The 111,017-nt window shown below is 67.1% G+C and carries 112 protein-coding genes and 7 tRNA genes (1 of these 119 running past the window's edge); 61 read left to right on the top strand and 58 right to left on the bottom strand.

The genetic code is table 11. The features are described from left to right. Positions 1-78, bottom strand: the start of a protein-coding gene (locus tag D5301_RS13515; protein WP_110712889.1) for a helix-turn-helix transcriptional regulator. The gene continues 711 nt to the left of window position 1, outside the view; the window shows 78 of its 789 coding nt (coding positions 1-78); the start codon lies at positions 76-78; its stop codon lies beyond the left edge, outside the window. 90 nt (positions 79-168) lie between these two features. Here D5301_RS13515 and D5301_RS13510 point away from each other — a divergent pair, with 90 nt between their 5' ends. Next, entirely contained in the window at positions 169-1,317 is a 1,149-nt protein-coding gene (locus tag D5301_RS13510) for an MFS transporter (RefSeq protein ID WP_153855951.1), read from the top strand. A gap of 83 nt (positions 1,318-1,400) precedes the next feature. Here D5301_RS13510 and D5301_RS13505 read toward each other — a convergent pair whose 3' ends face one another. Continuing rightward, positions 1,401-1,808, bottom strand: coding sequence for a hypothetical protein (locus tag D5301_RS13505; RefSeq protein WP_153855950.1), 408 nt, complete (start codon positions 1,806-1,808; stop codon positions 1,401-1,403). Between the two features lie 352 nt (positions 1,809-2,160). On the opposite strand from D5301_RS13505, the gene D5301_RS13500 reads away from it, so the two are divergent. Beyond that, on the top strand, positions 2,161-2,454 hold the full coding sequence (locus D5301_RS13500) for a hypothetical protein (protein ID WP_110712892.1): 294 nt from the start codon (positions 2,161-2,163) through the stop codon (positions 2,452-2,454). Here D5301_RS13500 and D5301_RS13495 read toward each other — a convergent pair. The 3 genes from D5301_RS13495 to D5301_RS13485 all read right to left on the bottom strand — a co-directional run bounded on the left by D5301_RS13495 (position 2,441) and on the right by D5301_RS13485 (position 4,948). Beyond that, complete coding sequence (locus D5301_RS13495; RefSeq protein WP_110712893.1) at positions 2,441-2,875, bottom strand: hypothetical protein; 435 nt, start codon at positions 2,873-2,875, stop codon at positions 2,441-2,443. The genes D5301_RS13500 and D5301_RS13495 overlap by 14 nt on opposite strands. 103 nt (positions 2,876-2,978) lie before the next feature. Continuing rightward, positions 2,979-3,785 carry an amidohydrolase gene (locus tag D5301_RS13490; RefSeq protein WP_153855949.1) on the bottom strand — a complete coding sequence of 269 codons (807 nt, stop codon included), beginning with the start codon at positions 3,783-3,785 and terminating at the stop codon, positions 2,979-2,981. Between the two features lie 14 nt (positions 3,786-3,799). Next, a complete protein-coding gene (locus D5301_RS13485; RefSeq protein ID WP_049423978.1) occupies positions 3,800-4,948 on the bottom strand; it encodes a pyridoxal phosphate-dependent aminotransferase in 1,149 nt (382 codons plus the stop codon). Between the two features lie 188 nt (positions 4,949-5,136). Between D5301_RS13485 and ccmA the strand changes: the two genes are divergently transcribed. From ccmA to D5301_RS13430, 11 genes are all read left to right on the top strand, one after another. Beyond that, positions 5,137-5,766 (top strand): heme ABC exporter ATP-binding protein CcmA, encoded by a 630-nt coding sequence (gene ccmA, locus D5301_RS13480; RefSeq protein WP_005413987.1) that lies wholly within the window; start codon positions 5,137-5,139, stop codon positions 5,764-5,766. Further along, entirely contained in the window at positions 5,763-6,458 is a 696-nt protein-coding gene (ccmB, locus tag D5301_RS13475; protein WP_032129785.1) for a heme exporter protein CcmB, read from the top strand. Before ccmA ends, ccmB begins: the two co-directional genes overlap by 4 nt. Before the next feature lie 43 nt (positions 6,459-6,501). Next, on the top strand, positions 6,502-7,272 hold the full coding sequence (ccmC, locus tag D5301_RS13470; protein ID WP_087923100.1) for a heme ABC transporter permease CcmC: 771 nt from the start codon (positions 6,502-6,504) through the stop codon (positions 7,270-7,272). Continuing rightward, positions 7,269-7,457, top strand: coding sequence for a heme exporter protein CcmD (ccmD, locus tag D5301_RS13465; protein ID WP_005410342.1), 189 nt, complete (start codon positions 7,269-7,271; stop codon positions 7,455-7,457). Before ccmC ends, ccmD begins: the two co-directional genes overlap by 4 nt. After that, a complete protein-coding gene (gene ccmE / locus D5301_RS13460) occupies positions 7,454-7,915 on the top strand; it encodes a cytochrome c maturation protein CcmE (protein WP_014647764.1) in 462 nt (153 codons plus the stop codon). The genes ccmD and ccmE overlap by 4 nt, the downstream gene beginning before the upstream one ends. Continuing rightward, positions 7,916-9,835, top strand: coding sequence for a heme lyase CcmF/NrfE family subunit (locus D5301_RS13455; RefSeq protein WP_110712896.1), 1,920 nt, complete (start codon positions 7,916-7,918; stop codon positions 9,833-9,835). Between the two features lie 8 nt (positions 9,836-9,843). Then, positions 9,844-10,461: a DsbE family thiol:disulfide interchange protein gene (locus D5301_RS13450; RefSeq protein WP_110712897.1), complete on the top strand. Its 618-nt coding sequence runs from the start codon at positions 9,844-9,846 to the stop codon at positions 10,459-10,461. Between the two features lie 4 nt (positions 10,462-10,465). Beyond that, positions 10,466-10,915: a cytochrome c-type biogenesis protein gene (locus D5301_RS13445; RefSeq protein WP_110712898.1), complete on the top strand. Its 450-nt coding sequence runs from the start codon at positions 10,466-10,468 to the stop codon at positions 10,913-10,915. Next, on the top strand, positions 10,909-11,898 hold the full coding sequence (locus D5301_RS13440) for a cytochrome C biogenesis protein (protein WP_153855948.1): 990 nt from the start codon (positions 10,909-10,911) through the stop codon (positions 11,896-11,898). The genes D5301_RS13445 and D5301_RS13440 overlap by 7 nt, the downstream gene beginning before the upstream one ends. 153 nt (positions 11,899-12,051) lie before the next feature. Beyond that, the gene (locus D5301_RS13435; protein ID WP_153855947.1) at positions 12,052-13,164 is read left to right on the top strand and encodes a homoserine O-acetyltransferase; all 1,113 of its coding nucleotides are present in this window, start codon (positions 12,052-12,054) and stop codon (positions 13,162-13,164) included. Then, complete coding sequence (locus D5301_RS13430; RefSeq protein WP_164161169.1) at positions 13,165-13,509, top strand: DUF1294 domain-containing protein; 345 nt, start codon at positions 13,165-13,167, stop codon at positions 13,507-13,509. It abuts the gene before it with no gap. A gap of 71 nt (positions 13,510-13,580) precedes the next feature. Here the strand turns inward: D5301_RS13430 and cydC are convergent, their stop codons facing one another. Together cydC and cydD are read right to left on the bottom strand one after the other, a co-directional pair. Further along, positions 13,581-15,254, bottom strand: a complete 1,674-nt coding sequence (gene cydC, locus D5301_RS13425) for a thiol reductant ABC exporter subunit CydC (protein ID WP_153855946.1) — start codon at positions 15,252-15,254, stop codon at positions 13,581-13,583. Then, positions 15,251-16,996, bottom strand: coding sequence for a thiol reductant ABC exporter subunit CydD (gene cydD / locus D5301_RS13420; RefSeq protein WP_153855945.1), 1,746 nt, complete (start codon positions 16,994-16,996; stop codon positions 15,251-15,253). Before cydD ends, cydC begins: the two co-directional genes overlap by 4 nt. 228 nt (positions 16,997-17,224) lie before the next feature. Here cydD and D5301_RS13415 point away from each other — a divergent pair, with 228 nt between their 5' ends. The 7 genes from D5301_RS13415 to D5301_RS13385 all read left to right on the top strand — a co-directional run bounded on the left by D5301_RS13415 (position 17,225) and on the right by D5301_RS13385 (position 20,935). Then, positions 17,225-18,814 (top strand): cytochrome ubiquinol oxidase subunit I, encoded by a 1,590-nt coding sequence (locus D5301_RS13415; protein WP_071229725.1) that lies wholly within the window; start codon positions 17,225-17,227, stop codon positions 18,812-18,814. A 15-nt stretch (positions 18,815-18,829) separates the two neighbouring features. Beyond that, a complete protein-coding gene (gene cydB, locus D5301_RS13410; protein ID WP_153855944.1) occupies positions 18,830-19,981 on the top strand; it encodes a cytochrome d ubiquinol oxidase subunit II in 1,152 nt (383 codons plus the stop codon). A 54-nt stretch (positions 19,982-20,035) separates the two neighbouring features. Next, positions 20,036-20,152: a cytochrome bd-I oxidase subunit CydX gene (cydX, locus tag D5301_RS13405; protein ID WP_005410354.1), complete on the top strand. Its 117-nt coding sequence runs from the start codon at positions 20,036-20,038 to the stop codon at positions 20,150-20,152. A gap of 55 nt (positions 20,153-20,207) precedes the next feature. Then, positions 20,208-20,284: transfer RNA gene (locus D5301_RS13400), tRNA-Pro, on the top strand. A 140-nt stretch (positions 20,285-20,424) separates the two neighbouring features. After that, a tRNA-Pro gene (locus D5301_RS13395) sits at positions 20,425-20,501 on the top strand. 140 nt (positions 20,502-20,641) lie between these two features. Next, a tRNA-Pro gene (locus tag D5301_RS13390) sits at positions 20,642-20,718 on the top strand. Positions 20,719-20,858: 140 nt separating this feature from the next. Then, positions 20,859-20,935 (top strand) — tRNA-Pro (locus D5301_RS13385). Between the two features lie 554 nt (positions 20,936-21,489). Here D5301_RS13385 and D5301_RS13380 read toward each other — a convergent pair. From D5301_RS13380 to D5301_RS13360, 5 genes are read right to left on the bottom strand one after another with little or no spacing between them, the layout of a single operon-like run. Next, positions 21,490-22,239 (bottom strand): Imm52 family immunity protein, encoded by a 750-nt coding sequence (locus tag D5301_RS13380; protein WP_153855943.1) that lies wholly within the window; start codon positions 22,237-22,239, stop codon positions 21,490-21,492. Beyond that, the gene (locus tag D5301_RS13375) at positions 22,239-23,036 is read right to left on the bottom strand and encodes a Tox-REase-5 domain-containing protein (protein ID WP_153855942.1); all 798 of its coding nucleotides are present in this window, start codon (positions 23,034-23,036) and stop codon (positions 22,239-22,241) included. Before D5301_RS13375 ends, D5301_RS13380 begins: the two co-directional genes overlap by 1 nt. An 8-nt stretch (positions 23,037-23,044) precedes the next feature. Further along, entirely contained in the window at positions 23,045-23,380 is a 336-nt protein-coding gene (locus D5301_RS13370) for a hypothetical protein (RefSeq protein ID WP_153855941.1), read from the bottom strand. Continuing rightward, on the bottom strand, positions 23,380-23,850 hold the full coding sequence (locus D5301_RS13365) for a DUF4123 domain-containing protein (protein WP_153855940.1): 471 nt from the start codon (positions 23,848-23,850) through the stop codon (positions 23,380-23,382). The genes D5301_RS13370 and D5301_RS13365 overlap by 1 nt, the downstream gene beginning before the upstream one ends. Then, on the bottom strand, positions 23,851-24,273 hold the full coding sequence (locus D5301_RS13360; protein ID WP_324187321.1) for a PAAR domain-containing protein: 423 nt from the start codon (positions 24,271-24,273) through the stop codon (positions 23,851-23,853). A gap of 324 nt (positions 24,274-24,597) precedes the next feature. Between D5301_RS13360 and D5301_RS13355 the strand changes: the two genes are divergently transcribed. The 5 genes from D5301_RS13355 (at position 24,598) to pgaD (ending at position 31,784) form a co-directional block, all read left to right on the top strand. After that, positions 24,598-25,803 (top strand): MFS transporter, encoded by a 1,206-nt coding sequence (locus D5301_RS13355; protein ID WP_153855939.1) that lies wholly within the window; start codon positions 24,598-24,600, stop codon positions 25,801-25,803. A 340-nt stretch (positions 25,804-26,143) separates the two neighbouring features. Beyond that, on the top strand, positions 26,144-28,171 hold the full coding sequence (gene pgaA / locus D5301_RS13350; RefSeq protein ID WP_153855938.1) for a poly-beta-1,6 N-acetyl-D-glucosamine export porin PgaA: 2,028 nt from the start codon (positions 26,144-26,146) through the stop codon (positions 28,169-28,171). A gap of 1 nt (position 28,172) precedes the next feature. Then, positions 28,173-30,059 carry a poly-beta-1,6-N-acetyl-D-glucosamine N-deacetylase PgaB gene (pgaB, locus tag D5301_RS13345; RefSeq protein ID WP_153855937.1) on the top strand — a complete coding sequence of 629 codons (1,887 nt, stop codon included), beginning with the start codon at positions 28,173-28,175 and terminating at the stop codon, positions 30,057-30,059. Position 30,060: 1 nt separating this feature from the next. Then, entirely contained in the window at positions 30,061-31,317 is a 1,257-nt protein-coding gene (pgaC, locus tag D5301_RS13340; protein WP_153855936.1) for a poly-beta-1,6-N-acetyl-D-glucosamine synthase, read from the top strand. Beyond that, the gene (gene pgaD / locus D5301_RS13335) at positions 31,314-31,784 is read left to right on the top strand and encodes a poly-beta-1,6-N-acetyl-D-glucosamine biosynthesis protein PgaD (protein ID WP_153855935.1); all 471 of its coding nucleotides are present in this window, start codon (positions 31,314-31,316) and stop codon (positions 31,782-31,784) included. The genes pgaC and pgaD overlap by 4 nt, the downstream gene beginning before the upstream one ends. 138 nt (positions 31,785-31,922) lie before the next feature. Here the strand turns inward: pgaD and D5301_RS13330 are convergent, their stop codons facing one another. From D5301_RS13330 to D5301_RS13280, 11 genes are all read right to left on the bottom strand, one after another. Beyond that, positions 31,923-33,194, bottom strand: coding sequence for a glutamate-5-semialdehyde dehydrogenase (locus tag D5301_RS13330; protein ID WP_153855934.1), 1,272 nt, complete (start codon positions 33,192-33,194; stop codon positions 31,923-31,925). Next, the gene (proB, locus tag D5301_RS13325) at positions 33,191-34,348 is read right to left on the bottom strand and encodes a glutamate 5-kinase (RefSeq protein WP_153855933.1); all 1,158 of its coding nucleotides are present in this window, start codon (positions 34,346-34,348) and stop codon (positions 33,191-33,193) included. The genes D5301_RS13330 and proB overlap by 4 nt, the downstream gene beginning before the upstream one ends. Positions 34,349-34,359: 11 nt before the next feature. Then, a complete protein-coding gene (locus tag D5301_RS13320; RefSeq protein WP_153855932.1) occupies positions 34,360-34,623 on the bottom strand; it encodes a YciI family protein in 264 nt (87 codons plus the stop codon). Next, the gene (argH, locus tag D5301_RS13315; RefSeq protein WP_153855931.1) at positions 34,623-35,918 is read right to left on the bottom strand and encodes an argininosuccinate lyase; all 1,296 of its coding nucleotides are present in this window, start codon (positions 35,916-35,918) and stop codon (positions 34,623-34,625) included. The genes D5301_RS13320 and argH overlap by 1 nt, the downstream gene beginning before the upstream one ends. 20 nt (positions 35,919-35,938) lie before the next feature. Then, entirely contained in the window at positions 35,939-36,892 is a 954-nt protein-coding gene (gene argC, locus D5301_RS13310) for an N-acetyl-gamma-glutamyl-phosphate reductase (protein ID WP_153855930.1), read from the bottom strand. After that, complete coding sequence (locus D5301_RS13305) at positions 36,889-37,491, bottom strand: GNAT family protein (protein WP_110714349.1); 603 nt, start codon at positions 37,489-37,491, stop codon at positions 36,889-36,891. Before D5301_RS13305 ends, argC begins: the two co-directional genes overlap by 4 nt. Before the next feature lie 3 nt (positions 37,492-37,494). Next, complete coding sequence (locus D5301_RS13300; RefSeq protein WP_032129401.1) at positions 37,495-38,823, bottom strand: acetylglutamate kinase; 1,329 nt, start codon at positions 38,821-38,823, stop codon at positions 37,495-37,497. A 75-nt stretch (positions 38,824-38,898) separates the two neighbouring features. After that, positions 38,899-39,987: an acetylornithine deacetylase gene (locus D5301_RS13295; protein ID WP_153855929.1), complete on the bottom strand. Its 1,089-nt coding sequence runs from the start codon at positions 39,985-39,987 to the stop codon at positions 38,899-38,901. 152 nt (positions 39,988-40,139) lie between these two features. Beyond that, positions 40,140-41,336 (bottom strand): argininosuccinate synthase, encoded by a 1,197-nt coding sequence (locus D5301_RS13290; RefSeq protein WP_005414009.1) that lies wholly within the window; start codon positions 41,334-41,336, stop codon positions 40,140-40,142. A 119-nt stretch (positions 41,337-41,455) separates the two neighbouring features. Then, a complete protein-coding gene (locus D5301_RS13285; protein WP_014037861.1) occupies positions 41,456-42,466 on the bottom strand; it encodes an N-acetylornithine carbamoyltransferase in 1,011 nt (336 codons plus the stop codon). A gap of 333 nt (positions 42,467-42,799) precedes the next feature. Continuing rightward, entirely contained in the window at positions 42,800-43,363 is a 564-nt protein-coding gene (locus D5301_RS13280; RefSeq protein WP_153856130.1) for a hypothetical protein, read from the bottom strand. Between the two features lie 188 nt (positions 43,364-43,551). Between D5301_RS13280 and cysS the strand changes: the two genes are divergently transcribed. Genes cysS through D5301_RS13265 form a run of 3 tightly spaced genes read left to right on the top strand, consistent with a single transcriptional unit; the run spans position 43,552 to position 46,677 of the window. Next, entirely contained in the window at positions 43,552-44,928 is a 1,377-nt protein-coding gene (cysS, locus tag D5301_RS13275) for a cysteine--tRNA ligase (protein WP_110712921.1), read from the top strand. Positions 44,929-44,980: 52 nt separating this feature from the next. After that, positions 44,981-45,433: a SufE family protein gene (locus D5301_RS13270; protein ID WP_005410372.1), complete on the top strand. Its 453-nt coding sequence runs from the start codon at positions 44,981-44,983 to the stop codon at positions 45,431-45,433. Next, positions 45,430-46,677 (top strand): MFS transporter, encoded by a 1,248-nt coding sequence (locus tag D5301_RS13265; protein ID WP_324187320.1) that lies wholly within the window; start codon positions 45,430-45,432, stop codon positions 46,675-46,677. Before D5301_RS13270 ends, D5301_RS13265 begins: the two co-directional genes overlap by 4 nt. A gap of 498 nt (positions 46,678-47,175) precedes the next feature. Here D5301_RS13265 and dksA read toward each other — a convergent pair whose 3' ends face one another. Next, positions 47,176-48,405: an RNA polymerase-binding protein DksA gene (gene dksA / locus D5301_RS13260; RefSeq protein ID WP_110712923.1), complete on the bottom strand. Its 1,230-nt coding sequence runs from the start codon at positions 48,403-48,405 to the stop codon at positions 47,176-47,178. A 271-nt stretch (positions 48,406-48,676) separates the two neighbouring features. Between dksA and yidD the strand changes: the two genes are divergently transcribed. The 4 genes from yidD to D5301_RS13240 all read left to right on the top strand — a co-directional run bounded on the left by yidD (position 48,677) and on the right by D5301_RS13240 (position 52,760). Next, positions 48,677-48,931, top strand: coding sequence for a membrane protein insertion efficiency factor YidD (yidD, locus tag D5301_RS13255; RefSeq protein ID WP_014037867.1), 255 nt, complete (start codon positions 48,677-48,679; stop codon positions 48,929-48,931). A 1-nt stretch (position 48,932) separates the two neighbouring features. Further along, on the top strand, positions 48,933-50,279 hold the full coding sequence (locus D5301_RS13250) for a dihydroorotase (RefSeq protein WP_110712924.1): 1,347 nt from the start codon (positions 48,933-48,935) through the stop codon (positions 50,277-50,279). Then, on the top strand, positions 50,279-51,127 hold the full coding sequence (locus D5301_RS13245) for a M23 family metallopeptidase (protein ID WP_049401255.1): 849 nt from the start codon (positions 50,279-50,281) through the stop codon (positions 51,125-51,127). The genes D5301_RS13250 and D5301_RS13245 overlap by 1 nt, the downstream gene beginning before the upstream one ends. 112 nt (positions 51,128-51,239) lie before the next feature. After that, positions 51,240-52,760 (top strand): gliding motility protein, encoded by a 1,521-nt coding sequence (locus D5301_RS13240; RefSeq protein WP_153855928.1) that lies wholly within the window; start codon positions 51,240-51,242, stop codon positions 52,758-52,760. Between the two features lie 99 nt (positions 52,761-52,859). Here D5301_RS13240 and D5301_RS13235 read toward each other — a convergent pair whose 3' ends face one another. From D5301_RS13235 to efp, 5 genes are all read right to left on the bottom strand, one after another. After that, positions 52,860-53,564, bottom strand: a complete 705-nt coding sequence (locus tag D5301_RS13235) for a squalene/phytoene synthase family protein (protein ID WP_049423927.1) — start codon at positions 53,562-53,564, stop codon at positions 52,860-52,862. 11 nt (positions 53,565-53,575) lie between these two features. Beyond that, on the bottom strand, positions 53,576-54,271 hold the full coding sequence (locus D5301_RS13230) for a phosphoglycolate phosphatase (RefSeq protein WP_110712927.1): 696 nt from the start codon (positions 54,269-54,271) through the stop codon (positions 53,576-53,578). Further along, the gene (gene ubiG, locus D5301_RS13225) at positions 54,268-54,984 is read right to left on the bottom strand and encodes a bifunctional 2-polyprenyl-6-hydroxyphenol methylase/3-demethylubiquinol 3-O-methyltransferase UbiG (protein WP_014037872.1); all 717 of its coding nucleotides are present in this window, start codon (positions 54,982-54,984) and stop codon (positions 54,268-54,270) included. Before ubiG ends, D5301_RS13230 begins: the two co-directional genes overlap by 4 nt. A 25-nt stretch (positions 54,985-55,009) precedes the next feature. Further along, on the bottom strand, positions 55,010-56,353 hold the full coding sequence (locus D5301_RS13220) for a TRZ/ATZ family hydrolase (RefSeq protein ID WP_014037873.1): 1,344 nt from the start codon (positions 56,351-56,353) through the stop codon (positions 55,010-55,012). Between the two features lie 205 nt (positions 56,354-56,558). Beyond that, complete coding sequence (efp, locus tag D5301_RS13215; protein ID WP_005410381.1) at positions 56,559-57,125, bottom strand: elongation factor P; 567 nt, start codon at positions 57,123-57,125, stop codon at positions 56,559-56,561. A 96-nt stretch (positions 57,126-57,221) separates the two neighbouring features. On the opposite strand from efp, the gene epmB reads away from it, so the two are divergent. Beyond that, positions 57,222-58,262: an EF-P beta-lysylation protein EpmB gene (gene epmB / locus D5301_RS13210; RefSeq protein WP_153855927.1), complete on the top strand. Its 1,041-nt coding sequence runs from the start codon at positions 57,222-57,224 to the stop codon at positions 58,260-58,262. Positions 58,263-58,337: 75 nt separating this feature from the next. On the opposite strand, the gene D5301_RS13205 is transcribed toward epmB, so the two are convergent. From D5301_RS13205 to D5301_RS13195, 3 genes are read right to left on the bottom strand one after another with little or no spacing between them, the layout of a single operon-like run. Continuing rightward, entirely contained in the window at positions 58,338-60,464 is a 2,127-nt protein-coding gene (locus D5301_RS13205; protein ID WP_110712930.1) for an EAL domain-containing protein, read from the bottom strand. After that, complete coding sequence (locus D5301_RS13200; protein ID WP_110712931.1) at positions 60,461-61,393, bottom strand: phosphate/phosphite/phosphonate ABC transporter substrate-binding protein; 933 nt, start codon at positions 61,391-61,393, stop codon at positions 60,461-60,463. The genes D5301_RS13205 and D5301_RS13200 overlap by 4 nt, the downstream gene beginning before the upstream one ends. Before the next feature lie 46 nt (positions 61,394-61,439). Further along, complete coding sequence (locus tag D5301_RS13195) at positions 61,440-62,210, bottom strand: RNA methyltransferase (protein ID WP_010486603.1); 771 nt, start codon at positions 62,208-62,210, stop codon at positions 61,440-61,442. A 120-nt stretch (positions 62,211-62,330) separates the two neighbouring features. Between D5301_RS13195 and D5301_RS13190 the strand changes: the two genes are divergently transcribed. Beyond that, positions 62,331-63,158 carry an inositol monophosphatase family protein gene (locus tag D5301_RS13190; RefSeq protein WP_005410386.1) on the top strand — a complete coding sequence of 276 codons (828 nt, stop codon included), beginning with the start codon at positions 62,331-62,333 and terminating at the stop codon, positions 63,156-63,158. 671 nt (positions 63,159-63,829) lie between these two features. Here the strand turns inward: D5301_RS13190 and htpX are convergent. Continuing rightward, a complete protein-coding gene (htpX, locus tag D5301_RS13185; protein WP_121505056.1) occupies positions 63,830-64,696 on the bottom strand; it encodes a protease HtpX in 867 nt (288 codons plus the stop codon). Between the two features lie 93 nt (positions 64,697-64,789). Here htpX and gluQRS point away from each other — a divergent pair, with 93 nt between their 5' ends. From gluQRS to phaR, 3 genes are all read left to right on the top strand, one after another. Further along, the gene (gene gluQRS / locus D5301_RS13180) at positions 64,790-65,710 is read left to right on the top strand and encodes a tRNA glutamyl-Q(34) synthetase GluQRS (RefSeq protein ID WP_153855926.1); all 921 of its coding nucleotides are present in this window, start codon (positions 64,790-64,792) and stop codon (positions 65,708-65,710) included. Between the two features lie 17 nt (positions 65,711-65,727). Next, positions 65,728-66,468, top strand: a complete 741-nt coding sequence (gene phbB / locus D5301_RS13175) for an acetoacetyl-CoA reductase (RefSeq protein WP_049423910.1) — start codon at positions 65,728-65,730, stop codon at positions 66,466-66,468. 183 nt (positions 66,469-66,651) lie between these two features. After that, on the top strand, positions 66,652-67,191 hold the full coding sequence (gene phaR / locus D5301_RS13170) for a polyhydroxyalkanoate synthesis repressor PhaR (protein ID WP_032130258.1): 540 nt from the start codon (positions 66,652-66,654) through the stop codon (positions 67,189-67,191). Between the two features lie 74 nt (positions 67,192-67,265). Here phaR and D5301_RS13165 read toward each other — a convergent pair whose 3' ends face one another. The 6 genes from D5301_RS13165 to D5301_RS13140 all read right to left on the bottom strand — a co-directional run bounded on the left by D5301_RS13165 (position 67,266) and on the right by D5301_RS13140 (position 74,796). Beyond that, complete coding sequence (locus D5301_RS13165; protein ID WP_153855925.1) at positions 67,266-68,219, bottom strand: TraB/GumN family protein; 954 nt, start codon at positions 68,217-68,219, stop codon at positions 67,266-67,268. Between the two features lies 1 nt (position 68,220). Then, positions 68,221-69,150, bottom strand: coding sequence for a DUF1684 domain-containing protein (locus tag D5301_RS13160; RefSeq protein ID WP_153855924.1), 930 nt, complete (start codon positions 69,148-69,150; stop codon positions 68,221-68,223). Between the two features lie 11 nt (positions 69,151-69,161). Then, complete coding sequence (gene mutL, locus D5301_RS13155) at positions 69,162-71,066, bottom strand: DNA mismatch repair endonuclease MutL (RefSeq protein ID WP_153855923.1); 1,905 nt, start codon at positions 71,064-71,066, stop codon at positions 69,162-69,164. A 121-nt stretch (positions 71,067-71,187) separates the two neighbouring features. Then, positions 71,188-72,750 (bottom strand): N-acetylmuramoyl-L-alanine amidase, encoded by a 1,563-nt coding sequence (locus D5301_RS13150; protein WP_153855922.1) that lies wholly within the window; start codon positions 72,748-72,750, stop codon positions 71,188-71,190. Positions 72,751-72,832: 82 nt separating this feature from the next. Beyond that, entirely contained in the window at positions 72,833-73,315 is a 483-nt protein-coding gene (gene tsaE / locus D5301_RS13145) for a tRNA (adenosine(37)-N6)-threonylcarbamoyltransferase complex ATPase subunit type 1 TsaE (protein ID WP_110712939.1), read from the bottom strand. After that, on the bottom strand, positions 73,312-74,796 hold the full coding sequence (locus tag D5301_RS13140; protein ID WP_153855921.1) for an NAD(P)H-hydrate dehydratase: 1,485 nt from the start codon (positions 74,794-74,796) through the stop codon (positions 73,312-73,314). Before D5301_RS13140 ends, tsaE begins: the two co-directional genes overlap by 4 nt. A gap of 23 nt (positions 74,797-74,819) precedes the next feature. Between D5301_RS13140 and queG the strand changes: the two genes are divergently transcribed. Continuing rightward, on the top strand, positions 74,820-75,890 hold the full coding sequence (gene queG, locus D5301_RS13135; RefSeq protein WP_153855920.1) for a tRNA epoxyqueuosine(34) reductase QueG: 1,071 nt from the start codon (positions 74,820-74,822) through the stop codon (positions 75,888-75,890). A 44-nt stretch (positions 75,891-75,934) separates the two neighbouring features. Beyond that, positions 75,935-77,266, top strand: a complete 1,332-nt coding sequence (xseA, locus tag D5301_RS13130) for an exodeoxyribonuclease VII large subunit (RefSeq protein ID WP_153855919.1) — start codon at positions 75,935-75,937, stop codon at positions 77,264-77,266. A gap of 655 nt (positions 77,267-77,921) precedes the next feature. On the opposite strand, the gene D5301_RS13125 is transcribed toward xseA, so the two are convergent. Both D5301_RS13125 and D5301_RS13120 read right to left on the bottom strand, forming a co-directional pair. Further along, positions 77,922-78,818 carry a M48 family metallopeptidase gene (locus tag D5301_RS13125; RefSeq protein WP_088026614.1) on the bottom strand — a complete coding sequence of 299 codons (897 nt, stop codon included), beginning with the start codon at positions 78,816-78,818 and terminating at the stop codon, positions 77,922-77,924. Positions 78,819-78,907: 89 nt separating this feature from the next. Beyond that, the gene (locus tag D5301_RS13120) at positions 78,908-80,800 is read right to left on the bottom strand and encodes a formylglycine-generating enzyme family protein (RefSeq protein WP_110712943.1); all 1,893 of its coding nucleotides are present in this window, start codon (positions 80,798-80,800) and stop codon (positions 78,908-78,910) included. Between the two features lie 84 nt (positions 80,801-80,884). On the opposite strand from D5301_RS13120, the gene rnd reads away from it, so the two are divergent. Then, on the top strand, positions 80,885-81,964 hold the full coding sequence (gene rnd / locus D5301_RS13115) for a ribonuclease D (RefSeq protein WP_180846234.1): 1,080 nt from the start codon (positions 80,885-80,887) through the stop codon (positions 81,962-81,964). Positions 81,965-82,083: 119 nt separating this feature from the next. After that, positions 82,084-84,156, top strand: coding sequence for a DUF4034 domain-containing protein (locus D5301_RS13110; RefSeq protein ID WP_153855918.1), 2,073 nt, complete (start codon positions 82,084-82,086; stop codon positions 84,154-84,156). Between the two features lie 88 nt (positions 84,157-84,244). Here D5301_RS13110 and D5301_RS13105 read toward each other — a convergent pair whose 3' ends face one another. Together D5301_RS13105 and D5301_RS13100 are read right to left on the bottom strand one after the other, a co-directional pair. Further along, a complete protein-coding gene (locus D5301_RS13105; protein ID WP_014037894.1) occupies positions 84,245-86,575 on the bottom strand; it encodes a TonB-dependent receptor in 2,331 nt (776 codons plus the stop codon). A 208-nt stretch (positions 86,576-86,783) separates the two neighbouring features. Further along, a complete protein-coding gene (locus D5301_RS13100; protein ID WP_110712947.1) occupies positions 86,784-87,365 on the bottom strand; it encodes a TetR/AcrR family transcriptional regulator in 582 nt (193 codons plus the stop codon). A gap of 101 nt (positions 87,366-87,466) precedes the next feature. Between D5301_RS13100 and D5301_RS13095 the strand changes: the two genes are divergently transcribed. From D5301_RS13095 to D5301_RS13080, 4 genes are all read left to right on the top strand, one after another. Next, the gene (locus tag D5301_RS13095; protein WP_153855917.1) at positions 87,467-88,522 is read left to right on the top strand and encodes a sugar phosphate isomerase/epimerase family protein; all 1,056 of its coding nucleotides are present in this window, start codon (positions 87,467-87,469) and stop codon (positions 88,520-88,522) included. 21 nt (positions 88,523-88,543) lie between these two features. Beyond that, the gene (locus tag D5301_RS13090; protein ID WP_110712949.1) at positions 88,544-89,437 is read left to right on the top strand and encodes an alpha/beta hydrolase; all 894 of its coding nucleotides are present in this window, start codon (positions 88,544-88,546) and stop codon (positions 89,435-89,437) included. Then, positions 89,427-90,353 carry an alpha/beta hydrolase gene (locus D5301_RS13085; RefSeq protein ID WP_153855916.1) on the top strand — a complete coding sequence of 309 codons (927 nt, stop codon included), beginning with the start codon at positions 89,427-89,429 and terminating at the stop codon, positions 90,351-90,353. The genes D5301_RS13090 and D5301_RS13085 overlap by 11 nt, the downstream gene beginning before the upstream one ends. Positions 90,354-90,447: 94 nt before the next feature. Continuing rightward, a tRNA-Ala gene (locus D5301_RS13080) sits at positions 90,448-90,523 on the top strand. Positions 90,524-90,585: 62 nt separating this feature from the next. Here the strand turns inward: D5301_RS13080 and D5301_RS24040 are convergent. Beyond that, positions 90,586-90,759 carry a hypothetical protein gene (locus D5301_RS24040; RefSeq protein WP_194936639.1) on the bottom strand — a complete coding sequence of 58 codons (174 nt, stop codon included), beginning with the start codon at positions 90,757-90,759 and terminating at the stop codon, positions 90,586-90,588. A 104-nt stretch (positions 90,760-90,863) separates the two neighbouring features. After that, positions 90,864-91,529: a hypothetical protein gene (locus D5301_RS13075; RefSeq protein WP_164161553.1), complete on the bottom strand. Its 666-nt coding sequence runs from the start codon at positions 91,527-91,529 to the stop codon at positions 90,864-90,866. Between the two features lie 215 nt (positions 91,530-91,744). On the opposite strand from D5301_RS13075, the gene D5301_RS13070 reads away from it, so the two are divergent. Next, on the top strand, positions 91,745-92,230 hold the full coding sequence (locus D5301_RS13070) for a hypothetical protein (protein WP_153856125.1): 486 nt from the start codon (positions 91,745-91,747) through the stop codon (positions 92,228-92,230). A gap of 6 nt (positions 92,231-92,236) precedes the next feature. On the opposite strand, the gene D5301_RS13065 is transcribed toward D5301_RS13070, so the two are convergent. After that, positions 92,237-92,998, bottom strand: a complete 762-nt coding sequence (locus D5301_RS13065) for an SDR family oxidoreductase (RefSeq protein WP_153855914.1) — start codon at positions 92,996-92,998, stop codon at positions 92,237-92,239. 132 nt (positions 92,999-93,130) lie between these two features. On the opposite strand from D5301_RS13065, the gene D5301_RS13060 reads away from it, so the two are divergent. After that, positions 93,131-93,973 carry a methylated-DNA--[protein]-cysteine S-methyltransferase gene (locus D5301_RS13060; protein WP_153855913.1) on the top strand — a complete coding sequence of 281 codons (843 nt, stop codon included), beginning with the start codon at positions 93,131-93,133 and terminating at the stop codon, positions 93,971-93,973. Between the two features lie 73 nt (positions 93,974-94,046). Here D5301_RS13060 and D5301_RS13055 read toward each other — a convergent pair whose 3' ends face one another. Further along, on the bottom strand, positions 94,047-95,072 hold the full coding sequence (locus tag D5301_RS13055) for an NADP-dependent oxidoreductase (RefSeq protein ID WP_153855912.1): 1,026 nt from the start codon (positions 95,070-95,072) through the stop codon (positions 94,047-94,049). Between the two features lie 333 nt (positions 95,073-95,405). On the opposite strand from D5301_RS13055, the gene D5301_RS13050 reads away from it, so the two are divergent. The 7 genes from D5301_RS13050 to dxs all read left to right on the top strand — a co-directional run bounded on the left by D5301_RS13050 (position 95,406) and on the right by dxs (position 102,168). After that, positions 95,406-95,481, top strand: a tRNA-Phe gene (locus D5301_RS13050). A gap of 73 nt (positions 95,482-95,554) precedes the next feature. Further along, positions 95,555-95,630 (top strand) — tRNA-Phe (locus D5301_RS13045). 160 nt (positions 95,631-95,790) lie between these two features. Beyond that, positions 95,791-96,342, top strand: a complete 552-nt coding sequence (locus D5301_RS13040; RefSeq protein ID WP_153855911.1) for a lipocalin family protein — start codon at positions 95,791-95,793, stop codon at positions 96,340-96,342. A gap of 163 nt (positions 96,343-96,505) precedes the next feature. Next, the gene (locus tag D5301_RS13035) at positions 96,506-96,982 is read left to right on the top strand and encodes an LEA type 2 family protein (RefSeq protein WP_110712962.1); all 477 of its coding nucleotides are present in this window, start codon (positions 96,506-96,508) and stop codon (positions 96,980-96,982) included. 64 nt (positions 96,983-97,046) lie between these two features. Beyond that, positions 97,047-98,837 (top strand): acyl-CoA dehydrogenase C-terminal domain-containing protein, encoded by a 1,791-nt coding sequence (locus tag D5301_RS13030; RefSeq protein ID WP_153855910.1) that lies wholly within the window; start codon positions 97,047-97,049, stop codon positions 98,835-98,837. A gap of 652 nt (positions 98,838-99,489) precedes the next feature. Continuing rightward, positions 99,490-100,155, top strand: coding sequence for an HNH endonuclease (locus D5301_RS13025; protein ID WP_019336875.1), 666 nt, complete (start codon positions 99,490-99,492; stop codon positions 100,153-100,155). 105 nt (positions 100,156-100,260) lie between these two features. Continuing rightward, positions 100,261-102,168: a 1-deoxy-D-xylulose-5-phosphate synthase gene (dxs, locus tag D5301_RS13020; RefSeq protein ID WP_049424033.1), complete on the top strand. Its 1,908-nt coding sequence runs from the start codon at positions 100,261-100,263 to the stop codon at positions 102,166-102,168. Positions 102,169-102,320: 152 nt separating this feature from the next. On the opposite strand, the gene D5301_RS13015 is transcribed toward dxs, so the two are convergent. The 3 genes from D5301_RS13015 to D5301_RS13005 all read right to left on the bottom strand — a co-directional run bounded on the left by D5301_RS13015 (position 102,321) and on the right by D5301_RS13005 (position 103,609). Then, positions 102,321-102,524: a hypothetical protein gene (locus D5301_RS13015; RefSeq protein WP_005417823.1), complete on the bottom strand. Its 204-nt coding sequence runs from the start codon at positions 102,522-102,524 to the stop codon at positions 102,321-102,323. A 183-nt stretch (positions 102,525-102,707) separates the two neighbouring features. Continuing rightward, positions 102,708-103,271, bottom strand: coding sequence for a DUF3011 domain-containing protein (locus tag D5301_RS13010; protein WP_153855909.1), 564 nt, complete (start codon positions 103,269-103,271; stop codon positions 102,708-102,710). A gap of 131 nt (positions 103,272-103,402) precedes the next feature. Beyond that, the gene (locus tag D5301_RS13005) at positions 103,403-103,609 is read right to left on the bottom strand and encodes a hypothetical protein (RefSeq protein WP_110712966.1); all 207 of its coding nucleotides are present in this window, start codon (positions 103,607-103,609) and stop codon (positions 103,403-103,405) included. 404 nt (positions 103,610-104,013) lie between these two features. Here D5301_RS13005 and D5301_RS13000 point away from each other — a divergent pair, with 404 nt between their 5' ends. The 4 genes from D5301_RS13000 to D5301_RS12985 all read left to right on the top strand — a co-directional run bounded on the left by D5301_RS13000 (position 104,014) and on the right by D5301_RS12985 (position 105,549). After that, positions 104,014-104,298 (top strand): hypothetical protein, encoded by a 285-nt coding sequence (locus D5301_RS13000; RefSeq protein ID WP_153855908.1) that lies wholly within the window; start codon positions 104,014-104,016, stop codon positions 104,296-104,298. Positions 104,299-104,310: 12 nt separating this feature from the next. Next, positions 104,311-104,544, top strand: coding sequence for a DUF1653 domain-containing protein (locus tag D5301_RS12995; RefSeq protein ID WP_111117902.1), 234 nt, complete (start codon positions 104,311-104,313; stop codon positions 104,542-104,544). Positions 104,545-104,630: 86 nt separating this feature from the next. Beyond that, positions 104,631-105,203 carry a TetR/AcrR family transcriptional regulator gene (locus tag D5301_RS12990; protein ID WP_153855907.1) on the top strand — a complete coding sequence of 191 codons (573 nt, stop codon included), beginning with the start codon at positions 104,631-104,633 and terminating at the stop codon, positions 105,201-105,203. A gap of 13 nt (positions 105,204-105,216) precedes the next feature. Further along, complete coding sequence (locus D5301_RS12985; protein ID WP_153855906.1) at positions 105,217-105,549, top strand: SMR family transporter; 333 nt, start codon at positions 105,217-105,219, stop codon at positions 105,547-105,549. Positions 105,550-105,571: 22 nt separating this feature from the next. On the opposite strand, the gene D5301_RS12980 is transcribed toward D5301_RS12985, so the two are convergent. The 5 genes from D5301_RS12980 to D5301_RS12960 all read right to left on the bottom strand — a co-directional run bounded on the left by D5301_RS12980 (position 105,572) and on the right by D5301_RS12960 (position 107,884). After that, positions 105,572-105,745 carry a DUF1328 domain-containing protein gene (locus D5301_RS12980; RefSeq protein WP_006380555.1) on the bottom strand — a complete coding sequence of 58 codons (174 nt, stop codon included), beginning with the start codon at positions 105,743-105,745 and terminating at the stop codon, positions 105,572-105,574. 94 nt (positions 105,746-105,839) lie between these two features. Next, positions 105,840-106,481 (bottom strand): LysE family translocator, encoded by a 642-nt coding sequence (locus D5301_RS12975; protein WP_032128667.1) that lies wholly within the window; start codon positions 106,479-106,481, stop codon positions 105,840-105,842. A 98-nt stretch (positions 106,482-106,579) separates the two neighbouring features. Next, positions 106,580-107,188 carry an ATP-dependent Clp protease proteolytic subunit gene (locus D5301_RS12970; protein ID WP_032128666.1) on the bottom strand — a complete coding sequence of 203 codons (609 nt, stop codon included), beginning with the start codon at positions 107,186-107,188 and terminating at the stop codon, positions 106,580-106,582. Positions 107,189-107,225: 37 nt separating this feature from the next. Then, the gene (locus D5301_RS12965; protein WP_088026629.1) at positions 107,226-107,573 is read right to left on the bottom strand and encodes a polyketide cyclase; all 348 of its coding nucleotides are present in this window, start codon (positions 107,571-107,573) and stop codon (positions 107,226-107,228) included. After that, on the bottom strand, positions 107,573-107,884 hold the full coding sequence (locus D5301_RS12960) for a metalloregulator ArsR/SmtB family transcription factor (protein WP_042358872.1): 312 nt from the start codon (positions 107,882-107,884) through the stop codon (positions 107,573-107,575). The genes D5301_RS12965 and D5301_RS12960 overlap by 1 nt, the downstream gene beginning before the upstream one ends. 86 nt (positions 107,885-107,970) lie before the next feature. Here D5301_RS12960 and D5301_RS12955 point away from each other — a divergent pair, with 86 nt between their 5' ends. Then, complete coding sequence (locus D5301_RS12955) at positions 107,971-108,663, top strand: aspartate/glutamate racemase family protein (RefSeq protein ID WP_110712971.1); 693 nt, start codon at positions 107,971-107,973, stop codon at positions 108,661-108,663. A gap of 24 nt (positions 108,664-108,687) precedes the next feature. Here D5301_RS12955 and D5301_RS12950 read toward each other — a convergent pair whose 3' ends face one another. Next, entirely contained in the window at positions 108,688-109,083 is a 396-nt protein-coding gene (locus D5301_RS12950) for a hypothetical protein (RefSeq protein WP_100435043.1), read from the bottom strand. A gap of 242 nt (positions 109,084-109,325) precedes the next feature. Here D5301_RS12950 and D5301_RS12945 point away from each other — a divergent pair, with 242 nt between their 5' ends. Both D5301_RS12945 and D5301_RS12940 read left to right on the top strand, forming a co-directional pair. Beyond that, positions 109,326-109,835, top strand: a complete 510-nt coding sequence (locus D5301_RS12945; RefSeq protein WP_153855905.1) for a DUF3011 domain-containing protein — start codon at positions 109,326-109,328, stop codon at positions 109,833-109,835. 85 nt (positions 109,836-109,920) lie between these two features. Beyond that, entirely contained in the window at positions 109,921-110,358 is a 438-nt protein-coding gene (locus D5301_RS12940; RefSeq protein WP_153855904.1) for a GNAT family N-acetyltransferase, read from the top strand. Here the strand turns inward: D5301_RS12940 and D5301_RS12935 are convergent. After that, entirely contained in the window at positions 110,337-110,678 is a 342-nt protein-coding gene (locus D5301_RS12935; protein WP_153855903.1) for a phosphotyrosine protein phosphatase, read from the bottom strand. The genes D5301_RS12940 and D5301_RS12935 overlap by 22 nt on opposite strands. Continuing rightward, positions 110,675-110,875: a hypothetical protein gene (locus D5301_RS12930; RefSeq protein ID WP_153855902.1), complete on the bottom strand. Its 201-nt coding sequence runs from the start codon at positions 110,873-110,875 to the stop codon at positions 110,675-110,677. The genes D5301_RS12935 and D5301_RS12930 overlap by 4 nt, the downstream gene beginning before the upstream one ends. Between the last annotated feature and the right edge of the window lie 142 nt (positions 110,876-111,017).

Below are 111,017 nucleotides of genomic sequence, written 5' to 3'. Positions count from 1 at the left end.
CAGCGAAGAGGCGATACCCAGCACGGGCGCACTCCAGGCGTCTGCGTCGAATCGCGCATCCGGCTGCAACCACGCCATGACCGATTTCCTACATTTCCTGACAGGACCTACAGAGTGCGCCAACAGGGCCGCGACCACAATGCGCGCCCCTGTTTCCGGAGTGCCCGCATGCCGCGCCGCCTTCTACTGCTCACCATTGCTCTGCTGATGTTCCCGCAGCTGGCGCAGACCTTGTACAGCCCTGCCCTCGCCAGCCTGGCCGAACGCTTCGCGTTGCCACCCAGCGCCGCCAGCCAGGCAATGAGCCTGTACCTGTTCGGCTTCGCTGCAGGCGTGCTGCTGTGGGGGCGCCTGGCCGATCGTATCGGTCGTCGCCCTGCCCTTCTCTGTGGCCTCGGCGTCTTCGCAGTGGCTGCACTGGGCGGCTTGATGGCTCGCAGCTTCGGCCAGGTGCTGCTGGTCCAAGCGTTGGCCGCAGTCGGCGCCGCCGCCGCTTCGGTGGTCACCCAGACCGTCCTACGTGATCGTCTGCGGGGGCCGGCATTGGCGCAGGCGTTCTCGTGGATCGGCATGGCGCTGGCATTGAGTCCCGCGATCGGGCTGGCACTGGGCACGCTGCTGGTCGCTGCAAACGGCTACGCGGGCGTGCAGGCCGGGCTGCTGGTGGTCGTCGCCCTGCTGATGGCCGGGTGCACATGGGGGCTCCGCGAAAGTCGCGCCGCCGAAGGGGTGCACACGCCATTGCTGCCACTGCTGCGGCAACTGCTCCGCGATCGCTGGATCTGGTCGCAGGCACTACTGGTGATGGCGTTCAACGTGGCGATGTACAGCTGGTACGCACTCGGTCCATTCGTGTTCGCGCGCCAGCATTGGCCAGCCACCTGGTTCGGCGCCAGCGGCGCGGTGCTGGCACTGGGCTCGGCACTGGGCGCGTGGGGCAATGGCCGCCTGCTGCGTGCAGGCGTTGCCGCAACCACGCGCATCCGCATCGCCGCAGGACTGGTCCTGACGGGAGGCCTGCTGGCCACGCTGCTGCATGATCACCCTGCCCTGGTCGCGGCGATGGTGCCGGTGGTGACGGGCTTCGGCCTCGCCATCCCCAACGTGCTCGGCCAGGCCCTGCGCGGCTATCCACACTGCCTCGGCAGTGCTGGCGCGCTGTTTGGCCTGCTCTACTACCTGCTGATCGGCGCGGCGATGGCGTTGGTCGGTGCGCTGCAGCTGCTGGCACCGACCCTCATCGCATGCGGCCTGCTGGCGCTGTGGCTACAGCGGGATCGGTCAGTCGACGGCGGAAGGCCTGGCTGCCGATCGTAACGATGAAGGACCGGTTCCTGCTGCCACGTGGGCAGCAGGGACCCCGGGGTCCCTGCCCCGGGGCCTGGATCAGCAACAACCGGTTACTGGACGTTGATCACTTCGTCCATTGGTGCGAGGAAGTTGCCAGGGCTGTTGCGCGACGCCGAGATCACATAGGTCCCGGGTGTTGCGATGGTCGCGGTGCAATGGCGGATCGGCGTGGTGTTGCCACCGTCGTAATTGTCATTGGTATGGCACAGGAACTGGCCATTGGCATAGACCGAGAAATTACTCGTTCCATCCACCTGGCCGCCCCCTGTGATGTAGATTTCCGACGGCGAGCCAGCCACACGCGGCAAGGTCCCGATCTCGAACCTGGCCGTCACGGGATGTGGCAACAGGCTTGGACAGGACACGACGATTCCGCTGTCGGACAGGCAGACTTCGGCGTGGGCGATCGCGGGCGTGGCGATGAGGGCCACGAGCAGCACGGACGTTCTGAACTCCATTCCAGCGTCTCCAATGATCCCAGCAGAATCGCTGGGACGTCCCTGTTAGGCATTGCGGGGTTATTGCAGGGTCAAGGAAACGTAAATGCCTGCGCGCCCACAGCGTCGGATGGCTGCAGGATCCCCTGTGGGCGGCGCGTTGCACGCCTCCACTGCCGTTGGCCCCCATCCCTGCCCGATGACTTCATGTCGATGCAGGATGCTCACCGCCGCGCGGCACTTTTCCGGCGCGTATCGACGCTCACACCGCATGTTAGGAATTGCTGCAAACACGAGGCATTGTGCGCCACGCCCGGAATTCACATCAGGGCGCTGGCTATCGTGCGCGCTCTCCCACACCAGGCAGATGCCCATGATCACCATTACCGCCGAACAGGCCCGCGCCAACGCCGATGCCGCCAAGCGCCCGATCGAACAGTTCTACCGCGACCTCGACAACTCGATCCAGATCGGCTCGGAGAATGGCCGCCGCTATCTCGTGTTCGGCTTCAGCCAGGTGATGGCCAGCGAGCAGCTCGTCGAAGACGTGACCACGCAACTGCTGAAGAATGGTTTCGGTGTCGAACGGTTGTTGAGCGATTCCGAACAGCACTACATCCGCATCAGCTGGGACACCGCGGAGCCGCGCAGGCTCAACGCCGGCTGATAGTGAACGCGGTGCCGTCCACGCCCAGGTCCCAGCCCTTGCCCGTGCCGGACAGGGCCAGCGAGATATCGCCCTTGGTCATCACCTGCGCATTGCTGGATTTCACTGCGCCAGCGTGAGCACCCACCGAAGCGTAGGTCCCCAGCAGTTCGTTGAGGCTGACCGCACCGGTAAAGCTGCCGCGCCCGTTGGTGATCTTCGACTTGCCCACGGTCAGGCCGCCGCCCTTCATCTGGATGCGCACCGGCATGCTGGCGCCATTGCTGCAGGTGACCGTGCCATTGCCGGAGGCGGTCTTGTAGATCAGCGACCAGCCGGACAGGTTGTAGCGCAGCTGGCAATCGAGGTTGCCGGCGGCGTGCGCGGCCGGGGCCAGCGATGCGGCCGACAGGGCCAGCAGCAGGGCGAAGGACGTGTTCATGGCAGGACTTCCAGTTCGGTCGGACTGGCGGCGAATCTAGCAGCGCGCGCGTGCACGTTGGATGCAGGCGCGCGCGCTGGTGCGGCGGCGTTCAGGCCGTCGCTCAGGCCTGCTCGTCCAGATGGAAGGCATCGGCATCAAGCATCGCCGGGAAGCGCGCGCGATGGGCGGCCAGCGCCTCGGCCGAAATGGTGGTGGTGACCACCTGTTCGCGCTCGCGGATTTCCACCTGCGGCTGGCCGAGGAAATCCAGCACCGCGCTGTCACCCGCGTAATGCAGCTGGTTGCCATCGACGCCGACACGGTTCACCGCGGCAACGAAGCACAGGTTCTCGATCGCCCGCGCACGCAGCAGGGTCTTCCACGCATAGGCGCGCGCCGACGGCCAGTTGGCAACGAAGATCTGCAGGTCGAAATCCAGCTGCTGCGGACGCTCCACGTTGTAGCGGTTGCGGCAGAACACCGGGAAACGCAGGTCGTAGCAGACCTGCGGATTGATCCGCCAGCCTTTCCATTCCACGCTCAGGCGCTCACGGCCGGCGGCATAGCGTTCGTGTTCACCGCCGTAGCGGAACAGGTGGCGCTTGTCGTAGTACTGCAGCCCGCCATCGGGCGTGGCGAACAACAGGCGGTTGTAGACGCCCTCGCCCTCGCGCAGCTGCACGCTGCCGATCACCGCCGCGTTCAAGGCCTTCGCCTGCTCGCGCACCCAGGCCACGGTCGGACCGTCCATGCCTTCGGCCTGGGCGATGGCGTCGTTGGAGAAGCCACTGGTGAAGGTCTCCGGCAGGATCACCAGGTCGGTGCTGCCGGCCAGCGGTGCCAGCAACGCACCGTAGTAGGCGCGGTTGCCCGCCGGGTCGTGCCAGCGGGTGTCGCCCTGAACGAGGGAAATGCGCAGGTCCTGCATGTTCAACCCTCCGCTCACAGCAGGCGCAGGCGTTCGATCGCCGCGTCCATGGTCGCTTCGTTCTTGGCGAAGCACAGGCGCACCAGGCGCTGGCCGGCCGGCGGATTTTCGTAGAACGGCGACAGCGGAATGGCAGTGACGCCCTTCTCGATGGTCAGCCACTTCACGAACTCATGGTCCGGCAGGTCGCTGATGGCCGAGTAGTCGACCAGCTGGAAGTAACCGCCCGGCACCGGCAGCGCCTTCAGCCGGGTGCTGGCCAGCTGTTCGCGGAAACGATCGCGCTTGGCCTGGTAGAACGCACCCAGCTCCAGGTGGTGTTCGGGCTCGTCGCGGATCATCGCGGCGAAGCCGTACTGCGCCGGGCCGAAGCTGGTGAAGGTGTTGTACTGGTGCACCTTGCGGAACTCGGCGGTCAGCGCCGGCGGGGCGATCGCATAGCCGATCTTCCAGCCAGTGCAGTGGTAGGTCTTGCCGAAACTGGAGATGACGAACGCGCGCTCGCGCAGTTCCGGGTAGCGCAGCGCCGACTCGTGGCGGCGACCGTCATAGATGATGTGTTCGTACACCTCATCGGAGATCAGGTAGATCTGCGTGCCACGCAGCAGCTCGGCCAGCGCCTGCATGTCCTGCGCCGACAGCATCGCACCGGACGGATTGTGCGGGGTGTTGACGATCAGCATGCGGGTACGCGGGGTGATCGCCGCACGCACGCGGTCCCAGTCGACGGCGAAGGTCTGCGGATCCAGCGACACATGCACGGCCTTGGCGCCGGCCAGATCGATCGCCGGTTCATAGCAGTCATACGCCGGGTCGAGCACGATCACTTCCTCGCCCGCACGCACCACGGCATGGATGGCGTTGAAGATGGCCTCGGTGCCGCCGCTGGTGACGGTGATTTCGCTGTCCGCGTCGACCTGCGCGCCGTAGCAGTCCAGCGCCTTCTGCGCGATGGCCTGGCGCAGCGGCGCCACACCCGTCATCGGCGGGTACTGGTTCAGCCCGGCGGCCATCGCCTTGGCAGTCTCATCGATCAGGCGCTGCGGTGCGGAAAAGTCCGGGAACCCCTGACCGAGGTTGACCGCGCCGTGTTCGGCGGCGAGCTGGGACATCACGGTGAAGATCGTGGTACCGACCTTGGGCAGCTTGGTGGTGGGTTGCATCGGCCTGGGCTGTGGGGGAACAAGGGATCCGAGTTTACGCAATCCGCGCGACGGTAGTGCCGGCCGCTGGCCGGCAACCTCGGCCCACGCGACTGGCCCCCTGGGGAATTGCCGGCCAGCGGCCGGCACTACCACGGGCTTTCACCGCTACAATTGCCGCCGCACTCCGGCATGAAGACCTTTGCCCCTTGAACACCCCTGCATTGCTGGCCGCCAGCGGCCTGAGCTTTTCCCGCAATGACGAGCCGGTGTTCGGCCCGCTGGACTTCCATGTGGACGCCGGCGAGGCCCTGCTGGTGCAGGGCGGCAATGGCGCCGGCAAGACCACCCTGCTGCGCGTGCTGGCCGGCCTGGCCCGGCCCGGCGCCGGCCAGGTGCGGATCGACGGCAAGCCGGCCAGCAATGCCGAGCGTGCACGCTATGTGGCCTACCTCAGCCATCTGCCGGCCTTGAAGCCAGACCTGGACACGCTGGAGAACCTGCATTTCCTGTGTGGCCTGCACGGCCGTCGCGCACGGCAGATGCCGGGCAACGCGCTGGCCATCGTCGGCCTGGCCGGTTATGAGGACACCCTGGTGCGGCATCTGTCGGCCGGACAGAAGCGGCGGCTGGCACTGGCGCGCATCTGGCTGTCACCGGCGCCGTTGTGGCTGCTCGACGAACCCTATGCCAACCTCGACCTGGAGGGCATCACCCTGGTCAACCGGATGATTTCGGCGCACCTGCGTGCCGGTGGCGCGGCGCTGGTCACCACCCACGGCGCCTACGCCGCACCGCCGGTGCGCACCCGCCAGCTCGACCTCGGCGGTGCCGCATGATCGCGCCGGGTACCGAGCCGGGCCTGTGGCAGACCGCAGCGGCCCTGCTCAAGCGCGACCTGCGCCTGCTCTGGCGCCGCCGCGGCGATGCGCTGCAGCCGCTGCTGTTCGCGGTGCTGGTGGTGGTGCTGTTCGCCCTCGCCCAGGGCCGCGAACCACAGCTGCTGGCCGCCACCGCCGGCGCGGTGCTGTGGCTGGCCGTGCTGCTGGCGGGCCAGCTGTCGCTGGATTCGCTGTTCCGCTCCGACGCCGAGGACGGTTCACTGGAACAATGGCTGCTGGCGCCGGTACCGCTGGCGTGGCTGGTGCTGGTGCGCGTGCTGCTGCATTGGGCCACCACTGCACTGCCGTTGATCGTGGTCAGCCCGCTGCTGGCGGAAATGCTGCATCTGCCGCATGACCAGCTGCCGATGTTGCTGGCATCGTTGCTTCTGGGAACGCCGTTGCTGAGCCTGATCGGTGGCGTGGTCGCCGCGCTGACCGTAGGCATCCGACGCTCTGGTATTCTCGTGGCGTTGCTGTCGTTGCCGCTGTATGTGCCGGTGCTGGTGTTCGGCGCTGGCAGTCTGGCGGCAGCCGGACGCGGACAGGATCCGGTCGGTGCGCTGCTGATGCTGGGCGCCGGCCTGCTGGTCGCGCTGGTGCTGGCACCATTGGCCACCGCCGCTGCAATACGTATTTCTCTGAGTTGACCGAGCTGAGAGCCAATCCACCCCTGCTGGATAGCCGCCACGCATGAATCCGATTGTCCGCTGGTTCCACCAACTCGGTTCGCCTCCCACGTTCGACCGTTTCGCTGCCCGCTGGTCGCGGGTGTTCTACCTCGCGGCGGTGCCGGTGCTGCTGGTCGGCATGTGGCAGGCGCTGCTGGTGGTGCCGCCGGAAGCCAAGCAGCTGGACAGCTTCCGCATCCTCTACATCCACGTGCCCAGTGCCTGGATGAGCCTGTTCGTGTTCGCGCTGATGGCGCTGTATGCCGCAATCGCGCTGATCTGGCGGATCAAGGTCTGCGAGATCCTGGCCATGGCCTGCGCGCCGATGGGTGCCGGTTTCACCCTGATCACCCTGCTCACCGGCAGCATCTGGGGCAAGGGTACCTGGGGCACCTGGTGGGACTGGGACCCGCGCATGACCAGCGAGCTGGTGCTGCTGTTCCTGTACCTGGGCGTGATCGGCCTGTACCACGCCATCGAGGACCGCCGCAGCGCCGCGCGCGCGGCCGGCCTGCTGGCCATCGTCGGTGTCAGCCTGCTGCCGGTGATCCGCTACTCGGTGGACTGGTGGGGCGGCCTGCACCAGCGCCAGTCGATCAACGTGTTCGGTGAATCGGCGATCAGCAGCGCGATGATCGCGCCGCTGTGGTGGATGGTGATCGGCACCAAGTTCTGGTTCGCCGGTTCGGTGCTGGCCAAGGCCCGTGCCGACAATCTCGACCGCGAGGCCGGCAAGGCCTGGGTCGGCGGCCGCGTCGATGCCGAACGCCCGGCCCGGGAGGCCCAGCCATGACCCACCTGCCCTATGTGATCGGCGCCTACGCCGTGTTCGTGCTGGTGCTCGGCGCCGATGCCATCGGTTCATGGCTGCGCCTGCGCGTGGCACGCCGGCTGGCACTGGCCCGGCAGCAACGGCAGCAGACCCGCGCCGGCAGGCAGGACGCAGCGGCGCCGTTGTCGACGGAGCTGGAACGATGACCCCGGTACAGCGTCGCCGCCTGGTCTGGGTGCTGCTGGCCCTGCTCGCCTCCGGCCTGGCCACCGCGCTGGTGGCGATGGCGCTGGAGCGCAACATCGCCTACCTGTACACGCCTTCGGAAGTGCTGCGCGGCGATGTCGATGCGCAGTCGCGCTTCCGCCTCGGCGGCATGGTGGTGAAAGGCTCCTTCAACCGACCGGTCGGCTCGCTGGAGGCCCGCTTTGAAGTGACCGACGGCGACGCGCAACTGGCAGTGACCACGTCGCGGATCCTGCCGGACATGTTCGCCGAAGGCACGGCGGTGGTCGCCAGCGGCCGACTGCAGGACGGCACTTTCGTCGCCGACGAGGTGCTTGCGAAGCACGATGAGAAGTACGTGCCGAAGGAAGTGGCCGACAAGATGGGCGACGCCCATCGCAAGCACGACGTGCCGGTGACGGCACCCGAGGTGCGCTGAGTGCTGCCCGAACTGGGTCAGATCCTGATGTTGTGTGCGTTGCTGGCCTCGCTGCTGCAGGCCGGCCTGCCGCTGGTCGGCGCGCAGCGCAACAACGCCGCATGGATGGCGGTGGCACGACCTGCCGCGTTCGCACAGCTGCTGCTGCTCGCCGGCGCCTTCGCGGTGCTCACCGCTGCGTTCGTGCAGCAGGACTTCTCGGTGCGCTACGTGGCCGAGAACTCCAATTCGCTGCTGCCGATGATCTACCGCTACTCGGCGGTGTGGGGCGCGCACGAGGGCTCACTGCTGATGTGGGCGCTGGTGCTGGCGCTGTGGACCGGCGCGGTGGCGCTGTTCTCGCGGCACCTGCCGGCCCCGGTGCAGGCACGCGTACTGGCGGTGATGGGCGTGGTCAGCGTCGGCTTCCTCGCCTTCCTGATCTTCACTTCCAACCCGTTCCTGCGCCTGAACCCGGCACCGCTGGAAGGCCGCGACCTCAATCCACTGCTGCAGGACCCCGGGCTGATCATCCACCCACCGATGCTCTACATCGGGTATGTCGGCTTCGCGGTGCCGTTCGCATTCGCCGTGGCCGCGCTGCTGGAAGGTCGTGTCGACGCACGCTGGCTGCGCTGGACGCGGCCGTGGACCAACGTCGCCTGGGGCTTCCTGACCCTGGGCATCGCACTGGGCAGCTGGTGGGCCTATTACGAGCTGGGCTGGGGCGGCTGGTGGTTCTGGGACCCGGTGGAAAATGCCAGCTTCATGCCCTGGCTGGTCGGCGCGGCACTGATCCATTCCCAGGCGGTCACTGAGAAGCGCGGCACCTTCGGCAGCTGGACCCTGCTGCTGGCGATCGCCGCCTTCGCGCTGTCGCTGCTGGGCACCTTCCTGGTGCGCTCCGGCGTGCTGACCAGCGTGCATTCGTTCGCCGCCGATCCGTCGCGCGGCCTGTTCATCCTGGTGTTCCTGTCGGTGCTGGTCGGCGGCAGCCTGCTGCTGTACGCGCTGCGCGCCAGCCAGCTGAGCGTGGACGCCGACGATCCGCGCCGTGGCTTCACCGCCACCTCGCGCGAGACCCTGCTGCTGGCCAACAACCTGCTGCTGGCCACCGCCTGCGCGATGGTGCTGCTCGGCACGCTGTACCCGCTGCTGGCCGATGCGCTGTCGCTGGGCAAGATCTCGGTCGGCCCGCCCTACTTCGGCAGTCTGTTCCTGCTGCTGATGGCACCGATGATCCTGCTGCTGCCGTTCGGCCCGCTGGTGAAGTGGCAGCGCGACCAGCCTTCGCGCGCGCTCGCGCTGCTGGCACCGTGGCTGGGCCTGGCGCTGCTGCTGGGCGCGCTGGCCTGGTGGCAGGCGCCGCAGAACGGCTGGAAGGCCGGTCTCGGTGTCGCTGCCGCGGTCTGGGTCGGCTTCGGTACCGCACGCTTCGTCTGGCAACGACTGCGCGGCAACGGCCGCTTCACCGCCGAGATGCTCGGGATGATCGTCGCCCACGCCGGCATTGCCGTGTTCCTGGCTGGCGCGCTGCTGGTGGAAGCCCTGAACGTGCAGCGCGAAGTGGCGTTGGCACCGGGCCAGCAGGTGGTGGTCGGCCGCCACGAAGTACGCTTCGAGGGCGTGGACCATCGCGAAGGCCCCAACTTCATCGCCGACCGTGGTCACCTGCGCGTGTTCCGCGACGGCCGCGAGCTGGCGCTGCTGCATCCAGAGAAGCGCCAGTACGCCAGCGGCGGCCAGGTGATGACCGAGGCCGGCATCGATGCACGCTTCGATGGTGATGTCTACGTGGCATTGGGCGAGCCGCTGGGCAACAATGCATGGGCGGTCCGGGTGCACATCAAGCCGTTCGTGCGCTGGATCTGGCTGGGCGCGCTGCTGATGGCCCTGGGCGGATTCATCACCGCCGCCGATCGCCGTTTCCGTCGTCCGTAGGAGTTCCCATGTCCGAGTCCCCCACCCCGCGCCCCTCCCGCCCGCTGCCGCCGGTAGCCATCGTGATCGGTGTGCTGTTCTTCTTCGGCCTGCTCGGGCTGATGATCTACGGGGTGATGAAATCGGGTGACCCGCAGCGCGACGTACTGCCATCTGCCCTGATCGACAAGCCGGCGCCGGCGTTCGCCCTGCCGGTGCTGCACGATCCCGAGATGATCGTGCACAGCGACGACCTGCGCGGCGCACCCTACCTGTTGAACGTCTGGGGCAGCTGGTGCGCGGCCTGCCGCGAGGAACACCCGGTGCTGACCCGGTTCGCCGAGAGCAAGCGCGTGCGCGTGATCGGCTACAACTGGAAGGACGATCCGACCGACGCGCTGCACTGGCTGGAACAGCTGGGCAACCCGTTCATGGTCGTGCTCAGCGACGTGGAAGGCCGCACCGCGATCGACTGGGGCGTGACCGCCGCACCGGAAACCTTCCTGGTCGATGGCAGCGGCATCGTGCGCTGGAAGTACAGCGGTGCGATGACCCAGCGCGTGGTCGACGAGAAGCTGATCCCGGCACTGGAGAAGATCGAGAAGGCCCAGGGCAATGCCGGCAGCACGCTGCACACGGCGCCCTGAGCCCATGCGCTGGCTGCTGGCGCTGCTGCTCCTGATGCTGCCGCTGGCCGTGCTGGCCCAGCAGCCGCTGCACGATCCGCAGCCGTTGCAGTTCCGCGATGGCGCCGAGGAGCGCCGCTTCCATGACCTGGCTGCGCAGCTGCGCTGCGTGCAGTGCCAGAACCAGTCGTTGGCCGACTCGAACGCGCAGATCGCCCAGGACCTGCGCCGAGAGGTGCTGCAGCTGATGCAGCAAGGCCACGACGACGCCCAGATCAAGCAGTTCCTGGTCGCCCGCTACGGTGAGTTCGTGCTCTATCAACCGCCTCTGCAGCCGGGCACCTGGCTGCTGTGGGGCGGTCCGCTGCTGGTGCTGGGCGCCGGCGCGCTGGTGGTACTGGGCATCGTCCGCCGCCGTGGCCGCACGGTCGCCGCCGCCCCCGCCAACAAGACCGATGAAGGAGACGGATGGTGAGCCATTGGCTGCCGATGCTGGCCGGGCTGGTGGCCGCACTGATGGCGGCGCTGGTGCTGTGGCCGCTGCGCCACCACGGTCGCCGCAGTTTCGTGGTGGGTGTGCTCGCGCTGGGCGTGGCCGGTGCCTGCCTGTATCTGCTGGTCGGTGATCCGCGTGCAGCACAGGTACAACCGACGCCTTCGGTGGCCACCCTGCGCGATGGCGTGCAGGCCCTGCAGGATGCACTGAAGCGAGACCCGCAGCGGGCTGATGGCTGGGCGCTGCTGGGCCGGTCGCAGGCCGAACTGGGCAACGCCGCAGCCGCCGCGGACGCCTTCGCGCGTGCCGCCGCTCTCGCCCCGGAAGACCCCGGCGTGCTGGTGGAAGCCGCGCAGGCACGTGCGCAGGCCGATGCCGGCAAGCAGTTCGATGACACCGCGATGGCCTGGTTGCAGCAGGCCCGTGCACAGGCACCCGATGCCGAGCGCGCCAGCTGGCTGCTGGGCATCGCCCTGCGCCAACGCGGAAAGAACGCCGAGGCTGCCGACGTCTGGAGCGGCCTGCTGCCACGGCTTGAGCCCGGCGCCGCGCAGGCGCTGCAGGCGCAGATCGCCATCGCCCGCGAAGCCGCCGGCCAGCCGTCCGATGCTGCCGCTGCGGCGCCACCAGCGCTGCTGCAGGTGCGTGTGCAGCTGCCTGCGCTGAAGGACGCCGAGTGGCCCGCCAGCACCCAGGTGTTCGTACTGGCCCGCGCCGTAGGCGGACCGCCGATGCCGGTGGCCGCACGCAAGCTGCCCCTGGCCGGTTTCCCGGCCACGGTCGGGCTGGGTGACGGTGACAGCCCGATGCCGACCGCACCGTTGTCCGCACATCGCGAAGTGGAAGTGCTGGCACGCATCTCGCGCAGCGGCAGCGCCAATCGCAGCGAGGACGATCTGCAGAGCACGCCAGTGAAGGTCAGCCTGCCGCATGAGGGCGTGGTGGAGCTACGGTTCCCTTGACGCGCCGCCCGGTAGTGCCGGCCGCTGGCCGGCAACCCCACAGCCGCATCACGATTCATGAGGTTGCCGGCCAGCGGCCGGCACTACCGGGTGCATCGCCGATGGAAACCAGCGTGTCGCCAGCTCCACATGCGGCCCCGCTAGAATGCCCGCATGACCGAATTCATCCCGCCCGGCACCCGCTTCCACGCCCTGCCCTCGCCGTTCCCGTTCAAACGCGGCGGCGCCCTGCACGGCGCACGCGTGGCCTACGAAACCTGGGGAACGCTGGCCGCCGACGCCAGCAACGCGATCCTGATCGTGACCGGCCTGTCGCCGGATGCACACGCCGCGGCCAATGACGCCAACCCCGCAGCGGGCTGGTGGGAAGGCATGGTCGGCCCCGGCAAGCCGATCGATACCGACCGCTGGTACGTGGTATGCGTGAACTCGCTGGGCAGCTGCAAGGGCTCGACCGGCCCCGCTTCGCTCAACCCGGCCAGCGGTGAGCCCTATCGTCTGGACTTCCCCGAACTGTCGATCGAAGACGGCGCACGTGCCGCCATCGAAGTCGTGCGTGCACTGGGCATCGAGCAGCTGACCTGCGTGATCGGCAATTCAATGGGCGGTATGACCGCGCTCGCCGTGCTGATGCTGCATCCGGGCATCGCGCGCAGCCATGTCAACATTTCCGGCAGTGCGCAGGCGCTGCCGTTCTCGATCGCGATCCGCTCGCTGCAGCGCGAGGCGATCCGTCTCGATCCGCGCTGGAATGGTGGTCGCTACGACGATGCCGAGTATCCCGAGTCCGGCATGCGCATGGCGCGCAAGCTGGGCGTGATCACCTACCGCTCCGCACTGGAATGGGATGGCCGCTTCGGCCGCGTGCGGCTGGATTCGGACCAGACCGACGACGATCCGTTCGGTCTGGAATTCCAGGTGGAAAGCTATCTGGAAGGCCACGCACGGCGCTTCGTGCGTTTCTTCGATCCCAACTGCTATCTGTACCTGAGCCGCTCGATGGACTGGTTCGACCTGGCTGAGTATGCCGACGGCGACGTGCTGGCCGGGCTGGCGAAGATCCGGGTGGAGAAGGCACTGGCCATCGGCGCCAACACCGACATCCTGTTCCCGGTGCAGCAGCAGCAACAGGTCGCCGACGGCCTGCGTGCCGGCGGTGCCGATGCGCGCTTCGTCGGATTGGACTCGCCGCAGGGCCATGACGCCTTCCTCGTCGATTTCGAGCGTTTCGGCCCGGCCGTGCGCGGCTTCCTCGACGCGCTGTAAGTGGCATGGCGGCGTAACCTCGCGCTGGCCGCGTTCGGCGCGTTGATCGCGCTGATGATCAGCGGCGTGCTGCCGCTGTGGCTGGGTGGCTGGTGCCTGCTGGCCAGTGCAGTGTCGTTCGCGCTGTATGGCCACGACAAGCGCGCGGCACAGCGAAAGCAATGGCGGATCCCGGAACGAACCCTGCAGTTGCTGGCTTTTGCCGGGGGCTGGCCGGGTGCATTGCTGGGCCAGGCGCTGTTCCGCCACAAGCATCGCAAAGCCGAATTCCAGTGGGTGTTCTGGCTGTGCGTGCTGGCCAACGTGGCCTCGATCGCGGTGATGCTGCGCGAGTTCTCGCGCTAACCCTCGCAATCGGTAGTGCCGGCCGCTGGCCGGCAATCATGGGGTTGCCGGCCAGCGGCCGGCACTACCATTCACGCTTCGCGCTCCAACACCCCATCACGCAACCGGTACTGCGCATCGACCACGCCGTCGGGCAGGTCGTCGTGGGTGATCATCAGCAGGCTGCGCCCGTCCAGCAATCCGGAAAGATCCTGCAGCAGCGCGCGCGCGGTATCCACGTCGAGGCCTTCGGTCGGTTCGTCCAGCAGCAGGATCGGCGCATTGCGCAGCAGCGCGCGCGCCAGCGCCAGACGTCGTGCCTGGCCGGCCGACATCGTCGCGCCGTTCTCGCCCACCCAGGTCTGCAGGCCACCGTTGCGCTCGGCCCAGTCGCCCAGGCGCACGCGACGCAACACCGCCCACAACGCGGCGTCACTGGCGTCGGGATCACCCAATCGCAGGTTCTCGGCCACGCTGCCGGCAAACACCGGCGCGTTCTGCGGCAGCCACGCCAGTTGCCGGTGCCAGTCGGCCTGGGCGAAATCACGCAGGTCGCGGCCACCGTAGGTCAGCCGTCCCTGCTGCGGATCCCATAGCCGCAGCAGCAGGCTCGACAGCGTGGTCTTGCCACTGCCGCTGTCGCCGCGAATCGCGATACGCTCGCCCGGCGCCAGGGTCAGCTGCAGACCGGACAACACCGGCCGCGCCGCACCGGGCCACTGGAAGTGCACGTCATCCCAGTGCACGCGCGCGGCCTGCGGCACTGCCTGCGGCACCTGCGGGTCCTCCACCGTCGGCGGTTGCTCGACGATGGCCTGCAACCGATCGGCGGCAATGCGCCCGGACTGCAGCGACTGCCAGGCCAGGCCCATGCCGGCCCACAGCTCGATCAACGCCACGGTCAGGAACACCAGGCCCGCGGCCATCTCCGGCGCGATGCGCTGCTGTTCGGCCGCATGCAGGGCCAATGCCAGCATCGCCACCAGGCCCAGCCCGGCGACCAGGCCATGCAGGGTCGAGGCCGCGATCAGGCGCCAGCGCCGACGACGATCCCGCGAAGCCAGCTGCTTGGCGGCCACACGCACCTTCAGCTGCCAGGCCGCATCGGCATGCAGCGCAGCCAGATCACCGGCCCCTTCCAGCCCTTCGAATGCAGCGGTGCGCAACGCAGCGCGGTGCGCGGCACGATCGGCCTCTTCGTCGTCATGGCCACGCACGCCCAGCCAGGGCACACCGAAGGCGATCAGCAGCGCCAGCACCGCCAGCAGTACCGCTGCCGAGGGCAGGATCAGCGCTGCCGAGGCGACCGCCACCAGTGACAGCGCACCCAGCGCCACCAGCGGCCCGATCGCACGCACCAGCAGGCCATCCACCTCGCCGATGTCCCCCAGCAGCCGCGCCAGCAGCTCGCCGGTACGCGTGGCCCCCAGCCGCGCCGGTGCCAGTGGCAGCGCGCGGCGGAAGAACCACACGCGCAGGTCGCGGGCGATGCGCAGCGTGGCATCGTGGCCGACCAGCTTTTCGAAGTAGCGCGACACGATGCGCGCCATGGTCAGGCCACGGATGCCGGCCGAGGGTGAGAAGAAGTTGAAGCCCTGGCCGAGGCCGGCTGCACCGGCCAGCGCGGCCGCCGTGAGGAACCCACCGGACAGGCCGAGCAGCGCCGTGCCGGCCAGCATCGTGGTCCACAGCAGCAGCATGGTCAGCAACAAGCGCGGCCGGTGGCGCAGGAACACCGCGCGCAGCGAATCAGACGAACGGCTCATGCGCGCACCGCCTGTGCCGGTTCCACCAGGCGGCCTTCCGGCAACAGCAGGCAACGGTCAGCCCACGCGATCACCGCGGGGCTGTGGGTGGCGACCACCACGCTGCGCCCGCGTGCATACGCGGCCAGGCTGCGCAGCAGGGCCGCTTCGGTATCGGCATCGAGGAACGCGGTGGGCTCGTCCAGCAGCAGCACCTGCGGATCACGCAGCAACAGGCGGGCCAGGCCGATGCGGCGGGCTTCGCCACCGGACAGGCCGAAGCCGCGCTCGCCGATCACCGTGTCCAGCCCCTGCGGCAGGCGCTGGACAAACTGCAGGACCTGCGAGGCCTCGGCCACCGCGCGCAGCCGCGCATCGCTGGCACCGGGATCAGCCAGGCGCAGGTTGTCGGCGATGCTGCCGTGGAACAGGTACGGTCGCTGGCTGGCATAAGCCACCTGCACGCCGGGCCGCAACTGCAGCTTGCCGGCGCGCGGTGGCAACCAACCGGCCAGCGCCTCCAGCAGCGTGCTTTTGCCGGATCCGCTGGGACCGACCAGGGCCAGGCGCTGGCCCGGCTCCAGCAGCACGTCCAGATCCTGCAGCACATCCTGCGGCGCGCCCAACGGGCGCAGCACCAGCCCTTGTGCCTGCAGCGGCGGCAAGGCGGCCTCGGCCGGCTCCGCCGCCAGCGGTGCAACCTCGTTCTCGATCAGGCCCTGCTCATCGGGCAGCGACTGCAGCAGGCGCTCCACTTCGGCGGCGGCGGCCAGTGCGTTGGCACGATCATGGTAGTGCGCGGCCAGCCGTCGCAGCGGCGCATAGAATTCCGGTGCCAGCAGCAGGCAGAACAGGCCCGCACCCAGCGTCGGCACCGCTGCATGCAGCGACATCATGCCCAGATAGCTCAGGCCCAGGTACAGCGCGACCATCGCCACGCTCACCGAGGCGAAGAATTCCAGCACCGTGGACGACAGGAACGCGATCCGCAGCACCTTCAGCGTACGCACGCGCACGCCTTCGGCGGCCGCCTCGATACCCTCCAGCTCAGCCTCACCGCGGCCATACAGGCGCAGCAGACCCAGGCCCTTGATCCGGTCGGCGAAATGGCCGCTCATGCGCGCCAGCTCACCCAGCTGTGCGCGCCCGGCCGCTTCAGCGCCCCAGCCCACCAGCATCATGAAGAACGGCACCAGCGGCGCGGTGAACAGCAGGATCAGCGCCACCACCCAGTCGACCCAGGCGACCGCGGCCAGGATCAGCAGCGGCACCACCACCACTTCAGTGCGCACCGGCAGGAAGCCGCTGTAATAGCTCTCGATCGCATCGCCGTGATGCAGCATCAGTTCGCCCAGTTCGCCGGTGCGGCGCTGCCGCAGCCACAGTGGGCCGTGGCCCAGCAGGCGTGCGAACACGCGTTCGCGCAATGCCAGGCGTGCGGCGTCGGCCACGTCACCGGCGGCGGCCTGGGTGGCGCTGCCCAGCAGGGTGCGCAGCACCAGGATCACCGCCAGTCCCGCCAGCACCGGTAGGCCCGATGCCAGCGGCGCGCGCTCCACCAGCACCTGCTGCACCAGCCAGGCGATGGCGGCAGCCTGGCCGATCAACAGTGCGCCGGACAGGCTGATGCACAGCGCGGCCAGACGCTGGCGGCCCCGGGCGGAGCATGCCAGATCGGCCAGCCAGGCCGTGCGGACACGCCGCTGGCGGGCGGTTTCAGCTTCCGGGGACAGGCCGTCAGGGGTCGTTTCGGCAGCGCTCAAGAGGTCTTCACGGGCAACGGGGGAGACACGGCATTGTAGGCGCAGGCAATAGCCCGCCCCTGCGGCCGGCGGTCGCAGTCTTCATCAGGTTCGCATACGATCCCTTCGCACACCTGTTCATACATTGATCTGGATCAAGGCTGTTTGAAGTAGTCGGTCACATCATTCACGTCGTAGACCACCCTTCCCGCCACCTGCAACGGCACTATCCAACGAGGTAGCCAGGCCATGATTGATCAGACAGTCGTAGAACTGTCGCGGCTGCAATTCGCGCTGACCGCGATGTACCACTTCCTATTCGTACCGCTCACCCTCGGCCTGTCCTTCATGGTGGCCATCATGGAGAGCGTGTACGTGATGACCGGCAAGGAGATCTGGCGCAGGATGACCCTGTTCTGGGGCGTCCTGTTCGGCATCAACTTCGCCATGGGCGTCGCCACCGGCATCGTCATGGAGTTCCAGTTCGGCATGAACTGGTCCTACTACAGCCACTACGTGGGTGACATCTTCGGTGCGCCGCTGGCCATCGAAGGCCTGATGGCGTTCTTCCTGGAAGCCACCTTCGTCGGCCTGTTCTTCTTCGGCTGGAACCGCCTGACCAAGGTCAAGCACCTGATGGTGACCTGGCTGATGGCGCTGGGCACCAACCTGTCGGCGATCTGGATCCTGATCGCCAACGGCTGGATGCAGAACCCGACCGGCGCGGTGTTCAACCCGGAAACCATGCGCATGGAAGTCGTCGACTTCATGGCCGTGGTGTTCAACCCGGTGGCGCAGGCCAAGTTCGTGCACACCGTCAGCGCCGGTTACGTGACCGGTGCGGTGTTCGTGATGGCGATCAGCGCCCTGTTCCTGCTTCGCAACAAGCACAAGGACCTGGCCCGTCGTTCGTTCGCGGTGGCCGCAGCCTTCGGCCTGCTGTCGTCGCTGTCGGTGGTGGTGCTGGGTGACGAGAGCGGTTACGCCGCCAGCGAACACCAGAAGATGAAGCTGGCCGCGATCGAAGCAATGTGGGAGACCGAGCGTGCGCCGGCCGATTTCACCGCCTTCGGCATCCCGAACCAGGAAACCCACCAGAACGACTACGCGGTGAAGATCCCGTACCTGATGGGACTGATCGCCACCCGTTCGTTGAACCAGCCGATTCCGGGCATCCTGGAACTGGTCGAGCGCGCCGAACACCGCGTGCGCGGCGGCCAGCTGGCCTACGGTGCGCTGGAACGCCTGCGTGCGAACAAGAACGACGTTGAAGCGCGCGAGATGTTCGACCGCCATTGGCAGGACCTGGGCCATGGCCTGCTGCTCAAGCGCTACCGCGATGACATCCTCAACGCCACCCCGCAGGAAATCTCGCAGGCGGCGATGGACACCGTGCCGCGCGTGATGCCGCTGTTCTGGACCTTCCGCGTGATGGCCGGCCTGGGCTTCTACCTGATCGCCTTCTTCGCACTGGCCTTCTACTACTCCTGCCGCAACAACTTCCAGGACAAGCGCTGGTTCCTGCGCCTGGCCCTGTGGACGCTGCCGGCACCGTGGATCGCGATCGAATGTGGCTGGTTCGTGGCCGAGTACGGTCGCCAGCCGTGGGCGGTCGACGGCGTGCTGCCGACCTTCTATGCGGCATCGGGCCTGGCCCTGCATGAAATCGTGCTGACCCTTGCCGGCTTCACCGCGATCTACACCGCGCTGATCGTGGTCGAGATCAAGCTGATGCTCAAGGCGATCCGCAAGGGTCCGGACGAGGTGCTGCCGTCGCTGCAGTCGCCCCAGCCGCATGCTTCCCACAATGCCTCGGCGCCGGCCGCCGGCCAGGCCTGAGGCAGGAGAACCAAGATGGATTTCATTCTTCTGGACTACACCACGCTGCGCGTGATCTGGTGGCTGCTGCTCGGCATCCTGCTGATCGGTTTCGCCGTGATGGATGGTTTCGACCTGGGCGTGGGCACCCTGCTGCCCTTCGTCGCCCGCAACGACGCCGAGCGCCGGCTGGTGATCAACACCATCGGCCCGGTATGGGAAGGCAATCAGGTGTGGCTGGTACTCGGTGGCGGTGCGATCTTCGCCGCCTGGCCGCCGCTGTACGCGGTCAGCTTCTCCGGGTTCTACCTGGCGATGTTCGTGATCCTGTTCGCCCTGATCCTGCGTCCGGTCGGCTTCAAGTTCCGCAGCAAGATGCCCAGCGAGCGCTGGCGCAACACCTGGGACTGGGCGCTGTTCATCGGCGGCTTCATCCCGGCGCTGATCATGGGCGTGGCGGTGGGCAACGTGCTGCTGGGCGTGCCGTTCCACTTCGATGACAGCATGCGCATCTTCTACACCGGCTCGTTCTTCGGCCTGCTGATGCCCTTCGCGCTGCTGGCCGGCCTGCTCAGCGTGTCGATGCTGGTCGCCCACGGTGCCGCCATGCTGGTGCTGAAGACCGACGGCCCGGTGGCCGAGCGTGCGGCCCGCTTCGGCAGCATCGCCGCGATCATCGCCTTCGTGCTCTTTGCGGTCGGCGGTGCCTGGGTGGCCTTCGGCCTGCCCGGTTACCAGATCACCTCGCAGGTGGTCACCGACGGCGCCACCAATCCGCTGCTGAAGACCGCCGAACTCGGCGCCGCCGGTGGCTGGATGCGCAACTACAGTGCGATGCCGGCCACGATCCTGGCCCCGCTGCTCGGCCTGGCCGGCCTGCTGGCCAGTGCGGTGCTGCTGCGTGCCCGTCGCGGCGGCCTGGCCTTCATCGCCTCCGGAGCGGCCATCGCCGGCATCATCCTGACCGTCGGCTTCGCCATCTTCCCGTTCCTGCTGCCGTCCTCGAGCCAGCCCACCTCCAGCCTGACCGTGTGGGATGCCTCGTCCAGCCACCTGACCCTGTGGATCATGCTGCTGGCCACTGGGGTGTTCCTGCCGATCATCATCGGTTACACCACCTGGGTGTACCGCGTGCTGAAGGGCAAGACCACCACCGAAGAGATGGGCAACAACCCGAACGCTTACTGAGTGCCGATGTGCCGGCCCAGGGTCGGCACATCCGCTGGACAAAGGAGACTGATCATGTGGTATTTCGCCTGGATTCTCGGTGCCGGCCTCGCCTCGACGGTGGCCATCCTCAACGGCATGTGGTTCGAAGCCCGCGAGCAGAACCGCATCGAGAAAGAAAATCGTCGCTGAGTTGTAAAAAAACCTTGCCGCCTTGGCCTTCACACGGTATCTTAGGCGGCTCCTTCGGGGTGTAGCTCAGTCTGGTAGAGCGCTACGTTCGGGACGTAGAGGTCGCAGGTTCGAATCCTGTCTCCCCGACCACTCATGTGGTCGCATTGAAGCCTGGTGAAGTCGTCCAGGCTTTTTTGTTCCCTGAAGTGGCACTGCTTCGGCAGTGTGAAGAAAACAGCATTTACCCCTTGCCGCCATCGGGGTGAATCGCTAGAATAGGCGGCTCCCTTCGGGGTGTAGCTCAGTCTGGTAGAGCGCTACGTTCGGGACGTAGAGGTCGCAGGTTCGAATCCTGTCTCCCCGACCACTCATGTGGTCGCATTGAAGCCTGGTGAAGTCGTCCAGGCTTTTTTGTTCCCTGAAGTGGCACTGCTTCGGCAGTGTGAAGAAAACAGCATTTACCCCTTGCCGCCATCGGGGTGAATCGCTAGAATAGGCGGCTCCCTTCGGGGTGTAGCTCAGTCTGGTAGAGCGCTACGTTCGGGACGTAGAGGTCGCAGGTTCGAATCCTGTCTCCCCGACCACTCATGTGGTCGCATTGAAGCCTGGTGAAGTCGTCCAGGCTTTTTTGTTCCCTGAAGTGGCACTGCTTCGGCAGTGTGAAGAAAACAGCATTTACCCCTTGCCGCCATCGGGGTGAATCGCTAGAATAGGCGGCTCCCTTCGGGGTGTAGCTCAGTCTGGTAGAGCGCTACGTTCGGGACGTAGAGGTCGCAGGTTCGAATCCTGTCTCCCCGACCACTTCGGTGGTCACCAAGAAGCCTGGAAGACGACAGTCCTCCGGGTTTTTTTGTGTCTGGCGCTTGGCGGCCCTGCCTGTGAAGCGCTGCAACGGGGCAAGGCAGCCGCCCTGCCCCGCCACACGGCCCGGAGTCAGCAGGGCCGCACGTTAAGGCTGGCATACAGGCCCAGCACGCGACTGGCCTGCATCAGGCCCTCCATCGCGCGACCGCCTGCGTCCTGGCCCGGCCCGCCATCCTGCTGCGCCCGCCATGGAACACGGACGGATTGCCAGCCGGCGCCGTACGAGGCGACGCTGGCTGACAAGCGCAAACACGGCTGAGGCTCGAGTTTGCGGTGGTGGGCATTCGCGCCATTGCGGTGATTCGTGCGATTCCCATCATTGTTGCGCGGGGTCTGTAGTGGTCCTGCATCCTGCTGGGCAAGCGCTTGGCAGGTGTCAGGTGTCACGCTGCCTGGGAAGTGACGCCCACAGGGCGCCTGCGCACAGCACCAGCACCAGCACGACAGATCGCGCACGCGGGGAGCATTCCGTGCGAAAACCGGAAATGGCCCTAGCCCTTGAGGCTCGGGTCCGTTACCGGCAACAGGTCATAGCTGGCCAGATCCATTTCGACGCGGTGTACCTTGTCCACCTGCGCGTCGTCAGTGGGGTCGAACATGCCTGGCACCGAGACAATGACCGTGCCCTGGCCATCGACCGCGTGGACCGCATGTGCGTCGGGGATCTGCGCGTGGGTGATCTGCGCAGGAACGAAGCCCATCCAGCCAAAGTAGCGACGGTGTTGGTACAAGCGCCGATCAAGCTGGTACGTCACCAGCCCCTTCTCGCGCGTCTGCGCTTTGACATCCGTACAGGCATAGAGGGGCTTGACTTCCTCCACCAGACCTATCATTGCATTCAGCATCAGATCTGGCACGGCTTCACCAAATGGTTCGATCCCAACAAGACGGAACTTATGGGAGCCCATTGTGGGATCCAAGCCGAGCACGACCAGACCTGGCATGCGCCAATCACGACCATTGTCTACGTTGGCCAGCAACAGTGAAGCGCCAAGCTCATTGAAATCCCCAAATCTTCCGCGATCCTTCTCGATATCCCGTTCCATCCTGGCGAGGATCGCACCGGTGTCCTCCAACGGTATTGACTTTCCCTTTGCGCTCGATGGCAGCGCATACCAGCGTTTCATCAACGGGTGTAGCGACGCAAGACGTTCTGTTGCCTGTACCGCCAAACCAAGTAACTGGTCGGGAGATCGGGACACAGGGTCCGTTCGCAAGTTTGCTTGGACACTGACAATCATCAAATCTCTCCACGGAATGGTATGTGCCTGCAAAGCATTGGATCGACATACTCCGCTGCAATGGCTGCGGCCATCGTTCGAGGTTGCATGAAGCACCACAGGAGCTTTGCTTGCCGACCTGCAACGCCGATGGCGCTGCGCTGCCTGTTCATCTGCAATCCCCAAGGCCTGAGAACTCCATGTTCCACAAACTCATATCTGGGAAGTCCTCTTTCATCAAAGAAATGCTCATACCTCCCCTTCGCTTCCACCACCGTGCAGTCCTTCAACCAGAACCCATCAAACTCACAGGCGTTGAAATGCCATTCCTGCACGGTGCGTGAGAACCCATCGCGCTCAAGGTAGTCAAACAACGTATCCACCGAGAATAGCCGCCGATCAGGATCCGCCTTGTCGGCGACCATGAAACCAAAGCGCAGCGGCGCCGAGCGTAGATTGGCGATGTACAGCTGGTACTCGTAGTTGATCAGGTTGCTTTGGGTCACATAGCGCGGGCTGAGAGGCGGACCGATGAACCCCTCCTTCAGCAGGCACTCGTTGCACGCGGTCTCGTCGGGCATCTGCGAGCAGTCCACCTCCCGCGCCTTGGCCGTCGGCTCGGCGCGCGCATCGGGCCTGGCTTCACCACGCACCCGCTGCTGGATTCCGTACACGGCATCGCGGATGCCATCGACCACATCGCCGGTGGTCGGCCCGCCGTAGGGATCCACCGGGTTGCCGTCTTCGTCGACGGTGCCGGTACCGCCTCCCACGCCTGGCCCCAGCCAGGGCCGGGGTCCGATGATTCTGGTGCCCATGATTGCTCCTAGTACCCTGCCAGATTCGACAACAGATCCGCCGCCGCCAGATTCGGGTGCTCCGCGTTACGTATCCACATGCCCACCGCAGGGACGGCCCGCAAACCGCACGCCCATGCCACGTCCGCCTTCACCCAGCGCACCAGCACCGGCAGGTGCGTGATGCGCAGCACATAGGCTGCATGGTCATGGCTTCGCACCACCTCATCCATCAATGCGCCATCGCTCAGATGACCGCCCCTGCCGGAGTACTCCTCGCGAATCTCCCGGCACAACAACGGGAAAAAAGTGGAGGGGTCAGGCAGGCGCAGCAGGGCCTCCTGATCCTCGTTGATCTCAAACATCAACCGGTCTCCGCTGCATACAACGCGTCACGTTCCACGGCGTAGTGCTGGCCCAGCACCTGGAAGCGCCACTGCCGCAGCGGGCCCATCAGCTGCCTGCGCTGCTGCAGCGTGAACGCCCGCTGCAAGCGCAGGAACACACGACCATCCCAGTAACGCAGCAGCGCCAGCTTGCCGCTGGGGCGGCGCAGGTCCAGGCAGGCTTCCAAGTGCTGGAACACTGCTTCAAATCCAGCTTCGCTGCTGAGCCAGGCCACGACCGGCTTGTTCATTTCCAGCGCGCGCAACCATCCATCCACCGGGGTCTGGTGCTGCGCGGGCAACTGGATCAACCAGGGCCCGAGGCTGGCATGCGCAGCCTCGGGCTGGCGTGCCAACAGGGGCCGGTGCGGCAGGTCCTGGGCGTACCAGGCCAGCGCCTTGGCCGTGTCGGCATAGGCCGCTGCATCGACAATGACGTATCGGTTCATTCAGCGCCCCAGGAAGGTCGCGCCGGAGCGCGAGGCGGCCAGCAGGCATGCTTCGCACACGGGCGGCTTGCCGGCCTGCGGCAGTACGGGCAACGGGGCCAGATCCGAAGCAGCAGCGACGTGGCTGACGCCGTCAGCCACGCTGCCTCCCCCGCCCATGTCCACATAGACCCGGGATTGCCTGCCGGCAATCAGCGAGCAGTCGCATGAGAGCCTGTCGCCGTGGCGCGCGACGGGCTGGCCTTCAAACGTCAGCGTGATGTCGCTGCTGACGATGGTGGTCACGCGCTGGTGCTTGGGGCAGGTGGCTTTGTCGCCCACCCGCGCAACGGCCATGCCCTCGATGTCGGTAACCGGGGAGCCGGTGATGACCCTGCCACCGCCCGTGGTTGCGTCACCCACCACAATCAACGTCCTTGCCACCCTGCAATCCTTCGGCCATGGATGTGGCCCGAACCTAGCAACGCCCCACACCCCCTGCACTTCAATGCGGCGTCCATCGCGGCGTGCCTGCCGCGGCCAAACGCGCGCAGGAGTCCGCAACGCAAGGGGTTGGCTGGATCACGGTGCCTACCCAGGCCGCACCGGCCGCCCTCACCCGGCTATGCAGATCGCGACAAATCGCGCCAACAGGACCTCACCTCGCCAGCCACGTACAATGGCGCCCTCCCCCACCCACCGCGCCGGCACAGCCCGGTGCGGCGCTGCATGCCAAGACACGGCGTGCGACACCTGCAAGGACCACCGATGAGTTCCTCCACCTCCGATTCGCCGTCGCTGCTGCACGGTCGCGTCCTCGCGTTCGCCGCGATCCTGCTGGCCGCGATCAACCTGCGCACCGCGGTCACCTCGATCACACCGCTGCTGGACGTGCTCGGCCAGCAGTTCGGTTTCGGCACCACCATGACCGGCGTGCTGGGTATGCTGCCGACCGCCTCGTTCGCGCTGTTCGGCGTGGCCACGCCGGCACTGGCGCGGCGCCTCGGGCTGGAGCGCACCACGCTGCTGGCGATGGTGATGGCGATGGCCGGACTTCTCCTGCGCTCCAGCGCCGGCAATGTCGGTACCCTGTTGTTCGGTTCAGTGGTGGCACTGGCTGGCATGGGCATCGGCAACGTGGTGGTGCCGCCGCTGGTGAAGCGCTATTTCGCCAACAAGGTCGGCACCATGAGCACGCTCTACATCAGCGTGCTGCAGCTGGGCACGATGCTGCCGGCGCTGCTGGCGGTGCCGGTGGCCAACGCCGCGGGCTGGCGCGTGTCGCTGGGCATGTGGGCGCTGCTGGCGCTGGCCGCTGCGCTGCCGTGGCTGCTGCTGGCCACGCGCGCGCCGAAGCCGCAGGCCGACGCCACCGATCCAACCGCGCAGCCGCACGGCAAGGTCTGGCGCACGTCGCTGGGCTGGAGCATGACGCTGATGTTCGGCATGACCTCGCTGATGACGTACTCGATGTTCACCTGGCTGCCGCGCATCGTGGTCGAGGCCGGTGGCACGCCCGCGTTCGGTGGCGTGATGGTGGCCGTGTTCTCGGCCCTGGGCCTGCTGCCGTCGCTGGTCATTCCATCGATGGCGGTACGCATGCAGAACCCGTTCCCGCTGGTGCTGATCGGCTTCTTCTCGTTCGTGATCGCCTTCACCGGGCTGCTGCTGGCACCGATGAAGGCGCCACTGCTGTGGGCCTGCCTGCTCGGCGTTGGCCCGTCCACCTTCCCGCTGGCGCTGACCCTGATCAACCTGCGCACCCGCACCCCCACCGGCTCGGCAGCGTTGTCCGGCTTCATGCAGGGCGTGGGTTACAGCTTCAGCTGTCTGGGCCCGTTCCTGGTCGGCTGGCTGCACACGGTCAGCGACGGCTGGACTCTCCCGTTCAGCTTCCTGTTCGGCTGCGCCACCCTGATGCTGTGCGCCTCGTGGGTGGCCTGCAAGCCACGCAAGCTGGAAGATCTCTGGTGATCGTCCGGGGCCGCCTGCCGGCCCCGACCCTCCCTCATCAGCCTTCACGCGCATTTTGACGCCGGGCTGACAATTCCGGGCGGATAGTGCCCACGAATGCCCAACCTTGCCGCGTGCCGGCATCGGGCATGGGGGCGGCATCGCCGCCCGGGCCACCACTCGGTGTGCGGGGGACTCTCGTTTCAGACAAGACATTGCAGGTCGCTGTCCGGGTTGTACCCGCCCTTCTGGGCGGCATGCACGAAGGGAGTGACGCGGGCCACGGCCACGCCAAAAGCTGGCATGTGATGTGCGTCACACTTTTACAGGTTGTCTGGTTCGGAAGCCAAGGGGGTCCCCAATGGTTGTCCACCGTCGGCTGGCGTTCTGCGTCGGCCTTGCCTGCACCGCCCTGGCCTGGGCCAGCAGCGCTGCCCCGCCCGACCGCGAGGCGGCCCTGACCGAGATCGGCCGCTACCGCGACCAGGCGCGTTGGCTGGATGCCTTGGGCGCGATCGAACGTGCCAGCCAGCAGCAGCCCAACGACGACCTGCTGTTCAAGCTGCGCGTGCTGACCCTGGGCGACATCGGCAATGCCTGGCGCGCCTGGGAGCTGTACCAGCAGCGCCCTCAGCTGTTCGACGATGCACAGAAGCAGCGCCTGGAAGGCGACTACCTGGCCAAGCTGGTGGTCTGGAGCCTGGCCTACAGCAGCAGCGAGGACAGCCGCCTGGAAGAGGCCGAATCGACGCTGGCGCGCATGCAGCGCTACTTCGGCGGTGAAGGTACGCCCTCCGCACAGGCTCCCCTGCGCATCCGCATGGACCGGCTGATCCTGCTCAACCGGCTGGGCCGCCATGCACAGGTCCGCGAGGAAGCCCGGGCCCTGCAGGCCGAAGGCCACCCCCTGCCCGACTACGTGCTGCCCGCCGTGGGCGATTCGTTGATGGGCACCCTGCACCCGGAGGAGGCCATTCCGGTGCTGCAGGCCGCGGTGACCGGCGACCCGACACGCGACGCCTCGCATTCGGAGCTGGCCTACGCCTACCTGGAAAGCGAGCAGCAGGAAAAGGCCATCGACCTGCTGCAGGCATGGCATGACAAAGAGCCAGCGTGGCGCTGGAGCAACGGCAAGTCACCGTATGCGAACTGGTCGCGCTACGAGGCCGATCTCAACCTGGCGATGGTGCGCGCGTACAGCGGCGACCTGCCGACCGCACAATGCGACCTGGAATCGATGGTCGACATCGCACCGGGGAATGGCGGCCTGCAGAGTGCGTTGGGCAGCGTGTACATGATGCGCGGCTGGCCACGCAGGGCGCTGCAGCGCCAGCAGATGGCACACGCACTGGACCCGCGTGACATCGAACCGCGCCTGGGCATGGAAGAAGCCTACGTTGCCCTGCAGCGCGACGACCTGGCACGCCCGCTGCACGATGACCTGATCGCGCGCTATCCCACCCAGCCGGCGGTCGAACGCATGGACCAGGCCTGGCGCGCGCATCGCGGCTGGCAGCTGAAGGCATGGACCGACATCGGCCACAGCTCCGGGGGCGGTGGCACCTCGCCACTGGGCAACAACGATCGCCACTACGGCGTGGAAGTGGAGACGCCGATCCTTGATGACCGCTGGCGGTTGTTCGCCCTCGCCGACCGGCGCTCGACCGACTTCCAGGACCAGCGCATCGATCCGCTCTGGCTCGGTGCGGGCGTGCGTTACCGCTTCGGGCGGCTGGATGCAGAAGCAGCGGTGCTGCGCGCCAACGACCACATCGGCGATACCGGGCTGCGCGCCGGCGTCGGCTGGCAGTTCAACGACTACTGGCATGCTGGCGTGGTGGCCGCGCGCAATGATCCGGAAGCCTCGATGCAGGCGCGCGCGGCCGGCATCACCGCCGACAGCGTGAGCGCCCAGGTGGACTACCGGCGCAGCGAGCTCACCCACTGGATGTTCGGCGCCAGCCGCTTCCGCTACGACGATGGCAACCATCGCGAGCTGTTCAGCGCCGGCCTGGAACAGCGCCTGCTGACCCGCCCCCGCTGGCTGATCGATGGCCTGGCCAGCGCCTACACCAGTCGCGGCAGCCGCGACGATGCGCCCTACTTCAACCCGAAACGCGACCGCATGGTCGAGATCGGCCTGCGCATCGACCAGCAGCTGTGGCGGCATTACGAGCGCCACTTCCGGCATCGGCTGACTGTCTCGCTGGGTGATTACTGGCAGGACGGTTTCGGCAGTGCACTGGTGCCGTCGGTGTCCTACATGCATGAGTGGCAACTGGGCCCCGGCCGCGTGTTCGAGTACGGCGTGCGCTGGTCACGGCCGGTCTACGACGGCCATCGCGAACGCCATATCGGCTTCGAAGCCGCATTGCGCTGGGGAGACTGACATGGCCCGCATCCTGCGACTGATCGTGCTCCTGCTGCTGGCCAGCGTGCCGCCGGCGTTCGCGCAGCAACCCCTGCATCTTGATGCGATCGACAACGGCCTGCTGATCCTCAGCTACCACGACATCCGCGACCAGGTGGCCGCCAAGGGTGATGCCGATACCTATGCGGTGAGCACGCAGAACTTCGCCGCGCACCTGGACTGGCTGGGCGCACATGGCTACCACCCGGTATCGCTGTCGCAGCTGATCGAGGCCTCGCAGGGCCGCGCCACGCTGCCGCCCAAGCCGGTGCTGCTTACCTTCGATGATGGCCTGCGCAGTGTCTACGACAAGGCTTTTCCGCTGCTGCAGGCCTATCGCTACCCGGCCCTGGTGGCGGTGATCACCGACTACGTCGACATGGCGCCAGGGCGCACCATCGATTACGGCTACCGCCCGTTCGGGCATGACGACTTCGTCACATGGGCGCAGCTGAAGCAGATGCACGACAGCGGCCTGATCGAAGTGGCCAGCCATACCGATGACCTGCACCACGGCGTGCTCGCCAATCCGCAGGGCAATTCCACGCCGGCGGTGGTCACCCGCATCTACAGTCCGGCCACGCACAGCTACGAAAGCGAGGCGCAGTACGAACAGCGCCTGCGTGCCGACCTGTCGCGCAGCGTGCAACGCATCCAGCAGCATCTGGGCGTGCGCCCGCGCGCCATCGTCTGGCCATATGCGGCCTACAACCAGCTGAGCAACGACATCGCCGAGCAGCTGGGCATGCCGGTCTCGTTCGACCTGGAGGGTCGCAGCACGCCGGTGGCCAGCGACCTGCACGGACTGGCGCGGTTGCTGGTGAGCGACAACCCGACGGTGGAAGGCCTGGCCTATGAACTTCGCCGTGATGTCGCACTCGACGGTATCCGCGCCCTGCAGATCGATCTGGACGATGTGTATGACCCCGATCCGGCGCAGCAGGCGCGCAATCTCGATGCATTGATCGAGCGGGTCAAGCGCATCGCGCCGACTCACGTCTACCTGCAGGCCTTCGCGGATCCGGACGGCAACAACACTGCCGATGCGCTGTACTTCCCCAACCGCCACATGCCGATGCGGGCGGACCTGTTCAGCCGCGTCGCCTGGCAGCTGAAATCCCGCGCGGGCGTGAAGGTCTACGCGTGGCTGCCCGTGCTCGGCTTCGAGCTGCCCGACCCGGTGCAGCGCCAGGCGTTGGCGATCCACAACGGTGATGCAGATGGCATGTACCGGCTGGACTTCACCAACCCGAAGGCGCGCCAGATCATGCTCGACATCTACGAGGACCTGGCGGTCAACTCGTACTTCGAGGGCCTGCTGTTCCATGACGATGGCTACCTGCGCGACACCGAGTTGCCCAGGCTGGCGGCCGGCGATGGTGGCAGCGCCCGCACGCAGGCATTGATCGACTTCACCCTGGCACTGCGTGACAGCGCGCAGCGCTGGCGACCGAAGCTGGCCACGGTGCGCAACCTGTATGCCGAGCCGGTGCTGCGTCCACAGAGCGAGGCCTGGTTCGCGCAGCGCCTGGACCTGTTCAACAAGGCCTACGACCAGACCGCACTGATGGCGATGCCGTGGATGGAAGGCAGCAAGCACCCCGAACGCTGGCTCGACCAGCTGCTGGCCGCAGTGCGCGTGCACGACCCGCAACTGCAGCACACGCTGTTCGAGCTGCAGACCGTCGATTGGCGCAGCGGACAGCCGATTCCCGCCGAGCGCCTGCGTGCGCAGATCCGCCAGCTGCAGGCGCAGGGTGTGCACCACTTCGCCTGGTACCCGGACGATTTCATCGCCGACCAGCCCTCCACCCGTGATGCCCGCGCGGCAATGTCCGCCGGCAACTTCCCGTACCCGGAGAAGTGACATGGACATGCATCCGTTGCTGCAGGTCCTGTTCCAGTTCGCCTTCTACTACCCGATGGTGATGGCGTTCTTCTGGATGTCCGGCGGGCTGTATTACTACTTCCGGCGCGAGCGCCACTCGCGACCGCGCAACGATCCGCCGCTGATGGTCGATCCTCCCTTCGCCAGCCTGCTGATTCCCTGCCACAACGAGTCCGCGAACCTCGACGACACGCTCGGCGCGGCACTGGCGCAGCGCTACCCGGCCGACTATGAAGTGATCGCCATTGATGACGGCAGCAGCGATGACACCGGTGCGAGGCTGGATGCGCTCGCTGCGAAGCATCCGCGGCTTCGCGTGCTGCACCTGGACCGCAACCTGGGCAAGGCCAACGCCCTGCGCATGGGCGCACTGGCGGCGCGCTCGGAGTACCTGGTGTGCATTGACGGCGACGCGATGCTGGAAGAACACGCGCTGCACTGGATGATCTGGCATCTGGTCAGCGGCAATCGGGTCGGTGCCGTCACCGGCAACCCGCGCATCCGCAACCGCTCCACCCTGCTCGGTCGCCTGCAGGTGGCCGAGTTTTCCTCGATCATCGGCATGATCAAGCGCGCGCAGCGCGTGTATGGACGCATCTTCACCATCTCCGGGGTGATCGCCGGCTTCCGACGCACCGCCCTGCACCAGGTCGGCTGGTGGTCCGATGACATGGTGACCGAAGACATCGACATCAGCTGGCGCCTGCAGCGCGCGCACTGGGACATCCGCTACGAGCCCAACGCACTGTGCTTCATCCTGATGCCGGAAACCCTGAAGGGACTGTGGCGGCAGCGGCTGCGCTGGGCCCAGGGCGGCGTGGAGGTGATGCTGCGCCATGCGCGCTCGCTGCTGCACTGGAAGGAGCGGCGCATGTGGGGCGTGCTGCTGGAGTACGTGCTGAGCGTGATCTGGGCCTACACCATGCTGTTCATCGTGCTGCTGTGGGCGCTGGGCAAGTTCATCGAGCTGCCGCCGCAGCTGCATATCGCCAGCCTGCTGCCGGAGTGGCATGGCGTGATCCTGGCGCTGGTCTGCCTGCTGCAGTTCGCCAGCAGCCTGATCATCGACCGGCGTTACGAAACACAGATTGGACGCAACTACTTCTGGGTCATCTGGTACCCGATGGCGTACTGGCTGATCAGCCTTTCCACCACCCTGGTGGCGCTTCCCAAGACCCTGCTGCGCCGTCGCAGCAAGCGCGCCACCTGGACCAGTCCTGATCGGGGTATCCGATGAACGCACAACACCCGTCCAACCGCTTCGACTCGCGGATGATCCGCAAGCCACACCATCAACCGCGCTTCCAGCGCACTGCCTGGGGGTTCGTCACGCTGGCGTTCTGGGGCTTCTACTTCTACCTGTGGGCGCCCTTGGTCACTCTGCTCTCGTGGCTGATCGGCGGCCAGCTGGCCTGGCGGCAGCTGTACGAACGGCAAAGCCAGTTCGATCCCTATGTGCTGGTGGCACTGCCGCTGATGCTGTTATGTGCCAGCGTGCTGCTGATCGGCTGGGCCGAATACAACCGCGCGCGCTTCCGTGGCCACGAGCGACGCCTGCCGCGACCACTGGCCAGCCTCAATCAAGTCGCGGCCGATCTGGGTGCCAGCACCGGCCTTGCCGAGCGCCTGCTGGGCTGCAAGGCCGCCACGCTGCACATGGACGATCATGCGCGGCCGATCGGCATCCGCCGGGAAGTGGTGTAACTCGATTGCCCTGGGTGCCGACCTTGGTCGGCACTTGCTTTGGTAGATGCCGACCTTGGTCGGCGCTTGGGCCTGGTGGGTGCCGACCTTGGTCGGCACCGGGGTCTACCGCGAAGAGCATCCACGCATGGCGTGGCTCTACTTGCGGGTCTGCCCTTCGCCGCGCACCACGAAGCGTTCGACGGTGAGTGCCTCCAGCCCCATCGGGCCATACGCGTGCAGGCGCGTGGTGGAGATGCCGATCTCGCTGCCCAGGCCCAGCTGGCCGCCGTCGGAGAAACGCGAGGACGCATTGACCATCACCACCGCCGAGCGCAGTGCGTTGACGAAGCGCTCGGCATGGCCGGCGTCTTCGGTGGCGATCACTTCGGTGTGGTCGGAGGTATAGGTGCGGATGTGCGCGATAGCCGCATCGAGGTCGTCGACCACGCGCACCGCCAGCACCAGATCGAGGAACTCGGCGGCATAGTCGTCTTCGGTGGCGGCGGTGCTGCCCGGCAGCAGCGGTTGCGCCAATGCATCGGCGCGCAGCTGCACACCGCGCTCACCCAGCGCCTGCGCCACGCGCGGCAGGAACGATTTGGCCACGTCGTGGTGCACCAGCAGCGTCTCCAGCGAGTTGCAGGCTGCAGGGCGGCTGCATTTGCCATCCACCAGCAGGTCAATGGCCTTGCCGAGGTCGGCACTGGCATCCACGAACAGGTGGCAGACGCCCTTGTAGTGCTTGATCACCGGCACCCGCGCATGCTCGGCAACGAAGCGGATCAGGCCTTCGCCGCCTCGCGGAATCGCCAGATCGATCAGCTCATGCAGCTGCAGCAGTTCCAGCATCGCTTCGCGGCGCAGGTCGGTCAGCACGGTCACCGCCGCCGGCGGTACGCCGTTGGCCTTCAATGCGCCGGACAACGCTTGGGCGATGGCGGTGTTGGAGTGGATCGCCTCGGAGCCTCCGCGCAGGATCACGCCATTGCCGGCCTTCAGGCACAGGGCGGCCGCTTCGGCGGTCACATTCGGGCGGGCTTCGTAGATCATCGCGATCACCCCCAGCGGAACGCGCACCTTCTGCACACGGATGCCGTTTGGACGCACATCGTCGCGGGTGACCTGGCCGACCGGATCGGGCAGCGCAGCGACCTCACGCACGGCTTCGGCCATCGCGAACAGGCGCGCTGGGTCCAACGCAAGGCGATCAAGCATGGCCGTGCCAACGCCCTTGTCGCGCGCGGCGGCGAGGTCACGCGCATTGCCGGCCAGGATCAGCCCGGCATTCACTTCCAATGCCTGTGCCATGGCCTTCAACAGCGTGCGGCGGGCCTCACTGTCGAGGCCGGCAATCACCTGGGCCGCATCACGGCAGGCACGCGCCTGCGCTTCGATTTCGCTCATCGGGGTGTCCTTCAAACCGGTCATGGCAGCACCAGATCGTCGCGATGGACGACACTGCCGCCGTAGTTGTAGCCGAGCACAGACTGGATGTCGCGCGAATGGCGACCGGCGATCCGGCGCACATCATCGGCGGCGTACTGGCTGACGCCGCGGGCGATGCAGACACGGCCCTGTGGTGCATTCCAGCACACCTGCACCATATCGCCACGCCGGAACGCGCCTTCCGCACCGGTGATGCCGCCGGGCAACAGCGATGCACCCTTCTCGCGCATGGCCTGTGCCGCACCGGCATCGATCACGATCGCGCCTTCGGTCAGCGGTGCATGCCGCAGCCAGTGCTTGCGGGCCGCCTCGCGGCTACGCGCGGCGTGGATGCGGGTGCCGAACAGGCGGTCCTGCGCCAGTGCACGCACCACGTCGCTGCTGCGGCCGTTGAAAAGGTAGGTCTCGATGCCGAGACGACCCGCCTTGGCCGCCGCCTCAAGCTTGGTCCGCATGCCGCCGGTACCGGCGCGCGAACCTGCGCCGCCGGCCATCGCCAGCACATCGTCACTCAGTTCCGGCACGTCGTGCAACGGCTGCGCATCGGCCACGGTGCGCGGGTCCGCGCTGTACAGGCCGTCGATGTCGGTGGCAATGAACAGCGCATCGGCATCGACCAGCGCAGCCACGGTTGCCGCCAGGTTGTCGTTGTCGCCGAGCTTGAGTTCGTCCACCGACACGGTGTCGTTCTCATTGACCACCGGCAACGCGCCCAGCCGCAGCAACTCATTGAGCGTGGCACGTGCGTTGAGGTATCGGCGGCGGTTGCGCAGGTCGTCGTGGGTCAGCAGCACCTGCGCCACCGGGCGCTCGAAGAAGCGCTGCCAGAGCCCGATCAGCTGGGCCTGGCCGAGTGCAGCCAGCGCCTGCCGCGCCGCCATCGCCGCACCGGGCTCATCAGCCCGGGGAAGAATCGCGCGGCCAGCGGCGACCGCGCCCGAGGACACGATCACCACCTCGCGTCCGGCCAGCACGTTGGTCGAGACGAACTGCGCCAGGCCCAGTGCGTGGCGTGGCGACAGGCCACCGCCATCGGCCGCCAACAGGCTGCTGCCAACCTTGAGCACCGCACGCCGCCACGGCGGCAGCGCCTGTTCGGGGAACGGCGAGGCGACGGTGGCGGCGTGCAGGGTCATCAGTCAGTGTCTCAGCGGGTGTTCCATTCGTGCACGGTCAGCTCGGAGGCCTGCATCGTCACCAGCGGATCGGTGGCGACGATGGCCTGCGCCTGTTCCAGGCTCTCGACGTTGCACAGCACATAGGCACCACCGCTGCCATCGGCGAAACCGCCAGTCAGCTGCAGCTTGCCTTGTGTCTGCAATGCATCGAGAAAGTCACGGTGCGGCTGCACGGCGGCGGCGTTGAAATCGGGCCGGCGCATGGCCAGCACCAGGTAGACGGTGCCGGCCATCAGGCCAGCGCCTGCCAGCGTGCGCGCAGTTCGTCCAGGCGCAGGTCGGCGGCCGAACCCGGCGACACGCGTGCGGCCAGGCTGCCTTCCGGGGTGCGTCCCTGCCCTGCACTGTCGGCGCCGGCAGCTGCGGCCTTGTAGGCCTCGCGGAACGGCACGCCGGCCACGGCCGCTTCCACGGCCACGTCGGTGGCATACATGCCCGAGTCGATGGCCGCGCGCAGCCGGTCGTCACGCCATTCCAGGTTGGCCAGCAGCGCCGGCAGCAGCTCCAGCGCGGCCAGGCCACGGCCGAAACCGTGGAAGATCGCGCCCTTGGACGACTGCAGGTCACGATGATAACCGGACGGCAGCGACAGCAGCTGTTCGATCTCGGTGCGTGCAGCGGCGACGCTGGCGTGGGTCGCACGCATCAGTTCGATCACGTCCGGGTTGCGCTTGTTGGGCATGATCGAACTGCCGGTGGTGTACTGCGCCGGCAATGCCACGAAACCGAATTCGGCGCTGGTGAACAGCGACAGATCCCAGGCAATGCGGCGCAGGTCCAGCGTGGCACCGCCGAGGGCTTCCAGTGCGGCCAGCTCGAACTTGCCGCGCGACAGCTGCGCGTAGATCGGCGAAACCTGCATGCGCGCAAAGCCCAGCGCCGCCGTGGTGTGCTCGCGGTCCAGCGGCAGATTCACACCGTAGCCGGCAGCCGTGCCAAGCGGGTTGGCGTCGACCAGCGCATGGGTATCCCGGGCACGGATGGCATTGTCGATGAAGGCCTCGGCCCATCCGGCCCACCACATGCCGGCCGAGGACACCACGGCGCGCTGGATATGGGTGTAGCCGGGAATCGGCAGGTCCTTCTCGGCCTGCGCACGGTCCAGCGCGACCTTGGCAACTTCTGCGCTGAGCTGGGCCACACGCTGCAGCTTCTCCTTCAGCCACAGACGGGTGGCGACCAGGATCTGGTCATTGCGGCTGCGGCCGGTGTGGATCTTGCGGCCGGCATCGCCGAGGCGTTCGGTCAGGCGCGCTTCGATCGCCGAGTGGCCATCTTCGTACTGCGTGTCCAGCACGAAGCGGCCTTCGCGGAAGTCCTGCGCCAACACGTCGAGCTCGCGCAGCAGGCCGGCCAGTTCATCGGCGCTGAGGATGCCGATGTGCTGCAGGCCCTGCGCATGCGCGGCGCTGGCGGCGATGTCATGCAGGAAGAACTCGCGGTCGAGGATCACGTCGTCGCCGGCGAGGAAGGTCTGGATCTGGGCGTCGACGGCGACGCCGGGCTTCTGCCAAAGAAGGTCTGCCATGGGGGCTCCGGAATACGTGTTCAGTGCGGGATCGACGTCAGTTCGTCGATGCCCAGCGCGAGGTTGAGGTTCTGCATGGCCTGGGTGGCCGCGCCCTTCAGCAGGTTGTCCAGGGTCGCCACCACCACCACCCGCTTGCCGCCCGGGGCCAGGGTGAAGCCACCGACCTGGGCACCGTGGCGGCCGGCGATGCGGCTGACCCACGGCGCTTCATCCACCACCTCGATCAGCGGTTCGCCCGCATAGGCCTGCTGGAAACGCTCGACGATCTGTTCGCGAGTCTGCACGCGGTTCAGCCACAGGTTGGCGGTGAGCGTGATGCCACGGAAATGCGGCGCGACGTGTGGCATGAATTCAACCGCCACGCCCAGCTGGACCGACACTTCGCGCTCGTGCACGTGGTTGGTCAGCGCATACGGCATCAGGTTGTCGGCCAGCAGTTCGACGTTGTTCTTGTCCGACGGCGTGGTGCCGGCGCCGGAATAGCCGGACACACCGAAGCACTGCGGCGGACCGGCCAGCAGGTCCAGCAGCGGATGCACCGCCAGCTGCATCGCCGTGGCATAGCAGCCCGGGTTGCTGATGTGCTTCTGGCCGTTGTAGCGGCCGCGGGTCAGCTCCGGCAGGCCGTAGTACCAGCTGTTGTCGAAGCGGTAGTCGGCCGACAGGTCGACGATGACGGTGTCCGGCTTCGCCGCGTCCAGTGCGGCCACGAACGGTGCGGCCAGGCCGTTGGGCAGGGCCAGGATCACCGCGTCCACGCCCTTGGCGGCCACGGCGTCGGCGTCCAGGTTCTCGTACTGCAGCTCGCCCTGGAATTCCGGATGGTGGTCGGACAGGCGCTGCCCGGCGCGTTCGCGCGAGGACACGAAGGCCAGCTTCAGCCGCGGGTGTGCGGCCACCAGCTTGATCAGCTCGGCGCCGGTATGGCCACGGGCGCCGACGATGCCCAGGGTGAAAGTCGAATCGTTCATGCGTGGCTGTCCAGGCGGTGCTGCAGGTGGCGCTTCACGCCCTGCCATTCCGTATCGATGATGGAGAAGATGACCGTGTCGCGCGGCGTGCCGTCGGCATGCCGCTTGTGGTTGCGCAGCACGCCGTCCTGCTTGGCGCCGAGGCGGGCGATGGCGGTGCGCGAGGTGAAGTTGAACCAGCTGGTTTCCAGCACCAGGCTGATGCAGCCCATGGTTTCGAAGGCGTGCTGCAGCAGCAACAGCTTGGTTTCGGTGTTGACGCCGGTACGCTGCACGCGCGGTGCATACCAGGTGTAGCCGAGGCTGAGCTTGGGCACGCCGGCATCCAGGTCGTAGAAGCGGGTGGTACCCACGATGTCACCTGCCGCATCGAGGATCACGAACGGCAGCACCTTGCCTTCCACCTGCGCCTGCAGCGCGGCCTGCACATAGTGCTCGACCCGCTCCGGCGAAGGCACCTGGGTGTACCAGAGCTGGTCCAGGCCACTGCCCTCCACGGCGGCGCGCAGGCCAGGCACATGCTCGGGCTGCAGCGGTTGCAGTGTCACGTGCTGGCCGCGCAGGGTGGGAATCGTAGTCCAGTGATCGGAATGGTCCATCATTCAGCCCTGCAGGCTCGGTGCGCGCTGGGCGCAGTGGTCGACATAGGTGCTGATCCGGTCGATGCCATCGGCGCCGTACCAGAACACCTTCCAATGGCCCTGCTTGTAGCAGCCATCGGATTCAGCATAGTAGAAATGATTGATCGGGTTGCCATTGCGCGAACGCCAGAACAGCTGCGGCGTTTCATCCCGCATCACGTTCCACACCGCGCGGCCGAGGCCTTCACCCTGTGCATCATCGAGCACGGCGAACTTGTCCAGGTACACGCCCTCGGCTTCGTCGGTGAGGATCACCGCGGTGCGGTAGTTCTCGCTGACATAGGCGCGCAGCAGCTTGGTCTTCTGGAAATAGTCAGGCACCAGCGTGCGGCCGAAGCTGGATTCGATCAGGCCCTTCAGCCGCGGCAGGTCCAGCTCGTTCCACGCGGTGGCGCGCAGCACCTTCTCGCCCTTGCGCACCAGCGTGCCCGAGCCCTTGTGGGTGAACAGTTCCTTGGCCAGGTCCGCCGGCCGCGTGATCGACACCGACGATTCCAGCGGCAGGCGGTCGAGCAGATCCTTGATCTGTTCGATCTTCACCTTCATGCCGCCGTGGATCCAAGGCTGCGCGATCAGGTGGTCGTACTCGGTGGACAGGTTGATCGAATCGATCACGCTGCCCTGCTCGTCCAGCAGGCCGCCGGTGCCGGTCAGGAAAATGATCTTGTACGGCTGCAGCTCCTGCACCAGCTCGTTGGCGGCGAAGTCGGCATTGACGTTGAGGATCTGGCCACCGGCGGTTTCGCCCAGGCTGGTGATGACCGGAATCGAACCGGCGCGCAGGCTGGCTTCGATCGGCGCCAGGTTGACCCGCTTCACTTCACCGACCAGGCCGTAGGTGTCCACGTCCAGGTACTCCGCCTCGAACACGCCACCGGTGATCGAGGTGGCGCGCGCGCCGTTCTGCTGCAGGGCTTCGACCAGGCGCAGGTTGGACTGCTGGAACACCCGGCGCACGATCGCCAGCGCTTCCGGCGAGGTCACGCGCAGACCGTTGACGGTCTGCTTCTCGATGCCGGCGGCCGACAGTTCGGCATCCAGCTGCGGGCCGGCGCCGTGCAGCACGATCGGGGTCAGGCCGACTTCCTGCAGGAACGACAGCGAAGAGGTCAGCGCGTCGAGGTCGTCGCGCAGCACCGCGCCGCCGACCTTGACCACGGCAAAGCGCTTGGCGTCCAGCTGCGAGAAGCGCTTGAGGTACTGGCTGATCTCCTTCGCGCTGGCCATGCTGGAAAGCAGGCGCACGATGGTCTGGCGGGTCTGGCGGTGGGGCTGGAGGGCAGGAGACATTTCGGTTTCGTCACAGGCGGCGGTCGCCGCGTTGCAGTTCCACCCGGCCAGGGCCGGGCGGCGTTGTGGGGTCGATCAGGCGCCGGCGGCGATGATGCGGTGCACGGCGTCGGTGTAGCGCTGCAGCTGGTCCAGCGTCACGAACTCATCGGCGGTGTGGGCCTGGGCGATGTCGCCCGGGCCGAACACCAGCGTGGTGTAGCCAGCAGCGGAGAACAGCGAGGCTTCGGTCCAGAAGTCCACCGCGTTGCCGATCGGCAGCTCCAGCGCATCGGCCACGTCGCGCGCCAGCAGGCGGCGGTTCTCGGCCTCGGCGATGTCACCGGCCGGCAGGCTGGGGCCACGGAAGGTCTCGGTGAACAGTGCCGCTTCCGGTTCGGCGAAGCCGGCGAAAGTGGCGAGCAATCCATCGATATCCATCGACGGCAGCGGACGGAACCCGAAACGCACTTCGGCGGCCGGCGCGATCATGTTGGCCTTGATCCCGCCTTCGACGCGACCGATGTTGAAGCGCAGGCCGGTGAGGCCACCGAAGCGTGCCGAGGCCAGCGATTCCACATGGCCCAATGCGCGGTTGCCCCAGCGCATGGCCTGGTGCAGCGCGCTGGCGGCCGCATCCTGCTTGCCCGAAGCGTGCCCGGCGCGGCCGGCGAACTGCATCAGCACCGAACTGATGCCACGGTGCGCCAGCACCGCTTCACTCATTGTCGGCTCCGCCACCAGCACCGCTTCATACGGCAGGCCACGGGCCAGGAACGCGGCGATGCAGCGCGGATCGTTGGCTTCCTCGTCGCTGGAGAACAGGAACGCGGCATCGCCATCACTGGCATTGGCCGCGGCCACCAGCGCGGCGGCGGCGCCCTTGATGTCACACACGCCCAGGCCGACCACACGGTCGTCCAGGCGCCGCATCACGTGCGGGTCTGCACTCCAGTGCGGCGAATCCGGCACGGTGTCCAGATGCACGTTGAACAGGTACTTCGGCGTGCCGCGCACGGCGTACAGGCTGACCGCACCGGCGCCATGGTCGATCACCTCGACGTTGAAGCCGGGCAGGTTCGCGCGCAGGTAATCGAAGATGCCACCGGTGGTGATCGCACGCGGCGGGTTGCGGGTGTCGAAGGACACCAGGGCCTGCAGGTGATCGAGCGTCTGTTCAAGCATGTGTCTGAATATCCGTAGGGTTCGAAATCGGTAGTGCCGGCCGCTGGCCGGCTCCGCAATGATCCAGCCGTGCCACGAGCCGGCCAGCGGCCGGCACTACCCTCCATTGACGTTGCGAGGCGCCGGCCAGCGGCCGGCACCCCCGTCACAGGTCAACCGCGATTGACCTGCGCATAGACAGTGGAGCTCATGCCGAACAGCTTGATGAAGCCCTCAGCCTCCTCCACGCCCCAGTCGGCCGACTGCGCGTAGGTGGCGCCCTTGGTGTTGAGCAGGTGCGGCGACTTCACCGCCACTGCATCGACGCGGCCGCCGCGGGTTTCCAGCACCACTTCGCCATTGACCTTGGCCTGCGAGGACTTCAGGAAGGCCTCGATGTCGGTCTTCAGCGGGTCGTGGTAGAAGCCTTCGTACACCAGCTCCACCCACTTGCGCGCCACGTCCGGCTTGAAGCGGTTCTGCTGCTTGGTCAGCACGGCGTCTTCCAGCGCGCGATGCGCGGCCAGCAGCGACACCAGGCCCGGGGCCTCGAACACGATGCGACCCTTCAGACCGATCACGGTGTCACCGGTGTAGACGCCGCGGCCAACACCGTAGGGGGCGAACAGCTTGTTGAGCTGGGCCAGGATCTGGTCGCCCGGCAGCGCCTTGCCGTTCAGTTCGACGGCTTCGCCCTCAACGAACTTCAGGGTCACGGTCAGCGCCTGTTCCGGCCACTCGCTGCGCGGTGCGCACCAGCCGCGGGCGCCCTCGCCCGGGGCTTCCCAGCGGTCGATCTCGCCGCCGGACATGGTCAGGCCCAGCAGGTTCTCGTTGATGGTGTAGGCCTGCTGCTTGGCACGCACGCCGAAGCCGCGCTCTTCCAGGTACTTCTGCTCGTAGGCGCGGGTCTGGGTGTGTTCCTTCTGGATCTCGCGGATCGGCGCGATGATCTGGTAGTCGCCCAGTGCCTTCACGGCCAGGTCGAAGCGGACCTGGTCGTTGCCCATGCCGGTGCAGCCGTGGGCGATGATGTTGGTGCCCAGTTCGGCGGCACGCTTCAGCGCGGCATCGACGATCAGGTAGCGGTCCGAGACCAGCAGCGGGTACTGGCCCTGGTAGCCCTCACCGGCCCACACGAACGGCTTGACGAAGCCTTCCCAGATGGCTGGGCCACCGTTGACGGTGACATGGCTGGCCACGCCCAGCTCGGCGGCGCGCTTCTCGATGAAATCACGCTCTTCATCATCCACGCCGCCGGTGTCGGCGAACACGGTGTGCACGTTGTAGCCGCGCTCCTGCAGGTACGGCACGCAGAAGCTGGTATCCAGGCCGCCGGAGAAGGCGAGAACGACGTCTTTGTTGCTCATGGGGATCAGGTCCACTTGGGGGATGGGAATTCGGTAGAGCCGACCGCTGGTCGGCTGAAATGTTGGATGCGCCGCTGCGGGAGCAGCCGACCAACGGTCGGCTCTACCCCTTGTTTGATTCAGCGCCCGGCAACCGCCGCCATGATCGCCTTCTGCACGTGCAGGCGGTTCTCGGCTTCGTTGATGGCGATGCACTGCGGCGAATCCATCACCGCGTCGGTCGCCTTCACGTTGCGGCGCAGCGGCAGGCAGTGGCTGAACACACCGTTGTTGGTCAGCGCCATCTTCCGCTCGTCCACGATGAAGTGCTTGAACTGGTCGCGGATCGGCTTTTCCGGTTCCCAGTTGCCGAAGAACGGCAGCGCGCCCCAGCTCTTGGCGTAGACCACGTCGGCACCGGCGTAGGCGCTGTCGATGTCATGGCTGATCTTCAGCGAGCCGCCGCTCTCGGCCACGTTCTGCTCGGCCCAGCCCATGTAGCGGTCGTCGAGGATGTAGTCGGCGGTCGGACACAGCAGGGTCACGTCCATGCCCATGCGGGTGGCGATGGTCAGCGCCGAGTTGGCGACTGCGGTGTTCAGCGGCTTGGGGTGGTAGGTCCAGGTCAGCACGTACTTCTTGCCACGCAGGTCCTGGGTGCCGAAGTGCTCCTGCAGGGCCATGATGTGGGCCAGCTCCTGGCACGGATGGGTGATGGTCTCCATGTTGATGACCGGCACCGGCGAGTACTTGGCGAAGCTGTTGAGGACGATGTCCTGGCGGTCGTAGGCCCAGTCGATGAACTTGGGGAACGCGCGCACGGCGATGATGTCGCAGTAACGGCCCAGCACCTTGGCCACTTCAGCGATGTGCTCTTCGGTATCGCCGTCCATCACCGTGCCGAGGTTGAACTCGATCGGCCACGCATCCTTGCCCGGCTGCAGCACCACCGCGTGGGCACCCAGCTGGAACGCACCCAGTTCAAAGCTGGTGCGGGTGCGCATGGACGGATTGAAGAACACCAGCGCGATCGACTTGCCCTTGAGCTGGTCGCCGAGCTTGTTGCGCTTGAACAGCGCGGCCTGGGTCAGCAGCGCGTCGAGATCGCTGCGGCTCCAGTCCTGGGTGTTCAGGAAGTGCTTGGGGGACATCATCTTTCCTTGCGTGGCGGCGCCGGGTTCGACGCGGTGGAAGGGAAAACAGGAACCAAAGGTGGAACGAAAAGGTTGCAGTTGCAGCTTTCAGAACATGCATTTTTGAAGCGCGAAAACGAAAAAACCCAGCCGGCGGGCTGGGTTTTTTTCGGACGAACAGCAAAAAGCTCCGGTTACCCAGCGAGGATGTGGGGTTCCGGTCGACGCGCACGCGAGGTCATGCCCGACGCCTGTCGGGCTGCGCTGCTGTCGTGCTGGAAGTCGGTGAGCTTCATGGTCATCCATCTTTGCATGCGGCCGGGGCCGGCGCAAGGGGCCGGGGTCGCAGAATCAGGGATTGCTGGCTGTACCCTGCTCGGGGCCGACCCAGGGGGTGATCGACACCCGGATCTTCAGCCGGTTGCCAGGGTCTTCCGGCAGCCGCGAGCGGTACTTGGTGCCCTTGTAGACGTAGTCCACGTCGTAGGCGATGGGCCGGCGGAACTCACGCCCCACCGGCACGATGCGGCAGTCGCGGGTCAGCATCGGGCCGTTGTTGGCCGGCGCTGGCGCCGGCGTCTCGACGGCAGTCTCCTCGGAGACCTCTTCATCGCTGCGCTTGAACATCGAGCGCACCGAGTCCCAGAAGCGGCTGATCCGTCCCTTGTCCTCGACCGGCTCTTCACCGGTGACATTGACCGGGGCCAGGGTCCGGGTCGAGATCGGCTCGCAGTGCTCTTCGGTCCGCGTCGCGCGCAGGGTCTGGAACACCGGCTCGACGTTCAGCACCTGCGCATAGTCGAACTTCACGTTCTCGACGATCACCACCCGGTTGCGCGGCTCGGCCTCCTGCGCCTGGGCCACGGAAGCCGTCGCCGACAGGCAGGCCAGGGTCAGCAACGCGGTGGATTTCATTGGCGACGGGAGCAAGGACACGGCAATAGTGTAGGCAGTGGCGAGCGCAAGGGGCTGAACATTACCCGTCCGCGCCGCTCCTGCCCACCCCACCCCGGGTGGAGCTGGCGTCCACCGGTGGCAATGGGTGCCCCCAAAGGGGGCCGACACGTTCTAAAATCACAGGCTTGTCCCCCAGCCACAGCCCCATGACCCTGCGCCTGCACAACAACCTGACTCGCCAGCTCGAACCGTTCACCCCGCTCGACCCGGCCTGTCCGACCCTGTATGTGTGCGGCCCGACGGTCTACAACTACGTGCACATCGGCAACGCCCGTGGCCCAGTGGTGTTCGGGGTGCTGGCCGACCTGCTGCGGCGCCGTTTCGGCGCGCTGCGCTACGCGCGCAACATCACCGACGTGGACGACAAGATCAACAACGCCGCGCGTGAGCAGGGCGTGCCGATCAGCACCATCACCGACAGGTTCGCCGCCGCCTACCGTGAAGACATGGCCGCGCTGGGCGTGGTGCCGCCGGACATCGAGCCGGAAGTGACCGCGCACATTCCGCAGATCATCACCATGATCGAGCAGCTGATCGCCAATGGTCATGCCTACGCCGCCGAAGGCCACGTGCTGTTCGCGGTGGCCAGCTTCGAAGGCTACGGCAAGCTCTCGCGCCGCGACCCGGAAGAGATGCTGGCCGGCGCCCGCGTCGACGTGGCCCCGTACAAGCGCGACCCGGGCGATTTCGTGCTGTGGAAGCCGTCCAGCGACGACCTCCCTGGCTGGGCGTCTCCCTGGGGCCGTGGCCGCCCGGGCTGGCACATCGAGTGCTCGGCGATGGCCGCCGCCCACCTGGGCGAGACCATCGACATCCATGCCGGCGGCGTCGACCTGCAGTTCCCGCACCACGAGAACGAGCTTGCGCAGAGCGAGTGCGCCCACGGCGGCAAGATCTTCGCCCGCTTCTGGCTGCACAACGGCATGCTCAACTTCGGCGGCGCCAAGATGAGCAAGTCGCTGGGCAACATCGAACGCGTGCACGACCTGGTCCGCCAGCACCCGCCGGAAGCGCTGCGCCTGGCCCTGCTGTCGGCCCACTACCGGCAGCCGCTGGACTGGTCCGATGGCCTCATCGAGCAGTCGGTGCGCACCCTGGACCGCCTGTACGGCACGCTGCGCGAGCTGGCGTCGGTCGAGGCCGTCGTGGCGATCCCGGCCACAGTCGAGGCGACCCTGGATGACGACCTGAACACCCCGCAGGCACTGGCCGAAGTGGCCCGCATCGCCGCAGATGCACGCCGGGCCACCGACCCGGCCGAACAGGCGCGCCTGAAGGGCGAGCTGCTCGGTGCCGGCCTGGCCCTGGGCCTGCTGCAGGCCGATCCGGCGCAGTGGTTCGGCACCGCGGCCAGCGATGACGGCGAAGATGCCCGCATCCAGGGCCTGATCGACGAGCGTGCCGCCGCCAAGCAGGCGCGCGATTTCGCCCGTTCCGACGCCATCCGCGACCAGCTGGCGGCCGAAGGCATCGTGCTGGAAGACACCCCGCAGGGCGTGCGCTGGTCGCGCAAGCGCGGCTGACCACCCTGCCCCGTGGCCGGTCCGCCGGCCACGCTCCACTGTAGAGACTGTTGTGACTGACTCCCCGTTCCCGCTTGAACCCACCGCCGCCGAGGCCCAGACCGCCATCGCCGAGGAATTCGGCTTCTTCGGCGACTGGTCCGAGCGCTACCAGTACCTAATCGACCTCGGCCGCAAGCTGCCCGCCTTCCCGGACGAATGGAAGACCGAGGAGCACCGCCTGCTCGGCTGCCAGTCGATGGTCTGGATCGTGCCGGAAGGCAATGCGCAGTCGCTGCGCTTCCACGCCATCAGTGATTCGGCCATCGTTTCCGGCCTGATCTTCCTGGCCCTGCGCGTGTACTCCGGGCGCTCGGCGCAGGAGATCCTGGATACCGAGCCCAGCTACATCCAGGACATCGGCCTGGCCCGCCACCTCTCGCCCACCCGCAGCAACGGCGTGGCGGCGATGCTGGCCTTCATCCGCGAGACCGCGCAGGCCCAGCTGCAGCGCGACCCGTCGTGAGCGAACCCGCCACGGCCGAAGACACTGCGCTGGGGCTGCTGTCCCGGCCCGGTTTTGCCAAGCTGCTGGCCTACCGCATCTTCGCGATGCTGTCCTACCAGGTGGTCGCGGTCACCGTCGGCTGGCACATCTACGAAGTCACCCGCAATCCGTTCTCGCTGGGCCTGGTTGGCCTGGCCGAGGTACTGCCGTTCTTCTGCGTCGCGCCGTTCGCTGGTTATCTGGTCGACCACCTGCCGCGCCGCCGGCTCGGCATGGTCGCCTGCTCCGGGTTGATCGCCACCGCGCTGGTGTTGACCGGCGTGGCCAAGGGCTGGCTGCCGTTCGAAGGCGTGTGGCCGATCTATGCGGCCATTGCGCTGACCGGCATGGTCCGCGCCTTCCTGTCGCCAATCTACAACGCACTGTTCGCCCGCGTGCTGGCCCGTGACCAGTTCGCACGTGGCGCTGGCCTCGGCGCCGTGGTGTTCCAGGCCGGCATGGTGGCCGGCCCGGCATTGGGCGGCGTGCTGGTCGGCTTCGGCGGCAAGGGCCTGTCCTACGCGGTGGCCACGGGCTTCGCGCTGGTGGCGATGGCCTGCCTGGCCACGCTGAAGGTGGAAGAACCGGTGCATACCGGCCCGGCCGCCCCGATCTTCAAGAGCATCGCTGAAGGCGCGCGCTTCGTGGTCGGCAACCGGATCATGGTCGGGGCGATGGCGCTGGACATGTTCTCGGTACTGCTGGGCGGCGTGGTGGCGATGCTGCCGGCGTTCCTGCACGAGATCCTGCACCACGGCCCGGAAGGCCTGGGCATCCTGCGCGCAATGCCGGCGCTGGGCTCGGTCTGCGTTGGCCTGTGGCTGGCGCGCCACCCGCTGCAACGCAATGCCGGCCGCGTGCTGCTGTTCGCGGTGGCCGGCTTCGGCCTGTGCGTGATCGGCTTCGGGCTGTCGCAGCACTTCTGGCTGTCCGCGCTGATCCTGCTGTTCTACGGGGCCTTCGACGGCGTCTCGGTGGTGATCCGCTCGACCATCCTGCAGCTGGCCACGCCGGAAGAAATGCGCGGCCGGGTGTCGTCGATCAACGGCATCTTCATCAGTTCGTCCAACGAACTGGGCGCGTTCTATGCCGGCACGATGGCGAAGCTGCTCGGCCTGGTGCCGGCGGTGGTGCTGGGCGGGTTCGCGGTGCTGAGCGTGGCCGGGATCACGGCGTGGAAGAACCCGACATTGCGGAAGCTGAATCTTCGCGACCTGCAGTGAGCCTGTAGAGCCGAGCCCATGCTCGGCTGCGTATTTCCGTGCGCCCACGCGCCGGTAGCGCCGGGCCATGCCCGGCGGGCTCTTTCCGCGACCGCGGTGGGGTGTCACTTTTCTTTTCGCGCGAAAAGAAAAGTAACCAAAAGAAACGCGCCGCCATCCGCGAGCCGGCGCTGCGCGCCGGTGCCCTGTGCTCCTCGGTGAATCAGGGGACGGCGCCGAACTCGCTGCGCTCGAACAGCGGCGCCTCTTCGCCCCTGATTCTCCTGCGGTGCTCGGCTCGCTACAAGGCGGACCCAACAGCCGCGAGCGCACGCAGGACCGTCCGCGGCATGGATGCCGCGGCCGAGCTTACAGGGATGTACTTGCAGCGTGTCCTGCCCGGCCCCACCCGCAGGCTCCCTCCTATACCTGGAAGGCGCCGTTCTACCCAGCCAACCACACCCAACAAAAAACCCGGCCGAGGCCGGGTTTTTCGCATGACCAGACAACGATCAGGAATCAGTCGCCCTGCTGCTTCTGCAGGTGCTCCCAACGCTCCTGGGCGTCGATGGTGCGCTCGGCGGTCAGGCGCGCTTCAAGGCGCTCCAGGCCGATTTCTTCGCCGGTGTCGACGCAGTAACCGTAGTCGCCGGCTTCCAGGCGCTTCAGGGTGCTGTCGATCTTGCCGATCAGCTTGCGGTAGCGGTCACGGGTACGCAGTTCCAGCGAGTTCTCGGTCTCGCGGGTCGCACGCTCGGCTTCGTCGCCGATGTCACGCACTTCCTCGCGCAGGTTCTCGATGGTCTGCTTGGACTCTTCCACCAGGTCCGCACGCCAGTTCTGCAGGCGCTGACGGAAATATTCCTGCTGCAGCGGGCTCATGTATTCCTCTTCCGAGGACGGCTTGTAGCCAGCCGGCAGGATCGGGCGGCCGGTGGCCTCGTCGGTCTTGTATTCGACCACCTTGTACTTGCTGCGCGGGGCCGGTGCCGCCGAGCGGGCGGCGACGGCCACGGCAACCTTGCCGACAGGGCGCGACACGGTCTTCGGGGCGGAATCGGATTTCACGGCGGTTTTGGCAGGCGATTTCGAAACGGGCACGGGATTCTTGGATTGCGGGGCCTTCGAAGCAGCAGGAGCGGCGGCCGGGGCCGGCTTGGGGGCCGGTTGGGCTGCTGCCACTGCCACGGTCTTGGCCGGGACAGGCTTGGCCGGAGCCGGCTTGGGGGCAGGCTTCGGTGCGGACTTCACTACGGGGGCCGGGGTCGGCTTTGCGGCCGGCGCGGCAACATTCTTGGTGACTTTCTTTACAGCGGCAGGCGTGGCCGCCGGTTTAGCCGCAGCAACCTTCTTCGCTGCAGGCTTGGCAACCGGCTTGACCGCAGCCTTCTTCACCACCGCCTTCGGCGCCGGCTTGGCTGCTGCCTTCTTCGCTACCGGCTTGGCGGCGGCCTTCTTCACCGGCGCGGCCTTGCTGGCAGCCTTCTTCACCACCGGCGCCTTCTTGCTGGCAACGGCAGGTTTGGCCTTGGCCGGCGCGGCGGCCTTCTTCGCCACCGGCTTGGTTGCCTTGACCGGCGTTTTCTTTGCGGTGGCCTTCCTGGCCGCCGGTTGCGAGGATGCTGCCTTGGTCGCCGGCTTGCTGGCCGGTTTCCTGGCAACGGGCTTTGCCGCCAACTTCTTCACAACAGGCTTGGCGGTTTTCTTGGCGGCCGTTGCGGCCTTCTTTGCAGTTTTTTTAGCAGCCACGAAACGCTCTTCCTTGGATTCCCCGGGGCCCGGGAAAGCGGGCCTTTATAGCCTACCCGACCCGCAGCAGCAACCTCGGCACCCTGCTCCATTCAGTCCTGGAGTCAAGGCGCCCAAGGGGCAGTCCGACGAACACGGACCGCCTTGCGCGGTACGGAACCTGGCCAGCACCCGAAGGTACTGGTACCGGTCGCAGGCCATCGGCGACATGCGACCAACGGCCCATCCTGCACAAATGCGGCCTTCATGCCAACTGGCATAAGATGACTGGGTGATCTCGCGCCTGCTCATCGCCCTGCTGCGCTTCTACAAGCGCTTCATCAGCCCCTTGCTGGGGCCACGCTGCCGTTTCGTGCCGAGCTGTTCTGAATACGCGATGGACGCCATCTCGCGGCACGGCCCGCTGCGCGGCAGCTGGCTGGCTGCGCGCCGGCTGGGCCGCTGCCATCCGTTCCATCCTGGCGGCTTCGACCCCGTGCCCGAGTCTCCCAACGCCCCCTCTTGCCGTTGCACAGGAAAACACTGACATGTCCTCCACCCTCATCACCAACGCCCGCATGGTCAACGAAGGCCGCACCTTCGACGGCGACCTGCGCATCGAGAACGGCCGTATCGCGCAGATCGGCAGCGGGCTGGCGCCGCGCGACGGCGAACAGGTGGTGGACGCGGCCGGGCGCTGGCTGCTTCCCGGCATGATCGACGACCAGGTGCACTTCCGCGAGCCGGGCCTGACCCACAAGGGCGACATCGCCAGCGAATCGGCAGCGGCCGTGGCCGGTGGCCTGACCAGCTTCATGGACATGCCCAACACCAACCCGCCGACGCTGGATTCGACCATCCTGGAAGCCAAGTACGAGCTCGCGCGCGGCCGCGCCTGGGCCAACTACGGCTTCTACCACGGCGCCAGCAATGACAACCTGGAAGCGATCCGTGCGCTGGACCCGAAGAAGGCGCCCGGCGTGAAGGTGTTCATGGGTGCTTCGACCGGCAACATGCTGGTCGACAACCCGGAAACGCTGGACGCGATCTTCCGCGAATGCCCGACCCCGATCATCACGCACTGCGAAGACACGCCGATGATCGATGCCAACCTCAAGGCCTTCCAGGAGAAGTACGGCGACGCGCTGACCCCGGACATGCACCCGGACATCCGCTCGCGCGAGGCCTGCATCAAGTCGACCCGCCTGGCGATGTCGCTGGCGCGCAAGCACGGCACCCGCCTGCACGTGCTGCACATCTCCACCGCCGACGAACTGGCGCTGTTCGAGAAGGGTCCGCTGATCCGCGCCGACGGCAGCCGCAAGCAGATCACCGCCGAAACCTGCGTGCACTTCCTGCATTTCGCGCGCCCGGACTATGCGACCAAGGGCAACCTGATCAAGTGCAACCCGGCGATCAAGGAAGTGTCCGACCGCGAAGCGATCACCGCTGCGCTGGCCGACGACGTGCTGGACGTACTGGCCACCGACCACGCGCCGCACACCTGGGAAGAGAAGCAGAAGCCGTACGCGCAGGCACCGTCGGGCCTGCCGCTGGTGCAGTACGCGCTGGTGGCCGCGCTGGAACGCGTGCACGAAGGCAAGCTGACCCGCGAGCAGGTGGTGCAGAAGTTCGCGCATGCGCCGGCACAGCTGTTCGACGTCGAGGAGCGCGGCTTCCTGCGCGAGGGTTACTTCGCCGATCTGGTCCTGGTCGAGGACGTGCCGTTCACGGTCAAGCGCGAAGACGTGCTGTCCAAGTGCGGCTGGTCGCCGTTCGAAGGCACGACCTTCCGTTCGCGCGTGGCCTCCACCTGGGTCAACGGCCAGCGGGTGTGGGACGGCAGCAAGCTCGTTGGCGAGCCGGCCGGCCAGCGCATGACCTACGACCGCTGATGCGCTCCGCACTTCTGATCGGGGCGCTGCTGCTGGCCGCGCCCCTGTTCACCGCACCGTCGGCGCAGGCACAGGACGGCATCGGCAGCCTGATCGACAGCCGCGTGGTGTTCCCGGCCAGCGCGTCGCAGGGCGCGCTGGTGATCGGCAAGGTGCCCGCCGGCAGCCGCGTGCAGTACGCCGGCCGCCAACTGCGGGTGAGCGGCTATGGCAGCGTGGTGTTCGGCATCGGCCGCGACGAGAAGGGTCCGCTGCGCGTGCAGGTGCAACGCCCTGATGGTGGCAGCGAGACCGCGACCATTGCGGTGACCCCGCGCGACTGGCCCACCGAGCGGGTCAACGGCGTGCCGCCGAAGACGGTCAACCCGCCGCCGGCGATTGCCGAGCGGATCAAGCGCGAACAAGCACAGGTGACCGCCGCGCGTGCCCGCGATGACGACCGTACCGACTTCACCCAGACCTTCATCTGGCCGGTGCAGGGCCGCATCAGCGGCCGCTTCGGCAACGCACGCGTGTACAACGGACAGCCCGGTGCCGGTCATTCCGGCATGGACATCGCGGTACCGACCGGCACGCCAGTGAAGGCGCCGGCCGCCGGCATCGTCACCTTCGCCGGCCCCGACCTGTACCTGACCGGCGGCACCCTGCTGCTCGACCACGGTTTCGGGGTCAGCTCCAACTTCCTGCACCTGTCGCGCATCGACGTGAAGGTCGGCGACCGTGTGGAACAGGGCCAGGTGATCGCTGCGGTCGGCGCCACCGGCCGTGCCACCGGCCCGCACCTGCACTGGGGCATGAACTGGTTCGATACCCGAATCGATCCGCTGCTGGTGCTGGAACGCAAATAACGGTCGTGCCGGCCGCTGGCCGGCAACCCCATGATCTTCGCGGCGAATCTGGATGCCGGCCAGCGGCCGGCGCTACCGTGATGTTTCGACGCATGGAAACAAGGAACGTTGCATGCCCGCTACGGGAGATATCCACGTCGTCCACAACGCACGCCTGGGCGCCCACGTGGCCTACCAGCTCACCCACCAGAGTACGGAGGACGGCAGCTTCGCCATCCTGGCACTGGACTGGGTGGGCAGTGCCCTGCCGGATGCCGCCGCCGTTGCAGCCATGCAACCTGCCCGCTTCAGCCCGTTCCGTGCGGCGCCCGCGATCCTGCACCGCTGGGTAGGCAAGCGCGTCCCGCGCGATTTCCGGCAGGTGGGCTGGCGCGAGCCGCTGATCGCCGATCGTCCGAGGACTTATGGCAGCTGGCCCGATGGCGCCGAATGGGTCGGGCAACGCAAGTGGGATGCACTGGATACCGATGCCGTGCGCGAATTCCACGCCGCGATGTCCGCGCCGCAAGACCAGAGCGTGGTACTGGAAAGCGATGCCTTTCCGGTGCGTCGCTGTACCCGCCAACTGGACAGCGCGACCCTGAACCGTGCGCCGTCACTGTCTGTATTCGATGCCCTGCCGCTGCTCACCCAGCTGGAGATCAGCACACCGGTGCCGGGCCTGCTGCCGTGGCTGCGTACACGGCCGTTGATCCATACCTTGCAGATCAGTGGCCAGCAGGAGACTGAGGTCGATGTGCGAGGAACCAGGCTCCTGCAGATGACGATCGATGTCACCGGCCTGCGCTCGCTCCACCTCAACCCGCAGCTGGATCGCCTGACGCTGATCGGCAGCATCGATCCCGCGCTGATCATCCACGCCGAGGACGAGGGCCGCTGGCTGACCCTCATCAGCACCGATCCGCTGCTGCCAGACCTGGGCCTGGCGCAGCTCGGTGAGCTGCAGCTGCGGGAGGTACGCGAACTCGACGCCGCACGCATCGCCCAGCAGTTCCCGCAACTGCAATCGCTCGCGATCAACGGCGCCCCCTGCCTGCTGCATCAGCTGCAGTGCCTCGGCGATCTGCAGCAGCTGCATACCCTCAGCGGCAGCGATCTCTTTCCGCCTGCTGGTTCGGTGTTTCCGGCACCGGAATGCTGGCCGCGCTTGTGCCGGCTGTGGCTGCACAGCCTACCGGCCGACCTTGGCACCGCCATCAGGAAGGCCTACAAGGGCGAGGCAGCAAGAGGCCTGGATCTGGACGTGGGACAACTGCGCAAGGCCGAATGGCTGGCCGCCAACCTGGACAACCCGTTCCGCGACTGGGACGGCAGCGCGCACATCAGCGCCGCGCAGGCAGGCAAGGCGGCGGCGCTCTATCGCAAGGCGTACACCGAGGCGCTGAAGGTGACGACGGCTGACGCCGGCACAACCGAATTGACCACGGCGCTGGCACAGATCGGCCGCCAGTACACCGAAGGCTTCAACGCACTGGATCGCCGCAGCGGCTTCATCGAAACCGAGGAACGCGAGCAGATCTACATGGCGTGGATGGGCATCATCGATGCCGTGGAAGCGAAGCGCACACTGGGCACGATGCCGCTGCAGCGCGACGTACTGCGCGAAGCAATGAACGAGGCCAGGACATTCTGAGACGCCAGGGGGCGGTCGTGCCGGCCGCTGGCCGGCAACCCCATGAATCCTGCATCGCCCTGGCTGTCGGCCAGCGGCCGGCACTACCACGGCAATCGATCAGCCGCGCGCAGCCCACCACACACGCAGCAGGGTGCGTACCGGCGTGGCTTCGATCGGCTTGCCTGCCGCCTGCGCGGCAAGGCGTGCACGCGCCAGGCTGGACCACACGCGGCGCGGGCGCGGGCCGGGCACGCGGCTGCCCCAGCCCTTCAACAGATGCTGCGCCCAGCGCTGTGCGGCCGTGCTGGCATCACCGTCCAGCAGGCTGCGCGGCACACCGGCTACGCCGGCATCCTGCAGGCGCTGGGCCAGGGTCTGCAGCTGCACCGCACGGCCGGCGCCGGTGCGCGGCTTGTCAGCGAACAGGGCGGCCTCCACCGCAGCCACGGCTTCAGCGTAATGGGCCAGCGCGCGCTCGGCGCCGGCCGCATCCAGCGCGACCGTGCGCGCTTCAACCAGATCCGGCAGCGCTTCGGCCAGCTGCGCCCACGGCGCACGCACCGGCTCCAGCAGGCGGCCCAGCGGATGGCGCGAACGATGCGCGGCCCAGCTGCGCAGCTCCTCGCCCCACCATGCCAGCTTGGCGTCGGCCGGCAACGGGTCGCCGCTTGTGTTGAGCATGTCGTCGAATTCCTGCAGCAGCGCGAACCACGCCACCGCAAGCTCGCGTTGCGATTCGGCCACGAACGGGGCGGCCACCGACCATTCCGGCCAACGGCTGCGCCACTTGTCGAGGAAACTGTCCAGCGCGGTACTGCTCACTACGTGATTCCTTACGGCTGGGCCGGGGCTGCCGGCCGGGTCGGCCAGAGACTGGCCAGTTGCAGAAGTTCGGCGTTCTCGACCAGCACGTCGGCCTGCCAGGCCAGCGGATCGTCGCTGTGCAGGCGGTAGCCCCACAGCGCCGCCACCGACGGCATGGCGGCGGCACGTGCCGCGATGATGTCGCGCTCGTCGTCGCCCACGTACACGCAGTCTTCGGCGGCGATGCCGATCGCCTGTGCGGCGTGCAGCAGCGGCAGCGGATGCGGCTTGCGTTCGGCCAGGCTGTCACCACCGACCAGCACCGCACAGCGCTGCTGCCAGCCGTGCTGCGGCAGGATCAAGCGCGCCAGGTATTCAGGCTTGTTGGTGACAATGCCCCACACTGTACCGGCGTCGTCCAACGCGGCGAGCATGCCGGCCACGCCATCGAACAGCACCGCGTGCTGGCCGATCAATGCTTCGTAGCGCTGCAGGAATTCCGGGATCAGCGCGTCACGTGCGGCTACGTCCAGTTCCGGGAACGCAGCCGAGACCATCGCCCGCGAGCCCTTCGACACCACCGGGCGCAGCGCGGCCGGATCGATGGGTGCGCGGCCGCGCTCGGCCAGCATCGCGTCGCAGGTGGCGACGAAGTCCGGTGCACTGTCCAGCAGCGTGCCATCCAGATCGAACAGCACCGCACGCGGGAAGCGGGCCGCGGTCATGCCGGCTTGACCGCGTAGGCCAGGTAGTTGATGTCGGTACGGCTGCTCAGGCGCGCATGGTTGCGCCACGGCTCGTAGGCCATGCCACTGACATCCACCAGTTGCATGTCGGCCTCGCGCAGCCAGCGCGCCAGCTCGGCCGGCTTGATGAATTCCTGGTAGTGGTGCGTGCCCTTGGGCAGCAGCCGCGCCACGTACTCGGCGCCGACGATCGCCACCGCGAAGGCGGCGGCGGTGCGGTTGATGGTCGACAGGAACAGGTGACCGCCCGGCTTCAGCAGGCGCTTGCAGGCCTCGATGATCGCGCCCGGATCGGGCACGTGTTCGAGCATTTCCATGCAGGTGACCACATCGAAGCTGCCCGGCTGCTCGGCGGCCAGATCTTCGGCAGCCTGCACCCGGTAATCGACCTTGGCGCCGCTTTCCAGCGCATGCAGGCGCGCGACCTTGACCAGTTCCGGGGCCAGGTCGATGGCGGTGACGTCAGCCCCGGCCTGCGCCAGTGCTTCACTCAACAGGCCACCACCACAACCGATGTCGAGCACGCGCGCACCGCGCAGCGGCACGCGATCGGCCACGTACTGCAGGCGCACCGGGTTCAGCGCATGCAGCGGCTTCTGCGGGCCGTCAGCGTCCCACCAGCGGTTGGCCAGTGCGGCGAACTTGTCCAGCTCGGCCTGATCGAAATTGGAGGAAGCGTGGGGGGCAGTCATGAGGGAGTCCTTGCGGCGCCGGGGTTCAGGCGCGGATATGACGGATGCGCTCGCGCCACTGGCGCGCGTTGGCGATGATGCCCGGCAGGTCCATGCCGACCAACTCGCGCTGCACCAGCTTCGGCTTGCCGGCAATCCAGACGTCGCTGACCTGCTGGCGGCCGGTGGCATACACCAGCTGCGACAGCACGTTGTGCAGCGGCTGGGTTTCCAGCGCGGACAGGTCGACGCAGACCAGGTCGGCCTGCTTGCCGACTTCGATGGAACCGATGCGGTCGCCGAAGCCCAGTGCGCGGGCGCCACCCAGGGTGGAGGCGCGCAGCGTGGTCGCCGCGTCGAGCGCGGTGGCATCGTCGGCCACGGCCTTGGCCAGGATCGCCGCGGTGCGGTTCTCGCTGAACATGTCCAGGTCGTTGTTGCTGGCGCAGCCATCGGTGCCGATCGCCAGGTTCACGCCGGCGCGCTGCAGGGCGCAGGCCGGGCAGAAACCGGAGGCCAGCTTCAGGTTCGATTCCGGGCAGTGCACCACGCTGACGCCGCGCTCGGCGCACAGGTGGATTTCCGCATCGGTCAGCTGGGTCATGTGCACCGCGATCAGGCGGTCGTTGACCAGGCCGAGCCGATCCAGCCGCGCCAGCGGGCGCTGGCCGTGCAGCTTGATCGAATCGTTGATCTCCTGCGCGGTCTCGTGGGTGTGCAGGTGCACCTGCATGTCGAGCTGGTCGGACAGCATCCGCACCCGCTCGAAGTTGGCATCGTTGACCGTGTACGGCGCATGCGGTGCGAACGCGGTGCCGATCAGCGGATCGGTGCGCCACTGGTCGTGCAGTTCACCGGCCTTGGCGAAGTATTCGTCGTCGGTCTTGGCCCAGGCGGTGGGGAAATCGATGATGACCGCGCCCACCAGTGCGCGGAAACCGTGCTTCTTGTAGACCGCGGCCTGCACGTCGCCGAAGAAGTAGTTCTCGTTGGCACAGGTGGTACCGCCGCGCAGCATCTCGGCGATGGCCAGGGTGGTGCCGTCGGCAACGAATTCGGGGCCGATCACCGCCGCTTCCACCGGCCAGATGTGCTGCTGCAGCCAGGTCATCAGCGGCAGGTCGTCGGCGACGCCACGCAGCAGCGTCATCGGGTTGTGCGTGTGCGCGTTGACCAGGCCCGGCATCAGCGCAGCCTCGGGGCGACTGACCACCTGGGTGGCGCGGAACCGCGCGCGCGCCTCGGCACGCGGCAGGATGGCCACGATTTCACTGCCACGCACGGCAACGGCATGGTCTTCCAGCACCACCGCATGCGGCTCGATCGGAACGACATAACCGGCTTCGATGAGCAGGTCGCAGGCTTCGGGGAGGTGCGGGCTATCGCTCATGCGGGCTCACTGGCTGGGGGTGGCGAGATACTTCTGGGGGACACGCCCCTGAGTCAGGGGCTGCCGCGAAGCGGCGGGGTCTGGAGACTCGTGAAGCGGGGCCCATGATCTGCCGAAGCAGATCATGGGAGCGCCAGCGCGAATGCGATGGCGCGTACCCGGCCAGCGGCCGGCACTACAGTAAGGTTGGCCTACGGCCTGAACCTTATTTGACGCGTGCGGAATATTCGCCCGAACGGGTGTCGACGCGGATCACTTCGTCCTGGTTCACGAACAGCGGCACGCGGACCACGGCGCCGGTTTCCAGGGTGGCCGGCTTGCCGCCGCCGCCCGAGGTGTCGCCACGGACGCCCGGATCGGTTTCGGTGATCTTCAGTTCAACGAAGTTCGGCGGCTGCACGAAGATCGGCTCACCGTTCCACAGGGTGACCACGCAGGACTCTTCGCCCTTCAGCCACTTCTCGGCGCCGCCCATGCCGGCCTTGGTGGCCTGGACCTGCTCGAAGGATTCCGGGTCCATGAAGTGCCAGTACTCGCCGTCGCTGTACATGAAGTTCATGTCGGTATCGACGACGTCGGCTGCATCCAGCGAGTCGGTCGACTTCATGGTGACTTCCTGGGTACGGCCGTCCTTGATCAGGCGGTACTTCACGCGGGTGAAGGCCTGGCCCTTGCCCGGCTTGACGTATTCGGTGTCGATGATGACGGCCGGTTGGTTGTTGACCAGGATCTTCATCCCGTTCTTGACGTCGTTCATGCCGTAGCTGGCCATGCGTAAACTCCTGAGTGGCAAAAACGCCGCGGGTGCGGCGAGCCGTTAGAATGGAAAGCCCACCGGATGCCGGTGGGCGACTGTTTTTCTGCCCCCATGATAACCGCAGGCCCCCTCTCCATGCAGCTTTCCGCCTTCCCACGGCCCCAGTCGCCAGGTACGCCCGCGCGCTGGCAGCAGCTCTGGCGCCAGGCGCTGCGTGACCCGCACGCCCTGCTGGCCCGGCTGCAGCTGGACCCGGCCGCGCTGGGCGTCTCGGAGGCGGCCATGGCACAGTTCGCGCTGCGCGTACCGGAGGGCTTCGTGGCCCGCATGCGCCCCGGCGATGCGGCCGACCCGCTGCTGCGCCAAGTGCTGCCGATCGACGAGGAAATGCGCCCGGCACCCGGGTTCAGCTTCGATGCGGTGGGTGATGGTGCCGCCAAGAAGGCCACCGGCGTCATCCAGAAGTACCGTGGCCGCGCCCTGCTGGTCGCCACCGGCAGCTGCGCGATCAACTGCCGCTACTGCTTCCGCCGCCACTTCGACTATGGCGCGGAAAACGCCGCCAAGGGCGGCTGGCAGGAGGCCGTAGCCGCCATCGCCGCTGACCCGGACATTGACGAAGTGATCCTGTCCGGCGGTGACCCGCTGTCACTGGCCACGCACAAGCTGGTGGAGCTGACCGACGCCCTGCGCGCGATTCCGCATCTCCGCCGCCTGCGCATCCATACCCGGCTGCCGATCGTGCTGCCGGAGCGCGTGGACGAGGAGCTGCTGGCCTGGCTGGGCAGCCTGCCGTGGCCGCTGGCGATCGTGGTCCATGCCAACCATGCCAACGAATTTGACGCCAGCGTGGACGCGGCAATGGGCCGCCTGCGCGGCGTCGGCGCCCAGCTGCTGAATCAGGCCGTCCTGCTGCGCGGGGTCAACGACAGCGTGCAGGCCCTGCAGGACCTGAGCGAGCGCAGCTTCGCCGCCGGCGTGCTGCCCTACTACCTGCACCAGCTGGACCGGGTCGAGGGCGTGGCCCACTTCGAAGTGGACGACAGCCAGGCCAAGGCGCTGATTGCCGGCCTGACCGCGCGCCTGTCCGGCTATCTGATCCCGAAGCTGGTGCGCGAACTGCCCGGCGACCCGAGCAAGCGCCCGGTGTAACAAAAAAGGGGACGGAGGGAATTAAGTCGCAAATGCACAAGCGACTTAATTCCCTCCGTCCCCTTTTTTTGCCGGCTACAGACCCGACTCGATCATCCGTACCACTTCAGTGGCGGTCACCGGATGGCTCAGCCAATAACCCTGGCCCAGATCGCAACCGCGCTGCGCCAACAGCTCGAACTGCGCCTGCTGTTCGATGCCTTCGGCCACCACCGTGATGCCCAGCGCGTGGGCCATTGCGATGATCGCCGTGGTCAGGGCCAGGTCGTCGGGATCACGCTGCATGTCCGCAACAAAGCTCTTGTCGATCTTCACGCCGTCCACGGGCACCTGGCGCAGATGACTGAGCCCGGAGAAGCCGGTACCGAAATCGTCCAGCCAGACCTTCACGCCGGTGCGGTGCAGCTTGTCCAGCAGCTGCGCGGCAACCATCTCGTCGCCGATCACGGCGGTTTCGGTCAGCTCCAGGTGCAGGCGCGACGCCGGCAGCCCGGACTCATGCAGGCATTGTGCGACCAGTGCCGGCAGTTCGCCGCCACGCAGCTGCCGCGGTGACACGTTGACCGACACGAACAGATCATCGCCGGCCGCCCCACGTGGCCACTGCGCGGCCTCCATGCAGGCCGCACGCAGCACCTTCGGGCCGATGATCTCGATCAGCCCGCTCTGCTCGGCCACTTCGATGAACACCGACGGCGGAATCGTGCCCAGGGTGGGGTGCTGCCAGCGCAACAGCACTTCGACGCCGATCATGCGGCGGTCACGCATGCGGAAGATCGGTTGGTAGGCAAGACGCAGCTCGCCACGCTCCCAGGCCCCGCGCAGCTCCTGTTCCATGTGCACGCGGCGCTCGACCGCATGGTCCATCGCCCGGCTGTAGTAGCGGTAGCAGTTCTTGCCGGCCATCTTCGCCTGGTACATGGCGATGTCGCCGTTCTTCAGCAGCGTGGTCGCATCGGCAGCATCGTCCGGGAACAGGGTCACGCCGATCGAGGTGCCAAGGAACAGTTCCCGGCCCTGCACCACCAGCGGCTTGCCCAGCTCGCGTACCAGCACCTCGGCCAGCAGCCGTGCGTTGGCCGCCACGTCGCCATCTCCGACCAGGATCACGAACTCGTCGCCGCCGAAACGCGCCAGCAGGGCCTCGTCGCCCCCGGCCTCGGTGACCGCGCGCCCGATACGCTGGGCGAACTGCAGCAACGCCTCATCGCCGGCTTCATGGCCGAGGGTATCGTTGACCCGCTTGAAGTCGTCGATGTCGGCAAACAGCAGGCCCAACCGATGATTGGACGCGCGTGCGGCCATCAACCGGTGGTCAAGGGCCTCGCGGAACGCCAGTCGATTGGTCAACCCAGTCAATGCATCGGTATAGGCCATGCGCCGGACCTCGCGGTCGTGGCGGGCGATCGCATCGCGCATGCGGGCGAAGCCGCGCACCAGTTCGCCCACCTCGTCATCGCGCGTGTTCTCGGCCAGCGGCGCCTGGTAGTCACCGGCTTCGATGCGCCGTGCGGCCGCGGCCAGGTCACGGATCGGTGCGACCAGGGTGCGCTGCACATACAGGATCACGGCCACACCGATCACCACCAGCAGACCCAGCATCAGCAGCAGCCAGCCCAGGTGGCGGCTGCCCGCCTGCTGCAGGCGTTCGCCCAGGGTCGCGTTGGCTGCCTGCTCGCGCTGCTGGACCTCATCCAGCGCCATGCCGACGCGGACGCCGCCAATGCGCTGGTTGCCGATCATGATCGGCATCGCGTTGTCGAGCACCTTCGGTGATTCCTGCACCACCAGCGCCTGTGCAGCGGCGGCCCTGGGGGCCAGCGGATCGGCCATGGGCTGGCCGAAACCGGATACTTCGATCGAACCGTCATGCACCAGCCGGCCACGTTCGTCGAACACCAGCACATAGCGCACCACCGGCTGTCGCGCGGTGCCGCGTACCAGCGCACCGACCTGGTCCAGATCGCGGTAGTACAGGGGATTGGCCAGCGAATCGGACAACTCGCGCGCCATCGCTTCGCCACGGCTGCGCACGCTGCGGTCGAACAGTTCATGGATGACACCACCACTGAGGCTGCGCACCTCACCCTGCATGGCCGTCTGGCGCCCCAGCAGCACCGCCAGGATCGCCACCACCACCACCATTGCTCCGCCCATCGCCAGCAGGAACCGGGCCTGCATCCCCGAGCCGAGCCACTTCATTCCACTTCCATCCGCACGCGCGTCAATCCTTGTTTCAATTCATCCAACCGCTGCTGCGCATGCGCATCGACGCGGTGGAAACCGGAAGTGCCAAAAAAACGATGCAACGCTCCCTGCGCCTGTGGATCACTGGCCGCCTGCAGCAGCACTTCCTGCAGGCGATCACGCACCCGCGGCTCGAGGTCGGCGCGGACCATCTCCACCGCACGCGGATAGGGTTCGGTGCGCAGCAGCTCACGGAAGTCGCGGCGGAACGCAGCCGGCACCCGGCGCTCGTCATTCCAGTCCACGCTGCTCACCGCCCCCACATCGACCACGCCCTTGTGCACGAAGGTCGCGATGTTCAGCTCGCTGCGCGCAAACACATAGCCCACGCTGTCCCGCCCTGGCATGTCCCACGTACCCGCCAGGATCTGCGGCGACAACCCTTGCTGCAGCAGGGTCATCACCGGCACCAGGTAGGCACTGGTGGACGCCGTGTTCTGCAGCGCCAGGCGGTGCCCGCGCAGATCCTGCACGCGCTGGATCGGGCTGTCGCTGCGCACGAAGAACACCGTCTGGTACTCGCGCACGCCATTGCGCTCGGTCAGCAGCAGGGGCCGTGCGCCACTGCGCTGGCCCAGCGCCACCGCCGTGCCCGACGTTTCCGTGACCCAGTCGACCCGCCCCCGCCGCAGATAGCTGGCCATCTGCTGTGGATCACGTGCCATCAGGATCCTCCCCTCCTTGATGCCAACGTCATGCATGCGCGCCACCACGTAGTCCAGCAATGGCTGCAGCTGCTCGTAGTGCGCCTTGGGATCATCGCTGATCCGGCCCAGCACCAGCACCGGGTCCGGTGCCGCACGCACCGTCCCGGCCAGCAGGACCATGGCCAGGCTCAGCAGTCCCCCCTGCATTGCCTTTCGCAGACCCGACACAGGCATCATCCCCCCTGGGTATCCGGACAGACTACCCGAAAAAATGAGAACGTCGTCAGCTGTCCTTGTTGCCCGCCTGGGCCAGCCGCGCCATGCGCTGGGTGTCGGCAAGGATGCCGCGCAGCAGGCGCACTTCCTGCTCGCTGGGCTCGCTGCGCAGGAACAGGCGGCGCAGCTTGCGCATCGCCGACTCCGGGGCGCGGCCCTTGTGGAAATCAATCTCGTCCAGCGTGTCGCCAAGCTGGGCGAAGAAGCTCTCCATCTGCTCGTGGCTGGCCGCCTGCTCGCGGAAGCCCGGCTCGGCGTCGGCCGCCGGCTGCGCACCCAGCAGCTGCATGCGCGTTTCATAGGCCAGCACCTGCACCGCGGCAGCCAGGTTGAGCGAGCTGAACTCCGGGTCGGACGGGATGTGCACCGCTGCATGGCAGAGCTGCAGTTCCTCGTTGGTCAGGCCGGTGCGCTCACGGCCGAACACCAGCGCCACCTCGGCGCCCTCGCCGGCCTTGGCCACCGCACGGGCAGCGGCATCGGCCGGCAGGTACTCCTCCAGCTGGACGCGGCGGGCACGGGCGGTGCAGCCCAGCACCAGACGGCAGTCAGCCACGGCCTCGGCCAGGGTGGCCACCACCGGGGCGTCCCCCAGCACGTCTTCGGCACCGGCCGAGCGGCGGAAGGCCTCCTCATCCAGCGGCTTTTCGGGGGCAACCAGCACCAGGCGGGCCAGGCCCATGGTCTTCAGGGCGCGGGCGGCAGCGCCCATGTTGCCGGGGTGCTGGGTACCGACCAGGACGAATCGGAGGCGGGTGGCGGCAGGAAACTGGGACATGAACAGGGAAAAGGTCGAGCTGGACGATGACCAATGGTAAACTGTGCGGCCGGCCACTGCGCCGGACCCGCTCTTTTCCCCCGCCAGTCCATCTCTTCTGCCTTTCCGGGAGCCCACGCCATGCAGAAACCCGCCGTAACCGTCATGGTCAAGGCCGCCCGCCTCGCCGGCAACGTCCTGTTGCGCAACATCAACAAGCTCGAGGCACTGAACGTGGTGCAGAAGGGCCGGATGGACTACGCCAGCGAAGTGGATGCGGACGCGGAAAAGGTCATCGTCAAGGAACTCAAGCGCGCTTACCCGGACTACGGCATCTTCGGCGAAGAAGGTGGCGTGCAGGGCGAACGCCGCCAGATGTGGGTCATCGACCCGCTGGACGGCACCAGCAACTACCTGCGCGGCGTGCCGCATTACTGCGTGTCGATCGCCCTGGTCGAGAATGGCGAGCCGACCGATGCGGTCATCTTCGACCCGCTGCGCAATGAACTGTTCACTGCCAGCCGTGGCGCCGGCGCCGTGCTGAACGACCGCCGCATCCGCGTGGCCGACCGCAAGGATCTGGAAGGCACGATGATCCACACCGGCTTCGCCCCGCGCGAACGCAGCCGCGCCAGCGCTCAGCTGAAGTCGGTCGACACCCTGCTGGTCCAGGCCGAGGACATCCGCCGCACCGGTTCGGCCGCGCTGGACCTGGCCTACGTGGCCTGTGGCCGCGCTGATGCCTACTTCGAAGCCGGCGTGAAGGCATGGGACATCGCTGCCGGCCTGCTGCTGGTCCGCGAGGCGGGCGGCAAGGTCTGCGACTTCAAGGGCGCGACCCTGGGCCGGATGGACAACCGTGGCCCGGAGACCCACCAGATCGTGGCCGGCAACCTGAAGGTGGCCGAATCGCTGCAGAAGGTGCTGGTCAACACTGGCTACGCGGCGGAGTTCGACGCGAAGTTCTGAGGTTCCGTGTAAAGCGGTTCATGGAGACGGCACCTGCGAAGGTGCCGTTTTCGTTTGCGCGCACGGCGATTTGTTTCCGCGACAGCGGAGGGGTGTCACTTTCTTTGCGCGCAAAGAAAGTAACCAAAGAAACGCTCCGCCGGGGCGCGAGCCGATGCTGTGCATCGGTACCCTGCGCTCCTCGGTCCGTCGAGGGACGGTGCGGGAACTCGCTGCGCTCAGACACCCGCACCTCTTCGCCCTCGCCGGACCTGCGGTGCTCGGCTCGCTCAAGGCGGACCCAAGGTCAAATGCCACAGCTGCACCCAGTAGATCCACGCCATGCGTGGATGCTGTTGCCGTTGATCTTGACCTTCCAGTCCGCCTGGAGCGAGCCGAGCATCGCAGGGGAATCAGGGGCGAAGAGGCGCCGGTGTTTGAGCGCAGCGAGTTCGGCGCCGTCCCCTGATTCGCCGAGAAGCGCAGGGAACCGTCGCGTAGCGACGGCTCGCGCCCTGGCGGCGTGTTTCTTTGGTTACTTTCTTTGCACGAGCAAAGAAAGTGACACCCCTTCGCGGGCGCGGAAATGACTCTCGCCGCGTCCTACCCGGCGCCACCAATGCGTGCGCGCGCAAACAAAAACGCCCGGCGCGAGGCCAGGCGTTCCTGCACTACCGTGGAAGTACGGAGGCTTACGCCGCCGTCGACGCCCGCAGCGCGGCGATGCGCTCTTCCAGCGGCGGGTGGCTCATGAACAGCTTCTTCGCCGTCGAACCGGCAATACCGAACGCCGCGATCTGGGTCGGCAGCGTGCTCTGGCCGTGGTTGAGCTGCAGGCGCTCCAGCGCGGCGATCATCTTCTGGCGGCCGGCCAGCGAGGCACCGCCGGCGTCGGCGCGGAACTCGCGGTGGCGCGAGAACCACATCGAGATCATCGTCGCGAACAGGCCGAACACCATCTCCAGCACGAACACGATGATGTAGTAGGCGAAGCCGCGGCCGCCGCCTTCGCGGTTGCCCGACAGCGCGCTGTCGATGATGCCGCCGACCACGCGGGCCAGCACGATGACGAAGGTGTTCAGCACACCCTGCAGCAGGGCCATGGTGATCATGTCACCGTTGGCGACGTGGGCGATCTCGTGGCCCAGCACCGCTTCGGCCTCGTCTTCGCTCATGTTGTGCAGCAGGCCGGTGGACACCGCGACCAGCGCATTGTTGCGGTTGGCACCGGTGGCGAAGGCATTGATCTCCGGGCCTTCATACACGGCCACTTCGGGCATGCCGATGCCGGCCGCCTTGGCCTGGCGCTCGACGGTGGCCAGCAGCCAGCGCTCGGTCTGGTTGCGCGGCTCGGTGATCACCACCGCGCCGGTGGAGCGCTTGGCCATCCACTTGGACAGCAGCAGCGAGATGAAGGAACCACCGAAGCCGAAGATGCCGGCCATGACCAGCAGGCCGCTCATCGAGCGCGAGTCCACGCCCAGGAGGGACATCACGATGCTGGCCAGGATCAGCACCGCAAGGTTGGTCGCTAGAAAGAGGGCAATACGGGTGAACATGGGAAATTCCGGCTCGGAAGGGGTCGATATCGATCAATTTGCGGTGCGGTCAGCTTGAATTCAAGCGCCAACCTGACCGACGATTCAGCCAGCATGACCTCCCCTATTCCCACCGGCCGTTTCGCACCCTCGCCGACCGGCCTGCTCCACCCCGGATCCCTGCTCGCCGCCTTCGGCAGCTGGTTGCTCGCCCGCCACCACGGCGGCCTGTGGCGGCTGCGCGTCGAAGACGTCGACCCGCCGCGCACCGTGCCCGGTGCAGCGGATGCGCAACTCCAGGCACTGTCGGCGTTCGGCCTGGCCCACGATGGCCCGGTGCTCTGGCAGAGCACGCGCGGCGAGGCCTACCAGGCCGCGCTGGAAGTACTGCTCGCCAGCGACCAGGCCTTTGTCTGCCACTGCAGCCGCAGCGACCTGGCCGCCAGTGGCGGCATCCATCATCGCTGCGTCGCCCGGCAACCACGACCGGACCCCGCCGTCCGCTTCCGCGTGCCGCCCGGCAGCCTCGTGCACTTCGACGATGGCCTGCGCGGCCCGCAGCAGCAGGACGTGCATGCCGAGGTCGGCGACTTCGTGCTGCGCCGTGCGGACGGCTGCTGGGCCTACCAGCTGGCGGTGGTGGTCGATGACGCCGCGCAGGGAGTGACCGAAGTGGTGCGCGGTGCCGACCTGCTCGACTCCACCGCGCGGCAGATCCTGCTGCAGCAGGCATTGGGCCTGGCGGTGCCGCGCCACTGGCACCTGCCGCTGCTGCTGGATGCGCCGGGCCACAAACTGTCCAAGTCACTGGCGGCGCTGCCGGTGGACAGCGCACGCCCGCTGCCGGTGCTTCGCCAGCTCTGGCAGCTGCTCGGTCAAGCCCCTGAGGCGCTGGCGCAGGCACGCGATCTGGACGCGCTGCTGGCCGCCGCTCGACAGGCCTTCGACCCGGCGCGGCTGCCGCGTGCCGACATCCTGTTGCCCGCCGGCGCACTTTCCGCGCCGATGTTGCAGAATCCCCCTTCCCCCACCTGATACCCGGACAGCATTCCATGACATCTCGCGTCGCACTGGTCACCGGCGGAACCGGCGGCATCGGTACCGCCATCTGCCAACGCCTGGCCGACCAGGGCCACCGGGTCGCCACCAACTACCGCGACGAGGCCAAGGCCCGCGCCTGGCAGCAGGCGATGACCGAACGCGGCTACAGCGTGTCGATCTTCCCGGGCGATGTCTCCGATCCGGACAGCGCCGAAGCGCTGGTGCGCGCGGTCGAGGCCGAACTGGGCCCGGTCGAGATCCTGGTCAACAACGCCGGCATCACCCGCGACACCACCTTCCACCGCATGCGCGCGGACCAGTGGCACGATGTGATCAACACCAACCTCAATTCGGTGTTCAACGTCACCCGTCCGGTCATCGAGGGCATGCGCCGCCGCGGCTGGGGCCGGGTCATCCAGATCAGCTCGATCAACGGCCTGAAGGGCCAGTACGGCCAGGCCAACTACGCGGCGGCCAAGGCCGGCATGCACGGCTTCACCATCTCGCTGGCCCGCGAGAACGCCGGCTTCGGCATCACCGTCAACACCATTTCGCCCGGCTACGTCGCTACCGACATGGTGATGGCGGTGCCGGAGGAGGTGCGTGCCAAGATCATCGCCGACATCCCCACCGGACGCCTCGGCAAGCCGGAGGAAATCGCGTACGGCGTCTCGTTCCTGGTCGCCGACGAAGCCTCGTGGATCACCGGTAGCAACCTGGACATCAACGGCGGCCACCATATGGGTTGGTAGGCCGCGCAGCGGGCCCTCGCGGCGAACGCCGCCGGCCCCTGCCGATGGTCATGCTGCGCAACACGCAAACCCTTGTTGCGCAACATGATCGCCGCCGAAAGCCAAGCCTGGCGGGGGCTGAGGCGGTTGCAACGGCTGCTGCACTGCGCCATGCTGCGCGTCTACTGTGACGAGTACCGCTTCATGGCTGCGACCCGCATCATCAAGAAGTATCCGAACCGCCGTCTCTACGACACCGAGATCTCCAGCTACATCACCATCGAGGACGTGCGGCAGCTGATCCTGGACGGTGAAGACTTCGAAGTCCGCGACGCCAAGAGCGGCGACGACCTCACGCGATCGGTCCTGCTGCAGATCATCGCCGACCAGGAACAGGACGGCGAACCGATGCTGTCCACCCAGCTGCTGAGCCAGCTGATCCGCTTCTACGGCGACTCCCTGCAGGGCTTCATGGGCAATTACCTGGAGCGCAGCATGCAGGTCTTCCTCGACCAGCAGCAGCAATTCCGCCAGCAGATGGGCAACCTGCTGGGCCAGACCCCGTGGGCGATGATGAACCAGCTGACCGAGCGCAACCTGGAGCTGTGGCAGGAATTCCAGCGCAACATGGGCACTGGCTTCGGTGGCCCGCGTCCGGGCGGCACCGGAACCGGAACCGGCGCAGGTACCGGCAACAAGCCGAACGAACCCGGCACCGGCACCGGCGGCAAGACCCGCCGCTGAGCTGCTGCAAGGGCTGATACGAAAACGGCGCGCCACTGGCGCGCCGTTTTGTTTGGCATCGCGCCAACCGTAAGTCAGCGTTTCGCCTTGCACCCCGTGCATACGCGCTCGACCTTGTAGCCCTTCGCCTTCAGCTTCTCGACCACGCCATCACTGCCCAGCAGGTGCAGCGTGCCGACCACCACCAGCGTACCGCCCTGCCCGGCCTGCAGGTACGGCAGCAGTTTCGGCACCCAGGCGTCATTGCGGCCGGTGTTGATGCGCTGATACAGCTGCGGATACTGCTGGCGCATTTCCGCCGCCATCCGGGTCCACAGCACGCGCTCGTCACCGCGGCGCCAGGCGTCGTGCAGCTGGCGTGCCTGCTCGTCGGCCTTGCCGGCCTGGTCCAGCGCTTCGGCCAGCATCTGCCGCTGTTCCTGCAGCGTCATTCCGTCAAGCATGCCGATCTGGGTGTCGATGTCTTCCAGTCCCGCGGTCTTGCGCCCGGTCTTCTGCGCACGCTCCATGAAGTGACGGTCCAGGCCCAGTGCCGGGTCCAGGCCCAGCTTCTGCATCTGCCCGACCGAAATGCTCAGGCCGACAAACCACGGCTTCATCCCCTGCATCTGCGCCAGCGGCAGCTTGTTTTCGGTGGCGAACACCTGCAGCTTCTGCCAGGTCGCAGCATCAAGATCGCGCTTGAGCTCGCTGCCATCGGTGCGGACCGCCGCCTGCACCATGCGGCTGGCCAACTGTGGTGACTGCATGTCTTCCGGCGACAGTTCGAACACGACCCGCTGCGAGGCCTCGAACGCCTGTTCGACATCGGGCGACAACGGGTAATCCTGCGGCTTCAGCAGGTGGAAGGAACCGAGCAGGTAGAGGCGCGAATCGCCCGGGCCGGTCACTTTCCACAGCAACGGCACCGGCGGCTTGGCCACCGCTGCGCCAGCGGTATCGGCTTGCACGGTACGCGCTGCAACCAGCGGTGCCAGCGCACAGGCCGCCAACAGAACGGTGGCACGCAACAGGGATCTGATCGGCATATCAGCCTTCTCCTTCAGGCAGGTGGTAGGCCTTCTCGCCCGCTTCCACGCGCAGGTCCAACCGGTTTTCCGGTGGCGCCAGCGGACAGGTCGCGTAGGCGGTGAATGCACACGGCGGGTTGTAGGCATGGTTGAAATCGATGCGCACGGTGCCATCGGCAGCGGGTGCATCGGTATCCAGATAGCGACCGGCCGGATAGCTGCCGCGGCCACTGGTGCGATCGGCAAAGATCAGGAACAGCGGCTGCCCCGGCGCACCGATCGCCTCCAGCCGCCAGCTGCGGCCATCACGCTGGAACTCGACCGCGCCGGCATTGGGCATTTCGGTGGTCAGGCCGGTGATGTCGACGATGGGCAGGGTCTTGCCCGGCGGGTGCGCGATGAAGCGCGCCTGCACCTGCCAGTCCGGACCACCCGGCCAGTACTCCAGGCCACCGAAATCGCGACGTGCCGGCGCATCGGCATGCTTGACCCGCAGCGCATCACGCGGACCACGGCGGATGATGCTCAGCTGGCCCTTGCCGCCATCGAAGGCGAGCAGCGTCGGCTGCGGATCCTTGTCGGTGTCGACACGGATGCGGCCGCGTACCGGTTGCCCGTCGTGGCTGACGTCAACGCCGGCCTCAGGTGTAAACCACCACTGCGTCCCTTCGCGGCGCAGCAGGCCCAGCTTGTCCGGCCCAACCGCGAGGCGGATGCCATTGGTCGCGCCGCTGCCGACGAAGTGCGATTTGTTCTGCAGCCAGTGCAGGCCGACCAGCGCCGTCCAGCCATCCGGCCGGGTCAGGTCCTGGTAGCGCGCTACACGCCATTGCTGCTGCCCGGCCGCGTAGGCAGGATCTTCAGCGGCCGTCGGCGCCGGCGGTGTTGCCGGGCTGCAGGCGGCCAACACCACGGCGGCCAGCAGGCCCGCCATTCCCCGATAACGCATCGATGCTCCCCTCAACGTCCGCGCAGGAACCAGCGGTCGATCTCCGCCAGCGAAAAACGGGCCCAGGTCGGCCGGCCGTGGTTGCACTGGCCGGACCGCTCGGTGATTTCCATGTCGCGCAGCAGCGCGTTCATTTCCGGCACGGTCAGCCGCCGGTTGGCGCGCACCGCGCCATGGCAGGCCATGGTCGACAGCAGCTCATCGCGAGCACTGGCCACGCGCCGGCTCTGGCCGTGTTCGCGCAGGTCGGTCAGCACGTCGCGCAGCAGCCCTTCCGGTTCGGCATGCGCCAGCAGCGCTGGAATGCTGCGCACATGCAGCGATCCCGGGCCGGCACGGGTCACCTCGAAGCCGAGTGCGGCCAGCGTTTCGGCTTCGCTTTCAGCGGTATCCGCTTCGCGCTCGCCGACCGCCAGCGTGATCGGCACCAGCAACGGCTGCGACTGCAGGCCGATGCCATCGTGTGCGTTCTTCAGGCGCTCGTAGCCGATGCGCTCGTGCGCCGCATGCATGTCGACCACGATCAGGCCTTCTGCATTCTCGGCCAGGATGTAGATGCCGTGCAGCTGCGCGATGGCGTAGCCCAGCGGCGGTACGCCTGCGTCGGCACTGGTGACCGGCAGCCCATTCTCGGTGGGCATCGGTGGCAGTGCCGCTGCACGCTCGGCACCGGCCGGCGTGGCATACAGCGCGGCATAGGCCGCCGGTGCATCGGCCACCTGCAGGCCCAGTGGCTGCTGCGGTCGCCACCCGGAGAATCCACCGCCCCCGCCCGAGCCGGCACCGGGTGCCGGACCGCGCACCAGCCCGAAACCAGAGGCGCCCGCGCTCGATGCCATCGGAGCCATGGCCGCATCGACCGGATGCGCGGGGCCGGCACCGATGTCCTGCGCCGACATGCCGGCACGGGTGTCGGCCAGCGCATCCTTCAGGGTGCGGTAGACGAAATCATGGACCAGTCGCGAGTCGCGGAAGCGCACCTCGTGCTTGGCCGGATGCACGTTGACGTCGACGCGGGTCGGGTCAAGTTCCAGGAACAGCACGTAGGCCGGTTGGCGGCCGTGATACAGCACATCGCCATAGGCCATCTTCACGGCGTGGGCGACGCTGCGGTCGCGCACCGAGCGACCGTTGACGTACAGGTACTGCTGGTCGGCACTGGCCCGCGAATAATGCGGCTGCGCGATCCAGCCGTGCAGCCGCAGGCCGGCACCGCTGTGATCCACACGCACGGCCTGGTTGGCGAAATCCTCGCCCAGTGTTTCGGCCAGGCGCGCATCGGAATACAGATCGCCCGGCTTGTAGCGGCGCGAGGCCTTGCCGTTGTGCGACACGCGCAGTTCGACATCCGGCCGCGCCAGCGCCAGTGAACGCAGCCATTCTTCGATATGGCCCAGTTCGGTGCGTTCTGCGCGCAGGAACTTGCGCCGCGCCGGCACGTTGTAGAACAGCTCGCGCACTTCCACCGTGGTGCCGGGCGCATGCGCGCGCGGGGTCACTTCGCCGATCTTGCCGCCTTCGATCTGCAGTGCCGAACCATGTTCGTCATGTGCGCGGCGCGAGGACAGGGTGAAGCGGCTGACCGATGCGATCGAGGGCAGCGCCTCACCACGGAAGCCGAGCGTGGCCACCGATTCAAGATCGTCCAGATCGGCGATCTTGCTGGTGGCGTGGCGTGAGACCGCCAGTGGCAACTGTTCCGGTGCGATGCCACTGCCGTTGTCACGGATGCGGATCAGGCGGACACCGCCCTCCTCAAGGTCGATATCGACGCGGCTGGCGCCGGCGTCGATCGCGTTCTCGACCAGTTCCTTGACCACCGACGCAGGACGTTCGACCACTTCGCCTGCAGCGATCTGGTTGATCAGGATCTCCGGCAACGGCCGGATCGGGCGCGGATGGGTAGCAGACGTCATGCGGGGATGATAACGGAGCGGCCGAGGGTAGAGTCGAGCCATGCTCGACTGACGGGCTACCGGGAAGGCCCAGTCGAGCGCCGCTCGGCTCTACAGAAAGCAATAACCCGCCTTCGGCGGGTTATTTGCTGCCGCCGGCCATGGTGCCGGCTGCGTCGATCTCGGCCTGGGCGCGGGCCGCGTACAGCGTGCCCGGGGGCGGCTGGCGGCTGAAGAAGGTGTGCACACCATCCAGCACGGCCCCGGCGATCTTGCGCTGGTAGGCCGGATCGATCAGGCGGCGCTCTTCATCCGGATTGGAGATGAACGCGGTCTCCACCAGCATCGCCGGCATGTCCGAAGTGCGCAGCACTGCGAAGTTGGCGCGCTCGATGTTCGGCTTGTGGTTGTTGCCGATCCGCTTCAGGCCGCCCAGCACATGACCGGCCGCGTCCTCGGATGCCTTCATGTAGCCGCTCTGGGCCAGGTCCAGCAGCACGTTGGCGAGCGTGCCTTCGGTCTGCTGCAGGCGCACGCCACCGACCAGGTCGGCCGCGTTTTCCTTGTCTGCCAGCCAACGGGCGCGCTGCGAAGAGGCGCCCTTGGTCGACAGCACGTACACCGACGAACCGGTGGCCGAACGGTTTTCCGCCGCGTCGGCATGGATCGAAATGAAGATGTCGGCCTTGTTCGCACGCGCCTTCTGCGCACGCATCGGCAGCGGGATGAACACATCGCTGTCGCGGGTCAGGTAAGCCTTCAGGCCCGGCGTCGCGTTGACCTGGCGGGCCAGCTCACGCGCCACGGCCAGGGTCACATCCTTCTCGCGCTTGCCGGTCGGGCCGATCGCACCAGGGTCCTGGCCGCCGTGGCCCGGATCGATGGCCACCACCAGGTGGCGCATGCCGGCCTGCATGCGGATGCGCGAGGCATCGCTGGGCATGGCCGGACGCGGTGGCACCACCGTCGCCGGAACCGGTGCAGGCGCTGTGGCCGGCGGCGTGGTTACCACGGCGGCGGTACGCTGGCCGGCAAGGATCGCAGCCGGCGATGCGGACGGCGTGCTGCTGGCAGCCGTACCCGCTGCCGCGACCTGGGCTGGAGCGGTGGACGGCGCCGGGGTCGGCGTGGCCGGTGTGGCAGCGGCGGCGCTGGCCTGCTGCTGTACCTGCGCGGTCAACAGTGCGGTGGCGCGCGCGGCGTCGTTGCGCGACTGCGCGCTCTCGGCCGGCGTCGGTGCGGGCGTGCTGGCAGGGACCTGCGGCTGTACCGCCGGCGTCGCCGCAGGACGACTGGCGGCCACGGCAGGACCATCGCCCGGCCATTCGATCACCAGCTTGGATTCATTGCCCTCGCGCTGCATCTGCGGGCGGAACGGCGCCACCGATTCAGCGAGGTCGAAAACGACACGGAAAGTGCCCGGCACCGGCTGTCCGGTACGCACCGCCGTAACCACGCCCTGCGCGGCCGGCATCTTCAGGTTGCGTATGGCGCTGGAATCCGGGAAATCGACCACCAGGCGGTTCGGACCGGCCAACGACAGGGTCTTGTAACCGCCACTGCCGACCAGCGAGATCTCGGCACGGGTGCCGGTAGCGCCGGTATTCAGCAGGACCTGGCGGACTTCGCCGGCCCACGCACTGACGCTCGCCAGACCCAGTCCGACGGCGGCACAGATGGTAATGAGACGGTTCCCCGGGCGCATGGCTCAGGATTCAATCACCGCGCTGAACGGAATGCAACACCTTTTTCCTTAATAATCCGTAACCTGCCGGTGTTTGTTCTCGTCAGCCGACAGAAATGGCCTGCAAGTCGCCCCCTTGGGGTAGCCGTTCCAGCCATTCATGTCCGATGTCGCTGGCCCCAGTGAGACGGGCGCGACGCCCCTGCCCCTCGATCTCCAGCGCCACCACCAGGTCGGTCGGTGGCAGCGCGCCGGCGCCTCGTTCCGGCCATTCGACCAGCCACAACACCGCACTGCCTTCGTCCAGGCCGAGGAAATCGAGCTCTCCGGCCTGGCCGATCCGGTACAGGTCCAGATGCCACGCCTCGCCACCGCTGGCCAGTGGATAGCGCTCGACAAGGGTATAGGTCGGGCTGCGGATCGCGCCCTGCACGCCCAGCGCGCGCAGCAGCGCGCGGGCCGTGGTGGACTTGCCGGCGCCCAGGTCGCCGCGCAGTTCGACCAGCGCCTGCGGTGGTCGGGTGGCGGCCAGCCACTGCCCGAGCTGTTCGGTGGCATCGCTGTCGGCAAGAAAGAAGTCGGTCATGAAGAGAGGTCCGGGTTGGCCAGTCGCCGCAGCGGCGCCAGCAGGTCAGTGGGAAGCAGGCCACGCGCGCCGTCGGCGGCCGCAGCATCGCCGGCGAGCGCGTGCAGCAACGCGCCAGCCGCAGCGGCGTCGAAGGCGGTCAGGCCCTGAGCACGCAGGCTGGCGATGATGCCGGTGAGCAGGTCGCCCATGCCCCCCACGGCCATGCCGGGATTGCCCGCAGCAATCAGCCGTGGCGTCTGCGCGGGTGCCGCCACGATGCTGCCCGCGCCCTTCAGCACCACCACGGCGTGGAAGCGCTCGGCCAATGCCTGTGCACTGCCATAGCGATCAGCCTGGATGTCAGCGGTGCTGCACCCGAGCAGGCGCGCGGCCTCGCCCGGGTGTGGCGTGAGGATCGCGTGCGGCAGTGCGCGCGGATCCTTCGCCAGCAGATTCAGTGCATCGGCATCAACCACCAGCGGCTTGTCACACGCCAGCACCCGTGCAAAGAGTGCGCGCGCCCACTCGTCCTGGCCCAGCCCGGGGCCGATCGCCACCACTCCGGCCCTGTCCAGCAGCGCCGGCAGCGCGTCACCATCTTCCAGCGCGTGGGCCATGGCCTCGGGCAGGCGCGCCAGCAAGGGGCCGACGTGATCGCGACGGGTGCCAACGCTGAGCAGGCCCGCGCCAGCACGCAGCGCCGCCTCGGCAGCCATCACGACCGCGCCGCCACTGCCGTGGTTTCCACCGATGCAGAGAACGTGGCCCGATTCTCCCTTGTGGGTATTGGCGCGTCGCGGTGGCAGCAGCACCGGCAAGCGGTCGCCCGTCCAGCGCTGCGCGCTGGCGTGGATACCGTCCCAGGCCTGATCAGGCAGTTCAAGTGGCGCCAGCCGACGCTGGCCCACCTGTTCCAGGGCATCACCGGTGTACAGGCCGCGGTGACACGCGATGAACTGCAACGTGACAGTGGCCTTCACCGCCACGCCGGGCACACAACCGCTGTCGGCATCAACGCCACTCGGCACATCCATCGCCAGCACCGGCCGTTGCGCCGCATTGAGGGCCTCGATCAGCGACTGGGCCATGCCGGCTGGCGCCCGGTCCAGGCCAAGCCCGAACAGTGCGTCTACATAGACCTCAGCAGCCGGCAACTGACCGTCGAACGCAACGATGCAGCCGCCTGCCGCGGCAAATTCCGCTGCAGCCTGCGCCGCCAGCGCCGTGGCGGGCGCCGTGCCGGGCAGCGTGACCACCTGTACCTGCCGCCCTGACCGCACGGCATGGCGGGCCAGCACGTAACCGTCGCCACCGTTGTTGCCGGCACCGGCCAGCACGCATAGCTGGAGGGCTTCCGGCCACTGCTGCAGGAGGCACTGCCAGCCGGCCAGACCGGCCTGGGCCATCAGGCTCCAGCCACCATCACCGGCCAGCGCCCATGCGCGTCCATCGAGCGCGCGCGCTGCTGCGGTATCGAACAGAAGGGAAAGATCGGGCATGCAGGGATTTTATACTGGTGCGCATGTCCCCCGTCCCCGCCCCCGTCGATCCGGCCCAGGCCGTGCAGCGCATCCGCGAACTGGCCCGTGCGCATGGCTTCCAGCGCTGCGGCATCGCCGGCATCGAGCTGGGCGAGGATGAGGCGCATCTGGCCGACTGGCTGGGCCAGGGCCTGTACGGCACGATGGACTGGATGGCGCGCCACGGCACGCTGCGTGCGCGGCCGGCCGAACTGCTGCCCGGCACCGTGCGGGTGATCTCGGTGGGCATGGACTACAGCCACAAGGACGACACCGAAGCCTGGGCGACCTTGGCCGATCCCGGCCGTGCCTACGTGGCCCGTTACGCGCTGGGCCGCGACTACCACAAGCTGATGCGCAACCGCCTGCAGAAGCTCGCCATGCAGATCAACGATGAGGTGGCGCCGCTGGGCTACCGCGTTTTCGTCGATTCGGCACCGGTGCTGGAACGCGCACTGGCGCGCAACGCCGGGCTCGGCTGGATCGGCAAGCACACCTGCCTGATCGACCGTCACGGCGGTTCCTGGTTCTTCATCGGCGAGATCTATATCGACATCCCCCTGCCGATCGACGCGCCGGCCACTGCCCACTGCGGTACCTGCACGCGCTGCATCGATGTCTGCCCCACCCAGGCCATCATCGGCCCGCAGCGGCTGGACGCGCGGCGCTGCATTTCCTACCTGACCATCGAGCACGACGGTCCCATTCCCGAAGACATGCGGCCGCTGATGGGCAACCGCATCTACGGCTGCGACGACTGCCAGCTGGTCTGCCCCTGGAACAAATTCGCCAAGCGCACCGACGAAGCCGATTTCCGCGCGCGCAACAATCTCGATATCGCGCGCCTGGACCAGTTGTTCGCCTGGGATGAAACCGAGTTCCTGCGCCGTACCGAAGGCAGCCCGATCCGGCGCAGCGGCCATGAACGCTGGCTGCGCAACATCGCGGTGGCGCTGGGCAACGCGCCGACCACGGCAGAGACGCTGGCCGCGCTGCATACCCGCGTCGATGATCCCTCGCCGCTGGTGCGTGCACACGTGCAGTGGGCGCTGGGCCAGCACGCGGTGCGCTGACGTGCGATCCTGAGCCCCCGTTCCGCCCGCAGCACGCCGTTCCCATGCAGCCACGCAACAACGACATCCTCACCCCCAGCCAGCTCAACACCCTGGCCCGCGACCTGCTGGAAGGCAGCTTCCCGGCGATCTGGGTCGAGGCCGAGCTGGGCAGCGTGGCGCGCCCTTCCTCCGGGCACCTGTATTTCACCCTGAAGGACGCACGTGCGCAGCTGCGCGCAGCGATGTTCCGGATGAAGGCGCAGTACCTGAAGTTCGTGCCGCGCGAAGGCATGCGCGTGCTGGTGCGCGGCAAGGTGACCCTGTACGACGCCCGTGGCGAGTACCAGATGGTGCTGGACCACATGGAAGAAGCCGGCGAAGGCGCGCTGCGCCGCGCCTTCGAGGAGCTGAAGGCACGCCTGGAGGCCGAGGGCCTGTTCGACCCGGCACGCAAGCGGCCGATGCCCGCACACGTGCAGCGCCTGGCAGTGATCACCTCGCCGACCGGCGCCGCCGTGCGCGACGTACTGAGCGTGCTTGAGCGCCGTTTCCCGCTGCTGGAAGTGGACCTGCTGCCGACCCTGGTGCAGGGCAGCAGCGCCGCTGCACAGATCACCCGCCTGCTGCAGGCCGCCGACGCCAGTGGCCGCTACGACGTGATCCTGCTGACCCGCGGTGGCGGTTCACTGGAAGACCTGTGGGCGTTCAACGATGAAGCGCTGGCCCGCGCCATCGCCGCCAGCAACACGCCAGTGGTCTCGGCGGTCGGCCACGAAACCGACTTCAGCCTCAGCGACTTCGCCGCCGACCTGCGCGCACCGACGCCTTCGGTGGCGGCCGAACTGCTGGTACCGGACCAGCGCGAACTGGCGTTGCGCCTGCGCCGGACTGCGGCGCGCATGGTGCAGCTGCAACGGCATGCGATGCAGCAGGTGATGCAGCGCGCCGATCGTGCCCTGCTGCGCCTGAACGCACAGAGCCCGCAGGCGCGGCTGGACCTGCTGCGCCGCCGCCAGCTCGATCTGGGCCGGCGCCTGCATGCCGCGTTCAACCAGCAGCAGGAGCGCCGCGCCGCGCGCCTGCGCCATGCGGCGGCGGTGCTGCGCGGGCACCATCCGCAACGCCAGCTCGACGCGATGCAGCGCCGCCTGGCTGCCCTGCGCGGGCGGCCGCAGGTGGCCATGCAGCGTCTGCTGGAGCGCGATGCCCTGCGCCTGCGCGGACTGGCGCGTTCGCTGGAAGCGGTCAGCCCGCTGGCGACCGTGGCGCGTGGCTACAGCATCCTGACCCGCAGTGACGATGGCTCGCTGGTACGCCAGGTCGACCAGGTACAGCCCGGTGATGCACTGCAGGCCCGCGTTGGCAACGGCGTGATCGACGTGCAGGTCAAGTAAAGGGTTGTTCGGCAGGGCTGCGCCCTGCACCTGCCGAAGCGTTCAAGCAACAGCAACAGCCGAAGCAACAGCCAAAGCTGGNAGGTCAAGTAAAGGGTTGTTCGGCAGGGCTGCGCCCTGCACCTGCCGAAGCGTTCAAGCAACAGCAACAGCCGAAGCAACAGCCAAAGCTGGTATTCCGTGGGATGGCGGGGCGGTGTGGATGTGCAGGACACGCCGTAAACCCATCCATGGGGGCTCGATGGCGCCATCCATGGCGCCAACGGTCCTGCACATCCACACCGCCCCGCCTCTGACAGATTCCGGAGGCTGTTGGTAGTTGTCGACCTTGGTCGACACGGTAGATCCACGCATGCGTGGATGAAAGCTGTCAGATATCGAATCAATTCGGGGTCAGATCCGTTTTCCGTAGGAAAACGGATCTGACCCCAAGCCATTCCGACAGATCGCGAGAAACTGTCGAAGGCGGGGTGGGTCCGGTTGCGGGAGTGTCCGCGGCATGGATGCCGCGGCCAAGCCCCCATGGACGGGTTTACGGCGTCTCCCGCAACCGGACCCACCCCGCCATCCCACGGAATGCACGCTGTTGCTGTTGCTGCTGCCGGCCAGCGGCCGGCACTACCGCGGGTGCAGGGCTGCAAGCCCTGCCGCCCCCCTACTTTGCCTGCTCGCAGAATTTCTGCCGGTACTCGAGCGCCTTCGGCATCAGTGCCTGCAGGTTCTGGATACGGGTACCCGGATTCGGGTGGGTCGAGGCGAACTCCGGCGGTGACTGGCCACCGCTGGCCTGGCCCATGCGCTGCCACAGCGGTACCGCCTCGCGTGGATCGAAGCACGCTGCCGCGGCCAGCATCAGCCCCACTTCATCCGCCTGCGTCTCGTGGCTGCGCGCATACGGCAACAAGTAACCGTAGCCCATCGCCGACATCATCATCTGTTGCTGCTGTGCATCCATGCCGCTGGCGGCGCCGGCCATCTGCCCGATCTGGGTCAGCTTCTGCTGGGCCATGCGCTGTGCACCATGGCGCAGCAGTGCATGGGCGATCTCGTGGCCCATCACCACCGCCATCGCATCGCGCGTACGCGCCACCGGCACCAGCCCGGTGTAAACGGCCATCTTGCCGCCCGGGAGGCAGAACGCATTGGCCTGCTCGGACGGGATCACATTCACTTCCCACTGGAAATCCCGCGCGAAGTGCGCCGGCTGCACGCCATGCTCCTGTGCCAGCGCGGTCTCCACCACGTCGACCTTGGCGATCAGCCGCTGGGCGATGTCGCGCACGTCGCGCGCGATCGGTGCGTTCGGATCCATCGGCCGTTCCTGCGACAGGATCTGCTGGTAGGCCTGCAACCCCAGCGCCGTCTCCTGGCGCGCGTCCAGGCTGCTGTCGATCATCACCTTCTCACCGGTATAGGGATCGACCGTGCGGTTGGAAAACCAGTAGAACACCGCGTAGCCGGCAGCCAGCAGCAACACCCACCAGCGGATGTTGCCGAACAGGCCGCGCCGTTGCGGGCCTTGCGGCGAGCGGGAGAAGGGATCATTGCGCATCGGGCGGTCTTCCGGCAGGTCCCGCCGGCTGGCGGGCACGGCGCAATCTTAGTGCGCCGATGCCCGCAGCGGGTGAAGCCCGGCGCCGCTCAGATGCCGCGTACCAGGCGGAAGCCGATGCGCGCGTTGGTGGTGTCCGAATCCTGTGACTGCCGCCAGGCGGCACGGGTCTGCTCCGGCGCATTGGCCCAGTTGCCGCCGCGGATCACCCGTGCGCGGCAACCCGGGTTGAACCAGGCGGCACCGTCAGACGGCGCGCGCCGGTAGCTGGCATGCCAGCAATCGGCCACCCACTCGCTGAGGTTGCCCCCCATGTCGTGCAGGCCGAAGGCATTGGCCTGGAAACTCCCTACCGGAGCCGGCCCCCACCAGCCATCGCCATAGCCGATGAAGGCGTTGTGCCAATGCCGGCCCGAAGGAGAAACGTCCTTGCTGCCAGTGAAGTTGCCGCTGCCAGGCGGCGGCGTGCCGGCGTCGCCCCACGGATAGCGGCCGCTGCTGCCGGCGCGCAGTGCATATTCGAATTCGGCCTCACTGGGCAGCCGGTAGCTGCGCCCGGTCTGCTCGGACAGCCACGCCGCGTAGTTCTCGGCATCGCGAATGCTGACGTGCATCACCGGCGAATTGGCCATCGCGCGGCCACCGTCGTAGTCCGAGCGCCAGTCCACGCCGCTGCGGCGGATGAAGTTGCCGCTACGCTCGTCATAGACCACCGAATGGCCCCGCCGGGTCGCGCGCGGGCGCGCATTGGATGCCTTCACGTAGCGTTCGAAATCGCTGACCGTGACCTCGGTGATCGCCATCGCGAAGCCACGATCGAAGCGCACATAGTGCGAAGGGCGCTCGGAATCACTGGATCCCGGTTCGGCATCACCGGCACCCATCTGGAAGCCGCCATGTGGCACCACCACCATCTGCGGCCCGCGCCCGCCATCGCGCATGGCATCGCTGAACACCTGCCCCGGGCGGAAGCTGCCGTAATGGGTAGCCAGGTCGATGCGCTCCCGCAGCTGGCCCACCACCGCGTCGCCCGGCAGCGCGATGCGCAATGCCTCGGCCAGCTTCTCGCGGGCCGGCTTCAGGCCCTGCGGCGTGGCCAGGTCACGCAGACCGTCATCGCGCAGCTGCAGCAATGCCGCCGCACGGATCTGCTCGATGCGCTCGAACGCGTCGGCGATGGTCGGCGACGAATCGCGCACCTTGCTCGCTTCGGCCAACCAGGTGCCGGCGCTGGCGAAATCGCGCGTGCGTGCAGCGTCCTCGGCACGGCGGATCAGCCCGCTTTCGGCTGCGGCCAGTCCCTGCCGTGCGCGGCTGTTGTCCTCATCCAATGCCAGTGCCTCACGGAAGTTGCCGATGGCCCCATCCCCGTCTTCACCGATCCGGTCCGAGCGCAGGTCCTCTTCGCCGGCGCGGTTGTAAGCCACCACACGCTGGGCAAGCTCCACCCGTCCCTGCAGCGCACGCACCTTTTCGTCCTTTGGCGCCAGCGTCAGCAACACCAGCGCCTGGCGGCTGGCCTCGGCCAGCGCCTCACGCTGCTTCAGCGGCCGCACCAGCAGGGCGTCGGCCTGCTGCTGCAGGCGCTGGCGGGCACGTTGCAGGCCCAGCCGGGCCTGGCGGTCATCCGGGTCCTCTTCCTGCACGGCCAGCCACAACGGAATGGCGGCATCGGCATCCTCGTAGAGCCGGCCGTCGGCAAAGGCCTGTTCGGCCGCACGCCGCAACTGGGCAAGGCTGCGGCCCTGCCGGTCCACCCTGGGGGGCGTCCACTGCTGCACATCCTCGGCGGCATCCTCACCGCCGATGGTCACGCTGCCCTGGCCGGCCTGTGGGCTGGCATCGGTGCCGGTTTCGACGTCCTCGGCCTGCCGCGTGGCCCCACTGGCCGCCCGGTCCGCCGTCGCGGGCGGCGACGGCGTGCAGCCGGCCAGGGCGACGGCCAGCGCGGTGCACAGCACGGGCGACAACGGAAAACGCAAGCAGAGCCTCCTTCGGCACGGACGCGGATCGACGTTAGGCTATTCTCCCCTGCCTGAGCAAACCCGAGTAGTAGGCCCTGACCCGTGGCAACCTGGATCACCACCCCCGCCGAGCTGGATGCGTACTTCCAGCAGCGCCCGACCCGCATCGGCCTGGACACCGAATTCATCCGTGAACGCACCTTCTGGCCGCAGCTGGCGCTGGTGCAGATGGCCGTCGGCCAGGACATCCTGCTGATCGACCCGCTGATTCCGGGCATGACCGAGGCGCTGGCGCCGTGGCTGGCCGATGAATCGATCATCAAGGTGATGCACAGCGCCAGCGAAGACCTGGTCGCCTTCAAGTGGGCCTGCGGCGTACTGCCACGGCCGCTGTTCGACACCCAGATCGGCGCCTCGCTGGCCGGCATCGGCGGTGGCATGGGCTACCAGAAGCTGGTGGCGGAAATCACCGGCGTCGCACTGGCAAAGGGTGAGACCCGCTCGGACTGGATGCGCCGACCACTGTCGGAGTCGCAGCTGCAGTACGCCGCCGACGACGTCGAACACCTGTTCGCACTGCACGACGCCATCGATGCCAGGCTGCAGGCGCTGGGTCGCCAGCAGTGGCTGCATGACGACGGCGAGCGCCTGCTGGCCAGCGTTGCCAATGACGAGGACCGCTGGCCACACCTGTCGATGCGCTCGGCACAGTTCCTCGACGCCGCCGCACAGCATCGCCTGTTGCGCCTGCTGCGCTGGCGCGATGTGCAGGCGCGCAGCAGCGACCGCCCACGCAGCTGGATCCTGGACAACGAACTGGCCGCCACGCTGGCACGCACGCCACCGGCCGATGCCGCCGCGCTGGGCCAGCTGTTCGAGCAGTTCCCGAAGGCACCGCGCAAGCTCGCTGGCGCCGTGTGGCAGGCGCTGGAGACGCCGCTGGCCGATGAGGCCGACGCCCCGCTGGCGCTGCCGGCCAACGACAGCAACAAGCAAGCGCTGAAGAAGCTGCAGGATGCCGTGGCCGAACGCAGCCGCGAGCTGGGACTGCCGGATGGCATCCTTGCCTCGCGCAAGCACCTGGAAAGCTATCTGGAACGTCGCCAATGGCCCGCCGCACTGGCCGGCTGGCGCCAGCAGGAACTGGAGTCACGCCTGCAGGCGCTGCTGCCGGCACGCTGACACTGCGGGCGCCGGCACTGCGCCGGCGCCCGCAACACACAGAATGAGCATCTGCCACGCTTGCCGACGCGAGCGCGGGACTGTCCAATAGCGTCCCCGCCAATGTTGGATTGCATCAGATGACAAATGGAGTTGCGAAGGACGGCCTCTCCGCCGAGGACCTGGCGTGGCGCACAGGGGCGCGCGCTGCCTTGCAGGCGAAGCGCTACTCCGAACTGGACGCGCAGCTGGCGCCGCACGAACAAGCCTGGCTGGGCGGCGAACGGCCACTCCCCGGCATCCGCTGGCGCCTGCGCAACCTGCAGGATCCCACCCTGACCCTGGATGAGCGCCTGCAGCAGGCACAGCAGTGGGTCGCCGCCGCCCCCCACAGCTACTACGCCCATCTGCGCCTCGGTGCCTGCTGGGAAGAAGCGGCCGGTGCCCTGCGCAGCGCCGATGTGGCCGCGCTGGTGGAAGACAGCCAATGGCTGGCGGCGCAGCTGGCCCGCGATCATGCCGTGCATGCCTACCTGCAGGCGATTCCGCTGTCGCCACGACCTGCGTTGGCGCTGGATGGCATCAAGCGCATCACCAGCTACCTGCGCGAACCGAACTGGCTGCGTGCGCTGCAGGCCGGGGAGCCCGCCGCATCCGATGACGCCGCGCTGGCCGAGCACTACCCTCAAGCCTGGCCACAGGCATTGCAGCTGCTGTCGCGCTTCGGTGCGCCGTTGCAGACGCTGCCGGATACGCTGCCCCCGTTGCTGCGCGAGCGCAGCCAGGACGATTTCGACGCACCGCTGGCGTACTGGATGCGCCTGGTGCTGGAGCAGCGCCCGGACGATCTGGCCACGCTGGAAGACACCCTGTACTTCCTGTACCCGCGCTGGGGCGGCAGCCATGAGGCGATGGAGAACTTCATCGAGGGTGGCTGGTGCCGTGGCCTGGAACTGGCGCAGAGCAACGCGCTGCGCTGGCACAAGGAACAGGACTGGATGGGCGATCTGCCCCACCGCGAGGATGCCGACGCCGTGGCCGCGCACGAGCGCGCGTACGCGCAGATCCTCGACTGGCACCTGGACCGCAACCTGCGCGCGCAGGTGCTGGCCCAGCGTGCCGGGCTGCGCTACCGGCTTGGCCGCGTTGAAGACATCGAAGATGTCGTGCAGTGGGATCCGCACCACATGCAGGCCGTGCTTGAAGATCTGCAGCAGGCATGGGCACTGGACCGCGATGTGGTCCTGCATGAGGGGCTCAGCAACCTTGAGGCCTGCACCTGGTTCGCCCATGTCGACGGTGCCGAAGCACTGTTCGCACAGGTGGTGGACTATGCCGCGCGCGAAGGCGATTCGGCGATCGGCCTGCTCTGGGCCGCTACCGCCATCGAGCATGGCCTGCTCGGCCAGGCCAGCGACCCGACGCGCGCCAGTATCCTGCTGCAGCGCGCGTTGAAGCTTGCGCAGCAGGACAACACCTCGGCGGTGACGTTCGCCGCCAACCTGTTCTGTGATGTTTCGCAGGCCGCGGGCCTGTCACTGCTGCAGCGCATGGCTGAAACCGGTGACGCTGGTGCGATGTCGGCGCTGTGCGACCTGTACAAGGGCCGCCTCGGTGGCCGCGACCAACCGCAGTTCGCCGATGCGGAAAAGGCCGCCTACTGGCAGGAGCGTGCGGTGGAAGGCGGCGACCTGATCGCCACCTACAACCTGGCCGTGCGCCTCGTCGCCGCAGGCGGCGCGGAGAATGAAGCGCGTGCGCGCGAGCTGTACCTGCGCTGCCTGGATGAGGCCGAGGCCGGCGAGCGGGTGTGGGGCCCGACCTGCCGCAACCTGGCCTGCCTGGCGCTGGATGGCCAGAATGACGCGCACAAACGCGAAGCGGTCGAGCGCGCATTGATTCCGCTGTGGTGGCGCGGTGACGACGACGACAAGCTGTGGGCATCAGGCTACCTGGCCGACATCTACCACGTCGGCAACGGCGTCCCGGCCAATGCATTCCTCGCCCTGACCTGGCTGCAGCGTGCCAGCGAGATCGATCCGGAGTATGTGGACGTGGTGCGCATGGCGCCGCTGATCAACGGCGAGGGTCGCTGGTTCGGTGCCAGCCGCGCACGCAAGCAGCAGGAACAGGACCGCCAGCAGGTGGACAGCGCCACCTGGGCCCTGACCTTCGGCCAGCGCAGCCAGGACAGCAACCTCACTGCGGTCTGAAGCAATGAAAAGGGCGGCCCGGTAATCCGGGCCGCCCTTTTCATTCCAGCAGCGCGATGGCGGGACGACCCGCCACCGCGACAGCGCATTACCAGTTCATGTTCAGCGAGACACCCACGGTGCGCGGCTCGTTGTAGACCGCGGCCATGTAGTTCTCGATCACACCCTTGAGGTTCTTCTCGTTGGTGATGTTGCGCGCGAACAGCGCCACTTCGTAGGCACCGTAGTTGCCCGAGTAGCCGATCTTCAGGCCACCCTCGAAGTCACCCTTGGAGTTGAACTCCTTGCTGTCGTACAGCACGAAGCTGGTGTAGCCCTGCTTGTTCCAGTCGGTGGAGACGAACATGGTGCCGGCATCGCTGACCGGGAAGTCATAGCGGGCGGCCAGGTTGACGTTGTACTTCGGCGCGTTCGGCAGCGGGTTGCCGTCGATCTGCGCGAAGGTGTTGGCACCGACCTTGATGGTCGGGTCATTCACGGTGCACACCACCTGCCCGTTGAGACCGCAGACCTGCGCGTAGACGCGCTTGTCCTTGATCTCGCTGTGCAGCAGGCTCAGGCCGGCGCTCAGGGTCAGGTTCGGGATCGGGCGCAGTTCCATGTCCGCTTCGAAACCGTAGGCCTTGGCCTTGTCAGCGTTGAACAGCACGCCGTTGCCGTCCGAATCGTTGCCGTTGAGCTGGATGTCGTTGACGGTGTAGGTGAACGCGGTGGCGTTCAGGCGCAGGCGGTTGTCCCACAGGCTGCTCTTCACGCCCGCTTCCCAGGACAGGATGGTCTCGGAATCGGCGGTGGTGAAATCGGCATTGAACACCGCCGAACGGCCCTGGATGGTCGGGCCGCGGAAGCCGCGTGCGACCTTGGCGTAGACGCTCACGTCCGGCGTGATCTGGTACATCGCGCTCAGATCCCAGCTCGGGGTGGTATCGGACATCTTGACGTCGGTGCGGCCCTTGTAAGTGACCACGCCGGCGGCGGTATCAGCGGTCTTCAGCAGACGGGTGTGCTTCTCGTCCTTGGTCTGGCGCAGGCCGGCGGTGACGGTGAACTTGTCGGTGAAGGCGTAGCTGATCTGGCCGAAACCGGCCCACGAGGTGTTCTTGTTGCGCAGGCGCACCCAGTTGTTCGGGTTGCGTGCCGCGCCCTGCAGGAACCACGCGCGCTGGTAGAAGTCGGTGGTGTCGCTGCCGTTGAAATAGAACGCACCGGCCTGCCACTGCAGCGCGCTGTCGTCATGGCTGGCCAGGCGGAACTCCTGGGTCCACTGGTCCAGGTCGCGGATGCGGCCCATCGACTGGCCGTAGCCGTTCGGCACCCCGTTGACCGGGAAGTTCACCGCAGCGCCGCCGTCGGTGTCGCCGCGGCTGTAGCCGGAGGTGGTTTCGTAGGCGGTGATCGAGGTGAAGTCGATCGCGCCGAAGTCGTAACGTGCCTTCACCGAACCACCGTAGGTCTTGTAGGCCTGCGGGTTGTTGTCGGCTTCGTCGTAGGCGACCTTGTCGCGCGGCACGTCGGTCTTGTTCGAGCCCTTGGTCAGCGCACCGCGCAGGAACAGGGTCGAGGTGCCCTCGTAATCACGGGCGTGGGCCGAGGCCAGGATCGAGAACTGGTCGCTCGGGGTCAGCAGCAGCTGCGCACGCACGTTGCGGTCATCGAAGCCGCCCATGGCGTTCTTCTTCGGGCTGACCGTGCCGTCGGCGCTCGGGCCCTTGTAGGTGTTGTCGACGTAGTCGTCGCGGTGCTGGTACAGGGCCGACACGCGGAACGAGGCGATGTCGTTGATCGGGCCGCCGAAGCCGCCGTCGATCGACACGCTGTTGTAGGTCGCATAGCTGGCGCTGACGCGGCCGGTGTAGTCCTGGGTCGGCTTCAGGGTATCGAACTTGATGATGCCGGCGGTGGTGTTGCGGCCGAACAGCGAGCCCTGCGGGCCGCGCAGCACTTCCACCTGGTCCACGTCATAGACCGGGTTGGACTTCAGCACCACGTGTTCCAGCACCACGTCGTCCTGGATGATCGACACCGGCTGCGAGGCACCCAGGTAGAAATCGATGTTGCCCAGGCCGCGGATGTAGAAGCGCGGGAAGATGCGGCCGGTGGTGGTTTCCGCATACAGGCTCGGCACGCGGCCGGACAGTGCCAGCAGGGTGTCGTCGCCGCCGGCGGTGAAGTCGCGCATGCGCTCGCCCTGCACCACGCCGACCGAGACCGGCACTTCCTGCAGGTTCTGCTCGCGGTGTTCGGCGGTCACGGTGATCGTGTCCAGGCCGGTCGGGGTCGGCGCGCTATCCTGCGCGGCGGCACCGAAGCTGCCGACCAGGGCCAGGCCAGCACAGGCCAGGGCCAGCGGGTGGCGGCGGAAGGAAACGAAGGAAGACGACATACCCGACAGGCGGCGGGAATCGGAATGGGAGGGCATGAAATGCTCTGAGGAGGCGTCCGTGCGGCCTGCGCGAGCCGGGCGGCAAAAAGGAGGACAACTGCGCAAGCCGCCATTATCCCCCAAATTGTTACGATTTCGTTGCGCAGCACCCAAACCCGGCGAAACAAGCGGTTTCGGCACAGTCATCCAGCACCGCCTGGGGTCAGATCCGTTTCCCAAGGGGAAACGGATCTGACCCCGGATCTCAGGGCAACGGGGTCAGCGCGATATCGACCATCGCCAGCAGTCGCTCGCGGCTGATGCCGTCGCGGGCCTGCACCGAGATGCCGTGCAGCACCGTGGCGAAGTGATCGCCCAGTGCCTGCACCGCCACATCGCCGGCCAGCTGCCCTTCGGACTGCGCCTGCTGCAGGCGCGCGATGATCGCCGCCGTACGCTGGCGACGATGGCTGGCCAACCAGTCCCGGACGCCCTCGCCATCGGGCGAGACGCTGCTGGCCGAAGACACCACCAGGCAACCGTGCGGCCGCCCACGCCGGGTGTAGGTCAACACGGCGTCACGCAGCATGGACCCGATCGCCTCGCGCAGCGTTGCCTGCTCCAGCGCGCGCGGCGCGAAGCCGCCCTCGCCGTCCTCGTACAGCGCAACGGCTTCGCGGAACAACTGCTCCTTGCTGCCGAACGCGGCGTAGATGCGTGCAGAGGCGATGCCCAGTGCCTCGACCAGTGCCGACATCGACGTGCCTTCATAACCGTGCTGCCAGAACAGCAGCATCGCCTTGCGCAACGCCTGGTCCCTGTCGAATTCGCGCGGTCGCCCTGCCATCTGCCTGCCTGCTCCAGTGAGGCGCGCAGTGTAACGCGGGTGTTGACCGCCGCGAGGGTCACGCCTATTCTTTGTTGATCGACAAACAATTGGAGCAACACATGCAGACCCTCAAGGGCCCCAGCCTGCACCTGGCGCAGTTCGCCGGCGACCAGGCCCCGTTCAACAGCCTCGCCGGCATTGCCGCGTGGGCCGCCGGCCATGGCTTCAAGGCCTTGCAGATTCCCGCGTGGGATGCACGCCTGTTCGACCTGGCCACCGCCGCCGACAGCCAGGACTACTGCGATGACATCCGCGGCACACTGGCCGAGCACGGCCTGCAGGTCAGCGAACTGACCACCCACATCCTCGGCCAGCTGGTGGCCGTGCATCCGGCCTACGACGAACTCTGCGATGGCTTCGCCCCGGAAGCACTGCGCGGCAATCCGAGGGCGCGCAGCGAATGGGCGCAGCAGCAGCTGCACCTGGCCGCCCGTGCCTCGCGACGGCTCGGCCTGCAGGACATGGGCACCTTCTCCGGCTCGTTCGCTTGGCCGTACCTGTTCCCGTTCCCGCAGCGCCCGCCGGGCCTGATCGACGCGGCGTTCGACGAACTGGCACGACGCTGGCGGCCGATCCTCGATACCTGCGAGGACAACGGCATCAACCTCTGCTATGAGATCCATCCCAGCGAAGACCTGCATGACGGCACCAGCTTCGAGCGCTTCTTCGAACGCGTCGGCCAGCACGAGCGCTGCCGAATCCTGTTCGATCCCAGCCACTTCGTCCTGCAGCAGCTGGACTACCTGGAGTACCTGGACATCTATCACCCGCTGATCCGCATGTTCCACGTCAAGGATGCGGAGTTCCGCCCCAGCGGCCGCCAGGGCATCTATGGCGGCTATGCCGACTGGACCGAACGGGCCGGTCGCTTCCGCTCGCTGGGCGACGGCCAGGTCGATTTCAAGTCGATCTTCTCCAAGCTGGCCCAGTACGACTACCAGGGGTGGGCGACGCTGGAGTGGGAGTGCTGCCTGAAGGACCAGGAAGCCGGTGCACGCGAAGGCGCTGCATTCATCCGCGACCACATCATTCCGGTCACCGACAAGATCTTCGACGACTTCGCCGGTGCACCGATCAGCACCGCGCAGATGCAGCACATGCTCGGCATCGCCTGAGCCCCCACGGAGCACTCCCCCATGACCACTTCCCTTTCCGCTGGCGCTGCCGGCGACGCTTCGCTGCGCCACCACTACCTGCGCATCGATGGCCAGCGCGTGCATTGCGTGTCCGCGGGCCACGGTGAACCCGTGCTGCTGATTCCCGGCTGGCCGCAGACCTGGTACGCCTGGCGCCACGTACTGCACGCCCTGGCCGAGGCCGGCTTCGAAGCGATTGCCGTGGATCCGCCGGGCATCGGCGAATCCGATCGCCCCGCCCACGGCTACGACACCGGCAGCGCCGCCGCCGTCCTGCACCAGACCATGCAGGCGCTGGGCCACGACCGTTATCAGGTGGTCGGGCATGACATCGGCATGTGGATCGCCTATGCGCTGGCCAGCGACCAGCCGCAGGCGGTGCGCCAGCTGGCCGTCACCGAAGCGGTGATTCCCGGTCTGGCCCCGGAACCGGGCATCTTTGCCGCACCGGCCGACAACATCTTCCTCTGGCACTTCATGTTCAACCAGGTGGCCGACCTGCCCGAGGCACTGATCAGTGGCCGCGAGCGCGCCTACCTGGAATTCATGTTCGATCGCTGGTCGTACCGCCGCGATGCGGTGGCCGCCGACACCTACATTGCCGCCTACAGCCGTCCGGGCGCATTGCGCGCAGGTTTCGCCTGGTATCGCGCGATTCCGGAGACGATCCGCCAGAACAAGCAGCGTGCGCAGCGCCGCCTGCCAATGCCGGTACTGGCCATCGGCGCCGAGCACGCCACCGGCGATGCGCCGATGCTAACCCTGCAGCCACATGCCGACGATGTACGCGGCAGCATCGTGCCGGGCTGCGGCCACTTCATCATGGAAGAAGCACCGCAGGCGTTCCTGGCGCAGTTGCTGCCCTTCCTGCTGGAGGCACGCCATGCTGCTTGAACCGGCGCTGCAGGAGTTCGTCGACGCCGTCGCCGCCCATGCGCTGCCGGAAGACCTGCGCGAACTGCGGGTGATCAGCGAGAGCGCGCTGCCACAGTTGCAGGGAGCACCACAGGCCGTCGCACACGTGATCGAGCACACGGTAATCGCGCGCGACGGGCATGCGTTGGAGCTGCGTTTCTACACGCCGGAAGGGCTGCCCGATGGACCGGTACCGGCTCTGCTGTTCGCCCACGGTGGCGGCTGGTTCCAGTGCTCGCTGGCGGTCTATGACGGACCCTGCCGGGCATTGGCCAATGCCAGCGGCTGCGTGATCGCCGCGGTCGGCTACCGGCTGGCGCCGGAGCACCCGTTCCCGGTTCCACTACATGACGTCGCCGACGCTTGGCGGTGGTTGCAGGCCAATGCGGATCGCCTCGGCCTGGACCCACAGCGCCTGGCAATCGGTGGCGACAGCGCCGGTGGCAATCTCGCCGCCGCCTGCTGCCTGCTGCTGCGCGAACGGGGCCTGCCGCAACCGTGCCACCAGCTGCTGCTGTACCCGGCGCTGGATGCTGGCATGGGCAGCGATTCCTACCGGGACTACACCACGGGCTATTACCTCAGCGCTAAACTGATGCAGCGCTGCTGGCAGGCCTATCTGGGTGGTCTGGCCCAACCGTCGGCGCTGGCCTCGCCCGCCCACGCAACCGACCTGCAGGGGCTGGCACCAGCCACCATCCTCAGCTGCGAGCACGACCCGCTGCGCGACGAGGCCGAGCAGTACGCAGGGCGGCTGCAGGCGGCAGGTATCGACTGCACGCTGGAACGCCTGCCCGGGATGATCCACGCCTGCATCCACCTGCGCACGGTCAGTGCCAGCACTGACGTAGCGGTTCAGCGCGCGGGCGCCTTGCTGCGCCGGGCCCTACACTGAACCGGATTAGGACGGTGGCAGGCCTTGTGCCGCCGCCGTCCCGGCCCGGCGCTTGGCAAGCCCGGCAGGCAGCGCTACACTGAAACCCTGCCGTGGGGCCATAGCTCAGCTGGGAGAGCGCGTCGTTCGCAATGACGAGGTCAGGAGTTCGATCCTCCTTGGCTCCACCACCATTCAGAAGAACCCGTAGATCTCCGTGATCTGCGGGTTTTTTCTTTTCAGCGCCCACGGTTCAGGCCGGATTCAGGCCCCCGTCCTTGCGCTGCGGGCTGCGCGAATGCGCATCACGCACCTGTTCATCACGCTGCGCTGGCCTGCGCTTCGCCACGTCATCCTGCTTCCGGTCCTGACGGCTTTCCTGCACACCCTGCTTCGGGTCGCTCTGATCGTTGTCGCGCTCACTCATCGCTCGCTCCTGCACTGGCACATGCCAGCCCTGGCTCCACGCTAGAGGCTGCCGGGTAATCCGCAGGTCAGCCCGGCGCGAACGCTGCGTGCAGCCGGCCCTCCTCAGCCTCCCGCGCAGCTGCGCACAGGGAACATGCGGCCGCACGCGCTGCACGGTGCTTCTCCAAAGGCTAATCCCAGCAGCCGCACGGCCTGGTGATCACCGTCGCGCAGGGCCTGCTGCAGCAACCACTGCTCTACTGCGTTCAGCGGCGATCCTGCCTGCAACGGAGTGCGGATCGTGGGCGCCCCATGCACCGGATCCTCATGGCAGAGATAGGGCGCTTCTTCGTCGAACTCGGCATACAGGTCAGCACCACAGCGATCGCACTCGCCTACCAATTCGCCTTCTTCCAACCGGTCCAGATGCAGGGACCACACCTTTTCCCCCTTCAGCCCGAGCCAGGCCTGGCGCAACGCGCGCCGTGCGAAGAGCTGTGCATCCGCGTCGATCACTGGCAGAGTCAGCCGGGCCTCCACCACGTCGATCAATGCCCCGATCGTCGACGAATGCGGGTGCAATCCCGGATCCTCCGGCACCGAACCGGCCACGATGGCTCCGGCCAGCAACAGGGCGTCATCCGCATCCAAACGAGCGTCCTGCAGGGCGATGCCCAGCAACACAGGCAGCGCCGCATGACTCGCTGGGTACACCGTGCCCTGGTGGCACAGATGTGACCACAGCTCCCCCCAGTCCTCCTGGTGTTCCGCGTTCTGCAGGGCGACCATCAGCTCGCCGGCATCACCAGCACTGCCATACGCCGCCTGCAGTGAAGGCCAGTCGATGTTGCTCGCATCGGCGGCGTGGAGCTGTTGCATGTACGATCCTGATGGCGAACGAGGTGCAGAGCATGACCGACATCGATGTGGCAACCAATGCATACGGGTTGCCGCGGGCATGCGGCACGTCCAGTTTCCAATGCATTATGCCTTCCGGGTACGCCATGCCCTTGTCTCCCCTGCACGCGGCGCACGCCGTACCGATGATCCTCAACCCTGCCGATGGCGGCATCCAGCTCGGCAACCTGCCGACGCTGATCGGCCCCACCTTGTCTCGGGATGAAGCGCGTGTCGCCTTTGCCGCGCTGGTGCGTGACGAGCGCGATGTCGGCACCGGCTATCACTGGCTCAGCCTGCACCGGCTCAGCCTGGGTGGTGCGCCCGCTGGCATCAGCCTGTGCTTCCACGGGCAACAGCTCGACATCTTGGCGATGGGCGCCGATCTACCCGGTGCAACACTGGAAGACGGCTGGCCAACCCAGGCAACCATCGATGCCGAAGTCGCCTTCATGCGCCGCACCTTGGCCACGGCATTGGGGCGAAAACTGGCCGGCGGCTGCGCCCGGTTCGACTGGGGCGAAGCCTGGGCCCGTTTCGATCCGAAAGGCTTCATGGCCTGCAGCGGTATTCGCTACTCACCACGCACGTGACCGCGCTCAGGTACGGGTGATCGACACCCCACCCTCCACGCGCATCGCGCTGCCGGTAACGAAACTGCTTTCATCGCTGGCCAGGAACAACGCGGCATTGGCGATCTCTTCCGGCTCGGCGAGGCGCTTGAGTGCGTGCAGCGAGCGCACGAAGTCGCGGGCATCGCCGGTCGGTGCGGCCTGCCGGCCCATTTCGGTATCGGTGCCACCGGGCAGCAGTACGTTGCTGCGCACGCCGCGCGCACCGTATTCGGCAGCGATCACCTGACTCAGGCCGATCAGCCCGGCCTTGCTCGACGCATAGGCTGCCATGCCCGGGAATCCCACGGTGTGGCCGACGAAGGTCCCGACGAACACCAGCGAGCCGCCGCCACGCGCAATCAGTGCCGGCAACTGTGCGCGTGCGGCATGGAAAGCGGCATCCAGATTGGTGGCCATCACCTCGCGCCAGGCGTCCAGCGGGAACTCCGCGGCCGGTACACCGGGGCCGAGCATGCCGGCATTGTTGAGCGCGACATCCAGGCCGCCGAAGGACTGCTGGGCCAGATCGACCAGCGCCTGCGCCGTGCCTGGGTCGGCCACGTCGGCAGCATGCACCACCACTTCCCCACCGGCGGCGCGGATCTGTTCGGCCAGCGCCTGCAGCGGTTCCAGCCGCCGTGCATTGAGCACCAGCTTTGCCCCTTCGGCGGCGAAGCGCAGCGCGCTGGCGCGGCCGATGCCGGCGCTGGCTCCGGTGATGAGGGCGATCTTGTTGTTCAGGCGCATGATCGTGGTACCGGTGGTGAAGTGGCCGCCACGATGCCGTGCCTTCGGCCCGCCAACACTCCGTTTCCGGACCTTGCTGACGGGTGCAGGAAACGGAGTTTCCGCAGCACCGGCACGTGCCAGAATCCGGCCATGGACAGTACCGCCACCACCGCCCTCAATGACCGCATCGAACGGGTCTGCCGGCACCTGCAGGCCAGCCTCGACGAACCCTCGCTGCAGGAACTGGCCGATATCGCTGGCTGCAGCCCGACGCGCCTGCATCGCCTGTTCAAGCAGTCCACCGGGCTGACCCCCAAGCAGTACGCCGCCGCGCTGCGCGCTGACCGCCTGCGCACCGGGCTGGAACAACAGGAACGCATCACCGACGCCTTCCACGATGCTGGCTTCGGTTCCAGTGGACGCTTCTACGAGAACGCACCGAAGTTGCTGGGCATGACGCCCAAGCAATGGCGCGCAGGGGGGCGCGGCGAAGTCATCCACTTCGCGCTTGCCGAAAGTTCCCTTGGCAGCGTGCTGGTGGCCAGCAGCGGGACCGGCGTGGTCGCGATCCTGCTCGGCGACGATCCGGAGACACTGCTGCAGTCGCTGCAGCAACGCTTCCGCCAGGCCGAACTGGTCGGCGCCGACCAGGGCTACGAGCAACTGGTGGCACAGGTGGTGGGCCTGGTCGAGGATCCTTCGCGAGGCGCCACGCTGCCGCTGGATATCCGTGGCACCGCGTTCCAGCAACGGGTGTGGCAGGCGCTGCAGCAGGTCCCACGTGGGCAGACCGCCTCGTATGCGGATATCGCCGCGCGCATCGGCGCGCCGCGCTCGAGCCGTGCCGTCGCACGCGCATGCGCAAGCAATCCGTTGGCGGTGGCCGTACCCTGCCACCGCGTGGTGCGCCGCGACGGCGACCTGTCCGGCTATGCCTGGGGCGTAGCGCGCAAGCGCGAACTGCTGCGCCGCGAGAAGGCCTCGACTGCCTGACGTGGGTGCCGACCTTGGTCGGCACGCCCAGCTTCCGGTAGGTGCCGACCTTGGTCGGCACGCCACCAAGCTCTCAATCCAGCTTCACCACCAGCTTGCCGAAGTTGTGCCCCTTCAGCAGCCCGAAGAACGCCTCCGGCGCATTCTCCAGCCCTTCCACCACATCCTCGCGGTACTGGACGCGGCCTTCGCGCAGCCATTGCGGCATCTCGCGTTCGAAGTCCGGCCACAGGTGGTTGAAGTCGTGCACGATGAAACCACGCACGGTCAGGCGCTGGCGCAGGATCTGGCTGAACAATGCCGGCAGGCGATCAGGGCCGGGCTGCTCGACGCCGCGCTCGTTGTAGGTGGCGATGGTGCCGCAGACCGGAATGCGGGCGAAGTCATTGAGCAGCGGCAGCACCGCATCCAGCACATGGCCGCCGACATTCTCGAAGTACACATCGATGCCCGCAGGCACCGCTGCGCGCAGCTGCGCGGCGAAATCAGCGGCGCGATGATCCAGCGCCACGTCCACCCCCAGCGTCTGCAGATAGGCGCGCTTGGCTTCGCCACCGGCGATGGCGACCACGCGCGCGCCCTGCAGCTTGGCCAGCTGCGCCACAGTCGCGCCGACCGGCCCGGTCGCGGCGGCCACCACCAGCGTCTCGCCTGGCTTCAGGCGGGCGATTTCATGCAGGCTGGAATAGGCGGTGAAACCGGGCATGCCATACACGCCCAGCGCCGTACTCAACGGCAGGCCGGCCGGATCCAGCCGACGCCCCAGCGCCTTGGCCGGCAGTACCACATGGGTCTGCCAACCGCCCGGCGCCAGCAGCAGATCTCCCACCGCCACACCTTCGGCGTTGGATCGCAGCACTTCGGCCACGGTCTGGCCCTCCATCACCGCGCCCACCGCCACCGGCGCGGCGTACGACGGGCCCTCGTCCATGCGTCCACGCATGTACGGGTCCAGCGACAGGTAGCGGTTGCGCAGCAGCACTTCGCCATCCGCCAATGCCGGCAGCGCAGCCTGTTCCAGGCGGAAGTTGGCCGCACTCGGCGCTCCCTGCGGACGCGACGCAAGCACGATGCGGGAGGTGGTCGAGGGATCGGACATGGCCAGGTCTCTGCTGTTGCCAGCATCAGGAAAGGACTGCCGACACTACGCCGCGACGACCCCCGATGGCGGCCACGAAAACAGCGTTCCATTGCCCGGACCCGCGCAGGTCCGGCGCAGCCCCTGCCCTTGCAGCATTCGCGCCTGCGGCGACCCGCTGATTTCCACGGCAGACGATGATCGATTGGCCACGCCCGCCCCACAACGGAGGATCAAGCACTTGCGAGCGCGCAGACGGCAATGTGAAGAAATCTTGGCGAAACGCTTGCCGAAGACTGCCGACCTCCGTAATATACGCCTCCTTGGCAGCGACCTCGCTGCTACGAAACATGTGGCCGAGTAGCTCAGTTGGTAGAGCAGGGGATTGAAAATCCCCGTGTCGGCGGTTCGATTCCGTCTTCGGCCACCACTTTCGAAGGCCTGCAGAAATGCGGGTCTTTTTTTTCCGGAAACCGGGTTTGATCACGGTTGCCACACAATTTGGCCGAGTAGCTCAGTTGGTAGAGCAGGGGATTGAAAATCCCCGTGTCGGCGGTTCGATTCCGTCTTCGGCCACCATCTTCAGAGACCTGCAGAAATGCAGGTCTTTTTTTGTTCGCGATACCCCCTCAACGCCTGACCTTCTTCCATGACAGGCGGCTACCTGTCGATTGACGAAACATTTACACCGGCCCGTGCCGTGGCACCTACGCTCCAGACTCCTGCCTGGAGCCTGCCGATGCCTCTGCGCCCCGCCCTGCTCGCCTGCCTGCTGCTGGCCGTCTTTCCGGTGATCGCCGCCGAACCGGTGCGTGCAGTCGACACGCTGGACATCGACCGCTATGCAGGCCAGTGGCACGAGATCGCGCACCTGCCGGTGTCGTTCCAGAAGCAGTGTGTCGGCGAGATCACCGCCAACTACGGGCTGCGCCGCGATGGCCGCATCAGTGTCACCAATGCCTGCCGCAACGGCGATGGCGAACGCGTGGTTGCTGAAGGCGTGGCGCGCCCGGTTGCCGGCCATCCCGGCCAGTTGCAGGTGCGCTTCGTGCCGGACTGGCTGAGCTGGGTGCCACTGGTCTGGGCCGACTACTGGGTTCTGGCACTGGACCCGGACTACCAATGGGCGCTGGTCGGTGAACCGGACCGCAAGTACCTGTGGATTCTCTCGCGCCTGCCGGAAATGGATCGCGCCCGGTTCGAACAGCTGAAAGAAAAAGCCGAAGCCATGGGCTACGACCTCGGACCACTGCGCCTGATGGCTCCGTTGCGCGATACGGCCACCGATTGAACCGCGCCGCAATCCGGCGCACCACGCGCGCTCGATCCGGCGCCGCGCACGCCCGTCCGCCATCTTCACGCGCTACCCTCTGCGACGGGTCGCCACAGGCGCTCCAAACAACCATACGCCGTAGTATGCTTATCCAACGCACCCCTCCAGAGGACCTGCGCCCATGCTCCACCGCTTCCGTATCGCCTTGATCGTCCTGTGCACCCTCGCCCTTGTTGCCTGCAACAACGGCATCGTCAAGCGTGTTTCGGAACCGGCGGCCAGCCTGCAGCAGCTGACCGTGCGCGCCGACGGCAACTGGACCGTGGCCCTGCGCCTGCAGAACTACAGTTCCATGCCGATGACCTTCGATGATGTCGCACTGGCGCTGACTGTCGGCGACAGCGACGCCGGCACCCTGATGGCCAAGCCCGGCATCTCCATCGGCGGCACCTCCGCCGACGTCATCAATGTCGACCTCGTGCCCAGCTCGGCCGCACGCCTGGTGGTGGCCGACGCGCTGGCCGGCAACCGCACCCTGGCCTATGGCCTGAAGGGAACGGTGGCGGCCACGCCGCAGGAAAAGAAGCAGCGCAGCTTCGACATCAGCAGCCGCAGCACCCTCAACCAGGCCCCCGGCCTGCCCGGCGTACTGCGCTGAACCCGCCTTTCGTCGCGGCGCCCCGCGCCGCTCTCCCCTGCCCTGATCAAATCGAGACGTACCGATGAGCAGCTACACCGCCCCGCTTTCCGACCTCCGTTTCGCCCTGCACGACGTGCTCAAGGTCGAACCCCTGTTCGCCCGCCTGGGCTTCACCGACGCCACCGCCGACGTGGTCGATGCCGTGCTGGAAGAAGCCGGCCGCTTCAGCGCCACCGTGCTGGCCCCGCTCAACAGCGTCGGCGACGAGATCGGCTGCGTGCTCGACCAGGCCACCGGCGAAGTGACCACCCCGCCCGGCTTCAAGCAGGCCTACGACCAGTTCGTCGATGGCGGCTGGACCGGCCTGACCGCCTCGCCGGAGCTGGGCGGCCAGGGACTGCCGCACACCCTGGGCGTGCCGCTCAACGAAATGATCAATGCCGCCAACCTGGCGTGGGGCAACTTCCCGCTGCTCTCGCACGGCGCCATCGAAGCGCTGAAGCAGCACGGCGAAGCCTGGCAGCACGAGGCCTTCCTGAAGCCGCTGATCGAGGGCCGCTGGACCGGCACCATGTGCCTGACCGAACCGCACTGCGGCACCGACCTGGGCCTGCTCAAGACCAAGGCCGAGCCGAATGCCGATGGCAGCTATTCGATCACCGGCACCAAGATCTTCATCACCGCCGGCGAGCATGACCTGACCGGCAACATCGTGCACCTGGTGCTGGCCAAACTGCCCGACGCTCCTCCGGGTGCCAAGGGCATCTCGCTGTTCGTCACCCCGAAGTTCAAGGTCGACCGCGAAGGCAACGTCGGCGAGCGCAACGCACTGCGCTGCGGCTCGATCGAGCACAAGATGGGCATCAAGGGGTCGGTTACCTGCGTGATGAACTTCGATGGTGCGCAGGGTTACCTGGTCGGCCAGCCGCACAAGGGCCTGCAGGCCATGTTCACCATGATGAACACCGCGCGCCTGGGCGTCGGCCTGCAGGGCATCGGCCTGTCCGAGCGCGCCTACCAGAACGCACTGAAGTACAGCCGTGAGCGCCTGCAGTCGCGCGCCCTGAGCGGCGCCAAGTTCCCGGACAAGCCGGCCGACCCGATCCTGGTCCATCCGGATGTGCGCCGCATGCTGCTGACGGTGAAGTCACTGGTCGAGGGCAGCCGCCTGCTGGCCCTGCACGCCGCCACCCTGATCGACGTCGCCCACCACGCCGAGGATGCCGCCGAGCGCGAGCGCGCCGACACCCTGGTGAGCTTCCTGACCCCGATCTCCAAGGCCTGCCAGACCGAATGGGGCATCGAGAACACCTACAACGCCCTGCAGTGCTTCGGTGGCCACGGCTACATCCGCGAACACGGCATGGAGCAGCTGGCCCGCGATGCCCGCATCACCACGCTGTATGAAGGCACCACCGGCATCCAGGCGCTGGACCTGATCGGCCGCAAGACCGCGTCCAGCCAGGGCGCCGGCCTGAAGCTGATGCTGGCCGAGATCGAGGCGTTCGCCAAGGCCAACGAGGGCAACGAAGCGCTGGCCGAGTTCATCGGCCCGCTGCGCGCCAAGGCCGCCGAATGGGGCAAGCTGACCCTGGACGTGCTGCAGCGCGCGGCCGCCAACCCGGACGAACTGGGCGCAGCCAGCTACGACTACCTGTTCTATTCGGGCTACGTGGTGCTGGCTTACTGGTGGGCCCGCAGCGTGGCGGCCGCCGATGCCAGCGCGCACGGCGCCGCTTTCGCCCAGGGCAAGCGCGAGACCGCACGGTTCTACTTCACCCGCGTGCTGCCGCGCACCCTCAGCCACGCCGCCGCGATCCAGGCCGGCGCCGCCCCGCTGATGGCGATGGACGACGAGCGCTTCGGCGCCTGAGCCGGGCTGCGCCCGGCACCCGCAGTAGTGCCGGCCGCTGGCCGGCCACCGCAACAGCAACATCAACGGCAAGAGCTGGCTTCCTGCGGGGTGGCGAGGTGGGTCCAATTGCGGGGGACGCTGCAAGTACGTCCATGTAAGCTCGGTCGCCGCATCCATGCGGCTCACGCCCCCGCAACCGGACCCACCCCGCCTTCGACAGATTTCTGCTGCTGGTAGGTGTCGACCTTGGTCGACACGGCAGATCCACGCCATGCGTGGATGCGGGGTCAGAGCCCTTTCCTGCGGAAAGGGATCCGACCCCAGCCTGACAGCCCGCCCCACAATCCCTCTGGAGAAAAGCCCCCTTTTGTTAAAGGGGGCGCGCCGACAGGCGCGGGGAATAGGTGGAATGCGTGGACCTGAATGTTGACGATTTGTGTATCGCCGGTTNTGGATGCGGGGTCAGAGCCCTTTCCTGCGGAAAGGGATCCGACCCCAGCCTGACAGCCCGCCCCACAATCCCTCTGGAGAAAAGCCCCCTTTTGTTAAAGGGGGCGCGCCGACAGGCGCGGGGAATAGGTGGAATGCGTGGACCTGAATGTTGACGATTTGTGTATCGCCGGTTGGCGATACACAAATCGTCAACATTCAGGTATAAGCTGTTCTCCCGATGGAGACAGACACTACACGCTTGGGTCTGATCGAAGCCGGAGCTCCGTTTTCTGCTCCGGGCGCCGAAGCATCGCCCAACGCCACGACGCTGCATCGCCCCGGTTCGGTCCGGCTGCTCTCGCTGGATGCCCACGGACGCGTACTGGACTGGATCACCTGGCAGGATGCGGCCTGCCTCTACGCTCGTGAAGCCGTGGCCTGGACGCTGGGCGATCCCTGCCTGCACATCCACGGCGGCACCAACCGCTTCAGCGGCCTGCAGAGCGGCATGGACCTGCACCCGATCATCGCCGCCCGCGGCCACGCCCGCTCCCGCGCGATCGACCCCACGCCGAACCTGACCAACCCGGCCCTGTTCGCCCGCGACGCGCACCTGTGCATGTACTGCGGCCAGCAGTTCAACCGCCCCACGCTCACCCGCGACCACGTCATGCCGCTGTCCAAGGGGGGCCTGGACTGCTGGGAAAACGTGGTCACCGCCTGCTTCCACTGCAACTCGCGCAAGAGCGACCGCACCCCGCAGCAGGCCGGAATGCCGTTGCTGGCGGTGCCTTACCGGCCCAGCTGGATCGAGCACCTGATCCTGTCCAACCGCAACATCCTGGCCGACCAGATGGCCTTCCTGAAGGCGCAATTGCCCAAGCGGTCAAAACTGAGCACCTGAATCGCTGAAAATGCAACCCTCACCGTCCTGTCACGGGCGGCGGCGTTTGCTTGCCCCACCCCCGTTTGAGGGCGAAAATGGGCGTTCAGAACAAGTGCGAACATGATGATCGACTCTGCCCGCTATCCCCGCCTCGCGCGCATCCAGACACCGGATGACCTGCGCACGTTCGACGAATCCGAATTGAGGGCGGTCGCCGACGAACTGCGCGCCTACCTCATCGAGTCGGTGGGCAAGAGCGGCGGCCACTTCGCCGCCGGCCTGGGCGTGATCGAACTCACCGTGGCCCTGCACTACCTGTACCAGACTCCGCAGGACCAGCTGGTCTGGGACGTCGGTCACCAGACCTACCCGCACAAGATCCTGACCGGTCGCCGCGACGAGATCCACACCGTCAAGCAGAAGGACGGCGTCGCGCCGTTCCCGAAGCGCGAAGAGAGCGAGTACGACACCTTCGGCGTCGGCCACTCCTCGACCTCGATCTCGGCCGCACTCGGCATGGCCATCGCCCGCCAGTCCGAAGGCGACAACCGCCAGGTCGTTGCAGTGATCGGTGATGGCGCAATGACCGCCGGCATGGCCTTCGAAGCGCTGATGCACGCCGGCGGCATGGAGCCCGAGCCGAACCTGCTGGTGATCCTCAACGACAACAACATGTCGATCTCGGAGGCGGTGGGTGGCCTGACCAAGATGCTCGGCCGCGCCACCGGCAGCCGCACGCTCAACGCGCTGCGCGAAGGCGGCAAGAAGATCCTCGGCGACAAGAAGAACAACCCGGCGCGCTTCGTGAAGCGCTGGGAAGAACACTGGAAGGGCATGTTCGTGCCGTCCACGATGTTCGAGGAAATGGGCTTCCACTACACCGGTCCGATCGACGGTCACGACATGTCCGCCCTGCTGTCCACGCTGAAGACGCTGCGCGCCTCCAAGGGCCCGAAGCTGCTGCACGTGATGACCACCAAGGGCAAGGGCTACGAGCCGGCCGAAGGCGACCAGATCGGTTACCACGCCGTCGGCCCGTTCGATCCGGACAAGGGCCTGGTGGCCAAGGCCGGTGCCAAGAAGCCGACCTACACCGATGTGTTCAGCGACTGGCTGTGTGACGCCGCCGCCGCCGAGCCGCGCCTGTACGGCATCACCCCGGCGATGCGCGAGGGCTCCGGCCTGGTGCGCTTCAGCAAGGAATACCCGCAGCGCTATTTCGACGTGGCAATTGCCGAACAGCACGCGGTCACTCTCGCCGCCGGCATGGCCACCCAGGGTGGCAAGCCGGTGGTGGCGATCTACTCGACCTTCCTGCAGCGTGCGTACGACCAGTTGGTGCATGACGTGGCCATCCAGGACCTGGACGTGCTGTTCGCGATCGACCGCGCCGGCGTGGTCGGCCCGGACGGCGCCACCCATGCCGGCAACCTCGACCTGAGCTTCCTGCGCTGCGTGCCGAACCTGGTGGTGATGGCTCCGTCCAATGAAGCCGAGTGCCGGCAGATGCTCAGCACTGGCCTGCAGCACCCGGGCCCGGCCGCCGTGCGCTATCCGCGCGGCACCGGCACCGGCGTCGCCGCCGGTACCGACCTGTCGACCCTGCCGATCGGCAAGGGCGAGCTTCGCCTGCAGGGCAGCCGCGTGGCACTGCTGGCCTTTGGCAGCACCGTGGCGGCCGCCGAACAGGTCGGGCGCGAGCTGGGCCTGAGCGTGGTCAACATGCGCTTCATCAAGCCGCTGGACCGCGAGCTGGTGCTGGCCGTGGCCGCCCAGCACGAGGGCCTGGTCACGATCGAAGACAACGTGGTGGCCGGCGGCGCCGGCTCCGGCGTCGGCGAACTGCTCAACGCCGAAGGCGTACTGCGCCCGATCCTGCATCTGGGCCTGCCAGACAGTTACCAGCACCACGCCAGCCGTGAGGACCTGCTGGCCGAAGCCGGTATCGATGCGGCGGGCATCCGCGCGGCGGTACTCAAGCGCTGGCCGCAGCTGGCTGCCGGGACCCCGCCGCTCAGCGCGGCAGGCTGAGGCCGGTCACCACCAGTAGATCCACGCATGGCGTGGATCTACTGCGGAACAGGGGTCGATCCACGCCATGCGTGGAGACAGATGCAAAGTAGATCCACGCCGTGCGTGGCTAGCGGGCTCCGGAACGATGATCTGGCCGGAAACCCCAACCCTCAGCCGTAGCTGACCGCTTCCACGAACGCACCGCTGGCCTCCACCCGCACCGCAGCGCGCTGCCCGGTGTCGACGAAGTGGAGGCGTGCAAGGGTTTCAGCGAAATCGTAGGCCCGGGCACCATCGCGGAACTCGATCGGTTCCGGCCGGTCCGGGTGCAGCACGCGCCATTGGCGTTGCTCGCATTGCAGGCGGATCAACATGCAGCTCACTCCTTGAGGCAGCGTATCGACGGTGGGCGGGACACATACGCCGTCTGCGGCAGGCATCCTGCGGCAGGCATCGGCGCGACGAGTCAGGCGCACACAGAGGTGCGCCTGATCGCAGAAGATACGACGTTCAAAATGTGAGCTCTATCAGATTATTCTGATTTTCGAGGGACGCGCTCAATTCACCTGGAACTGGGCCCGGCAGCCATCGCTGACCCAGATACCACGGCGGTCCCAGCCCCAGGTCTGGCCCTCGATGCAGGCGCTGCGTGAATCCTGGCGCACCAGGCGTACGCCACGACGGATGCGGGCATCGCAGTACTCCTGGCGGTGGCCGTTGGAATGGCAGGTGATCACCTCACCTCCGCCCCAGCCATTGCCACCGTTGCCCCAGCCGTTGCCATGGCCACCACCCCAGCCACCGCCACGGCGGTACTCGCCAACGAACTCGGCACGGCAGCCCTGGGTGACCCACACACCGTAGCGCGATTGCCCCCAGGTCTCGCCTTCCACGCAGGGCGAGCCGGACAGTTGGCGGATCATCCGCGCCCGGCCTTCCAGGCGGCACTCGTTGCTGCGGTTCTTGATCGATTCGCAGCGCACGATGCCGCTGCCTTCGCGGCTGCCGTAGCGGTCATCGTCATAACCGTAGCCATAGCTCTGCGCCTGGGCGCCGCCCGCAGCGGCCAGCATTGGCAGCAGGGTGCAGGCCAGGGTGCGCCAGGTGAGTGCCTTGCCCATCGAAATCTCCGGATGAATACGATGGCGCAAGCATCCGGGATTCATGAGGCGGCGCACAGGGGGGTACGCGGCGGCGGTTTTTCCCCATTCAAACAACCCAACCGTGGCTGACTGCGCCACGGCCGGTGGCGTCAATCTCCGACGTGGAGCGCATCCACCGTGCTGCCGAGTGCCTCGACCCGGACCGTGCTGCGCTGGCCGGTGCGACGATGGTGCTCGAGGGCCAGCGCAGCGGCCGCGTCGAAGGCATCGGCACCGCGGGCGTAACGGGTGGCGTCACCCGCCTTCGGATGCAACACGGACCAGTGCCGGGCAGTGCATTGGACAGTAAAGACCATGAGAAGCTCCTGCGGAAGGAAAGAGGCGGTGACAGGCGGCAGGGCCACGTGCCAGTACACCCTCAGGCTATCGATCGCGTCGGAGATGGCCTATCAGATTTGTACGAAAATGCCTCAGGATTCGGTCGGGCGCTTCCCAACCCTCACATCCCTGAGGCTGTTTAGTGAAGGCGTTCCGTGACCCTTGTCACGGAGTTGACGGAGCTTCACACTACCGTCACCAACAGGGGCCCCTTCCACATGCGCACCTTCTTCTCGCAGCAGCGCTGGACGCTGCTGAAGTTCTATTTCGTGGCCAGCTATCTGGTGCTGATTGAAGAGCTGATCCGCGCCGCCATGCACTGAGCGCTTGCTGCAGGGCTATTTGCGACAGACACTGTCGCTTTAGGCACGGAGCCCGCCCGATGAAAGCGCTTCTTCTGATTCCAGCCCTGCTGGTGCTGTCCGCCTGTGCCAACCAGCATCAGGCCGCTGCACGTGCCGATACGGCGGCCACTTCGCCTTCCATGCCGAAGGTCGGCGGCGATCGCGATGCCCACGGTTGCATCGGTTCGGCCGGCTACCAATGGTGCGAGCACAACCAGCGCTGCGAACGCCCTTGGGAACTGGCGCAGGCGCAGGGTCTGGCGAACACCGCCGAAGCCATCGATGCCTACTGCGCGAAGCCGGCCAGCCCGGCGCGCAAGTGAGCCGCGCGCACCATGGCTGAGCTGAGCCCGCTGCCCACCCTTGCCCCTGGCCGCTACCGCCATTTCAAGGGCGGCGAGTACGAAGTGATCGACATCGTGCGCAGCAGCGAGACGCTGGAGCCACTGGTGCTGTATCGCGCGCTCTATGGCGAAGGCGGCCTGTGGGTACGCCCGTACCCGATGTTCGTCGAACAGGTACCGGGCGAACACGGACCGCAGCCGCGCTTCGCACGCATCGACGGTTGAATCCACGCTGCCGGCCACGGTCGGCAGTTACGGCGCGGCGGTGGGCCTGCGCTACAATCGTACCGTCCAGTCGGTTTCTTCCTGCCATGTCCGCATCCCCTTCCCGTTCGCGCCGCAAGGCGCCCGACAGCGTGCGCCAGTCGCTGCTGCAGGCCACCATCGAAGTGATCGGCCAGCAGGGCCTGGCGGCACTGACCGTGCAGGACGTCGCACATGCCGCAGGCGTCAGCAAGGGCGCGCTGTTCCATCATTTCAGCAGCAAGCAGGTACTGGTCGACGAGGCCATCGGCGCGCTCATCGGCGAGTTCGAAGCACGGGTGCGCGCCCTGCTGCAGGAAAATCCGGTGGGGCATGGCAGCTTCAGCCGCGCCTATGTACAGGCCAACTTCGAACACCTGCTGCAGCAGGAACAGGACAACGACATCGGCCTGACCATGGGCAACCTGATGGAACCCGGCCTGCTGGTGCACTGGCGCACCTGGAAACGCGCGATGCTGGCCGAATTCCCCGACGAAGCCAACGATGCCCGCCTGTATGCAGCGCGCTGTGCCGCCGATGGCTATTGGGCCACCGCTTACGGCCGACCGCTGGACGAGGAAGAACGCGCCAACGCATTGGCGATGGCCGAACAGGCCCTGAAACTATGCGACCCGCAGTGAGCAGGAGCGCTCAATGAATCCCTATCTCTACCTTGCCGCTGCCATCGTGCTGGAAGTAATTGCCACGTCGCTGCTGAAGGCATCCGACGGCATGAGCCGGCTGGCGCCGACACTGGGCGCGCTGGTCGGCTATGTACTGTGCTTCTACCTGCTGTCGGTGACCATGAAATCGATACCGACCGGCATTGCCTACGCCATCTGGTCCGGCGTCGGCATCGTGCTGATCTCGTTGATCGGGCTGGTGGTGTTCAAGCAGCGCCTGGATCCGCCGGCGTTGATCGGCATCGGCCTGATCTGTGCTGGCGTACTGGTGATCAATCTGTTCTCGCACAGCAGCGCACACTGAGTACGCTGCTGCGCGATCAACGTTAGCTGACCTTCTTCGCTACGGTCATGCCGAGCAGGAACAGCACCACGGCGATGATGATGCCGGCCCAGAACAGGAACTTGGCGATGCCGACCGCGGCGCCGGCAATGCCGCCGAAGCCGAGCACGCCCGCAATGACGCCGATGATGGCGAAGATGATGGCCCACTTGATCATGTCAAACCTTTCCCCGTGGGGACTGCGTACTGGATGATCAGGCTAGGCCGTAGCCGATGCGGCAGTCGTGAACAGGCCGCGTACGCGGCGTGAATCAGCGCGGGCGGAAACGCAGCAGGGCCACTGCAAAGGCCAGGAAAACGCTGCCCACCAGCCGCTCGAACCAGCGCCGCGCGAAGGGTTTGGCCAACCATCGGCGCAGGCCATGGCCACCGGCGGCATACATCACGTACCAGAACAGTTCGCAGCCGGCGAAGGTGGCGACCAGCACGCTGTACTGCAGCGCCTGGCCACGCGACGGGTCGACGAACTGCGGCAGGAACGCCGCAGCGAACAGCAGCAGCTTGGGATTGCTCAGGCCCACCAGAAGGCCACCACGGAACACCTTCCACGCGCCCAGCGACGCCGCAACCGGCAGCGCGGCATCGACCGTCACCGGTGGTGCCGGCCGGCAACTGTCACGCCATGCCTTCAGGCCCAGCCAGGCCAGATAGGCCACGCCCAGATAGCGCAGCACCTCAAACAGCATCGGCGAGGAATGCAGCAGCGCACTCAGGCCTGCTGCGGAGGCCGCCAGCACCAGCAGCATCGCCAGCAGGCAGCCAGCCATCGCCGGCACGCTACCGCGAAAGCCGAGCCCGACGCTGCGACCGAGGATATGCAGCATGTTCGGCCCCGGCGTACCACACAGAACGAACACCGTGGCGAGGAACCACCACCAGGTATGCAGGGCCATATCGGACATCCACTTCAGAAGATCCCACCAGCATAGAGTGCGCCGGCCTGGCGCGGCACACACAGCGCAGCATGGATGCGGTGGTTACAGAGGCAGGCTCAGGCCGCGAGCGCGTCGCGCCGTACCAGTACCTGGTCGATCAAGCCCCATTCGCATGCCTGCTCGGCACTCATGAAACGATCGCGGTCCAGGGTCTGCTCGACCTCCTCGACACTGCGTCCGCAATGCTGCGCATACAGCCGGGTGATGCGCTGCTTGGTGCGCTGCATTTCCTCGGCATGGATGAAGATGTCCGACGCCTGGCCCTGCACCCCGCCCAGCGGCTGATGCACATGCAGGCTGGCATTGGCCAACGCCGCACGGTGACCGGGCTCGCCGGCCATCAGCAGGAACGATCCCATCGACCGCGCGGTGCCCATGCACAGCGTATGCACCGGGGCCGAGATGTATTGCATGGTGTCGTACATCGCCAGGCCGCTGGAGATCACTCCACCCGGCGAGTTGATGTACAGATGGATCGGCTTCTCCGGGTTTTCCGATTCCAGGAACAGCAGCTGCGCGCAGACCAGCGCCGACACAGTGTCATCGACTTCACCGTTGAGAAAGATGATGCGCTCGCGCAGGAGCCGCGAGTAGATGTCATGGGAGCGCTCACCGCGCTCGCTGCGTTCCACCACCATTGGTATCAGCTGCATTCTGTCCCGCATGTGCCTGCTCCCTGTAGCGTTCGATCCAGGCGCCGGCTCAGGCCGCGCGCATCATGGTGCGATGATCGTCGTTGGCGGCCAACGGCAGCAGCGCGCGCAGGTCGGTGAGCCGATGCACGATGGTCAGCACCGTCCCCCCGCCGTCCGCGCGCAGCCGGAAACACACCAGGCTGTGCAGATGCGGGGGCTGCGCATCGCGCAGGTGGAACCCCAGTTCCCGCCCCTCCTCGCACAGGCAAGGCTGCGGATCGGCAAGATCGGCCGCAGGCAACCAGCGCTCACGCAGCGCCGGATCGAACAGTGCGCGCCAGACCCGTTCCGGTGGCGCTGGCAGCCACTGCTCCATCACCAACGCGGGAGCCGCTTCGTTCAGAACATCGTCCATCAGTCCATCTCCTTCAGCAGATCCTGCAAGGCATCCATCCGCGCGGGCCAGTAGGCCCGGTAGCGCTGCAGCCAGTTGCCGATGTGCGCCAGCCCGCGCGGATCGACCTCGTAGTGGACGAAACGGCCTTGGCGCTGTTCGCTCACCAGCCCGGCATCGCGCAGCACCGCCAGGTGCTGGGACATCGCAGACTGGCTGATCGCCATGCCCTCGCGCAGCGCGCTGGCATGCTGCCCGCCCTCGGCCAGCTTTTCGAAGATGTGGCGGCGGGTGGGGTCGGCCAGCGCTTTGAAGAGGGCGTTCTCGATCATGACCAACACATTAGCAATCACTAATGTGTAGTGCAACTTCCGCATCGGCTGTGCTGCAATGACGGCTCCCCGGCATGGAGCTGTGCATGAAGACCCTTGGCCTGATCGGCGGCATGAGCTGGGAAAGCTCGGCGCAGTATTACCGGCTCATCAACGAGGACGTGCGGCAGCGCCTCGGTGGCGCACATTCGGCGCAGCTGCTGCTGTGGTCGGTCGACTTCGCCCCGATCAAGCAGCTGCAGCATGACGGCGACTGGGATGCGCTGGGCGACCACATGGCCGACGCTGCACGGCGCCTGCAGGCCGGCGGCGCCGATCTGCTGCTGATCTGCACGAACACCATGCACAAGCTGGCCGACCGCATCGAGGCTGCCTGCCCCGTCCCGCTGCTGCATATCGCCGACCCCACCGCCCAGGCCATCGTGCAGGCAGGCGCTCGCAAGGTGGGCCTGCTCGGCACCGCCTTCACCATGGAACAGGACTTCTACCGCGGCCGGCTGCAGGAGCGCTTCGGGCTGGAGGTACTGGTACCCGAAGCCGATGATCGTCGCAGCGTGCACGACATCATCTACCAGGAGTTGATTGCCGGTGTGATCCGCGAACGCTCGCGGCAGGTCTACGCCGACGTGATCGCGCGCCTGGTGGCACGCGGTGCCGAAGCCATCATCCTGGGCTGTACCGAGATCATGCTGCTGGTAGGGCCGGAGGACAGCGCCGTGCCGCTGTTTGATACCACTGCACTGCATGCGCGGGCGGCGGTGGACGCGGCGCTGGCGTGAATCGATGCGCGCCGGAGCGCGGGATCAGTCCGCGCCCTGCACTTCCAGCGCGGTGATGAGCCAATCGACCACCGCCTGCGAATCACACAGGAAGAAGATGGCATCACCGGAGCGCGCTTCGGTGAGCAGGCGATAGACCGTGATCGCCACCGCCGACTGATTGGCGATGAACACTTCCGGGCTGCGCGGCCCCTCACTGTGGCCGGCAACCGCGTGCAGCGCCTTGCGTGCGGCCACGGTCGCTGCCGGGTCCGCGCTACGGGTCAGTTCCGGCCCGCGCAGGCCCCAGGCAATGAACACATGCTTGCCCTTGAACGTAGTGTCCAGGACCCGCACCTCGGCGCCGCCTGCGTCGGCCGAGCGATGAATGACGGTACTGCTGATCAACGCAACCCCCTGTGGTCGTCGTGGTCCGCGCATCCTCCCTCACAGGCCGCCCGCACGCCAGTGACGGCAGCCACAGGCTGCGCCGACAGGCGTGGAAGACATGTAAGAAGGTGTAAACCGATGCGATCGGATGTGCAGCGATGATACGGGATGTAAGCCTCTGCATGGGCCGGTGCGCACTACTAAATCCCTACTGAGCCACTTCCGGAACGATGCGTTCCGACGCCCCCGTGCTGGGTCATTCTTGCCGCCCGAATCCCCGCCCGAGGCTCCCCATGACCCTTCGCCTGCTGCTGCCGATCACCGGCGCCGCCCTTGCCCTGCTGCTGGCCGCCACCACCGTGGCCGCCCAGGACTACGACACTGATCACATTCCGGCGCTGCGCTGCGAATCCCAGTTCAACAAGACCGAGCAATGCCCCATCGAGGGCCCGATGCGCCTGGCCAGGCAACTGTCGGTCACCCGCTGCGTGGAGAACCAGAACTGGGGCCAGAGCCGCCGCACGTTGTGGGTGACCGACGGCTGCCGCGCCGAGTTCGTTGCCGACGGCTATGGGCGCGGACGCTGGCCGGGCCGCGGCAGGGACCGTGACGATGATGGCGAGCGCCTGGTCTGCGAGTCCTACGAAAAGAAGGACAAGGAATGCCGTATACGTGTGCGCCACGAGGTGCGCCTGGTCAAGCAGAAGTCGGTGACGGCCTGCATCGAGGACCAGAACTGGGGCTGGGACCGACGCGGGATCTGGGTCAGCGACGGCTGCCGTGCCGAGTTCAGGGTGTATTGACTGCCGAGCACGCGCTGGTTGCGGCGGGTGCGACTGCGCCTGCGGCAGAGCCGATAGACTGGGCCCTCCTGTCAGGAGCCCGATCATGCCCGCTGCGACCGTGCTGCGTGTCCGCGACGCGACGCCAACCGATGCCTCTGCGCTGATCGCACTCGACAGCGTGGCGGCAAGCGACCCTCGACGGGCGGAACAGATCGGCGAGTGGTTGGCGCAGGGCAACGTGCATGTTGCCGAACAGGAGCGCGAGATCGTCGGCTACATGACCCTCCATGAGCACTTCTTCGGCGAAGCCTTCGTCGAAATGCTGATGGTCGCGCGCGGGCGGCGCAGCCAGGGCGTCGGCGCCGCACTGCTGCGGCACGCGATCGCACAGCGTGGGCAACGCAAGCTGTTCACCTCGACCAATGCCTCCAACATCGCCATGCAGCGCCTGCTCGTTGCATCGGGCTTCATCGACAGCGGCATCGTGCATGGACTGGATGACGGCGACCCGGAGCTGATCTACCGTTTTGCCGGCAGCTGATCGAGATACGCCGTCACCTTGGTGTCCAGCAGATCCATCAGCACGGGATCCATGCAGCGATAGTCGTCGGGAACATCGAGGCAATGCAGGCGCTTGTGTTCCAGCAGGCGCGCGTATGCGGCCTGCAGTCGATGCTGATGCTTGGCCTCCATTACGAAGATGACATCGGCCCAGCGGATGTCCGCCGGGCCGATGGGGCGTCGTGCATGCGGGCTGGTGCCAGCCGACCGCGCAGTGAAGCCGGGCCGCCGTCGCCACATGGCTTCGGCGGTCGGGCTGCGCAGCTGGTTGCGGCTGCAGACGAACAGCAGGTTGATCATTCCTGTTCCTGCAGTTGGCGGGCGCTGAGCACCGGATAGGTGAAGCCCAGCTGGCGTGCGCGCGCGAGCTTGGCATCGCGCGTGTACAGCAGCTTCCAGTTCTTCTCGGGCTTGTAGCTGTCGGCGGTCGTGGCGCGGTCGCCACCACGGTTGCGGGCCTGGCTGCGACGCCAGGCACGGTTTCTTGCAGATTCCATGATGTGTTCTCGTGAGTACCGGGTTCAGCAGCCGCGGTAGTACGAGTGGCGCGCAGCATACACCGCGCGCACAAAAAAGCCCACGCATCGCTGCGCAGGCTTCTTGATTCATCACAGTGGTCGGGACGGCCGGATTCGAACC

Origin of the sequence: Stenotrophomonas sp. MH181796 (genome assembly GCF_009659995.1) — a bacterium.
Taxonomy (GTDB): Bacteria; Pseudomonadota; Gammaproteobacteria; order Xanthomonadales; family Xanthomonadaceae; genus Stenotrophomonas; species Stenotrophomonas riyadhensis.
This window is presented reverse-complemented; position numbering and strand designations above follow the sequence as displayed.

Excerpts from the sequence above, each read along its gene's own strand:
- D5301_RS12990 (WP_153855907.1), top strand. The coding sequence starts at position 104,631 with ATGTCCGCATCCCCTTCCCGTTCGCGCCGCAAGGCGCCCGACAGCGTG.
- D5301_RS12980 (WP_006380555.1), bottom strand. The coding sequence starts at position 105,745 with ATGATCAAGTGGGCCATCATCTTCGCCATCATCGGCGTCATTGCGGGC.
- D5301_RS13005 (WP_110712966.1), bottom strand. The coding sequence starts at position 103,609 with ATGGTCTTTACTGTCCAATGCACTGCCCGGCACTGGTCCGTGTTGCAT.
- D5301_RS13085 (WP_153855916.1), top strand. The coding sequence starts at position 89,427 with ATGCTGCTTGAACCGGCGCTGCAGGAGTTCGTCGACGCCGTCGCCGCC.
- D5301_RS13415 (WP_071229725.1), top strand. The coding sequence starts at position 17,225 with ATGATTGATCAGACAGTCGTAGAACTGTCGCGGCTGCAATTCGCGCTG.
- ccmB (WP_032129785.1), top strand. The coding sequence starts at position 5,763 with ATGATCGCGCCGGGTACCGAGCCGGGCCTGTGGCAGACCGCAGCGGCC.
- D5301_RS13125 (WP_088026614.1), bottom strand. The coding sequence starts at position 78,818 with ATGCGCAATGATCCCTTCTCCCGCTCGCCGCAAGGCCCGCAACGGCGC.
- D5301_RS12960 (WP_042358872.1), bottom strand. The coding sequence starts at position 107,884 with ATGATCGAGAACGCCCTCTTCAAAGCGCTGGCCGACCCCACCCGCCGC.
- D5301_RS12940 (WP_153855904.1), top strand. The coding sequence starts at position 109,921 with ATGCCCGCTGCGACCGTGCTGCGTGTCCGCGACGCGACGCCAACCGAT.
- D5301_RS13010 (WP_153855909.1), bottom strand. The coding sequence starts at position 103,271 with ATGGGCAAGGCACTCACCTGGCGCACCCTGGCCTGCACCCTGCTGCCA.
- D5301_RS13035 (WP_110712962.1), top strand. The coding sequence starts at position 96,506 with ATGCTCCACCGCTTCCGTATCGCCTTGATCGTCCTGTGCACCCTCGCC.
- D5301_RS13025 (WP_019336875.1), top strand. The coding sequence starts at position 99,490 with ATGGAGACAGACACTACACGCTTGGGTCTGATCGAAGCCGGAGCTCCG.
- D5301_RS13075 (WP_164161553.1), bottom strand. The coding sequence starts at position 91,529 with ATGGTCGCCCTGCAGAACGCGGAACACCAGGAGGACTGGGGGGAGCTG.
- D5301_RS13500 (WP_110712892.1), top strand. The coding sequence starts at position 2,161 with ATGATCACCATTACCGCCGAACAGGCCCGCGCCAACGCCGATGCCGCC.
- argH (WP_153855931.1), bottom strand. The coding sequence starts at position 35,918 with ATGGCAGACCTTCTTTGGCAGAAGCCCGGCGTCGCCGTCGACGCCCAG.
- pgaA (WP_153855938.1), top strand. The coding sequence starts at position 26,144 with ATGGTTGTCCACCGTCGGCTGGCGTTCTGCGTCGGCCTTGCCTGCACC.
- D5301_RS12975 (WP_032128667.1), bottom strand. The coding sequence starts at position 106,481 with ATGGCCCTGCATACCTGGTGGTGGTTCCTCGCCACGGTGTTCGTTCTG.
- D5301_RS13090 (WP_110712949.1), top strand. The coding sequence starts at position 88,544 with ATGACCACTTCCCTTTCCGCTGGCGCTGCCGGCGACGCTTCGCTGCGC.
- D5301_RS13070 (WP_153856125.1), top strand. The coding sequence starts at position 91,745 with ATGCCCTTGTCTCCCCTGCACGCGGCGCACGCCGTACCGATGATCCTC.
- D5301_RS13220 (WP_014037873.1), bottom strand. The coding sequence starts at position 56,353 with ATGAGCGATAGCCCGCACCTCCCCGAAGCCTGCGACCTGCTCATCGAA.
- ccmE (WP_014647764.1), top strand. The coding sequence starts at position 7,454 with ATGACCCCGGTACAGCGTCGCCGCCTGGTCTGGGTGCTGCTGGCCCTG.
- D5301_RS13355 (WP_153855939.1), top strand. The coding sequence starts at position 24,598 with ATGAGTTCCTCCACCTCCGATTCGCCGTCGCTGCTGCACGGTCGCGTC.
- D5301_RS13380 (WP_153855943.1), bottom strand. The coding sequence starts at position 22,239 with ATGATTGTCAGTGTCCAAGCAAACTTGCGAACGGACCCTGTGTCCCGA.
- D5301_RS13365 (WP_153855940.1), bottom strand. The coding sequence starts at position 23,850 with ATGAACCGATACGTCATTGTCGATGCAGCGGCCTATGCCGACACGGCC.
- argC (WP_153855930.1), bottom strand. The coding sequence starts at position 36,892 with ATGAACGATTCGACTTTCACCCTGGGCATCGTCGGCGCCCGTGGCCAT.
- D5301_RS13280 (WP_153856130.1), bottom strand. The coding sequence starts at position 43,363 with ATGAAATCCACCGCGTTGCTGACCCTGGCCTGCCTGTCGGCGACGGCT.
- D5301_RS13200 (WP_110712931.1), bottom strand. The coding sequence starts at position 61,393 with ATGATGCCTGTGTCGGGTCTGCGAAAGGCAATGCAGGGGGGACTGCTG.
- D5301_RS13060 (WP_153855913.1), top strand. The coding sequence starts at position 93,131 with ATGGACAGTACCGCCACCACCGCCCTCAATGACCGCATCGAACGGGTC.
- D5301_RS13065 (WP_153855914.1), bottom strand. The coding sequence starts at position 92,998 with ATGCGCCTGAACAACAAGATCGCCCTCATCACCGGAGCCAGCGCCGGC.
- D5301_RS13375 (WP_153855942.1), bottom strand. The coding sequence starts at position 23,036 with ATGGGCACCAGAATCATCGGACCCCGGCCCTGGCTGGGGCCAGGCGTG.
- D5301_RS12965 (WP_088026629.1), bottom strand. The coding sequence starts at position 107,573 with ATGGACGATGTTCTGAACGAAGCGGCTCCCGCGTTGGTGATGGAGCAG.
- D5301_RS13165 (WP_153855925.1), bottom strand. The coding sequence starts at position 68,219 with ATGCCGATCAGATCCCTGTTGCGTGCCACCGTTCTGTTGGCGGCCTGT.
- queG (WP_153855920.1), top strand. The coding sequence starts at position 74,820 with ATGTCCCCCGTCCCCGCCCCCGTCGATCCGGCCCAGGCCGTGCAGCGC.
- D5301_RS12985 (WP_153855906.1), top strand. The coding sequence starts at position 105,217 with ATGAATCCCTATCTCTACCTTGCCGCTGCCATCGTGCTGGAAGTAATT.
- D5301_RS13505 (WP_153855950.1), bottom strand. The coding sequence starts at position 1,808 with ATGGAGTTCAGAACGTCCGTGCTGCTCGTGGCCCTCATCGCCACGCCC.
- D5301_RS13490 (WP_153855949.1), bottom strand. The coding sequence starts at position 3,785 with ATGCAGGACCTGCGCATTTCCCTCGTTCAGGGCGACACCCGCTGGCAC.
- D5301_RS13285 (WP_014037861.1), bottom strand. The coding sequence starts at position 42,466 with ATGTCCCCCAAGCACTTCCTGAACACCCAGGACTGGAGCCGCAGCGAT.
- pgaD (WP_153855935.1), top strand. The coding sequence starts at position 31,314 with ATGAACGCACAACACCCGTCCAACCGCTTCGACTCGCGGATGATCCGC.
- D5301_RS13295 (WP_153855929.1), bottom strand. The coding sequence starts at position 39,987 with ATGCTTGAACAGACGCTCGATCACCTGCAGGCCCTGGTGTCCTTCGAC.
- D5301_RS13435 (WP_153855947.1), top strand. The coding sequence starts at position 12,052 with ATGACCGAATTCATCCCGCCCGGCACCCGCTTCCACGCCCTGCCCTCG.
- D5301_RS13110 (WP_153855918.1), top strand. The coding sequence starts at position 82,084 with ATGACAAATGGAGTTGCGAAGGACGGCCTCTCCGCCGAGGACCTGGCG.
- D5301_RS13095 (WP_153855917.1), top strand. The coding sequence starts at position 87,467 with ATGCAGACCCTCAAGGGCCCCAGCCTGCACCTGGCGCAGTTCGCCGGC.
- D5301_RS13320 (WP_153855932.1), bottom strand. The coding sequence starts at position 34,623 with ATGGCCGGCACCGTCTACCTGGTGCTGGCCATGCGCCGGCCCGATTTC.
- D5301_RS12955 (WP_110712971.1), top strand. The coding sequence starts at position 107,971 with ATGAAGACCCTTGGCCTGATCGGCGGCATGAGCTGGGAAAGCTCGGCG.
- D5301_RS13105 (WP_014037894.1), bottom strand. The coding sequence starts at position 86,575 with ATGCCCTCCCATTCCGATTCCCGCCGCCTGTCGGGTATGTCGTCTTCC.
- cydB (WP_153855944.1), top strand. The coding sequence starts at position 18,830 with ATGGATTTCATTCTTCTGGACTACACCACGCTGCGCGTGATCTGGTGG.
- pgaB (WP_153855937.1), top strand. The coding sequence starts at position 28,173 with ATGGCCCGCATCCTGCGACTGATCGTGCTCCTGCTGCTGGCCAGCGTG.
- ubiG (WP_014037872.1), bottom strand. The coding sequence starts at position 54,984 with ATGACTGCCCCCCACGCTTCCTCCAATTTCGATCAGGCCGAGCTGGAC.
- D5301_RS13450 (WP_110712897.1), top strand. The coding sequence starts at position 9,844 with ATGTCCGAGTCCCCCACCCCGCGCCCCTCCCGCCCGCTGCCGCCGGTA.
- D5301_RS13330 (WP_153855934.1), bottom strand. The coding sequence starts at position 33,194 with ATGACCGGTTTGAAGGACACCCCGATGAGCGAAATCGAAGCGCAGGCG.
- D5301_RS13055 (WP_153855912.1), bottom strand. The coding sequence starts at position 95,072 with ATGTCCGATCCCTCGACCACCTCCCGCATCGTGCTTGCGTCGCGTCCG.
- mutL (WP_153855923.1), bottom strand. The coding sequence starts at position 71,066 with ATGACGTCTGCTACCCATCCGCGCCCGATCCGGCCGTTGCCGGAGATC.
- D5301_RS12970 (WP_032128666.1), bottom strand. The coding sequence starts at position 107,188 with ATGCGGGACAGAATGCAGCTGATACCAATGGTGGTGGAACGCAGCGAG.
- D5301_RS12930 (WP_153855902.1), bottom strand. The coding sequence starts at position 110,875 with ATGGAATCTGCAAGAAACCGTGCCTGGCGTCGCAGCCAGGCCCGCAAC.
- D5301_RS12935 (WP_153855903.1), bottom strand. The coding sequence starts at position 110,678 with ATGATCAACCTGCTGTTCGTCTGCAGCCGCAACCAGCTGCGCAGCCCG.
- pgaC (WP_153855936.1), top strand. The coding sequence starts at position 30,061 with ATGGACATGCATCCGTTGCTGCAGGTCCTGTTCCAGTTCGCCTTCTAC.
- D5301_RS13440 (WP_153855948.1), top strand. The coding sequence starts at position 10,909 with ATGGTGAGCCATTGGCTGCCGATGCTGGCCGGGCTGGTGGCCGCACTG.
- D5301_RS13240 (WP_153855928.1), top strand. The coding sequence starts at position 51,240 with ATGCCCGCTACGGGAGATATCCACGTCGTCCACAACGCACGCCTGGGC.
- cydC (WP_153855946.1), bottom strand. The coding sequence starts at position 15,254 with ATGAGCCGTTCGTCTGATTCGCTGCGCGCGGTGTTCCTGCGCCACCGG.
- phbB (WP_049423910.1), top strand. The coding sequence starts at position 65,728 with ATGACATCTCGCGTCGCACTGGTCACCGGCGGAACCGGCGGCATCGGT.
- htpX (WP_121505056.1), bottom strand. The coding sequence starts at position 64,696 with ATGTTCACCCGTATTGCCCTCTTTCTAGCGACCAACCTTGCGGTGCTG.
- D5301_RS13195 (WP_010486603.1), bottom strand. The coding sequence starts at position 62,210 with ATGTCCCAGTTTCCTGCCGCCACCCGCCTCCGATTCGTCCTGGTCGGT.
- D5301_RS13305 (WP_110714349.1), bottom strand. The coding sequence starts at position 37,491 with ATGGACCATTCCGATCACTGGACTACGATTCCCACCCTGCGCGGCCAG.
- D5301_RS13015 (WP_005417823.1), bottom strand. The coding sequence starts at position 102,524 with ATGTTGATCCGCCTGCAATGCGAGCAACGCCAATGGCGCGTGCTGCAC.
- ccmD (WP_005410342.1), top strand. The coding sequence starts at position 7,269 with ATGACCCACCTGCCCTATGTGATCGGCGCCTACGCCGTGTTCGTGCTG.
- efp (WP_005410381.1), bottom strand. The coding sequence starts at position 57,125 with ATGGCCAGCTACGGCATGAACGACGTCAAGAACGGGATGAAGATCCTG.
- D5301_RS13030 (WP_153855910.1), top strand. The coding sequence starts at position 97,047 with ATGAGCAGCTACACCGCCCCGCTTTCCGACCTCCGTTTCGCCCTGCAC.
- D5301_RS13150 (WP_153855922.1), bottom strand. The coding sequence starts at position 72,750 with ATGCGCCCGGGGAACCGTCTCATTACCATCTGTGCCGCCGTCGGACTG.
- D5301_RS13190 (WP_005410386.1), top strand. The coding sequence starts at position 62,331 with ATGCAGAAACCCGCCGTAACCGTCATGGTCAAGGCCGCCCGCCTCGCC.
- cysS (WP_110712921.1), top strand. The coding sequence starts at position 43,552 with ATGACCCTGCGCCTGCACAACAACCTGACTCGCCAGCTCGAACCGTTC.
- D5301_RS13250 (WP_110712924.1), top strand. The coding sequence starts at position 48,933 with ATGTCCTCCACCCTCATCACCAACGCCCGCATGGTCAACGAAGGCCGC.
- D5301_RS13290 (WP_005414009.1), bottom strand. The coding sequence starts at position 41,336 with ATGAGCAACAAAGACGTCGTTCTCGCCTTCTCCGGCGGCCTGGATACC.
- proB (WP_153855933.1), bottom strand. The coding sequence starts at position 34,348 with ATGACCCTGCACGCCGCCACCGTCGCCTCGCCGTTCCCCGAACAGGCG.
- D5301_RS12950 (WP_100435043.1), bottom strand. The coding sequence starts at position 109,083 with ATGCGCGGACCACGACGACCACAGGGGGTTGCGTTGATCAGCAGTACC.
- gluQRS (WP_153855926.1), top strand. The coding sequence starts at position 64,790 with ATGACCTCCCCTATTCCCACCGGCCGTTTCGCACCCTCGCCGACCGGC.
- ccmC (WP_087923100.1), top strand. The coding sequence starts at position 6,502 with ATGAATCCGATTGTCCGCTGGTTCCACCAACTCGGTTCGCCTCCCACG.
- cydX (WP_005410354.1), top strand. The coding sequence starts at position 20,036 with ATGTGGTATTTCGCCTGGATTCTCGGTGCCGGCCTCGCCTCGACGGTG.
- D5301_RS12995 (WP_111117902.1), top strand. The coding sequence starts at position 104,311 with ATGGCTGAGCTGAGCCCGCTGCCCACCCTTGCCCCTGGCCGCTACCGC.
- D5301_RS13510 (WP_153855951.1), top strand. The coding sequence starts at position 169 with ATGCCGCGCCGCCTTCTACTGCTCACCATTGCTCTGCTGATGTTCCCG.
- epmB (WP_153855927.1), top strand. The coding sequence starts at position 57,222 with ATGATAACCGCAGGCCCCCTCTCCATGCAGCTTTCCGCCTTCCCACGG.
- phaR (WP_032130258.1), top strand. The coding sequence starts at position 66,652 with ATGGCTGCGACCCGCATCATCAAGAAGTATCCGAACCGCCGTCTCTAC.
- D5301_RS13300 (WP_032129401.1), bottom strand. The coding sequence starts at position 38,823 with ATGTCTCCTGCCCTCCAGCCCCACCGCCAGACCCGCCAGACCATCGTG.
- D5301_RS13140 (WP_153855921.1), bottom strand. The coding sequence starts at position 74,796 with ATGCCCGATCTTTCCCTTCTGTTCGATACCGCAGCAGCGCGCGCGCTC.
- xseA (WP_153855919.1), top strand. The coding sequence starts at position 75,935 with ATGCAGCCACGCAACAACGACATCCTCACCCCCAGCCAGCTCAACACC.
- D5301_RS13160 (WP_153855924.1), bottom strand. The coding sequence starts at position 69,150 with ATGCGTTATCGGGGAATGGCGGGCCTGCTGGCCGCCGTGGTGTTGGCC.
- D5301_RS13245 (WP_049401255.1), top strand. The coding sequence starts at position 50,279 with ATGCGCTCCGCACTTCTGATCGGGGCGCTGCTGCTGGCCGCGCCCCTG.
- D5301_RS13230 (WP_110712927.1), bottom strand. The coding sequence starts at position 54,271 with ATGACCGCGGCCCGCTTCCCGCGTGCGGTGCTGTTCGATCTGGATGGC.
- D5301_RS13100 (WP_110712947.1), bottom strand. The coding sequence starts at position 87,365 with ATGGCAGGGCGACCGCGCGAATTCGACAGGGACCAGGCGTTGCGCAAG.
- D5301_RS24040 (WP_194936639.1), bottom strand. The coding sequence starts at position 90,759 with ATGAGTGAGCGCGACAACGATCAGAGCGACCCGAAGCAGGGTGTGCAG.
- D5301_RS13040 (WP_153855911.1), top strand. The coding sequence starts at position 95,791 with ATGCCTCTGCGCCCCGCCCTGCTCGCCTGCCTGCTGCTGGCCGTCTTT.
- tsaE (WP_110712939.1), bottom strand. The coding sequence starts at position 73,315 with ATGACCGACTTCTTTCTTGCCGACAGCGATGCCACCGAACAGCTCGGG.
- D5301_RS13485 (WP_049423978.1), bottom strand. The coding sequence starts at position 4,948 with ATGCAACCCACCACCAAGCTGCCCAAGGTCGGTACCACGATCTTCACC.
- D5301_RS13495 (WP_110712893.1), bottom strand. The coding sequence starts at position 2,875 with ATGAACACGTCCTTCGCCCTGCTGCTGGCCCTGTCGGCCGCATCGCTG.
- dxs (WP_049424033.1), top strand. The coding sequence starts at position 100,261 with ATGATCGACTCTGCCCGCTATCCCCGCCTCGCGCGCATCCAGACACCG.
- D5301_RS12945 (WP_153855905.1), top strand. The coding sequence starts at position 109,326 with ATGACCCTTCGCCTGCTGCTGCCGATCACCGGCGCCGCCCTTGCCCTG.
- D5301_RS13370 (WP_153855941.1), bottom strand. The coding sequence starts at position 23,380 with ATGTTTGAGATCAACGAGGATCAGGAGGCCCTGCTGCGCCTGCCTGAC.
- D5301_RS13445 (WP_110712898.1), top strand. The coding sequence starts at position 10,466 with ATGCGCTGGCTGCTGGCGCTGCTGCTCCTGATGCTGCCGCTGGCCGTG.
- D5301_RS13205 (WP_110712930.1), bottom strand. The coding sequence starts at position 60,464 with ATGAAGTGGCTCGGCTCGGGGATGCAGGCCCGGTTCCTGCTGGCGATG.
- D5301_RS13000 (WP_153855908.1), top strand. The coding sequence starts at position 104,014 with ATGAAAGCGCTTCTTCTGATTCCAGCCCTGCTGGTGCTGTCCGCCTGT.